At 68.1% G+C, this 115,343-nt stretch carries 96 protein-coding genes and 1 pseudogene; 47 read left to right on the forward strand and 50 right to left on the reverse strand.

Annotation, left to right across the window (positions count from 1 at the left end):
- Positions 1–7: 7 nt before the first annotated feature.
- On the reverse strand, positions 8–802 hold the full coding sequence (locus ACGFI6_RS32320) for an alpha/beta hydrolase (protein ID WP_393125315.1): 795 nt from the start codon (positions 800–802) through the stop codon (positions 8–10).
- Between the two features lie 15 nt (positions 803–817).
- Entirely contained in the window at positions 818–1,606 is a 789-nt protein-coding gene (locus tag ACGFI6_RS32325) for an SDR family NAD(P)-dependent oxidoreductase (protein ID WP_393125317.1), read from the reverse strand.
- A gap of 87 nt (positions 1,607–1,693) precedes the next feature.
- Between ACGFI6_RS32325 and ACGFI6_RS32330 the strand changes: the two genes are divergently transcribed.
- On the forward strand, positions 1,694–2,797 hold the full coding sequence (locus ACGFI6_RS32330) for a LuxR C-terminal-related transcriptional regulator (protein ID WP_393125319.1): 1,104 nt from the start codon (positions 1,694–1,696) through the stop codon (positions 2,795–2,797).
- Between the two features lie 60 nt (positions 2,798–2,857).
- Positions 2,858–4,525: a DUF4091 domain-containing protein gene (locus ACGFI6_RS32335; protein WP_393125321.1), complete on the forward strand. Its 1,668-nt coding sequence runs from the start codon at positions 2,858–2,860 to the stop codon at positions 4,523–4,525.
- Between the two features lie 5 nt (positions 4,526–4,530).
- Here the strand turns inward: ACGFI6_RS32335 and ACGFI6_RS32340 are convergent, their stop codons facing one another.
- Positions 4,531–5,934, reverse strand: coding sequence for a DHA2 family efflux MFS transporter permease subunit (locus tag ACGFI6_RS32340; protein ID WP_393125323.1), 1,404 nt, complete (start codon positions 5,932–5,934; stop codon positions 4,531–4,533).
- A 46-nt stretch (positions 5,935–5,980) separates the two neighbouring features.
- Between ACGFI6_RS32340 and ACGFI6_RS32345 the strand changes: the two genes are divergently transcribed.
- Positions 5,981–6,415, forward strand: a complete 435-nt coding sequence (locus ACGFI6_RS32345; RefSeq protein WP_393125325.1) for a MarR family winged helix-turn-helix transcriptional regulator — start codon at positions 5,981–5,983, stop codon at positions 6,413–6,415.
- Here ACGFI6_RS32345 and ACGFI6_RS32350 read toward each other — a convergent pair whose 3' ends face one another.
- The 4 genes from ACGFI6_RS32350 to ACGFI6_RS32365 all read right to left on the reverse strand — a co-directional run bounded on the left by ACGFI6_RS32350 (position 6,416) and on the right by ACGFI6_RS32365 (position 12,312).
- Positions 6,416–7,399: an NAD-dependent epimerase/dehydratase family protein gene (locus ACGFI6_RS32350; RefSeq protein WP_393125327.1), complete on the reverse strand. Its 984-nt coding sequence runs from the start codon at positions 7,397–7,399 to the stop codon at positions 6,416–6,418.
- A 438-nt stretch (positions 7,400–7,837) separates the two neighbouring features.
- Complete coding sequence (locus ACGFI6_RS32355; protein WP_393125329.1) at positions 7,838–10,699, reverse strand: beta-N-acetylhexosaminidase; 2,862 nt, start codon at positions 10,697–10,699, stop codon at positions 7,838–7,840.
- A 102-nt stretch (positions 10,700–10,801) separates the two neighbouring features.
- Entirely contained in the window at positions 10,802–11,455 is a 654-nt protein-coding gene (locus ACGFI6_RS32360) for a response regulator (protein ID WP_393125331.1), read from the reverse strand.
- Positions 11,452–12,312, reverse strand: coding sequence for a sensor histidine kinase (locus ACGFI6_RS32365; protein WP_393125333.1), 861 nt, complete (start codon positions 12,310–12,312; stop codon positions 11,452–11,454). The genes ACGFI6_RS32360 and ACGFI6_RS32365 overlap by 4 nt, the downstream gene beginning before the upstream one ends.
- Before the next feature lie 122 nt (positions 12,313–12,434).
- On the opposite strand from ACGFI6_RS32365, the gene ACGFI6_RS32370 reads away from it, so the two are divergent.
- From ACGFI6_RS32370 to ACGFI6_RS32415, 10 genes and pseudogenes are all read left to right on the forward strand, one after another.
- The gene (locus ACGFI6_RS32370) at positions 12,435–13,148 is read left to right on the forward strand and encodes an ABC transporter ATP-binding protein (protein WP_393125335.1); all 714 of its coding nucleotides are present in this window, start codon (positions 12,435–12,437) and stop codon (positions 13,146–13,148) included.
- Positions 13,145–13,918, forward strand: a complete 774-nt coding sequence (locus ACGFI6_RS32375) for a hypothetical protein (RefSeq protein WP_393125337.1) — start codon at positions 13,145–13,147, stop codon at positions 13,916–13,918. Before ACGFI6_RS32370 ends, ACGFI6_RS32375 begins: the two co-directional genes overlap by 4 nt.
- On the forward strand, positions 13,918–14,574 hold the full coding sequence (locus ACGFI6_RS32380; protein ID WP_393125339.1) for a hypothetical protein: 657 nt from the start codon (positions 13,918–13,920) through the stop codon (positions 14,572–14,574). The genes ACGFI6_RS32375 and ACGFI6_RS32380 overlap by 1 nt, the downstream gene beginning before the upstream one ends.
- A 159-nt stretch (positions 14,575–14,733) precedes the next feature.
- Positions 14,734–15,960 (forward strand): lactonase family protein, encoded by a 1,227-nt coding sequence (locus ACGFI6_RS32385; RefSeq protein WP_393125341.1) that lies wholly within the window; start codon positions 14,734–14,736, stop codon positions 15,958–15,960.
- 58 nt (positions 15,961–16,018) lie between these two features.
- Entirely contained in the window at positions 16,019–16,318 is a 300-nt protein-coding gene (locus tag ACGFI6_RS32390; protein ID WP_393125513.1) for an urease subunit gamma, read from the forward strand.
- 8 nt (positions 16,319–16,326) lie between these two features.
- Positions 16,327–16,623, forward strand: a pseudogene (locus tag ACGFI6_RS32395) (urease subunit beta); the annotation flags it as partial.
- 80 nt (positions 16,624–16,703) lie between these two features.
- Positions 16,704–18,422 (forward strand): urease subunit alpha, encoded by a 1,719-nt coding sequence (gene ureC / locus ACGFI6_RS32400; protein ID WP_393125343.1) that lies wholly within the window; start codon positions 16,704–16,706, stop codon positions 18,420–18,422.
- Positions 18,422–19,144, forward strand: coding sequence for an urease accessory protein UreF (locus ACGFI6_RS32405; RefSeq protein WP_393125345.1), 723 nt, complete (start codon positions 18,422–18,424; stop codon positions 19,142–19,144). The genes ureC and ACGFI6_RS32405 overlap by 1 nt, the downstream gene beginning before the upstream one ends.
- 115 nt (positions 19,145–19,259) lie before the next feature.
- On the forward strand, positions 19,260–19,901 hold the full coding sequence (gene ureG, locus ACGFI6_RS32410; protein ID WP_393125347.1) for an urease accessory protein UreG: 642 nt from the start codon (positions 19,260–19,262) through the stop codon (positions 19,899–19,901).
- Positions 19,898–20,836 (forward strand): urease accessory protein UreD, encoded by a 939-nt coding sequence (locus ACGFI6_RS32415; RefSeq protein WP_393125349.1) that lies wholly within the window; start codon positions 19,898–19,900, stop codon positions 20,834–20,836. Before ureG ends, ACGFI6_RS32415 begins: the two co-directional genes overlap by 4 nt.
- Positions 20,837–20,846: 10 nt before the next feature.
- On the opposite strand, the gene ACGFI6_RS32420 is transcribed toward ACGFI6_RS32415, so the two are convergent.
- Entirely contained in the window at positions 20,847–22,253 is a 1,407-nt protein-coding gene (locus ACGFI6_RS32420; protein ID WP_393125351.1) for a LuxR C-terminal-related transcriptional regulator, read from the reverse strand.
- Positions 22,254–22,432: 179 nt separating this feature from the next.
- Between ACGFI6_RS32420 and ACGFI6_RS32425 the strand changes: the two genes are divergently transcribed.
- Positions 22,433–25,279, forward strand: a complete 2,847-nt coding sequence (locus tag ACGFI6_RS32425; protein ID WP_393125353.1) for an AAA family ATPase — start codon at positions 22,433–22,435, stop codon at positions 25,277–25,279.
- Between the two features lie 17 nt (positions 25,280–25,296).
- Here ACGFI6_RS32425 and ACGFI6_RS32430 read toward each other — a convergent pair whose 3' ends face one another.
- Positions 25,297–26,100, reverse strand: a complete 804-nt coding sequence (locus ACGFI6_RS32430; protein ID WP_393125355.1) for an SDR family NAD(P)-dependent oxidoreductase — start codon at positions 26,098–26,100, stop codon at positions 25,297–25,299.
- A gap of 199 nt (positions 26,101–26,299) precedes the next feature.
- Here ACGFI6_RS32430 and ACGFI6_RS32435 point away from each other — a divergent pair, with 199 nt between their 5' ends.
- Together ACGFI6_RS32435 and ACGFI6_RS32440 are read left to right on the forward strand one after the other, a co-directional pair.
- Positions 26,300–27,178 carry an alpha/beta fold hydrolase gene (locus ACGFI6_RS32435; RefSeq protein WP_393125357.1) on the forward strand — a complete coding sequence of 293 codons (879 nt, stop codon included), beginning with the start codon at positions 26,300–26,302 and terminating at the stop codon, positions 27,176–27,178.
- A gap of 10 nt (positions 27,179–27,188) precedes the next feature.
- Complete coding sequence (locus ACGFI6_RS32440; protein ID WP_393125359.1) at positions 27,189–29,876, forward strand: AAA family ATPase; 2,688 nt, start codon at positions 27,189–27,191, stop codon at positions 29,874–29,876.
- On the opposite strand, the gene ACGFI6_RS32445 is transcribed toward ACGFI6_RS32440, so the two are convergent.
- Positions 29,852–31,081 carry a cytochrome P450 gene (locus ACGFI6_RS32445; RefSeq protein ID WP_393125361.1) on the reverse strand — a complete coding sequence of 410 codons (1,230 nt, stop codon included), beginning with the start codon at positions 31,079–31,081 and terminating at the stop codon, positions 29,852–29,854. The genes ACGFI6_RS32440 and ACGFI6_RS32445 overlap by 25 nt on opposite strands.
- 189 nt (positions 31,082–31,270) lie before the next feature.
- Here ACGFI6_RS32445 and ACGFI6_RS32450 point away from each other — a divergent pair, with 189 nt between their 5' ends.
- The 7 genes from ACGFI6_RS32450 (at position 31,271) to ACGFI6_RS32480 (ending at position 47,914) form a co-directional block, all read left to right on the forward strand.
- Positions 31,271–31,708, forward strand: coding sequence for a ribonuclease H (locus tag ACGFI6_RS32450; protein ID WP_393125363.1), 438 nt, complete (start codon positions 31,271–31,273; stop codon positions 31,706–31,708).
- 13 nt (positions 31,709–31,721) lie between these two features.
- Positions 31,722–32,636 (forward strand): SDR family NAD(P)-dependent oxidoreductase, encoded by a 915-nt coding sequence (locus ACGFI6_RS32455; RefSeq protein WP_393125365.1) that lies wholly within the window; start codon positions 31,722–31,724, stop codon positions 32,634–32,636.
- Between the two features lie 133 nt (positions 32,637–32,769).
- A complete protein-coding gene (locus ACGFI6_RS32460) occupies positions 32,770–33,546 on the forward strand; it encodes a phytanoyl-CoA dioxygenase family protein (RefSeq protein WP_393125367.1) in 777 nt (258 codons plus the stop codon).
- Positions 33,547–33,642: 96 nt separating this feature from the next.
- On the forward strand, positions 33,643–34,998 hold the full coding sequence (locus ACGFI6_RS32465) for a serine/threonine-protein kinase (protein WP_393125369.1): 1,356 nt from the start codon (positions 33,643–33,645) through the stop codon (positions 34,996–34,998).
- Positions 34,999–35,092: 94 nt separating this feature from the next.
- On the forward strand, positions 35,093–38,053 hold the full coding sequence (locus ACGFI6_RS32470) for an AAA family ATPase (RefSeq protein ID WP_393125371.1): 2,961 nt from the start codon (positions 35,093–35,095) through the stop codon (positions 38,051–38,053).
- A gap of 245 nt (positions 38,054–38,298) precedes the next feature.
- Entirely contained in the window at positions 38,299–44,484 is a 6,186-nt protein-coding gene (locus ACGFI6_RS32475) for a carboxypeptidase regulatory-like domain-containing protein (protein ID WP_393125373.1), read from the forward strand.
- 160 nt (positions 44,485–44,644) lie between these two features.
- Positions 44,645–47,914, forward strand: a complete 3,270-nt coding sequence (locus tag ACGFI6_RS32480) for a glycoside hydrolase family 97 catalytic domain-containing protein (RefSeq protein ID WP_393125375.1) — start codon at positions 44,645–44,647, stop codon at positions 47,912–47,914.
- 30 nt (positions 47,915–47,944) lie between these two features.
- Here ACGFI6_RS32480 and ACGFI6_RS32485 read toward each other — a convergent pair whose 3' ends face one another.
- Positions 47,945–49,054: a lactonase family protein gene (locus ACGFI6_RS32485; RefSeq protein ID WP_393125377.1), complete on the reverse strand. Its 1,110-nt coding sequence runs from the start codon at positions 49,052–49,054 to the stop codon at positions 47,945–47,947.
- A 235-nt stretch (positions 49,055–49,289) separates the two neighbouring features.
- Between ACGFI6_RS32485 and ACGFI6_RS32490 the strand changes: the two genes are divergently transcribed.
- From ACGFI6_RS32490 to ACGFI6_RS32505, 4 genes are all read left to right on the forward strand, one after another.
- Positions 49,290–50,618: a glutamate-cysteine ligase family protein gene (locus tag ACGFI6_RS32490; protein WP_393125379.1), complete on the forward strand. Its 1,329-nt coding sequence runs from the start codon at positions 49,290–49,292 to the stop codon at positions 50,616–50,618.
- A gap of 85 nt (positions 50,619–50,703) precedes the next feature.
- Complete coding sequence (locus ACGFI6_RS32495; RefSeq protein WP_393125381.1) at positions 50,704–53,466, forward strand: AAA family ATPase; 2,763 nt, start codon at positions 50,704–50,706, stop codon at positions 53,464–53,466.
- A 123-nt stretch (positions 53,467–53,589) separates the two neighbouring features.
- Positions 53,590–53,937, forward strand: coding sequence for a hypothetical protein (locus tag ACGFI6_RS32500; RefSeq protein ID WP_393125383.1), 348 nt, complete (start codon positions 53,590–53,592; stop codon positions 53,935–53,937).
- 16 nt (positions 53,938–53,953) lie between these two features.
- Positions 53,954–55,030: an ABC transporter ATP-binding protein gene (locus ACGFI6_RS32505; protein WP_393125385.1), complete on the forward strand. Its 1,077-nt coding sequence runs from the start codon at positions 53,954–53,956 to the stop codon at positions 55,028–55,030.
- Here ACGFI6_RS32505 and ACGFI6_RS32510 read toward each other — a convergent pair.
- The 7 genes from ACGFI6_RS32510 to ACGFI6_RS32540 are packed head-to-tail and all read right to left on the reverse strand — an operon-like array spanning position 55,020 to position 63,475.
- Positions 55,020–57,428 (reverse strand): phosphoketolase, encoded by a 2,409-nt coding sequence (locus ACGFI6_RS32510; protein ID WP_393125387.1) that lies wholly within the window; start codon positions 57,426–57,428, stop codon positions 55,020–55,022. The two genes, ACGFI6_RS32505 and ACGFI6_RS32510, sit on opposite strands and share 11 nt — an antisense overlap.
- A complete protein-coding gene (locus tag ACGFI6_RS32515; protein ID WP_393125389.1) occupies positions 57,425–57,979 on the reverse strand; it encodes a sigma-70 family RNA polymerase sigma factor in 555 nt (184 codons plus the stop codon). The genes ACGFI6_RS32510 and ACGFI6_RS32515 overlap by 4 nt, the downstream gene beginning before the upstream one ends.
- A gap of 11 nt (positions 57,980–57,990) precedes the next feature.
- Positions 57,991–59,337 (reverse strand): phosphomannomutase/phosphoglucomutase, encoded by a 1,347-nt coding sequence (locus ACGFI6_RS32520; protein ID WP_393125391.1) that lies wholly within the window; start codon positions 59,335–59,337, stop codon positions 57,991–57,993.
- A gap of 43 nt (positions 59,338–59,380) precedes the next feature.
- A complete protein-coding gene (locus tag ACGFI6_RS32525; protein WP_393125393.1) occupies positions 59,381–60,439 on the reverse strand; it encodes a glycosidase in 1,059 nt (352 codons plus the stop codon).
- A gap of 17 nt (positions 60,440–60,456) precedes the next feature.
- The gene (locus ACGFI6_RS32530; protein ID WP_393125395.1) at positions 60,457–61,281 is read right to left on the reverse strand and encodes a carbohydrate ABC transporter permease; all 825 of its coding nucleotides are present in this window, start codon (positions 61,279–61,281) and stop codon (positions 60,457–60,459) included.
- A complete protein-coding gene (locus tag ACGFI6_RS32535; RefSeq protein ID WP_393125397.1) occupies positions 61,278–62,174 on the reverse strand; it encodes a carbohydrate ABC transporter permease in 897 nt (298 codons plus the stop codon). Before ACGFI6_RS32535 ends, ACGFI6_RS32530 begins: the two co-directional genes overlap by 4 nt.
- A complete protein-coding gene (locus ACGFI6_RS32540) occupies positions 62,171–63,475 on the reverse strand; it encodes an ABC transporter substrate-binding protein (protein WP_393125399.1) in 1,305 nt (434 codons plus the stop codon). The genes ACGFI6_RS32535 and ACGFI6_RS32540 overlap by 4 nt, the downstream gene beginning before the upstream one ends.
- Positions 63,476–63,601: 126 nt before the next feature.
- Between ACGFI6_RS32540 and ACGFI6_RS32545 the strand changes: the two genes are divergently transcribed.
- Positions 63,602–64,462, forward strand: coding sequence for an amidohydrolase family protein (locus ACGFI6_RS32545; protein ID WP_393125401.1), 861 nt, complete (start codon positions 63,602–63,604; stop codon positions 64,460–64,462).
- On the opposite strand, the gene ACGFI6_RS32550 is transcribed toward ACGFI6_RS32545, so the two are convergent.
- From ACGFI6_RS32550 to ACGFI6_RS32570, 5 genes are read right to left on the reverse strand one after another with little or no spacing between them, the layout of a single operon-like run.
- Positions 64,452–65,471: a zinc-binding dehydrogenase gene (locus tag ACGFI6_RS32550; RefSeq protein WP_393125515.1), complete on the reverse strand. Its 1,020-nt coding sequence runs from the start codon at positions 65,469–65,471 to the stop codon at positions 64,452–64,454. The two genes, ACGFI6_RS32545 and ACGFI6_RS32550, sit on opposite strands and share 11 nt — an antisense overlap.
- Positions 65,471–66,355, reverse strand: a complete 885-nt coding sequence (locus ACGFI6_RS32555) for a carbohydrate ABC transporter permease (protein ID WP_393125403.1) — start codon at positions 66,353–66,355, stop codon at positions 65,471–65,473. Before ACGFI6_RS32555 ends, ACGFI6_RS32550 begins: the two co-directional genes overlap by 1 nt.
- Entirely contained in the window at positions 66,352–67,248 is an 897-nt protein-coding gene (locus ACGFI6_RS32560; protein WP_393125405.1) for a carbohydrate ABC transporter permease, read from the reverse strand. Before ACGFI6_RS32560 ends, ACGFI6_RS32555 begins: the two co-directional genes overlap by 4 nt.
- Positions 67,245–68,552 (reverse strand): ABC transporter substrate-binding protein, encoded by a 1,308-nt coding sequence (locus ACGFI6_RS32565; RefSeq protein ID WP_393125407.1) that lies wholly within the window; start codon positions 68,550–68,552, stop codon positions 67,245–67,247. Before ACGFI6_RS32565 ends, ACGFI6_RS32560 begins: the two co-directional genes overlap by 4 nt.
- An 18-nt stretch (positions 68,553–68,570) precedes the next feature.
- A complete protein-coding gene (locus ACGFI6_RS32570) occupies positions 68,571–69,419 on the reverse strand; it encodes a phytanoyl-CoA dioxygenase family protein (protein WP_393125409.1) in 849 nt (282 codons plus the stop codon).
- A 216-nt stretch (positions 69,420–69,635) separates the two neighbouring features.
- On the opposite strand from ACGFI6_RS32570, the gene ACGFI6_RS32575 reads away from it, so the two are divergent.
- Entirely contained in the window at positions 69,636–70,415 is a 780-nt protein-coding gene (locus tag ACGFI6_RS32575) for an IclR family transcriptional regulator (protein ID WP_393125411.1), read from the forward strand.
- Positions 70,415–71,584, forward strand: coding sequence for an enolase C-terminal domain-like protein (locus ACGFI6_RS32580; RefSeq protein WP_393125413.1), 1,170 nt, complete (start codon positions 70,415–70,417; stop codon positions 71,582–71,584). The genes ACGFI6_RS32575 and ACGFI6_RS32580 overlap by 1 nt, the downstream gene beginning before the upstream one ends.
- A 157-nt stretch (positions 71,585–71,741) precedes the next feature.
- Here ACGFI6_RS32580 and ACGFI6_RS32585 read toward each other — a convergent pair whose 3' ends face one another.
- On the reverse strand, positions 71,742–72,569 hold the full coding sequence (locus tag ACGFI6_RS32585) for an oxidoreductase (RefSeq protein WP_393125415.1): 828 nt from the start codon (positions 72,567–72,569) through the stop codon (positions 71,742–71,744).
- A 114-nt stretch (positions 72,570–72,683) separates the two neighbouring features.
- Between ACGFI6_RS32585 and ACGFI6_RS32590 the strand changes: the two genes are divergently transcribed.
- Positions 72,684–73,226: a TetR/AcrR family transcriptional regulator gene (locus tag ACGFI6_RS32590; protein ID WP_393125417.1), complete on the forward strand. Its 543-nt coding sequence runs from the start codon at positions 72,684–72,686 to the stop codon at positions 73,224–73,226.
- Positions 73,227–73,236: 10 nt separating this feature from the next.
- On the opposite strand, the gene ACGFI6_RS32595 is transcribed toward ACGFI6_RS32590, so the two are convergent.
- From ACGFI6_RS32595 to ACGFI6_RS32605, 3 genes are all read right to left on the reverse strand, one after another.
- Entirely contained in the window at positions 73,237–73,935 is a 699-nt protein-coding gene (locus ACGFI6_RS32595; protein WP_393125419.1) for a GAF and ANTAR domain-containing protein, read from the reverse strand.
- A gap of 102 nt (positions 73,936–74,037) precedes the next feature.
- Positions 74,038–74,817, reverse strand: a complete 780-nt coding sequence (locus ACGFI6_RS32600; RefSeq protein ID WP_393125421.1) for an ANTAR domain-containing protein — start codon at positions 74,815–74,817, stop codon at positions 74,038–74,040.
- Between the two features lie 42 nt (positions 74,818–74,859).
- Entirely contained in the window at positions 74,860–75,870 is a 1,011-nt protein-coding gene (locus ACGFI6_RS32605; protein WP_393125423.1) for a sigma-70 family RNA polymerase sigma factor, read from the reverse strand.
- 144 nt (positions 75,871–76,014) lie between these two features.
- Between ACGFI6_RS32605 and ACGFI6_RS32610 the strand changes: the two genes are divergently transcribed.
- Positions 76,015–76,590, forward strand: coding sequence for a dihydrofolate reductase family protein (locus ACGFI6_RS32610; RefSeq protein ID WP_393125425.1), 576 nt, complete (start codon positions 76,015–76,017; stop codon positions 76,588–76,590).
- A gap of 43 nt (positions 76,591–76,633) precedes the next feature.
- On the opposite strand, the gene ACGFI6_RS32615 is transcribed toward ACGFI6_RS32610, so the two are convergent.
- From ACGFI6_RS32615 to ACGFI6_RS32640, 6 genes are all read right to left on the reverse strand, one after another.
- Entirely contained in the window at positions 76,634–80,392 is a 3,759-nt protein-coding gene (locus tag ACGFI6_RS32615) for a S8 family serine peptidase (protein ID WP_393125427.1), read from the reverse strand.
- Positions 80,393–80,520: 128 nt separating this feature from the next.
- Positions 80,521–80,928 (reverse strand): hypothetical protein, encoded by a 408-nt coding sequence (locus ACGFI6_RS32620; protein WP_393125429.1) that lies wholly within the window; start codon positions 80,926–80,928, stop codon positions 80,521–80,523.
- Positions 80,925–82,304 (reverse strand): DUF4331 domain-containing protein, encoded by a 1,380-nt coding sequence (locus ACGFI6_RS32625; RefSeq protein WP_393125431.1) that lies wholly within the window; start codon positions 82,302–82,304, stop codon positions 80,925–80,927. The genes ACGFI6_RS32620 and ACGFI6_RS32625 overlap by 4 nt, the downstream gene beginning before the upstream one ends.
- A 42-nt stretch (positions 82,305–82,346) precedes the next feature.
- A complete protein-coding gene (locus ACGFI6_RS32630) occupies positions 82,347–82,619 on the reverse strand; it encodes a twin-arginine translocation signal domain-containing protein (RefSeq protein WP_393125433.1) in 273 nt (90 codons plus the stop codon).
- A gap of 148 nt (positions 82,620–82,767) precedes the next feature.
- Entirely contained in the window at positions 82,768–83,925 is a 1,158-nt protein-coding gene (locus tag ACGFI6_RS32635; RefSeq protein ID WP_393125435.1) for a Dyp-type peroxidase, read from the reverse strand.
- On the reverse strand, positions 83,918–85,066 hold the full coding sequence (locus ACGFI6_RS32640) for an imelysin family protein (RefSeq protein WP_393125437.1): 1,149 nt from the start codon (positions 85,064–85,066) through the stop codon (positions 83,918–83,920). Before ACGFI6_RS32640 ends, ACGFI6_RS32635 begins: the two co-directional genes overlap by 8 nt.
- A gap of 203 nt (positions 85,067–85,269) precedes the next feature.
- On the opposite strand from ACGFI6_RS32640, the gene ACGFI6_RS32645 reads away from it, so the two are divergent.
- Entirely contained in the window at positions 85,270–87,438 is a 2,169-nt protein-coding gene (locus ACGFI6_RS32645; RefSeq protein WP_393125439.1) for an alkaline phosphatase family protein, read from the forward strand.
- A 147-nt stretch (positions 87,439–87,585) separates the two neighbouring features.
- Positions 87,586–88,557 carry a glycoside hydrolase family 16 protein gene (locus ACGFI6_RS32650; RefSeq protein WP_393125441.1) on the forward strand — a complete coding sequence of 324 codons (972 nt, stop codon included), beginning with the start codon at positions 87,586–87,588 and terminating at the stop codon, positions 88,555–88,557.
- A 114-nt stretch (positions 88,558–88,671) separates the two neighbouring features.
- Here ACGFI6_RS32650 and ACGFI6_RS32655 read toward each other — a convergent pair whose 3' ends face one another.
- Positions 88,672–89,382: a phosphotransferase gene (locus tag ACGFI6_RS32655; protein ID WP_393125443.1), complete on the reverse strand. Its 711-nt coding sequence runs from the start codon at positions 89,380–89,382 to the stop codon at positions 88,672–88,674.
- A 225-nt stretch (positions 89,383–89,607) separates the two neighbouring features.
- Between ACGFI6_RS32655 and ACGFI6_RS32660 the strand changes: the two genes are divergently transcribed.
- On the forward strand, positions 89,608–89,691 hold the full coding sequence (locus tag ACGFI6_RS32660) for a hypothetical protein (protein ID WP_393125517.1): 84 nt from the start codon (positions 89,608–89,610) through the stop codon (positions 89,689–89,691).
- A 60-nt stretch (positions 89,692–89,751) separates the two neighbouring features.
- Here the strand turns inward: ACGFI6_RS32660 and ACGFI6_RS32665 are convergent, their stop codons facing one another.
- From ACGFI6_RS32665 to ACGFI6_RS32675, 3 genes are all read right to left on the reverse strand, one after another.
- The gene (locus tag ACGFI6_RS32665) at positions 89,752–90,144 is read right to left on the reverse strand and encodes a ferritin-like domain-containing protein (protein ID WP_393125445.1); all 393 of its coding nucleotides are present in this window, start codon (positions 90,142–90,144) and stop codon (positions 89,752–89,754) included.
- Between the two features lie 62 nt (positions 90,145–90,206).
- Entirely contained in the window at positions 90,207–90,557 is a 351-nt protein-coding gene (locus ACGFI6_RS32670) for a ferritin-like domain-containing protein (protein WP_393125447.1), read from the reverse strand.
- A gap of 615 nt (positions 90,558–91,172) precedes the next feature.
- The gene (locus ACGFI6_RS32675; RefSeq protein WP_393125449.1) at positions 91,173–92,453 is read right to left on the reverse strand and encodes a hypothetical protein; all 1,281 of its coding nucleotides are present in this window, start codon (positions 92,451–92,453) and stop codon (positions 91,173–91,175) included.
- Positions 92,454–92,530: 77 nt separating this feature from the next.
- Between ACGFI6_RS32675 and ACGFI6_RS32680 the strand changes: the two genes are divergently transcribed.
- On the forward strand, positions 92,531–93,301 hold the full coding sequence (locus ACGFI6_RS32680) for a maleylpyruvate isomerase family mycothiol-dependent enzyme (RefSeq protein ID WP_393125451.1): 771 nt from the start codon (positions 92,531–92,533) through the stop codon (positions 93,299–93,301).
- A gap of 39 nt (positions 93,302–93,340) precedes the next feature.
- On the opposite strand, the gene ACGFI6_RS32685 is transcribed toward ACGFI6_RS32680, so the two are convergent.
- Entirely contained in the window at positions 93,341–93,940 is a 600-nt protein-coding gene (locus ACGFI6_RS32685) for a hypothetical protein (RefSeq protein WP_393125453.1), read from the reverse strand.
- A gap of 118 nt (positions 93,941–94,058) precedes the next feature.
- Here ACGFI6_RS32685 and ACGFI6_RS32690 point away from each other — a divergent pair, with 118 nt between their 5' ends.
- From ACGFI6_RS32690 to ACGFI6_RS32700, 3 genes are all read left to right on the forward strand, one after another.
- Positions 94,059–94,271 (forward strand): hypothetical protein, encoded by a 213-nt coding sequence (locus ACGFI6_RS32690; RefSeq protein WP_393125455.1) that lies wholly within the window; start codon positions 94,059–94,061, stop codon positions 94,269–94,271.
- A gap of 155 nt (positions 94,272–94,426) precedes the next feature.
- Positions 94,427–94,945: a universal stress protein gene (locus ACGFI6_RS32695; protein WP_393125519.1), complete on the forward strand. Its 519-nt coding sequence runs from the start codon at positions 94,427–94,429 to the stop codon at positions 94,943–94,945.
- Between the two features lie 15 nt (positions 94,946–94,960).
- Positions 94,961–95,302: a hypothetical protein gene (locus ACGFI6_RS32700; RefSeq protein WP_393125457.1), complete on the forward strand. Its 342-nt coding sequence runs from the start codon at positions 94,961–94,963 to the stop codon at positions 95,300–95,302.
- Between the two features lie 85 nt (positions 95,303–95,387).
- On the opposite strand, the gene ACGFI6_RS32705 is transcribed toward ACGFI6_RS32700, so the two are convergent.
- Positions 95,388–96,014 carry a hypothetical protein gene (locus ACGFI6_RS32705; protein ID WP_393125459.1) on the reverse strand — a complete coding sequence of 209 codons (627 nt, stop codon included), beginning with the start codon at positions 96,012–96,014 and terminating at the stop codon, positions 95,388–95,390.
- 314 nt (positions 96,015–96,328) lie between these two features.
- Here ACGFI6_RS32705 and ACGFI6_RS32710 point away from each other — a divergent pair, with 314 nt between their 5' ends.
- Entirely contained in the window at positions 96,329–97,297 is a 969-nt protein-coding gene (locus tag ACGFI6_RS32710; protein ID WP_393125461.1) for an Acg family FMN-binding oxidoreductase, read from the forward strand.
- A 198-nt stretch (positions 97,298–97,495) separates the two neighbouring features.
- Here ACGFI6_RS32710 and ACGFI6_RS32715 read toward each other — a convergent pair whose 3' ends face one another.
- Complete coding sequence (locus tag ACGFI6_RS32715) at positions 97,496–98,005, reverse strand: hypothetical protein (RefSeq protein ID WP_393125463.1); 510 nt, start codon at positions 98,003–98,005, stop codon at positions 97,496–97,498.
- Complete coding sequence (locus ACGFI6_RS32720; protein ID WP_393125465.1) at positions 98,002–98,193, reverse strand: hypothetical protein; 192 nt, start codon at positions 98,191–98,193, stop codon at positions 98,002–98,004. Before ACGFI6_RS32720 ends, ACGFI6_RS32715 begins: the two co-directional genes overlap by 4 nt.
- A gap of 300 nt (positions 98,194–98,493) precedes the next feature.
- Between ACGFI6_RS32720 and ACGFI6_RS32725 the strand changes: the two genes are divergently transcribed.
- Positions 98,494–99,780: a glycoside hydrolase domain-containing protein gene (locus ACGFI6_RS32725; protein ID WP_393125467.1), complete on the forward strand. Its 1,287-nt coding sequence runs from the start codon at positions 98,494–98,496 to the stop codon at positions 99,778–99,780.
- 154 nt (positions 99,781–99,934) lie between these two features.
- Complete coding sequence (locus ACGFI6_RS32730) at positions 99,935–100,201, forward strand: hypothetical protein (RefSeq protein ID WP_393125527.1); 267 nt, start codon at positions 99,935–99,937, stop codon at positions 100,199–100,201.
- A 1-nt stretch (position 100,202) separates the two neighbouring features.
- Here the strand turns inward: ACGFI6_RS32730 and ACGFI6_RS32735 are convergent, their stop codons facing one another.
- The 3 genes from ACGFI6_RS32735 to ACGFI6_RS32745 all read right to left on the reverse strand — a co-directional run bounded on the left by ACGFI6_RS32735 (position 100,203) and on the right by ACGFI6_RS32745 (position 101,779).
- On the reverse strand, positions 100,203–100,520 hold the full coding sequence (locus ACGFI6_RS32735) for a hypothetical protein (RefSeq protein WP_393125469.1): 318 nt from the start codon (positions 100,518–100,520) through the stop codon (positions 100,203–100,205).
- Positions 100,521–101,258: 738 nt separating this feature from the next.
- Positions 101,259–101,402, reverse strand: coding sequence for a hypothetical protein (locus tag ACGFI6_RS32740; RefSeq protein WP_393125471.1), 144 nt, complete (start codon positions 101,400–101,402; stop codon positions 101,259–101,261).
- 2 nt (positions 101,403–101,404) lie between these two features.
- Positions 101,405–101,779 carry a hypothetical protein gene (locus ACGFI6_RS32745; RefSeq protein WP_393125473.1) on the reverse strand — a complete coding sequence of 125 codons (375 nt, stop codon included), beginning with the start codon at positions 101,777–101,779 and terminating at the stop codon, positions 101,405–101,407.
- 30 nt (positions 101,780–101,809) lie between these two features.
- On the opposite strand from ACGFI6_RS32745, the gene ACGFI6_RS32750 reads away from it, so the two are divergent.
- Positions 101,810–102,757 carry a DUF3048 domain-containing protein gene (locus ACGFI6_RS32750; protein WP_393125475.1) on the forward strand — a complete coding sequence of 316 codons (948 nt, stop codon included), beginning with the start codon at positions 101,810–101,812 and terminating at the stop codon, positions 102,755–102,757.
- 174 nt (positions 102,758–102,931) lie between these two features.
- A complete protein-coding gene (locus ACGFI6_RS32755; protein WP_393125521.1) occupies positions 102,932–103,315 on the forward strand; it encodes an arsenate reductase ArsC in 384 nt (127 codons plus the stop codon).
- Positions 103,316–103,337: 22 nt separating this feature from the next.
- Here the strand turns inward: ACGFI6_RS32755 and ACGFI6_RS32760 are convergent, their stop codons facing one another.
- The gene (locus ACGFI6_RS32760; protein ID WP_393125477.1) at positions 103,338–104,393 is read right to left on the reverse strand and encodes an ArsO family NAD(P)H-dependent flavin-containing monooxygenase; all 1,056 of its coding nucleotides are present in this window, start codon (positions 104,391–104,393) and stop codon (positions 103,338–103,340) included.
- A gap of 8 nt (positions 104,394–104,401) precedes the next feature.
- A complete protein-coding gene (locus ACGFI6_RS32765) occupies positions 104,402–104,755 on the reverse strand; it encodes an ArsR/SmtB family transcription factor (RefSeq protein ID WP_393125479.1) in 354 nt (117 codons plus the stop codon).
- Positions 104,756–104,839: 84 nt separating this feature from the next.
- Between ACGFI6_RS32765 and ACGFI6_RS32770 the strand changes: the two genes are divergently transcribed.
- On the forward strand, positions 104,840–106,225 hold the full coding sequence (locus tag ACGFI6_RS32770; protein ID WP_393125481.1) for an FAD-dependent oxidoreductase: 1,386 nt from the start codon (positions 104,840–104,842) through the stop codon (positions 106,223–106,225).
- Between the two features lie 337 nt (positions 106,226–106,562).
- On the opposite strand, the gene ACGFI6_RS32775 is transcribed toward ACGFI6_RS32770, so the two are convergent.
- Entirely contained in the window at positions 106,563–107,078 is a 516-nt protein-coding gene (locus ACGFI6_RS32775; RefSeq protein WP_393125483.1) for a DinB family protein, read from the reverse strand.
- 128 nt (positions 107,079–107,206) lie between these two features.
- Here ACGFI6_RS32775 and ACGFI6_RS32780 point away from each other — a divergent pair, with 128 nt between their 5' ends.
- The gene (locus tag ACGFI6_RS32780) at positions 107,207–107,677 is read left to right on the forward strand and encodes a Scr1 family TA system antitoxin-like transcriptional regulator (RefSeq protein WP_393125485.1); all 471 of its coding nucleotides are present in this window, start codon (positions 107,207–107,209) and stop codon (positions 107,675–107,677) included.
- 1,345 nt (positions 107,678–109,022) lie between these two features.
- Here the strand turns inward: ACGFI6_RS32780 and ACGFI6_RS32785 are convergent.
- A complete protein-coding gene (locus ACGFI6_RS32785; protein WP_393125487.1) occupies positions 109,023–111,638 on the reverse strand; it encodes a hypothetical protein in 2,616 nt (871 codons plus the stop codon).
- A 449-nt stretch (positions 111,639–112,087) separates the two neighbouring features.
- Here ACGFI6_RS32785 and ACGFI6_RS32790 point away from each other — a divergent pair, with 449 nt between their 5' ends.
- A complete protein-coding gene (locus ACGFI6_RS32790) occupies positions 112,088–112,882 on the forward strand; it encodes a hypothetical protein (RefSeq protein WP_393125489.1) in 795 nt (264 codons plus the stop codon).
- A 390-nt stretch (positions 112,883–113,272) separates the two neighbouring features.
- Here ACGFI6_RS32790 and ACGFI6_RS32795 read toward each other — a convergent pair whose 3' ends face one another.
- A complete protein-coding gene (locus tag ACGFI6_RS32795) occupies positions 113,273–114,463 on the reverse strand; it encodes an AAA family ATPase (protein ID WP_393125491.1) in 1,191 nt (396 codons plus the stop codon).
- Positions 114,426–115,166: a DUF6414 family protein gene (locus ACGFI6_RS32800; RefSeq protein WP_393125493.1), complete on the reverse strand. Its 741-nt coding sequence runs from the start codon at positions 115,164–115,166 to the stop codon at positions 114,426–114,428. Before ACGFI6_RS32800 ends, ACGFI6_RS32795 begins: the two co-directional genes overlap by 38 nt.
- Positions 115,167–115,343 lie beyond the last annotated feature (177 nt).

Raw genomic sequence — 115,343 nt, forward strand, 5'->3', positions numbered from 1 at the left:
CCACGTGTCAGTTGACGTTCTGGGTCTTGAGCCAGGTCAGGACTGCGTCGGCGACGTCCTGCCAGCCGTTGTCGATGGTGAGGGAGTGGCCGCGGCCTTCGAACTGCTGGAGCTCGGTGACTGCGGTCGAGTCCCGGTACTGCTTGAACGTCGACCTGGTGACGACGTCCGGGACCGTGTGGTCGGCGGTGCCGGAGATGAGCAGCAGCGGTCCGCGGGTGTTGTTGCCGGTCTCGACCGCGGCCTGTGCGTGCATGACGAAGTTCGCCGCGGCAGCCTGGAACAGCGGGCGGGCCGGGGACGGGATCGTCCAGCGGCGGTACAGCTCGGCGGACTCCTCCTCGCTGACGGCGTTGCCGAAGCCGTACCGGAACTCCTTCTCGGTGAGCGCGACCGAGCGGTGCAGGTTGGCCGGATTGCCGAGCGCCGGCAGGCCGGAGCGCAGCTGGGCGAGCGGGAGTGGCAGGACGCCCTTGATCTGGGCTGGGTCGATCGCGACGGCCGCCGCACCGTGACCCAGGCCGAGCAGCTTCTCGGCGAACAGACCTCCGAACGAGTGCCCGATGATGACCGGCGGCTCGTCGAGTTCGCCGATCAGCTTCGCGTAGTGCTCGGTGATCTCGTCGATGCTGAGGTCGGCGACCGCGTCCGGGTTCGCCCGGGCCTCCTCGACAGTCGGCGCCTCGTGCGGCCAGCCTGGTGCGACGGGCCGGTAGCCGGCCGCGGTGAAGTGCTCGATCCAGGGCTGCCAGCTGGTGGCGTGCAGCCAGAGTCCGTGGATGAAGACAACCGGTGTTGGCATCTGTACTCCTGGGTGTCAGATCGTGGTGACGAGGCCGCCGTCGATGACGAAATCGGCGCCGGTGACGTTGGCTGCCCGGTCGCTGGCGAGCAGCAGCACGAGGTCCGCGACCTCGTCCGGGCGGGTGAACCGGCCGGTGACGCTTTCGGAGGCAGCGCCCGCCTGGATGTCGGCCGCCTGGGTGCCCTGCACCTTGGCGAGGGTGGCGGCGACGCCGTCCTTCCCGAGCCAGAGATCGGTCTCCACCGGACCGGGACTGACCGTGTTCACCCGGACGCCGCGGGGGCCGAACTCCTTCGACAGCGACTTGCTGAGATTGGCCAGCGCGCCCTTCGCGGCGCTGTAGTCGATGACCAGCGGATCGGGCAGGAACGCGTTGACCGAGCTGACCGTGACGATCGAGGACCGGGACTGCCGGATCAGGTACGGCAGCGCTGCGCGCATGGTCCGGACCGCGGCGAAGAAGTTGATCGCGAAGACGTCCGTCCAGTCCTGGTCGGTGACCGAGAGGTACCCGTCGGGCCGCGGACGGACGGCGCCGACGTTGTTGACCACGATGTCGAGCTGTTCGTACTGTGCGATCGCCTCGGCGACGAGCGCTGCCGGGCCGGACTCGGTGGTGAGATCGACACGGACCGGATGCAGCCGCCAGCGTTCCGCGAGCAGGTCCAGTTCGGGGCTGCCGCGGAGCGACCCGGCGACCACGAAAGCGCCTTCCTCGGCGAGCGCCCGGGCGATCGCCAGCCCGATGCCCTTGCTCGCTCCGGTGACGACGGCGACCTTCCCGGTCAGATTGAGGTCCATGGCGGAAACGCTAGGTCGCGGGAGCCGGGATCCACCCCACGTGAACGCGTAGTCTCGATGCTGGGGAGAGGGAGGGAGAGGGAGGCGGTGGAACCTGCACTGCGGCATGTCTTGGCGCGGGTGGAGAACAGCCCGTTCCGGAACGAGCCGATCGACGCTGCCGTACTCGCGTCCTGGCATCGTTCCGCCGCGGCCGGGCTCGAGCCGGAGCTGATTCATCCGCCGTACGACGCGGACGTCGACGACGGCAGCAGGCTGCACTGGGCGGCCGCGCCGGCCATGACGGCGGTGAGCGCGGATCTGCCCGACCTGCGCAGTGCGCTGCTGCTGACCGACCGGCGCGTCCATGTGATCCAGCGCTGGACGCGAACGCCCCGTACGGCGCTGCAGATGGATGCGGTCGGCGCCGCGCCGGGGTTCTTCTGCGACGAGGCTGTCGTCGGGACGAACTCGATCGGCCTCGCGGCGAACACCCGTGGCGCGACCTTCGTGCGCGGGTTCGAGCACTACGCCGACGCGTTCACCCGGCTCACCTGCGCCTCACGGGCGGTCCTCGACCCGTTTACCGGTCAGGTGCTCGGCGTGGCGAACCTGACGATCGCGGAACCCGCGCCGTGGGAGTTGATGGCTGCGTTGGTCGGCCGGATCGTTCACGAGACGCAGCAACGGCTGCTCGACGAGGCCGGCGGCCGGTCGGTCGCGCTCTACGAGAACTTCCTGCAGGTCCGTCGACGTACCAGAGGTCCCATCGCCGCGATCGACGGCAGCGCGCTGTACGTCAACGCGGCGGGCAGCAGGTGTGTCGCCTCCACGGATCGGGAGGCGCTGTGGGCATGGGCGCGGCAACGCGTCAGTACTCAGGAACCCGCCGTCGTGCACCTGCCGACCGGGCCGGTCGTCGCCCGCTGCGAGGCGATCTACGACGGACCCGAGTTGGTCGGGGCGATCGTCCGCTTCGCGCCGGCGGCCCCCGACGAGCCGGCCGGCCGTGCGGCGTGGGCGCGCCTGACCGACTCCGAACGCAGCGTCGCCGAACTCGTGGCGGCCGGACTCACCAACCGCGAAACAGCCGCCAAACTCTTCATCTCCCCGCACACCGTCGACTACCACCTCCGCCACATCTTCCGAAAACTCCACATCGACTCCCGGATCCAGCTGGCCCGGCTCACCAATCAGCCCACCACCCTGTAGGCAGCGGGTCCATGGTGTGGATCTGTGCTCGTTGGTGCGTGAAGTTGGGTTGTATGCTCCATGATCACGCATTGGCTGGAAGGAGTGGTCGGGGTGTGGGAGTTCGTTCTGTGTGATGCGCTGGCGCGGGTGCATCCGGTGCGGGATCCGCGGCCGGTGGCTGCCGAGACCCGGTTCCAGGCGTTTCTGGGGGAGCCGGCGTCCTTCCAGCTTGCGTACCGGCCGCCGCTCGACTCGGCCTTCCGGGACTCGAGTCCGCTGCAGGTGCGGGTCGAGGGGGATGCTGCCGACCTGGTCGCTGTGTCGTGCGTGGAGCTCGTGCCTGCTGCGTACCTCGCGCTTCCGGGACACGATGACGGGTACGAGTGGGACGAGCCGGGGTTGTACCCGGACGTGCTGCGGCCGGTGTCGAACGGCGAGGCGCCCGTTCTGTTCGGGTCCTGGCGCGCGTTGTGGTTCGACGTCACCACGACAGACCCCGCGCGGGCCGGAGTGCATGAGCTGACGGTCGTGATGAATTCGGCGGACGGCTCCGAGCTGCACCGGGTGCCGGTCACGGTCGAGCTCACGGGGATCGAGCTGCCGCCGCTCGACATCGTGTCGAGCCACTGGATGCATCTCGACTCGCTCGCGGACCACTACGGCGTCGAGGTGTTCAGCGAAGAGCACTGGGCGATCGTGGAGCGCTTCATGGCATCCGCTGCGACGATGGGTGCGACCTCGCTGCTCGCACCGGTGTGGACGCCGCCACTCGACACCGCGATCGGTACGTGCCGCACGGTCGTACAGCTGATCGAGATCACGGGGACCGCGGACGAGTACCGCTTCGGCTTCGATCGGCTGCGGCGCTGGCTCGAGCTGTGCAGGCGTACCGGAATCACTGGAGTCGAGGTCGCACATCTCTTCACCCAGTGGGGAGCAGAGGCAACGCCGGGGATCGTGGTGAACGGCGAGCGCGCGTTCGGATGGGACGTCGCCGCTACCGATCCGAGCTACCGCGAACTGATGGAGGCGCTGCTGCCCGCGCTACAGACCGTGCTCGACGAGGAGTGGGACCGCGACCACGTGGTCTTCCACATCTCGGACGAACCGTCGGGGGAGAAGGGGCTCGCCAGCTACCTCGCCGCGAAGGCCGTCGTCGCAGATCTGCTGAAGGGCTGGACAGTCGTCGACGCGCTCAGCGAGCACTCCTTCTACACGTCAGGCGCCGTGCCGGTGCCGGTCGTCGCCACGAACCACGTCGAGCCGTTCCTCGCCGAACGCCCGGAACGTCTCTGGGTGTACTACTGCGTCAGCCAGGACCGCGACGTCGCGAACCGTTTCATCGGCATGCCGTCCGCGCGCAACCGGGCGATCGGGCATCAACTCTTCGCGTCCGGGGTGGACGGCTTCCTGCACTGGGGCTTCAACTTCTGGTACTCCCGGCACGCCGTCCGCCGGGTGAACCCGTTCGAGGACACGTCGGCCGGCGGTGCCTTCCCTGCCGGCGACCCCTTCATCGTCTACCCCGGCCCCGACGGAACCCCCTGGCCGTCGATCCGGCACCGCGTCTTCGCGCAAGCAATCTGGGACCACCGCGCCCTCCAAGCCGTCCGCACCGCCCACGGCAACGAAGCCGCCCTCGACACCATCGACCCCACCCGAACCCTGCGCTTCAACACCCCCGTCCTCGACCCCCAGCACTACTACGACTCCCGCCAACGCCTCACCAAAGCCCTCACGGACTGACTCGGTTACCAGTGGCCCCGGTGGTCGGGGACGAGGAAGGTCAGGGGGATCATCAGGATGAGGAGGGCGGCGAAGGCTATGAAGGTGTAGGCCTGGGTGGTGCCGGGGTTGGTGGCGTGGGTGAGGATCGTGGTGGTGATGGAGACCGCGACGATCCCGCCGGACTGGCGGAACATGCCGCGGAGGCCGGCGATGGCGGAGATGTGTTCGGGGGCGAGTTGCAGGCTGGCGTTGTTCGAGGCCGGGATCGACAGGCCCATGCCGATCCCGGTGATGCCGGCGGCGAGCGCGAGCCAGGCGTACGGGGTGAGGCCGTGCGGCGCCAGTGACATCACGGTCATCCCGCACGCGACCAGGACGAAGCCTCCGATCATCGGAGCCCGGTAGCCGGTCCGGCGGAGTGCGAAGACCGCGAGTCCCGCGACGCAGATCATGCCGACCGCCCGGGCCGTGAGCAGCGTGCCGGCTTGGAGCGGCGCGATGCCGTACCGCGATTCGGCGTACAGGGGGACCAGCGCCCCGAAGCCGAGCATCGCCGCGCCGAACAGGAAGTTGATGATGTTCATCGCGCCGAAGCCGCGGCCGCGGAGCAGATGCAGCGGGATGAACGGCGCCGCGTGCCGGTTCGCGTGCCGGACGAACAGCACTCCGAGGACGAGCGCGACCAGCATCGACGCGATGAACAGTGGATCCGTCGGCTCCGCACCGGTACCGCCGAGCGAGCTGATCCCGTACATGCCGGAGAGCATCGTCAGCGCCAGCAGGACCGCGCCGATCCCGTCGACGCGGGACGCGGCCTGCGGCTTGCTGTTCGGGATGAAGCGCAGCGCGAGCACGATCAGGATCAGCCCGATCGGTACGTTGACGACGAAGATCTCCCGCCACGACCAGTACGTGACGATCACGCCGCCGATGATCGGGCCGATGATGCCGCCGATCGGGAAGATCGAGGTGAACATGCCGATCGCGCGATCGCGGTCGCGGCCGAACTGCTCCGCGACGATGCCGGTCGCGGTCGGCATGAACGCACCGCCGCCGATCGCCTGGACCGCACGGAACACCACCAGCAGGTAGATGTTGTCGGCCAGCGCGCAGCACAGCGACGCGGCGGTGAACAGCGCCGCGGCGCCGAGGAAGACCTTCTTGCGGCCGAACTGGTCGCCGAGCCGGCCGGCCAGCGGCAGCACGATGATCTGGCCGAGCGCGTAGACCGTGATCGTCCAGCCGCTCCAGGTCAGCTCCGCGTGCAGGTCGCCGCGGATGGCGTTGAGCGCGGTGGCCACTATGGTCTGATCGATCGAGGCCATCAGCAGGGCGATCGCGACGATGCCGAAGACGATCCGCCGATGAGCCAGCGGCTCGTCTGCGGCCGGCTCGGCGGTCGCCGGTGGTGTTCTCGGCGGTTTCATCGAGGATCACGATACATTGCTTGCTGGCAGGCAATAAAGGGGTGACATGACCGACACCGACACGTTGAGCAAGCTCCGCGGGGTGATCTCCAAGCTCGCGCGGGAGCTCAATGCCACGGCGACCGACGAGGGTCTGACGCCGACCCAGGCGTCCGTACTCGGCCTGATCGCCTTCCGCGGCCCGCTCGGGCTGACCGAGCTCGCGCAGCGCGAGGGCCTGAATCCGACGATGCTCTCGCGGGTCGTCGGCCGGCTAACCGAGCTCGAGCTGATCCAGCGCGACTCGAACCCGGACGACCTGCGCGCCGTCCGGGTCGAGGCTACCGACGCCGGCCGCCAGTTGCACGAACGCGTCAAACTGCTCCGCACCCAGGCGCTCGGCGCCTGCCTCGACCAGCTCCCGGACAAGTCCGCGCGAACGATTGTCGCCGCCCTGCCCGCCCTCGAGGAGCTCGCTCAGGCCCTCCGTACCACCCGCTGATCAGACCGCGTAGCGGGAGATAAGGGTGTTCATCGCCTCGTCGATGGTGCTGTCGACGCGCCGGCGGGCGGGATCCTCGTCGTACCAGGCGACGATCTCGCGGGCGCCTGCCTCGAACGGGATGGTCGCGACGTAGTCCGGGACCACGCTCCGCAGCTTGCTGTTGTCGAAGACGGCCGAGTGCGTCTTGTCGCCGAGCAGGCCGGCGCCCCATCTCGGATCGAGCGCGGCGATCGCATCCGACGGGACGTGCACGATCTGTGCCGAGACGCCGGCCGCAGCGGCGAGCGCGTGCGCGATCTGGTCCCAGGTCAGTACGTCGTCGGACGTGATCTGGAAGGCGTCGCCGAGGGTCCGCGGGTGCCCGAGCAGCGGGACGAACCCGCGGGCAAAGTCGCGGTGGTGCGTCAGCGTCCACAGCGACGTCCCGTCACCGTGAATCACGACCGGCTCGCCGCGGCGCATCCGTTCGACGATGGTCCAGCCGCCGTCGAACGGCACGCTGGTGCGGTCGTACGTGTGTGACGGCCGCACGACCGTGACCGGGTAGCCCTCGTCGCGGTACAGCCCAGTCAGCAGGTCCTCGCAGGCGATCTTGTTCCGCGAGTACTGCCAGTGCGGGTTCCGCAGCGGCGTCGACTCGGTGATGGGCAGCCGCTCCGGCGGGGTCTGGTACGCCGACGCCGAGCTGATGAACACGTACTGGCCGGCATGCCCGCGGAACGCGTCGGTCCGGGCACGCACCTGGTCCGGAGTGAACGCGATCCAGTCCACGACGACGTCGAAGTCCTGCGCGGCGACCTCGGCCAGCGCGGCAGGGTCCTCGACGTCGGCGGTGAGCACGTGCGCCTCCGGGGGCAGGGCCCGGGTCGACGTCTTGCCGCGGTTGACGACGGTGAGATCGAGTCCGGCCTCGACGGCCCGCCACGAGCAGGCCGAGCTGATGATTCCGGTTCCGCCGAGAAAGAGGACACGCAGGCTCATTCGAACAACTCCTCGAGATCGCACGCCGCCGGGCTCCGCCGCCCCAGTACCTCTGAAGATACCGTGAAGCCCTTGCCGCCCTGAGGGAGTCTCACGCCGGACGAGCGGAGATCCGGCACTCCTGTCGTATGTGTGGGTGGACCGACGGACATTTCGACAGGTAGTGCACCCCGAGACACCGTCCGCGCACCGCACTTCCACGCTCAGGTGCACTACTCACCGGCCAGACCCCAACCGACATGTCCTGTCGAACTGTCCGCCCCGCCACCCCAGACCACACGCAGCCGGCATCCACGGCTCGGAATCGGAGTGGTCGGTACCCACACATCGGACGCCAGAGCCGGATATCCCGTCCTGTTGAGGGTCCTCTGCCCGCATAACAGCGGAGAACCCTCAACACGAGCGGGTGTCCGCTCGTGTTGAGGGCGCTGCGCGCGGTCAGAGTTGGGCGCACTGGCCTGACTTCGGGCCGGAGACCGAGTTCGGCCGGCCGGCGTTGGTGGGTGCGGGGACGTTGCCCGTACAGGACAGCGGCCCGCTGATGTGGTTGCCGGAGACAACCGTCGAGCCGGTGTTGTGCTGTACGTTCACCGGCCCCTTGATCGTAGACGGAGCGCACTCACCCTGCGGGTTCCCGATCCAGACGCGCGTTCCACCGCTGATGTTGACGGGCCCGGACACTGTCGTCCCGCACAGGAGAACGTTGCCTGCTCCGGACGCCGCGACGGGTCCGCGGATCTCCGACCCGACGGCGTAGAGCCCGGCACCCGGAGCCACGTTGACCGGCCCCGAGACCGTCGCGCCGTCGAAGCACGCGACCCCCGACGACACGCTCACCGGGCCCTGGTGCGTCCCGCTGAGCATCGTCGTACAGGCCGGTACTCCGGTCGCGACGAACGGGACGACCCAGGTCTGGCCTTGACGGCTGTACGTGACAGCGCCGTGGTAGACACCGTCCGCCGGGTAGGTGTGACTCCCGCTGACGGTCATCACACTCCTGCCCTGGCGTTGACTCGCGATGTAATCGCGCGCCGCGATGCTGCCGGCCTCCGCCGTGGATCGGTCGCCCCAGTCGATCGTCGCAGTGAACTCACCAGGCGGCAGCGAGCCCGCAGCCAGACGTCCGAGCGGCGCGTTGCTCACTGCCTTGTCGACGCCGAAGCGGACGGTCGTGCCCATTGACTCCGGCGTCCAGCTGACCTGGGAGATCGAGCCGAAGTTGACCCCGGCGAACGCCCAGCGAGCACCGGCCACGCTGAGCCGCTGGCGATACGAGTCGTAGTCCTGGGTGAGGACCTTGGGGGACCAGGCCTTCTCCAGGATGCCGGCCAGCCGCGGGAACACCATGAACTCGTTGGTGGCCAGGCCGCGCATCTGCTCGCCCCAGATCGGTGCCTCGATGCCGATGATGTCCTCGGCCTTCGGGCCGCCGTACGCCGGTTGCGCCCAGACCGAGCGGTACTTCTCGTACACCCACTCCGGATCCCACGTGTAGGCCTTGTCGAGCTCGGTACGCGGCGTGCGGCCGGGCGAACCGTCGTACCCGAAGTCGAGGTACGCGTTCCACTCGGGGGTGGTGATGACGTCACGGCCCTGGTTGAACCACTCCGGCTTGATCAACGGCGGCCCGCCGCCGGTGTAGTCGGACCAGTAGTGGTTGATCGACGTCGAGCCCGGTGCGTAGCCCTCGAGTGCCGGGTTCCAGCCCATCAGACGCTTGCCTGCGCCGTCGACGATCTGCTCCATCTGGCCGATCCACCACTTGTAGTCCTCGTGCGGCATGCCGATCGCCTCGTCGCCGCCGATGTGGATGATCGGCCCGGGCGAGATCGCGGCGAGCTGGGCGATCGCGTCGCGCCAGAAGTCGAGCGCGCGGCCGCTGGCCGGGTCGTTCGGGTTCGTGCAGAACCGGTCGGTCTGGGTCTGGCCCTGGCAGCCCATCACCGCGACGCCGCCCAGGGAGCGGACCGCTGCCGTGGCGTGTGCCGGGCCTTCCAGCTCGGGGACGATCTCGATGAAGCGATCGGCGGCGTACTTGACCAGGCACTTGAAGTCCTCCTGCGTGTAGAAGCCGGACAGACAGGCCGATCCGTTGCAGCCGGTGCCGTCGAGGGCCGGGTAGCCCTTGATCTCCAGGCGCCAGGACTGGGAGTCGCTGAGGTGCAGGTGCAGCCGGTCACCCTTCAAGGCCGCCAGCTGGTCGATCATCGAGCGGATCTCGGCCACGGTCAGGAAGTTCCGGGCCGGGTCGAGCTGGAGACCTCGATGCTCGTACCGCGGATAGTCCAGGACGGTCAGCGGTTGCGCCGTCCACGGACCCGCACCGGCCGTCGGCGAATTGATTGCCGCGGGCAACAGCTGGCGCAGGCTCGCGAAGCCGTTGAACAGGCCGTGGGCCTGCGGGGCGACGATCTTCGCCCCGGCGCTCGACACGCTGAGTGAGTAGCCTTCCGCGGACTTGTCCTGCGGTAGGCCCGCAACGGGTCCAAGGCTCAACGAGATGTCCGAGGCGGTGGCCGAACCCGTCACGACCGGGAGGACGTACCCCGTGGCCGGCCGCAGATAGCCGGCGAGGAGCTCGGCGGTCGCGGTGAGGTTGCTGCCGGAGACGACGATGCGGGACGTGTCCGTGAGCTCCCACGGCTGACCTGTCCCAGGGCTCTGTTTCACCGGCACGGGGATGATCTGCCCGACGGTCGGCGCCGGCTTCGGGCCGGACCAGAGCTCGAATTCGTTGATGGTGTACCCAACAGTGGAGGTCGTGGCTAGGCCCTGCATGCGGACGCACGAGATCGGGTCCTTGCGGTCGATCACATGCGAATCCTTGTCGTCCGGATTCACCACATGGGACACCGTGGACCACGTCTGGCAGTCACTGTCCGTGGAGACCTGCAGGTCGTACTCGGTCGGCTTGGCCGGCGACGTCCAGCGGCTGAACACTTCGTAGACCGGAGCAGGCGTGGCCAGCTTGACCTGGAACCAGTCCTGCGTCGGGTCGTAGCCGCCGCCGACCGACGCGTAGTTCGAGGTCCAGCCGTTGTGGACGAAGACGTCGATGGCGTTGGCGGGTGCGTACGTCGCCGCGGGAGCGGTCGTGCGCTGGGACTTGGCCGATGCGACCGCACCAGGGAGCAGCGCGAGGTTGACGCTGTCCGGAGCATCGGCGGTGGTCGTGGGCGTGCCGGCGGCGGCCTGTCCCACTGCGAGTGGGACGAGCGCGGTGGCCAGCAGCGCACCGATGGTCAGAGCGGGGACAGCACGAGGCCGATGGCCTCTTGGTTTCGACGAGGGGAATCTCACGTCTCTCCTTACCGGTGCTGGACGGTGTCACGCGGGCGTGGAGGGCGACCGTTCAGTGATTTTCCCGCCCCGCCAGTCACCCGGCAAGGCCGAACGCGAGTCCTAGGGGGCGACGAGGCCCTGCTCGTAGGCCGCGATCACCAGTTGTGCGCGGTCGCGGGCGTGCAGCTTGGCGAGGAGGTTGCCGATGTGCGTCTTGACCGTGCCCATCGAGATGACGAGGGTCTCGGTGATCTCCTGGTTCGACAGGCCGCGGCCGACGAGAGTCAGCACCTCCGCCTCCCGGTCGGTCAGCACCGCCGGAACTTCGGTTGCCCTGGGCATCGATCGGCCGAGGTAGTGCTCGACCAGCCGGGTCAGGATGCTCGGTGCGAAGAGCGACTCGCCGGCGTACGTCCGGCGGACGGCGTCGACGAGGCGGGCGGGCTCGGCATCTTTCAGCAGGAAGCCGCTGGCGCCGGCCCGGAGGGCGGCATGTACGTACTCGTCCAGCTCGAACATGCTCAGCACGAGTACGCGGGTGCCGGCCAGCGCGGGCTCGGCGACGATCCGCCTGGTCGCCTCGATGCCGTCGCCGCCGGGCATGCGGATGTCCATCAGCACCACGTCCGGCTGCAGCTCGATCGCTTGGGCGACCGCTTCCGCGCCGGTCCCGGCCTCGCCGACCACTGAGAGATCGGGCACGCCGTCGATGATGAGCCGGAGACTGTGCCGGATCAGCGGCTGGTCGTCGACCACCAAGACGCTGGCACTCACCGGCGTAGCGCCTCGGGGATGCGGACGCACAGCTCGTATCCGGTGCCGGCCGAGCCGGATCGGAGGGTGCCGCCGAGGGCCGCGACCCGCTCACGGAGGTGGGCGAGACCGACGCCGGCTCCAGGATGTGGCGACCAGTCCGCGACGGGACCGTCGTCGGTGATCCGGGTGACGATCTGGTCGCCCTCCCGGCCGACGGTGATGTGCGCGCGGGTCGGGCCGGCGTGCCTCGCGGTGTTCGCGAGGGCTTCGCGGACAACCGCACAGACGGTGACCTGGGTACCGCCGGAGATTGCCCCGAGCTCGCCGACCGATAGTTGCGCGATCACCCCGGCCGTACGGGCGGCGTCGACGAGCTGTGGTAGAGCGTCCAACGATCCGACCGGGCTCAAGGGCGTCTCGTCACCGGGAGTGCGCAGTACGGCGAGCATGCGGCGCAACTCGGTGGTGGCTTCACGGCCGGCGTGTTCGATGTCGGCCAACGCGGCGGCGCGCTCGGCCTCCCCGGCGGGTCCGGTCAGCGCACGCGCCGCGGCGGCGCGGACGGTGATGAGCCCGAGGCCGTGCGAGGCGAGATCGTGCAGGTCGCGGGCGATCCGCAGCCGTTCGGCCTGGGTGGCTCGCTCGGCGGCCCACGAGGTCAGCTCGTCCTCGTACCGGCGGCGCTGGCGTCGCGTCCGGAGCAGGGCGACGGCCACGACGGTCACGGCGCAACCGAGGGTCGCGCAGATCGCTGCTGCGGCCGCGATCGGTGGGCTCGTGCCGGCGGTCATCAGTACACCTAGCAGTACGACGAGGAGAGCCAACGCGACCGGCCAGGCGCGTGAGCGCAGCACGGGTCGGTCGCCGGATTCCATCTGTCCAGTCTAGGTAGCCAACGGCTTGCCCACATCGGACCTGGGTCCGACAGACCAGGAGCCGACGAGGTCCGGACCGCGGGCCGATCCGGTGGCGCCGCGGCCCGATTGGGATGGTGGACATGATCTCGATCGACCAACTCGTCAAACGCCGCGGGTCCAGAACGGTCCTCGACCAGGTCGGCTTCGCGGCACGACCCGGCCGGGTGACCGCGTTCCTCGGTCCGAACGGCGCCGGCAAATCGTCCACCTTGCGCATCCTGCTCGGTCTCGACCGGGCGGACGGCGGCAGCGCACTGATCGACGGCCGGCCGTACCGAACTCTGCGGAACCCACTACGCACCGTGGGGTCGATGCTCGAGGGCTCCGGCGCGCATCGGTCCCGGCGGGCCCGGAACCATCTCGGATGGGTTGCCCGGAGCAACGGCATCCCGCAGCGCCGGGTGGAAGAGGTGCTGGGAGCAGTCGGCCTGGCGGATGCCGGCAGAGTGCGCGTGGCGAAGTACTCGCTGGGGATGGGGCAGCGGCTCGGGATCGGGGCCGCGCTGCTCGGCGAGCCGGAGGCGCTCGTCCTGGACGAGCCGGTGAACGGGCTCGATCCGGAAGGCATCCGCTGGATCCGCGGGCTGCTGCGTGGCCACGCGGACGCGGGCGGAACGGTGCTGCTGTCGAGTCACCTGATGAGCGAGGTGGCCGATGTTGCCGACGACCTGGTGGTGATCGCCGCCGGGCGGATCGTGAAGACCGGCACCGTCACGGAGGTGACAGCTGGGTACGACGACTTGGAGCAGGCGTTCTTCGCGTTGACCGGCGACGGACAGGAGACGGTCCGATGAGACTGCTGTACGCCGAGCTGCGCAAGGCCGCAACGCTGCCCGCGGTCTGGATCGGCCTCGCGGTCGCGCTGCTGGGATCGATCGCGGTCACCGTGCTCAACTCGCTCGCAGTAAGTCGTGCGCTCGTCGAAGGCCGGACCGGCGCGGTGTCCTTCACGTCACCGTTCGACACGGCGTTCGCCATCATGCCGCTGGGGACGGTCGGTGCGGTCGTGATCGGCGTCGTCGTGTTCAGCAGCGAGTACACCGCCAACAACGCCGATGCGGGCGGTGGCCGGCAGGTGCTGACCACCTTGATCGCGACCCCACAACGGCTTCGGGTGTTGTCCGCGAAGGCCTGCACGCTGATGCTGTTCGTCCTCGCGATCGCCGCAGCGACGATGCCGATCACCGCGGGGATCGCGCACGTGCTCATCGACCGGCCGGAGACGGTCGGCCTCGGGGATGCCATCCTGCGCTGCCTGGGTGGGATCTTGTACTGGGAGTTGAGCGGACTGATGGCGTTCGCGATCACTGTGCTGCTGCGGAACGGCATCATCCCGCTGATTGTGCTGATCCTGAACAGCTCGGTGGTGTCCGTTTCGTTCCTGCTGACCAAGGTCACGGCGCTGGCGTTCTGGCTTCCGGACATCGCGGGGCGCCGGCTCTTCGGCGACGTACCGACCGTTGATGGTGGGCCCGGTGCCGTACCTGGTGGGATCGCAATGGCGCTCTGGGCGCTGGCGCTCTGCGGGGTCGCGGGGTTGGTGTTCGTCCACCGGGACGCCTGATGAACGCCGTTCGCGCCGAGCTCGACAAGCTGCGGACGCTGCCGATCACTGCGCTGTCGTTCGCGGGGACCATGCTTGTGGCCGTGCTCATCACGATCGCGCAGGTGAAGGCGGGACAGGTGGTCGATGTCGTGCCTTATGTCCAGGTCGGTCTGGTGCTGATCGGCGTGCTGCCGTCCACCCACGAGTACGCCGGCCGCCAGCTTCGTACGTCGCTCATCGCCGTGCCGCGGCGCGTGCGCCTGGTCGGCGCGAAGACGATCGCCGCACTGATCGCGGGCGTTCTTGCTGCGGTGCTGAGTCTCGGCGCGACGGCGATCACGCAGTACGCGTTCGGCAACACCCTCGACGTACGGGGGCTCGCGGGCGCGGGGACGTACCTGGTCCTGATCGCCCTGCTCGCGCATGCGGCCGGCCTGCTCCTGCACCACTTGATCCCCGCACTGGTGAGCATGCTCTGCCTCGTCGTGCTCATCTCGCCCGTCGTCGCAGCCGCGACCGACGCCGCCCGCTGGCTCCCGGACCGCGCGGCCGCGCAGCTCTACAACCCGACCGACGCCGTCCTCACCGCGACCACCGGCGCGCTGATCAGCGTGGTCTGGATCCTGGTCGTCGGAGCCCTCGGCGCCGCCCGGTTCACGCGCACCGACGCGTGACGTGGACCCGTACCCCAGTCGCGGGCTGTGGCGGTCGGCTGGGGTACTGGCCCGGGGATTCCTCGATGCGGCGCCGCCGGGGGCGGCGGAGGCTCTGGGAGAGGTCGCAAGTGTGGGACCGACCAGGCGGAGAATCGGAGAACGACGATGGAGCGAGACATGCAGGGACCCGGTCACCTGTACATCCAGACGAACGAGGTCAAGAACTGCGTCATCCACTACCGGCGGTCCGCCGACGGCACGATCAGTGAAGTGGAGCGGATTCCGACCGGCGGTGCCGGATCCGGCGTCTACAAGCCGATCAGCGGCCAGGAGAGCGCGCCGAACGCGTTCGAGGCCGCGGGCAGCGTGATTCTGACGGCCGATCGGCGGTTCCTGTTCGCGACCAACGGCGGCGACAACTCGGTGTCGAGCTTCGGTGTGAGCGACGACGGCAAGCTGACGCTGATCGACGTCAAGCGGACCGGCAACCTGGTCACCGGGCGCAGCGGAACGGCCAAGTCGCTGGCCTACCTGCCGGCCACGAACACACTGTTCGTACTGCACTCGTTCGGGCCCGATCACGTCCGGCTGATGCAGGTCGACGCCGACGGCAGGCTGACCGCGCGTCCCGAGGGCTACACGGTGAACACGCCGACCAAGCCGCTGCGCGTCTCCACGATGGTCGTACTCTCGCCGGACGAGAAGTACCTGGTCGTCGGCACGACGTTCGACGAGCCGGCGAAGGCGAACCCGGACGGATCGCCGATCCTGTGGGCCGACCAGCCCGACGGTTCGAAGAAGTCCGTGGCGTCCAACGCGCCGGACCCGGACGGCCTGATCGTGTTCCCCGTGCAGGGGGACGGCTCACTCGGTGAGGGCATGTTCCAGGACGGTGGCGGCGGGTCGCCGTTCTACCCCGCGTTCCTGCACCACCGGCCGCACTTGTTCGTCATCGGGTACGCCGTAGGTGACGGCGTCGGGCTGGCGACCCTCGCCGCCGACGGCAAGATCGGGACCGGGCCGGTCGTGAAGATCGACACCAGCGCCGGCCAGCCGTCCGAGCTGTGCTGGCTCGCGGTCTCGCCGGACGACCAGTGGGTGTTCGCGACGAACTTCGGCTACTCCAACATCAGCAGCTTCCGGATCGACGGCGACGTGATCTCGCTCGTGCACGACTCGGCGAGCCCGAAGGTGCCCGGCGACGGGACGTTCCGCGCGCTGAACGGGACCGTGAGCAGTGGTCCCAGCGACAACCTGCTGACGCCGGACGGCAGCTACCTCTACCAGATCTACGCCAACGCCTCGAAGCTCGTCGGGTACGCCGTCCAGCCGGACGGATCGCTCAGCGAGGTGACCAGTGCGGACATCCCGTACAACAGCCCGCAGGGCCTGGCCGGGTTCTGACGCGATGAGCGACGCTGGCCCCGGGGGGCCGCGCATCGAGGCGGGTGTCTCGTCCTTGATGCTCAGCCCCCGGGAGACGGAGAAACTGGTGATCTACCAGGTCGCCGAGCTGGCCCGGCGGCGCAAGGGTCGCGGCCTCAAGCTGAACTTTCCCGAGTCGATCGCACTGATCACCGAGGCGCTGCTCGAAGCGGCCCGGGACGGGCGGTCGGTGGCCGAGGTCACCGAGCTCGGCAGACAGGTGCTGACCCGGGACGACGTACTGCCCGGCGTGCCCGAAATGGTGACCATCGTTCAGGTCGAGGCGACGTTCCGGACCGGCACGCAGCTGGTGGCTGTTGCCAACCCGATTCCGTAGGGGACGAGATGATTCCAGGCGAGTGGCTGCTGTCCGACGAGCCCATCGAGATCAACGCCGGTCGCCGCACCCAGCGGCTGCCGGTCCGCAACACCGGTGACCGGCCGATCCAGGTCGGCTCGCACTACCACTTCTTCGAGATCAACCGGGCGCTGGACTTCGACCGCGCCGCGGCGCTCGGGATGCGGCTCGACGTGCCGTCCGGCCAGTCGATCCGGTTCGAGCCCGGCGACGAACGCGAGGTCGACCTGGTCGAGTTCGGAGGGTCGCGGCGGGTGGTGGGGTTCAGCGGGCTGCTCGACGGTGCCGCCTCCAATCCGCGGTCCCGCGCCCGGGCTCTGGAACGGGCGCGGGACCGCGGGTTCTCCGGAGCGAAGGAGCAGTCGTGACCACGGTCTCGAGGAGGCAGTACGCCTCGCTGTACGGCCCGACCGCCGGCGACCGTTTCCGGCTGGCCGACACGGCACTCCTGGCCCGGGTCGAACGCAGCCTGATCCTGCCCGGCGAGGAAGCGATCTATGGCGGCGGCAAGTCGATCCGCGACGGGATGGCGCAGGTGCCGGGGCTGCGCAACGCGGATGGGGCGCTCGATCTGGTGATCACCTCGGTGATCGTGATGGATGCGGTGATCGGCATCGTGAAGGCCGACATCGGCGTCAAGGACGGGCGGATCGTGGGCATCGGCCAGGCCGGGAACCCGCTCGTACAGGACGGGGTGTCCGCGGACCTGCTGATCGGTCCCGGCACCGAGGTGATCTCCGGCGAAGGCCTGGTCGCAACGGCCGGCGCGATCGACTCGCACGTGCACTTCCTGACGCCGGCACAGGTCCCGCACGCACTGTCCAGCGGGGTGACGACCATGCTCGGCGGCGGCACCGGTCCCGCCGACGGGTCGAAGGGTACGACGTGCACACCCGGACCGTGGAACCTGGCCAGGATGTTCGAGGCCACCGCCGGCCTGCCCGTCAACGTGGGCTTCATGGGCAAGGGCAACAGCAGTCGTCCCGAAAGCCTGCGCGAGCAGGTCGAGGCAGGCGTGTGCGGTCTCAAGGTGCATGAGGACTGGGGTGCAACGCCTGCTGCGCTGGACTGTGCGCTGACGGTCGCCGACGAGTACGACGTACAGGTGGCTCTGCATGCCGACACGCTCAACGAGGGCGGGTACCTGGCGGACACCCTCGACGCGATCGACGGCCGGACGATCCACAGCTACCACACCGAGGGCGCGGGCGGCGGGCATGCGCCGGACATGATGGCGATCGCGTCGCTGCCGAACGTCCTGCCGTCGTCGACCAATCCGACCCGTCCGTACACGACCGACACCACGGACAACCTGTTCTACATGACGATCGTGACCCACCACCTGAACCCCGACAATCCGGAGGACGTCGCGTTCGCGCAGTCCCGGATCCGCGCGGAGACCGAGGCGGCCGAGGACGTACTGCACGACCTGGGCGTGCTCAGCATGTACTCGTCGGACTCGCAGGCGATGGGTCGCGTCGGCGACACGGTGTCGACCTGCTGGCGGACCGCGGACAAGATGAAGAAGGTGACCGGGAGCCTGCCGGGAGAGAACGACGGCGACGACAACCAGCGCATCCTGCGGTACCTGGCGAAGCTGACGATCAACCCGGCGCGAACCCACGGGATCGGGCATGTCGTCGGCTCGCTGGAGCCGGGAAAGCTCGCCGACATCGTGCTGTGGCCGACGAACACGTTCGGGGTCAAGCCGAAGTACGTGATCAAGGGCGGCATGGTGGCCTGGTCGGTGATGGGGGACGCGAACGCCTCCATCCCGACGCCGGAGCCGGTGTTGCTGCAGCCGATGTTCGGGGCGCTCGGGAAGGCCGCCGGGCGTACGTCGGTGACGTTCGTGTCGCAGGCGGCGGCCGAGGCGCAGGTGATGGAACGGCTCGGTGTCGATCGGGCGATCGAGGCGGTCCGCGGCTGCCGTACTGTCGGCAAGGCGCAGATGGTGCGGAACGATCTGACGCCGGAGATCGTGGTCGACACGGAGACGTACCAGGTCTCCGTCGACGGGGAGCCGGCCGTGGTGCCCGCGGCGGACGAGGTCCCGATGTCTCAGCTCTACTACATCGTCTGATGAACGATCAGCCGGAACGGCTCCTGGGCTTGCTGTCCGTACTGCAGCTGAGCGACTCGGCGTTCCCGAGTGGGCGCTACACACTGTCGTACGGCCTGGAGACCTTGGCGCAGTCCGGCCGGCTCGCGATGCCGAGTGACCCGGCGGCCCTGGTTGCTGTGTTGCGGGATCAGGTGCGGCTGTCGGTTGCGCCGTCGGACGGGGTCGCGCTCGCCTGTGCGCATCGTGCGACGGTCGGCGCGGACTCGCTGGACATCGAGCTGGCTGTTCGGGCCGACGAGCGGTTGACCGCCGTGAAGCTGTCGCGGGAAGCGCGGGAGACCTCGACGCGTACGGGGCGAGCGTTGCTCCGGGTTGCGACGTCGGCGTTCGGTGCCGGAGCCCTCGCCCAGTACGCGCGCGAGGTTGCGGCCAGGCGCGCTCCGGGCAATCACGCGGTGGTGCTGGGTGTGCTCAGCGCGGCGCTCGGCGTACCGCGTCCGGAGGCGGTGGCGGGCGAGTTGTTCGCGTTCGCTGCCAGTTGGACCGCGGCCGCGGTGCGGTTGGCCGTGACGGATCACGGTACGGCCCAGGCCGTCCTGCACGAGGTGCGTACGGATCTCGCCGCGGCGGCCGAACGCGCGGCTGACCAGGACGTTTCCGGTATCACCAGCTGCACACCGCTGCTGGACGTGATGGCGATGCGGCACGAGGAGACCGAGCTTCGGCTGTTCGCCAGTTAGTTGAGGAGAGGGGTGCTCCATGGAGCAACACACGCATGGGCATGGACATGGACATGGACATGGACACGGGCATGGGCATGGGCATGAGCTCGAGCCGGTTCTGCGGTCGGCGTCGGTGCGGGCGCCGGGGATTCCGCGGATCGGGATCGGGGGACCGGTCGGTTCGGGCAAGACCGCGCTGATCGAGGCACTGGTTCCGCTGCTGATCGCGGCGGGTCATCGACCGGTGGTGGTCACCAACGACATCTTCACCAGTGAGGATGCGTTGCACGTACGACGTACTCTCGCCGGTGTCCTCGCGCCGGAACGAGTGGTCGGCGTCGAAACGGGTTCGTGTCCGCACACCGCGGTCCGCGACGACCCGACGATGAACCTGGACGCGGTCGCCGAGCTGACCGATCGCTTCACCGACGCGGATGTGGTGCTCGTCGAGTCCGGTGGTGACAACCTGACGCTGACGTTCAGCGCGACGCTCGCCGACTACTTCGTGTTCGTGATCGATGTTGCCCAGGGCGACAAGATCCCGCGCAAGCGGGGTCCCGGCGTGACGCATTCGGATCTCCTGGTGATCAACAAGGTCGACCTGGCCGAGCTGGTCCGGTCCGACCTGTCGGTGATGGATCGGGACGCCGGCGCCGTTCGGGACGGCCGGCCGTTCGTGTTCACCAACTGCTTCACCGGCGAAGGGCTCGGCGAGATCGCCGGCCGGATCGACGAGGTGATCACCAGGTTTGCGCCGGTCGCCGATCCGGTATGAGCGGACGGGACGACCGGGCGTGGTGCACACCGGCCGCGGTGCCCGAGGAGGTGCTCGCGTTCGATGCGCAGGTGACCGATGCGCTCGGGGTCGGCGCCGCGGGCAAGCTCGGCGTACTGGACCTGGCGCTGGCTCCGCGCGCCGGCCGAACCCGGGTTGTCAGGCAGTATCAGCGCTCCCCGCTGTACGTCTATCGGCCGATCTATCTGGATCCGCTGCGACCGGACATGGCTTTTGTTTTCCTGCAGCAGCAGGGCGATGGCTTCGTCCAGGGCGACCGGTACCGGGTGGATGTCGACTGCGCGGCGGGTGCGGCCGTCCATCTCACGACGCAGGCCGCAACAAAGGTCTTCAAGGCCCGGCACAACTTCGCGACCCAGTTGGTGAACCTCAGCGTCGGCGCCGGCGGCGTACTCGAGTACCTGCCTGACCCGGTGATCCCGTTCCAGGGTTCGCGGCTGTACCAGCGAACGTGCCTCACCGTGGCGCCTGACGCGACGGTGATCTTCGGCGAGATCCTCCTGCCGGGCCGGATGGCGCGCGACGAGTTCCATATGTACGACCTGTACTTGTCCGACACCGAAGTCCGTGATCCCGACGGGTCCTTGTGGTACGTCGACACGCTGCGGCTCAGGCCCGGTGAGATCGACGATCCGACTTCGGCAGGCGTACTCGGCGGCTATGACGTGGTGGCGACTCTGCAGGTGATCTGCTCCGCTACGCCGTCGTCCGAGGTGGTCGCGTTGCTTCGGGCCACGCTCGCGGACGTACCGGAGATCTTGGCGGGCGTGACCGAGCTGCCGGGCGGTCGCGGTGCAGCCGTACGGATCCTCGGCAGCACGTCGAGGGCAGTCCAGGCTGCAGTACGGACCGCTTGGGATCGGGCACGCATCGAGCTGCTCGGTGCACCGGCTCCTGATCTCCGCAAGGGGTGAGAGCCCGCGTTCAGGCGGACTGTTCGATGACGATGCGGGTGAGCTCGACGCGGGACGTAATGCCGAGCTTGCAGAAGGCTCGGCGGAGGTGGTGGGCCACGGTGTGCTGGCTGATGTACAGGCGGGCGGCGGCCTGCTTGTTGTTCAGGCCCTGCGCGACCAGGCCGGCGACCGTCTGCTCGGTACCGGTCAGGCTGTCCCATCCGGTGATCGGCTTGGCCTGGACGGTCTGCCAATGGCGGCTCCGGACTCCGAGCGCCCGCAGGCGACTGCGGACGCGGGCCTCGTCGCGATCCGCACCGGCTTCGCGGTAGCCCTGCAGCGCTTCTTCGAAGTGCAGGATCGCCTGGTCGGGCTCGCCGCGTTCGACGTACAGAACGCCGAGGTCCTCAGCCGGAAGAACTTGGACCGGAAGAGCTTGGACCGGAAGAGATTGGACCGGAAGAGATTGGACCGGGCTGGGGACGGACGGCGCGGGGGCTTCCAGGAGTGCCTCGTACTGGTGACGGAGCGCCGCGCGGGCCGGCCGTGGCACCAGGTCGCAGATCGCGCGGCGCAGCAGCGGCTGGCGAAACGCGAACGCGTCGTCCAGTGCGGTGGTGACCGCGGCGTCGAGCGTCTCCTCCAGCACCGGCAACAGCGCGGCCGGAGTCGTGCCGACCATCGTGCAGACGTCTTCGAGCCGGAATATCGGACCGATCACCGCCGCCGTCATCAGCACCTGCCGCGCCTGCTTGGTGAGGTCGGCAAGCCGTCTCCTGGCGAGGCGCTGCACGCGCTGGGGGAGTGCCGACAAACTGAGGCTCGCGTGTCCGTCGACCACCTCGACACCCTGCTCGTCGGACAGCCCGTCGAGCAGTTCGGTGACGAGTGCCGGGTTCCCGGCTGCGCCGGCGGCAAGCTCCGCCAGCGCGTCGTTCGGTGGTACGCCGAACCGGTCCGCGATGATCGCGCGCACCGCATCCGGCGGCAATGGATCCAGGGTGATCCTGACCCCGCCGGCCTTCTCCAACAGGTCGAACAGTTGGTCCGCTCCGTGGAGCACTGCGGTCGACCGGGCCAGCAGCCACGCGACGTGCCGCCCGGCGAGGTCACCCGGCAGCGTTCGGAGTGAGGCCAACGTGGCCGCACCCGCCAGGTGCAGATCGTCGATGCAGACCAGCACCGGCGCCGTCGCGATCCGCGCCCCGACTTCAGCACCTCGGGTCAGAACCGCGAACCCCTGGCCGGCGGCGACCTCGACGGACTGCCTGAGCACGGCGGACTTGCCGATCCCCGGCTCGCCGTCCACGAGGACCACCCCACCGGGCCCCCGGCGTGCCAGCTCGAGCAACTCGCACACAAGCTCCTGCTCGGTCGACCGACCGTGCACGCTGCTCGATGCGGGCGCCTGCATCGTTCGGCTGATCCCTGGCATGCCGCCAGCCTCGCGGGCGCCGCCCCTTCGACGCATCACCCGAACGAGTCATCTTGGCCGGTCGGCGACATCGTCCGTCACGCGAGCGCTACGGTCCGTCGTCAACTGGGGGAACCGGGGCTGCTGATGCCAAGATTGCCCCTTGACCCGTCAGCGAGCAAGGAACGAGGGACGCTGAAGTGAACGCCGGCGCCAGCGCTGGGCCGCAGGCAGTGCGCCTGCACGGCCGGGACGCCGAGATCGCGGCGCTGCAGGAGCGACTCGACGCCGTCCACGGCGGAGTCGGCGGCACCGTCCTCGTGACGGGACTGGCCGGTACGGGCAAGACCGTACTGCTCGACCAGCTCGAGCGGAGCGCCCTTGACGCGAAAGTCCGGGTGTTCCGAGGCGTCTGTGACATCGCAGGCCACGCGATCCCGTTCGGCCCGCTCTTCCAGGCGTTGGCGCACGGTCCGGATGCGCCCGTGGACCCGGCCGTACTGCGCGACCTCTCCCAGTCTCCCGACCAGCGATTCTGGCTCGTCCGTGAACTGCAGGAGGCGCTCGAGCGGTTCGCACTGGACTGTCCTGTCCTGATCTCGATCGATGACGTGCAGTGGGCCGACGAAGCAACGCTGGCCGCGCTCGGCACCCTCACCCGGCAACTCGCCGGCCACCAGGTCCTCTGGGTGCTGTCTGCGCGATCCGCGGACCGGATCGGCCCGGCGGGCACGATGTTGTCCCGGCTCGAGGCCGCAGGTGGTCTGCGGATCACCCTTGGTGCATTGAGCAATGCAGCGGTGAACCAGGTGGCGACCGATCTGCTCGGCGGGTCGCCGGACGCCCCGCTGCAGCAGGTTCTCGGAAGAGTCGAGGGCCATCCGTTCCTGCTGGTCGAGCTGCTGCGTGGTCTGCGGGACGAGCAACTGGTCGAGGTCACGGCCGGCTTGGCGCGGCGGACCGGGGCCCGGATACCGCTGCGGTTCGTCGACTCGATCAGCGAGCAACTTGCCGGATTGCCCGAGAGCACGCGAGGCGCGCTGGAGATGGCATCGGTCCTGGGTCGGCGGTTCTCGGCCGGTGAGCTCTCGACCCTGACCGGCCGGTCGCCTGCAGCTGTCTTCGGGGCACTGCGCGAAGCATTGGCCCTCGGCCTGGTCACCGAGGACGGCGACCGGATCGCGTTCCGTCACGACCTCGTCCGCGAGGCAGTCGAGGCGGCACTGCCCGCGACGGCACGGCAGAGCCTGCGACGACAAGCCGTCGACGTGATGTTGCGGCACGGCGCACCGCCGTCGGAGGTCGCAGAGCTCGTGATGGACATTGCCGGACCGGGTGACACCGAAGCGATCGCGATCCTGCGTAGGGCAGCGACCGAGACCGGCCGCGTGTCGTCGGCGATCGCCGGAGCCCTCAGCCGGCGCGCCCTGGAGCTGACGCCGCCCGGTGCCGCCGAACGCGGTCGGCTGACCGCGGAGACGCTGACCTATCTGGTCTTCGCCGGCAAGGCCGCTGAGGCAACGAGCCTGATCACCGTCGGCGCTCGGGATCTCGCCGACCCCGGAACGCAGGCCGAGGCGAGGCTGCAGGTTGCCATCCTGCTGACCCAGTACGCACTGGCCGACAGCGTCGATCAGTGCCGCCGCGCTCTCGACCTGCCCGGGCTGCCCGTCACACTGCGGATCCATCTGCAGATCAACCTGGCGCTGGCGCTCGACCTGCTCGGCGACGTTGCGGGTGCCGAGGAGTCGACCGCAGTCGCCACCGACCTCGCCCGGACCAGCGACGATCCGGCCGACGAAGTGATCACGTTGTTCCCGCGTTCGGCGCTGCTGCTCACGAGCGGGGCCTGGCGGGAGTCGCTCGAGCTCCTCGACCTGGCGGCCGCGCGGCAGCGCGATGTGCAGGTCGCGGTGGCGGTGAAGATCTGGCGGCTCGACAACTGGATCGCGATCATGTTCATCCGGCTGGCCCGGCTCGACGAGACGTTCGCGCTGATCGACGCCGGGCTGCGGGACGCGCAGCGCGAGGGCGTGGCGTCGCACCTGCGGAACTGGTCGATGATCCGCTGCCGGGCGATGTACGCCGCCGGCCGGCTCGACGACGCCCGCTCGGACGCGGAGGCCGCGATCGAGATGGCCGACGAGATCACCGTCGACGGCAGCTACGGCAACATCAATCAGCTCTGCCTGTACATCCTCGGCAGGGTCGCCCTGCACACCGGAGATCCAGCCGGACTTCACCAGGCCCGCCGGTCCGCGACCCAGCTCCTGCAAGCGCGAGGATGCCCATCGGCACAGTGGCTCGGCGCGTGGCTGATGGCGCTGGTGGCCGACGCCGACGGTGACTTCGGGCAGCTCAGCGGGATCGACGTGGAGTTGCTCGACCCGCTGGCCCGCGGAGCATTGAGCACGAGCAGCCCCCGGACGTACGCCGATGCTGCGGTCCTGACGCGCATTCTGCTCGCCGCGGACCGACGTACGGACGCTGAATCGGTCGTGGTCAACCTCGAGCGCTTCGCGGCCGCGCACCCGGACTTCCCGTTCCTCGACAGCGCTGCCCTGCAGGCGCGCGCGGTGCTCGACGCCGACGCAGAGGTCGCGCTGCGGGCTGTGGCCCGCAGCAACGGTGATCCGCGCCCACTCGTGCTCGGCGCAGTCCTCGAGGACGCCGGACGGTTGCTGCCGGACGCCAGGACGCCGGAAGCGGTGCCGCTGCTCGAGTCGGCGCTCTCGCTGTACGCGGATGCGGGCGCTCAGCGGGACGTATCGCGGGTGCGCAGCCTGCTCCGCATCCGCGGTGTACGTCCCGCCGTCCGCGGCCCCCGTTCTGCACCGCAGTGGCCCGAACTGACCGAGTCCGAGTTCGCCGTCGTCGGCCTGGTCGCGCGGGGCGCGACGAACCGTGAGGTTGCCGAGCAGCTCTTCCTCTCGCCGTACACGGTCAACTCGCACCTACGGCACGTGTTCGGCAAGCTCGGCATCCGGTCCCGCGTCGAGCTTGCCCGGATCGCCACCGAGCGCGGAACGCCCGCACAACCAGGCTGACCCCCGTTGCGGCGCGGTCAGTTGCGGCCGGCCATCACTCCGCCGTCTACGTTCCAGATCGCGCCGGTGACCCAGTCGGTTGCGGGGGAGAGGAGGAAGGTGATGGTGTTCGCGACGTCGCGTGGGGTGCCTGCGCGGCCGATCGGGTGCATCGGGTCGAAGCTGTGCAGGGTCATCTCGAGCTGGTCGGCCGGTACGAACTTCTCGTAGATCGGCGTCGCCACCACGGCCGGCGCGACCGCGTTGACGCGGATCTTGTGCGGTGCGAGCTCGAGCGCCAGGTTGTGGGTCAGGGCGTGGATCCCGCCCTTGGCCACCGAGTAGCCCGACGACGGGGTCAGCCCGATCGCCTGGTGGGCCCACATGCTCCCGATGTTGACGATCGACCCGCCGCGGCCGCTGTCCGCCATCCCCTGTGCGACCGTCTGGGTCAGGAAGAAGATCGCGCGGTTCAGGTCCTGGTACGCGTCGTAGTCCTCGGGGCCGTACTCGAGGAACGGCTTCGGCAGGAACAGGCCGGCGGCGTTCACCAGCAGGGTCGCGTCCGCATGCTCACCCGCCAGCCGCTGCCGGGTGTCCTCGACCGCCGCCGGGTCCGACAGATCGGCGGTGATGCCGAACGCGCGGCCTTCGCCGCCCAGCTCCTTCACGGTCGCCTCGACCTTCGAGGCGGTCTGGCCGATGACGACCGCGGTCCCGCCGGCGGCCGCGACGTCGAGTGCGGTCTGGCGCCCCATCCCGCTGCTGCCGCCGACCACGATCAGCTTCTGTCCGGCGAAGACCTCTCCGGTCTCCATCCGGTCGAGCCAGTTCACGCTCATGAATGTTTCCTTCCGCTTCGCGCCTGTGGGCGGCCGTCGCGGCGCCCTGGTAATCAGCACCATCGCGCCTGCGGCACCGGTTCCACATCGTCAGAACGGGGGTGCGCGGACCTTGTCAGGCTTGACGATGTGGCCCGCGGACGTGGTCGCGAGGATGACTCCGCACCACCAGCAACCGATGCAGGGGAGAGGGTCCGAGATGACCGAGATTCACTACCGGTACGCCGAGGTCGACGGCCGGCGGCTGTTCTACCGGGAGGCCGGCGCGCCGGAGGCTCCGGTGCTCCTGCTGCTGCACGGGTTCCCGACCAGCTCCTTCATGTTCCGCGGGCTGATCCCGGCGCTCGCGGACCGCTACCGCGTCATCGCGCCGGACCTGCTCGGGTTCGGGTTGTCGGATGCGCCGTCGACAGAGGAGTTCGACTACACGTTCGACGCGCTCGCGGCGTTGACCGCCGAGCTGGTGCAGTCGGTCGGCATCACCTCGTACGCGATGTATGTGCACGACTACGGCGCACCGATCGGCTGGCGGCTGGCGTTGTCCCGGCCGGAAGCGATCACCGCGATCATCAGCCAGAACGGGAACGGGTACGACGAGGGGTTCGTCGAGGGGTTCTGGAAGACGGTCTGGGCCTACCAGGCAGATCAGACCGCAGCCACCGAGGCAGCGATCCGCGAAGCCCTGACGCTGGACGTGACCCGCTGGCAGTACGTGACGGGTGTTCCGGACGAGACGCTCGTCAGCCCGGACACCTGGCACCACGACTTCGAGAAGCTGTCGCGACCCGGCAACGACAGGATCCAGCTCAAGCTGTTCCTGGATTACGCCAGCAACCCAGCGATGTATCCGCAGCTTCACGAGTACTTCCGCAAGCACCGGCCGCCGCTCCTCGCCGTGTGGGGCAGCGGTGACCCGATCTTCGGTCCGGAGGGCGCCAAGGCGTTCGCGAAGGACCTTCCGGACGCGGAGATCAAACTGCTCGACGGCGGGCACTTCCTGCTCGAGAGCGCACTCGACCAGGTCAGTGAGCTGATCGGCGACTTCCTGGCCCGGCACGTTCGGCCGACGGCGATGTGAGGTCCGCGCCATGTCGGTCGACGGAACGATTGCGCGAGGTAAGGACCCGGACCTGGTCGGGCGAGAGCCGGCCCGGGCGCGGATCCGGCAGTTGCTTGCAGCAACGTTGGACGGGCACAGCGCGGTGCTCGTCGTACGGGCCGCGGCCGGGCTCGGGAAGACCGCTTTGCTGGAGGATGTCGCGACAGCCGCGACCGAGCACCGCGTCGTGCGGGTCCGCGGGACCGCGGCCGAGACCGATCTCCCGTACGCCGCATTGCACCTGCTGTGCTCGGCCTTGCCCGTGGAACTCGGCGAGCTCGACGGACACCAGCGGGAGGCCCTGGAGATCGTGGTGGGCCTGCGCGGCGGGCCGGCACCCGATCGCTTCCTGGTCTGCGTCGCGGTGCTGGAGTTGCTTGTCCGTGCGGCACACAAGCGGCCCGTGCTGTGTGTCGTGGACGACGCGCAATGGCTTGACGACGAGTCCGCGTATGTGCTCGGTTTCGTGGCGCGTCGGGTCGGGCCGGTCCCGATCGCTGTGCTGTTCGCGGACCGCGGTAACTTGTTCGCCGAGCTGCCCGAGCTCGTACTCGAAGGCTTGAACCATGCCGACGCGTACCAGTTGGTGCGGTCCGTGCTGCCGATCGCGCTCGACGAGGCTGTCCTCGAGCGGCTGGTCGTGGAGTCCAGGGGCAACCCGCGCGTACTGCGGGAGTCGGTGCTCGGGGTGTCGCCGGTAGAACTCGCCGGGGGCTACCGTCCACCCTCCTCGATCGGCCTTGAAATGCTCGACGGGCTCACGCCGGAGAGCCGTTCCCTGCTGACGCTTGCGTCCGCCGAGCCGTTGGGCGACCCGGTCCGACTGTGGCGCGCGGCGGCCGGCCTCGGCATCCGGGCGCGTGCGGCCCAGCAACTGGAGGCGGCGAACCTGGTGTCGTTCGGCGCCTGGGTGTCCTTTCGCGATCCGGGGCTGCGTGGAACAGTCTACTGGCACACCTGCGTGGAAGAACGCCGTCGAGCCCATGCCGCACTGGCGGCCGCGACCGATCCGGTCACCGAGCCGGATCGGCGGGTGTGGCACCTGGCTCACAGCCAGATCGCACCGGATGACGCGGTTGCGGACGAGTTGATGGCCGCGATCGACCGGAGTCGGGCACGGGGCGGTCTGCCCGCTGCGGCGGCGTTCCTGGAGCAGGCTGCCATCTGCACCGCGGACCCTTCGCTTCGTGTCGAACGGGCAGTCCTGGCGGCCGAGACGTACCACGCTGCCGGAGCGGTCGATGACGCGGTACGCCTGCTCGCCATCATTGAGCTCGGTTCACCGGGAGACCTCGCTCAGGCCCGGGCGGAGCGCGTCCGGGCGCGGATGGCCTTCGACGCGAGTCGCCGGCGACCTGCCGTCGGACAACTGCTGACGGCCGCCGAACGGATCGATGCCGCAGGCAATGCGCCGGCCACCTCGGCGTACCTCGAAGCACTGGGTGCGGCGGTCTTCACGGGCTGCGCGGATCTCACACGCGCAATCGTGACCTCGCCGGCTGTTCACGAGGCCGGTGACGACCGGTTGCTGGCCGCGGTGGCGGAAAGGTGCACGGCCGGGTATGCCGCAGCGGTCGAACCGCTCAAGCTCGCCGTCAAGACGCTCGACTGCGACGACTGGGACGGCGCCCGATCGCGGCTGCTGGCTTGTCTGGTCGCGCCGGACCTGTGGGACGACGCCGGCTGGCACCGCCTGACGAGCGCGGAGCTCGTGCATGCGCGGAGTGCCGGCGCTCAGACATTGTTGCCGTACGCACTCACTCAGCGCGCTCTCGTGGAGATCCAGAGCGGCTGGCTCACCGAAGCACAGGCGCTGGTGGACGAGGCAAAGTCGCTCGCCGACAACGCGGGTACTCCGCCGTTCTCGTACGCGCGATCGTTGCTCGAAGCCTGGCGCGGACACTCGTCGGAGGCAACGGCTCCGCGCGAAGGTGTGGCCGCAGCGGTGGAACGTTATGCCGCAGCGGTCCTCAACAACGGACTTGGCTCGTACCAGGAAGCCGTCGCCTCGACGCGCCCCGCGCTGGAGGGCGACACGCTCGAACTACAAGGCTGGTCGCTTGCCGAACTCGTGGAGGCTGCTGTGCGCTCCGGCGACCAGCGCCTCGCGATGGAAGCCGCCGAGCGGTTGTCGGACCGCACCCGCCTGTGCCGAACGGAATGGGCGATGGGCGTCGAAGCGCAATGCCTTGCGCTTGTGCGCGACGGTGCAGCGGCTGAGGACCTGTACGTGGAGGCGATCGCTCAACTCGGCCGCTGCCGCGTCAAGACCCAACTCGCCCGTGCGCAGTTGCTGTACGGCGAATGGTTGCGCAGGCAAGGCCGACGCTGCGACGCCCGCGAACCGCTGCGCGCCGCCCAGGCGTCGTTCCGGGCGATGGACGCCGGCGCCTTTGCGCAGCGAGCCGAGCGGGAGCTGCTCGCGACCGGCGAGCGCGCCCGCCCACGCGGTCCGGAGCATGCCTACCGGCTGACGCCGCAGGAGGCCAGGATCGCGTCGCTGGCGCGCGACGGCCGATCCAATCCGGAGATCGCGACCACGCTGTCGATCAGCCCGAGAACCGTCGAGTACCACCTGCACAAGGTCTACATCAAGCTCTCCGTGACGTCCCGGAACGAGCTGCACCTCGCCCTCGCCGACGTCACCGGAGATCAGGCCGACGCGGTGCCTAGGTGAACCGGGAGTGTGCTGTGGCCGTTGCCCAGGATGCTGGGGAGTGGTTCGAGTTCGTCGACTCCGACGGCGAGGGACAGGCCGGGGAAGCGTTCGAAGAGCCGGGGGAGGGCGATGGCCGCTTCGGCACGCGCCAGCGGAGCGCCCAGGCAGTAGTGCACACCGTGGCCGAAGGCAACGTTCCGCTTGTCGGCCCGGGTCACGTCGAAGATCTTCGCGGTCTCGCCGTGCAGCTCGGGATCCCGGCTCGCGGCGCCGTACGACGCCAGAATGGCATCGCCCTTGCGGATCGTCTCCCCGGTCGGGAGCGGGATGTCCTCGACCGCGTACCGCATCGGCATCTGGCTCACCGGTGAGGCGAACCGCAGGGTCTCCTCGACGACGGCCGACCACTCGACGCCGCCGGTCCGGACGAGTTCGCGCTGGCCGGGGTTCGCGAGCAGGGCGGTGACCGCGGAGTCGAGCAGGTTGATGGTGGTCTCGTACCCGGCCGCGATCACGAGCAGCAGCGTGTCGACCAGCTCGGTCTCGGTGAGTGCGGAGCCGTCGCCCTCGTCGTCGCGGGCCGCGATCAGCGCACTGGTCAGGTCGTCGGCCGGCTCGGAGCGCTTCAGCGCCACGAAGTCGTGCAGCATCGCATAGGCGTCCTTCGTGGCCTGTACGGCTTCGTCGGCGGTGTTCGTGGTGTCCCAGATCCGGTCGATGCTCTCCCGGAACCCGGTACGCATAGTCGTTGGGATACCCAACAGATCGCTGATGACCGCGACCGGCAGCTGGGCCGCGAACGACTGGCGCAGGTCCACAGGCCCCGGCGTCCGCGCTACGAGCGCATCGAGCAGCGCGTCGGTGTTCGCCTCGATCGCCGGCAGGAGTTGCGCCGTACGACGTCCCGAGAAGGCCGGACTGACCAGGCGGCGCAGGCGGCGATGGTCCTTGCCGTACGCGGTGAACATGTTGTCGACCGAGACCTGCAGGTACAGCGGCCACTTGCCGACGATGTCACCGTTGATGAACCGCGGCCAGTGCTGCCGCGGGTCCTTCGACACCCGGCTGTCGCTGAGCAACTGGACGAGCAGGTCGTGATGCCCGATCGCCCAGGCCTTCTCGCCGAGGACGTCGACGACGACCGGGCCCGCCGAACGGTGCAGCACGTCCTCCTCGGCGAGGCGCCGGCGTCCGCTCGGATCAAGGATGAGGGGATTGTCCATGCCTGGATCATCGTCGCGGAACGCGAGCCGGACACGGCCGTACGACGCCTGTAAGTGGGCCGTAACCCTTGCGCCCGCAGACCGGTCGTGCGACTCGGGAGTTCCCTGATGCGGGCCGGCCCGACCCGATCCGAGTACTGTTGCGCCCTGATGCCTACTACTCGCGCTCGCCGTCCCCGTCCAGCCGACATGACTGTCCCGGTCGGTGCCCGCTCGGTCTACACCGACGGCGCCTGCTCCGGCAATCCCGGTCCCGGAGGCTGGGCCTGGGCGCTGTCCACGACCGAGTACGCCGCCGGCAACGAGGTCCCGTCCACGAATCAGCGGATGGAGATCCGGGCCGCGCTCGAGGCCGTCCGGACGATCGACGGCCCGCTGCTCGTGGTCTCGGACTCGACGTACGTCGTCAACTGCTTCCGCGACCGCTGGTACCGGGGCTGGCTCGACCGCGGCTGGCTCACCTCCGCGAAGAAGCCGGTCGCCAACCGCGATCTGTGGGAGCCACTCGTCGAGCTGGTGACCGACCGCGGTGACGTCGCCTTCCAGTGGGTCAAGGGCCACTCCGGCGACAAGATGAACGACTTCGTCGACAGCCTCGCCGTGGCCGCCAGCACCTCCCAACACTGAGCGGATTTGTGCAATGGCGGACTGGGGCGACGGGGACATCGCGGATCAGAGCGGCCGTACGGTTGTGGTTACCGGGGCGAACTCGGGGCTTGGGTTGCGGGCGGCGACGGTTCTGGCCGCGAAGGGAGCACGGGTCCTGCTTGCCTGCCGGTCGCGGGAACGCGGTGAGCGCGCCGCGGCGGCGGTCGGCGGCGAGCTCGTCCTGCTCGACCTCGCCGACCAGGCCTCCGTACGGGCGGCCGCGGCGAAGATCGAGGATCGTACGGGTGGCCGCGTCGACCTGCTGATCGACAACGCGGGCATCCCGGCAGGCCGGTTGGAACGGACCGTCGACGGGCACGAGTCGATCCTCGCCACGAACTATCTGGGGCACGTCGCGCTGACGTGGCTGCTGATGCCGGCGCTGCGGGCCGGGAAGTCCGCGCGCGTCGTGACCGTGTCCAGCATCGCGCAGCGCGGGAAGGGCTTCGACGTCGAGGACCTGAACTTCGAGCGCCGGCGGTTCCGGATGGCGTACGCCTACTCGCAGTCGAAGCTGGCCGTGCTGATGTTCGCCCTGGAACTGCAGGAACGCCTCGCCGCCGAGGGCTCGCCGGTGCTGAGCGTCGCCGCACACCCGGGCTTCACCGGCACCGAACTCGGCGCGGCCGGTGCGCGCAACCAGGGCCTCGGCGCGCTCGCGAGACCGCTGAACGCGCTGACGAAGGCCCTCTCCCAATCGGTGCCCGAGGGCACTCTGCCGATCCTGTACGCGGCGACCGCACCCGACGTCCGCGGCGGCGACTACTACGGTCCCCGGAAGTACGGCGAATTCTTCCGCGGAGTCGGTCCGGCCCGGATCGACCCGCGCGCCCAGGACCAGGCACTGCGCGCCCGCCTCTGGGAGCAGACCGCCGCCCTGACCGGTGTCCACCCGGACCCCGCCTGAGCGGCGACGACGAGCCGGCCACTGCGGCTGACCTGGCTGAGGGGGGCCAATCTGTGGCGGTTGGCTCTTTATCGGCGGCGGGGTGCGGGTGAGAATTAACCGGTTTACCCACCAGGGACAAGGGGACACATCGATGCTCGATCCCGTCGTCGACAAAGGTCAGCTGACCGAGACCGATCGCTTCATCTTCGAATCGTGGGGCTACTTCATCATCCCGAACGTCCTGAGCAAGGACGAGGCCGCGGAGGCGTACGACGTCTCGCAGCGGCTGCACCAGGACCGCGACCGTGAGTTCGGGCAGATCGGCCGGACCTACGAGAACGAGCCGGTGCTCGAGCGGCTGATCGACCACCCCGACGTGCTTCCGAAGGTGCAGGGTCTGCTCGGGGACCGCTTCGTGCTGCAGGCCGGCTGGAACACGATGCAGCCGGCGCATGCGGGCAACGGCGGCTGGCACCAGGACGGCTCGTCCGCGTTCGACTTCAAGGAGCTCGGGTACCCGGTTCCACTGATTCAGCTCCGGGTGTCCTACCTGCTCACCGATCAGACTGTGCCCGGGATGGGCAACATGGAGCTGATCCCCGGCAGCCACCGCTCGCGGGTTCCGTTGCCCGACTCGGTGCGCAAAAGCAAGGGCGATGTGCCGATCGGGCATGTGATCTGCGCCGAGGCCGGGGCTGCGCTGGTGTTCCACAACGGCGTGTGGCACCGCACCTTCCGCCACGACGGCGACTACGACCGCTTCACGACGCACTACGTCTACAGCCCGCCGTGGGTCCGGATGGCGGACCGGTTCGGCAACGACCCCGAGTTCCTCGAGCGCACCACGCCGCTGCGGCGTGCATTGCTCGGCGAGTTCGAGCGGCCTGACGCTCCGTTCGGCGCCAACTACGACCCGTTGCCCATCTGACACCCGAGCCCACGCCGCCCGGCAGTTGAGCCAGGAGATAAGCTGGCAGTTTGCTGGAGTGGCGTGGGCTGGTGGTCGTGTGGGTACGGGGGATGGATGCTGATCGCGGAGCGGTACCGGTTGGGCGCGTCCTTGGGACGTGGCGGGATGGGGGAGGTGTTCCGCGCCCGGGACGAGTCGCTCGGGCGTGAGGTCGCGGTCAAGCTGATGCTCGGATCCGGCGAGGACACGTCGGCGGCCGAGCGGTTCCGGCGCGAGGCGCGGGCGGCCGCGCGGCTGAGCGATCCGCACATCGTGGCCGTGTACGACTTCGGCCAGTACGACGACACGTACTACCTGGTGATGGAGCTGGTCGAGGGCCGCTCGGTCGGCGCCGAGCTGGCCGAGAGCGGTTCGCTGCCGTGGGACCGGGCGGTCACGATCGTCGAGCAGGCCGCCGCCGGGCTGGCGGTCGCGCACGCGCAGGACGTCGTCCATCGCGACATCAAGCCCAGCAACCTGATGGTCGCGGCGGACGGCACCGTGAAGGTCGCCGACTTCGGGATCGCCCAGATGGCCGGCGCCGAGGCGAACGAGCTGACGGTCACCGGTGAGATTCTGGGCAGTCCGCCCTACCTCGCGCCCGAGCGTGCGCGAGGTCTGCAGGCAGGTCCGGAAGCGGACGTGTACGCGCTGGGCTGCGTGCTGTACCAGCTGGTGACCGGTCGGCCGCCGTTCGTCGGAGACCATCCGGCTGCCGTGCTCTATCAGCATGTCGATGCAGATCCGGTTCCGCCGAGTGAGCTGGATCCGGAGCTGGCCGGCCCGTACGAGGCGCTGCTCCTGCGCATGCTGGCGAAGGCGCCCTGGGAGCGGCCGACTGCGGCGCAGCTCACGGAGATGCGAGGCGCCGCCGAGTTGTTCCCCACGGCCCCGCTCCCCAGCGGAGCTGGCCCGGACGCACCTGCTGAACCACCAGCTGGACCGGCGGCCGGAGCACCCGCCGGCGATCAGCCGGCCCGGCGCCGGACGGCGATGATCGCTGCCGCTGCCGCGCTGGTCCTCGCCGCTGTGGTCGGGGCGGGCCTTGCCCTGCGGCACGCCGGGGACGACCAGCCGCCGACCGTCGACGTCGGCCCGCAGCCGAGCAAGACCACCGGTACGCCGAGCGCGAGCACGACCGAGCCGACGACGGAGCAGACCCAGCCCGGCCCGGTCAACGAGACGACGCAGAACACACCGACCGCGCCGTCCGCGAGCCTGCCGAGCGCCACACCCAGCACGCCGTCGGCCACACCGACAACCACGCCGCCGTCACCGACCACCTCACCTAGCACAACCCCGAGCCCGACGCCGACCAAGTCCTCCACGTCGCCCACACCGTCGTCGACTCCCACCTCGGAAACCCCCACCCCCACGCCAACCCCAAAGCCCTCAGACACCCCAGCCCCATCCGGCACCCCAACGCCATAGCACCTCGAGATGGCGACCGCGCGGCCGGTGCGTGCCGCCGGACGGCGACGGGCAATCGGTTGCGCGGAGGGTGATTGGCGGATCATCATCACGCATGGTTCCCGTGACGTCTGCTGCCGACGGAAGTCCGCCGACCGTGACGACACCGGCGTTCGTCGGGCGCAGCCGGGAGCTCGCCGCCCTCACCGGCGCACTGGCCCAGGCGCCGGCTGTCGTGCTGGTAGAGGGCGAGGCAGGCATCGGGAAGAGTCGTCTGCTGCAGGAGTGGACGGCCGAGGTCCCGCATCGCGAACGCCAGGTTCTGATGGCGGTCTGCCCGCCACTTCGGGAGTCGCTGACGCTGGGTCCGATCGTCGACGCGTTCCTCGGAACCCACCAATCGGTGGCCGATATCGGACTCACCGACCTGACCGGCGCGCTACGACCGCTGTTCCCCGAGTGGTCCGCCGACCTCCCGCCAGCCCTGGAGCCGCTCGAGGATGCCAAGGCGGCCAGGCATCGCCTGTTCCGAGCACTGGCCGAGCTGCTCCGGGCGCTGCACCTGGACCTGCTGGTGGTCGAGGATGCGCATTGGGCAGACGAGGTGACCCTCGAGTTCCTGCTGTTCCTCACCTCACGACAGCAGAACGGCGGTCCGAACCTCGTAGTCACGTACCGGCCCGAGGAGGTCGACGACCAGTCGCTGCTACTGCGGCTGTCGTCCCGGCTGCCCGCGGGCGTCACGCAGTTGCGGGTGGCGTTGACGCCGCTCGACGAGGACCAGACCGCCGCGCTCGTGTCGTCGATGCTCGACGGAAAGCCGATGTCGGCGGAGTTCAGCTCATTCCTTCACGAGCGGACCGAGGGCGTCCCGCTGGCCGTGGAGGAGTCGGTACGGCTGCTCTGCGACCGCGCGGATCTGGTCTTCCGCGACGGGCAATGGGTGCGGCTGAGTCTCCGCGAGCTACAGGTGCCACCCACCGTCCGGGACTCGACGCGGGAACGCGTCGGACGGCTGTCACCGGCCGCGCGCTCGGCGCTCCAAGCGCTGGCGACCCTCGCCGAACCGTCCACCGAAAGCACATTGGCGGTGACCGCGGACGTGGCCGCCGAGGAGTGCCGGTCGGGCATCACCGAGGCGTACGAGGCCGGCATGGTGATCGGCGACGACGCGGCCCGCTGGCGATTCCGGCACATGCTGGCGGCCGCTGCGGTGTACGAGACGATTCCCCGCACCGAGCGCCGGTTCCTTCACCTCCGGGCCGGCCGAGCGCTCGAGGACCTCGATTCGCCGCCCGTCGCCCAGCTCGCCCGCCATTTCCGCGAAGCGGGGGAGACCGGCCCCTGGATGCAGTACGCCGAGCAGGCGGCGCAGCGCGCGCTGGCCTCCGGTGACCACACCACAGCGGTCGTACTCCTCGACGACCTGTTGTCGACCGCGCGGCTTCCCGCACCGGACACAGCACGCGTCGCCCGAACCGCCGCGGTGGCAGCACTGGGCCGCCGGGACTCGGTCGACGAGGTGCACGGCCGGGTGGTCCGGACCCTGCGCGAGGTGCTCGACTCGGCCGATCTCACCGCTCGTCAACAGGCTGAGATCCGAAACCCGCTCGGCCGGTTGCTGATCAACCTGGGCGAGGCGCAGGCAGCCCTCACCGAGCTCGAGCGATCGGTGACCGACCTCGATCACGACCCGGTCGAAGCGGCCAAGGCGATGACGTTCCTGGGCTGGGCGTACGCCGGACCGTGGCCCGCCTCGACGCACCTGCACTGGCTCGAACGCGCCGCCGAACTCGCTCCCAAGATCGACCAGCCGGCGGACCGGTTGTCGTTGGCCGGGAACCGCGTCGCGGCACTGCTGATGCTCGGCGAAGAGGCAGCCTGGGACCTGGTGTCCGGGCTGCCCACGCAAGGCGCGACGTCCGCGGAACGGTTCGACCTGGCGCGGATCAACGCCAACATCGGCACGGGTGCGCTGGTCTGGGGCCGCTACCCCGAGGCTCAGCACCACCTGACCGTCGCGCTCGACCTCGCGGAGGCCGAGCAGGCCTCGCGGTTGCGCTACAACGTCCTTCTAGAGCTGGCCAACCTCGACTGGTTCTCCGGCCAGTGGGAAGGCCTGGCCGAGCGCGCCACCGCCTTGGCCGAGGCGGATCAGGATCGACCGAGCATCTACCTGGCGAGCATCCGGCTGACGGCGCGTCTGGCCGCGGCGGCCGGCAGGCGTCGGGTCGCGGAGGAGCAGTTCCAGCTGGTACTGGACGAGGCCGCCCGGCTCGGCGCGGTCGACGACACCATGGAGGCGGCTGCGGCGCTGGCGCGGCTGTGGCTCGCGGACGGCGACAGCGATCGGGCCTTGCGGATCACCCAGCAACCGATAGAAACCGTTCGGACCAAGGAAGTCTGGGTCTGGGCGACCGATCTCGCGCCGGCCCGGGTCGCCGCGCACATCGCCGCCGGACAGGTGGATCAGGCAACTGATCTCACCCAGCGCTTCGCCCGCGGCCTGGACGGTCGGCGCGCGCCCGCGCCGCACGCAGCGCTCGCGGCCTGCGTGGCGCAACTGGCGGCCGCGGCCGGCGACCACGAGGGAGCATCGGCCGGCTGGGCGCGTACTGCGCAGGCCTGGGACGAACTGCCGCGGCCGTACGAAGCCTTGCTCGCCCGCGAATACCAGGCCGAAGCGCTCCTCGCTTCGGACCGGGGCACTGAGGGTCGGGACCTGTTGGGCGAGATCTACGAGCCGCTGTTCCGGCTCGGCGCTCGCGGTGATGCCGACCGCGTTGCACAGCGCCTCCGCGACCACGGCGCGGAGATGCCGCGACTGTGGAGGGGAGGCCGTCGCGGGTACGGCGACGAGCTCTCGCCGCGCGAGCTCGAAGTGGTCCGGTGGGTCGCGGCCGGCAAGACCAACCGCGAGATCGCCCGGATCCTGACGAAGTCTCCGGCGACCGTGGACCAGCAGCTGCGCTCCGCGATGCGCAAGCTCAAGGTGACCTCGCGGACCGCGCTGGCGGTGGCCGCCGTCGAGGCCGGAGTACTCACTGAAGAGAGCGGCCCGGCCGACGAGTCATGATCTTTGACGCATCCGCTGGATAGCTAGCATCCGGCCGATCGCGGAGCATGACGGCATGATCGAAGCCACCGGGACAGCGCATGGGTGACCGGCCCACAGGTGACCAGCCCCAACCCCCAGGTGACGAGACCGGCTCCGCCGCGGACACGCCGCTGGATCCCCCTGTGGAGCAGGACCGCGACGCCGACGACAACGGACCCGACCCCCAGCAGCGGGACCGCTACCAACCTCTCTAAGGACCCCGCATGAAGCTTCTTCCCGCCCTACTGTCGATGGCCGTGGCGGTCGGCTTGACTGTCGGTGCCTCGCCACCGACACCGGCCGCCGCGAGCGCGAACCAGGCCGCCGCCGATCCGGTCAAGCCCGCCGAGAAGATCGAGCCGAAGCTGCGGCAGTCGTTGGCCACCACCGCCAAGACCGACTTCTGGATCCGGTTCTCCGGCAAGACGGATCTCTCCGAGGCGCAGCAGATCGGCGACTGGGCTGCCCGTGGCCAGTACGTCTACGACGCGCTGCAGAAGTCCGCCAAGGCGGCGCAGTCCGACGTGATCGCCGAGCTCGACAAGAAGGGCGCCCACTACAAGACGTACTGGGTGACGAACGCGATCCTGGTCGAGGACGGTACGGCCGGCCTCGCCACCGACATCGCCGCGCAGCCGGCCGTCACAGCGATCATCAAGCCGGCGGAGTTCACGCTGGACAAGCCGGTTCCCACTCCTGAGAAGGCGACGCCGAAGGCCGGCGCGGCCGAAGCAGGCCCCGAGTGGGGTGTCCGCGCCATCAACGCCGACGACGTCTGGGCCACCGGGATCACCGGGCAGGGCATCACCGTCGCGAACCTCGACACCGGCGTGGACGGCGGCCACGAAGCGCTCCGGAATGCCTATCGTGGGTTCGATCAGGCCACCGGCACGTTCGACGACAACTACAACTTCTTCGACGTCGACGGTGCCTGCCCCGACGGCAGCGGTCCGTGCGACCACAACGACCACGGCTCCCACACGATGGGCACGATGGTCGGTGACGGCGGCGAGGGCAACCAGATCGGTGTCGCGCCCGGGGCGCAGTGGATCGCTGCCAACGGCTGCGATTCGTGCACCGACGTGGACATGATCGCCTCCGCGCAGTGGCTACTCGCGCCGACGGCAACGGACGGCAGCGCGCCGGACCCGGCCAAGCGGCCGCAGATCATCAACAACTCGTGGGGTTCGAACTCCCCGAGCACCGAGCCGTTCATGGAGGACATCATCGCGGCCTGGGATGCCGCGGGAATCTTCTCCGCATGGTCCAACGGCAACTCCGGGCCGGAGTGCCAGACCGCGGGCACTCCCGGTTCGCGGACGCTCACCTACTCGACCGGTGCGTACAGCGAGGACGGAGCCATCGCCGGCTTCTCGTCCCGCGGCCCCGGCCAGGACGGTGAGCTCAAGCCCAACATCGCAGCGCCCGGCGTCAACATCCGGTCGGCGATGGGAGACGGCAGCTACGCCGCCAAGGACGGTACGTCGATGGCCGCGCCGCATCTCGCGGGCGCAGTCGCGCTGCTGTGGTCGGCCGTTCCGGCGCTCGTGGGTGACATCGAGAGCACCAGGGCCCTGCTCGACGAGACCGCGCACGACGTCGACGACACCACGTGCGGCGGCACCGCGGACGACAACGCGACCTGGGGCGAGGGCAAACTCGACGCTCTCGCGCTGGTCAACGCCGGGGTCGCCGCAGGCGGCGCCGGGACCTTGACCGGTACGGTCACCAACACCGACGGTGCTCCGATCGCCGGCGCAACCGTCGCGGCGAAGGGCACGCACTCGCGCACCGCGACGACCGGCACGAACGGGACGTACTCGCTGCAGATCCTCGCGGGCGACTACGACGTCACGACGACCGCGTTCGGCTACCTGCAGGCCACGGCGAAGACCACGATCGCGGTCGACGGCAGCGCCAACGTGAATGCGGTTCTCACGGCCGCGCTGAAGTACCGCGTGACCGGCAAGGTGGTCACGGCCGACGGAGGTCCCGTACCGAACGCGGACGTCACTTTGCAGGACACACCATTGGCGGCGGTCCGCTCCGGCGACGACGGCACGTTCACGGTCGCCGACGTACCGGTGGGCAACTACACCGTCGACGTACGTCCGAACGCCTGCTTCTCACCGACCAGCGCCGCGCTCGAGGTCGACGGCGAAGAGTCGCTGACCGTTTCGGTCAAGCTCGTGGTGGACAACGGCGGTTACAGCTGTGCTGTGACCGAAGGGGACTACCGGCGAGGTACTGACAAGGTCACCTTCCCGAGTGGCGTCTGGGCCGACGTGGCGTTGCCGTTCCCGGTGGCGTTCTACGACGGCTCGTTCAGTGCTCTCAAGGTGGGCAAGCGCGGTCTGATCACTCCCGACGAGACGGCGGTGCCGGGGGACGTCGGACGCGCTGTGATGCCCTTCTACACCGGCCGGCCGCTCGACTTCGACGAGGGCGGCGTCTACACGGCGAGCACCAAGGTCAACGGCGAGGACGCGTTCGTGATCGAGTACCGCGACGCGACCGTCACCGCGCCGGACGGCTCCGGTGTGCATGCCCAGGTCAGCTTCTCGGTCACGTTCACGCGCTCGGGAACGGTGATCGTCGGCTACGGCGACGGCGTCGGTGCGAACGGCCCGATCAGCGCCGGTTCCACGGTCGTCACCGGCATCCAAGGACCCGACGGGGTGAACGGGATCGGATTCTCGAACGAGGCACCCGTGCTCCACGACGGGCTCGTCGTCACCTACGACCTGCCGGACTTCGGCTTCCTCGACACCAAGGTGCTCGACAAGAACGACAAGTTGCCGGTGGCCGGTGCGCAGGTCTCGATCGCGAACGCGAAGGGCGTCGTCGAGAACCTCACCACCGACTCCACCGGATCCTTCCACCGCCAGTTGGCGACCGGCGACTACACGCTGTCCGTCGCGGCACCGAACTACCAGTCCGGGAGCTACAAGTTCTCGCTCGACAAGCTGTACGCGTCGGCCAAGGTCGAGGCACAACTCGCGACCGGTGTCGCCGACGTGGCCACCGACGGGCTGGATGCCGTGCTCGGAACCGACCAGAGCGGTGTCGGGTCCTTGACCGTGACGAACTCCGGCTCGGCTCCGATGACATTCAACCTCGGCGAAATGGGCCGGCACGTCGAGCTCGACGGCCAGAACGTCGTCACGAACACGGCCAAGGGTGCGCAGAGCTCCATCGACCTCAAGGACTGGAACGTGGCCGCAGCAGCGGGCACGTACAAGCCGTCGGCCACCGACAGCGCTGACGCGAAGACGGCCGGAACGAAGCCGGACGCCACGATCCCGGTCGGCACGCTCTCCGGCGGAGACGTGATCACCAGCTTCAATCCGACGCCTGGCGTCCAGAGCGAACCGACAGGCCTCGGGTACGACGGCAACGTCTGGGTTCACGACTACGACGCGGAGACCAACACCGCGTACACCGTGAAGGGCCACAACACCGGCAAGGTACTTCCGGCGTCGTGGAACCCCGACTACAAGGCGTTCGACATGGCGTTCGACACACTCACCGGCGACATGTGCCAGATGGAGGACAGCCCGAAGAGCTACATCCACTGCTTCGACCGCCAGACCGGTAAGGAGACCCGGCAGGTCAAGGGCGACTGGTCAACGGTCCAGCTGACAGGGCTCGCTTACGACGCCAATCGTGACGTCTTCTATGTAGGTGGCCGGAGCAACGGTCTGATCGGGACGATCGCGGGTACGTCGCACGCGACGCCGGGTCAGATGCTGTCGTACTGCGCGCCGCCGCTGCCGCAGGTGATGGGCCTGGCGTACAACGAGGCATCGGACACCATCTGGTACACCGACCGGGCCTCGTCCAAGAGCCGCCTTCTGCAGATCGACCCCAAGGACTGCTCGCTGGTGAACGCCTGGTGGTTCCCGAACACGAAGGCGAACCAGGGCGGCGGTCTCGCCACCGACGTCACCGGCGCGCTGTGGGCCACCGACCAGATCTCGGACCAGGTCCTGCTGGTCGACGTCGAGGACGACCTGGTCACCGACCTGCCCTGGCTGTCGTTGTCCAGTACGGGCGGCACGCTCGCACCGGGCCAGTCGACGACCGTCAAGGTGTCGGTGTCTGCCGACGACCTGAAGCCGGGAGTTCTCGGCGCCGACATCGTGGTCACCTCGGACACCGGCGGTCAGTCGAAGAAGTACGTCCCGGTCACACTCACGACGACCGACTACCAGGTCGGCGTGAACGCCGGCGGCTCATCGTTCACCGACGATGCCGGATTCACCTGGTCGAAGGATCAGGCGTACCGCAAGGACTCTGCCTGGGGTTACCAGGGGAGGACCACGACAGCATCCACCAAGGCGAGGATTGAGGGTACTGCCAATGACACCCTCTTCCAGACCCAGCGCAGCACGCGCGACCAGGACCTGAGCTACGTCTTCGGTAATGCCCCCAAGGGCAAGTACGTCGTCGATCTCGGCTTCGCAGAGATCGAGAACGTCGACGCCGGCCGACGGGTCTTCGATGTTCTCGTCGACGGAAAGGTGACGCAGTACGCCTACGACATTGCCCGTACGGTCGGACCTCGCGTCTCGGACGTGCACACCGCCGTCATCGACCACGCCGGTGGCCCGCTGACGGTGGCCCTCAAGGGCAACCGGGGAATGCGAGCACCGACTGTCGCCTCGCTGCGCGTCACTCACGACACTCGCGGTACCGAGGTCTGGCCGGGCCAGGACGATCCGCCTCCCGCGGATCCGGCGGTCCAGGTCGCTCCTGCCGGCCGTTCGTACACGAAGGCGGTCACGACAGGGCTGTACCGGCAGGGCACCACGCGGACCCCGTGGACCGGCAGCTTCACCTGTGGCGTGCTGTGGTTCGGGTTCGACTTCCCCTTCTACGACACGACCTGGGACGGGGTGTGTGTCGCGCCGACGGGCATGCTCACCTTTGACCGGAACCGGGTCGGCGGGGACAACACCAACCTGCCGACGATCGGGAGGGGAGCTGACGCGATCTACCCGTTCTGGGACTACCTGAACGTCGACGCCGACGCGGGCATCTACATCGGCGTGACCAAGGTGGACGGGCTGGACGCGCAGATCATCGAGTACCGCAACGTCACGTTCGAGGACGCGCCGGATCAGCGGGTCAGCTTCTCGGTCACGCTCGTCAAGGACGGCCGGATCCAGATCGGGTACGGCGACGGGGTCGGCGGCGAGAACCCGCTGACGAAGGGCTCCTCGGCAACGATAGGCATCGAGGGGATGAACGGCGCCCCGGCGCTCGTGCACTCCTTCGACACGCCGTCGCTGACTGCGGGCATGGGGCTGGAGTACACGCTGCCGGCCTCCGGCACGCTCGAGGGCGTCGTCACCGACACCAACGACGCCAAGCCGATCTCCGGCGCGACCGTGAAGCTCACCGCTCCGGACGGCGGCACCCGCACGGTCACCACCAACGAGAAGGGACTCTGGAAGGCCCAGATGCTGCTCGGTGCGCACACGATGGACGTGTCCGCGCCGAACTACGTCACGCACACGGACACAGTGACCTTCACACAGAGCGGGCAGGCGGAGACGCGTGCTGTCGGGCTCAGTACCGGCGTCGCGAAGATCTCGACCGAGAAGCTGGACTGGCATCTCGGCCCGAATCAGACGGCGCAGACGAAGTTCGTCGTGACCAACACCGGATCGGCGCCGCTGTCGGTGTCGGTCGCGGAACGGGCGCGCGGCACTGGTGAGGCGACCGACCTGCCCTGGCTCGCCCTGACCGGCGACGCGGCGCAGGCCCCGGTCGAACTCGCCGTCGGCGAGTCCACGACCGTCACGGCAACAGCCGGTACGGCGGGAACCGATCCCGGTCTGCTCGTCGGCGATGTCCTCGTGTCGTCGAACGACGGGCGGCAGCCGGCACAACTCGTACCGGCCACCCTCGCGGCCTCGGCCTACTGGGTGGGGGTGAACGTCGGAGGCAGGGCGCTCACCGACTCCACCGGCTTCACCTGGTCCGCGGACCAGGCGCTGTCGAACCGCACGTGGGGTCACATCGGCGGTACGGCCAAGAGCACCGGCGCGAACATCGCGGGCACCGAGGACGACGAGCTGTTCCGCACCCAGCGGACCGGCAAGACGTTCTCGTACGTGTTCAAGAACGCGCCCGCCGGCCACTACATCATCGGGCTGGGCTTCGCCGAGCTCGACAACGTCAAGGCCGGCAGCCGTACGTTCGACGTGGTGGTGGACGGCAAGCCGGTGCTGTACGACCACGATGTCCAAGGCGCCGCGGGCAGGCTCACTGCCGACGTACACACCGCAACGGTCGAGCACGCGGGCGGCGACCTGAAGGTCGAGCTGATCGGAAACACCGGCCAGCGCGACCCGATCCTCAGCACCCTCAAAGTTCTGGAGGACCCGCACCCGACGAGCTAGGGATGAGTCGGCGACCGGTCCCGTCACCTGTTGGGTGGCGGGACCGGTCGCGTTTCGGGCGTGGCAGGTGAGCCGTTGACAGTACATCTCGGACGGGGTTAGCTACCTGCTCAATGTGATCGATAACTTGGCTGGTCCGAGCCGAGCAGGGGAGACGCGCATGAGCCGTGCACGTGGGACGAGGACATTGCTCGCGATGGCCGCCGCCGTACTGGTCTCCGGGATGGTCGTCGTGGTCCCGGCTCGAGGCGAGGAGCCGGCTCTGAGCGGACTGGCCGGCGTCGTCGCTGACGGTGCCGAGGTCGTTGCGTCGCCGGACGGGAAGCTGCAGGTCGTGATCGCGGCTGTCGACGGACGTCTCACCTACGGCGTGACGAAAAACCACAAGGCTCTGGTCGGTGCGTCTGGGCTCGGCCTGGATCTCGCCGGCCGGCCGAGCCTTACCGAAGGCATGGAGATCGCGTCGGTGGATCGCCGGACGATCGACGAGACCTGGAAGCCGGTCTGGGGAACGTCGAGCGTGGTCCGCAACCATGCCAACGAGCTGACCGTGCACGCGGTCCAGCCCGGTACCGAGTTCAAGCTCGACCTGGTGTTCAGGGTGTTCGACGACGGCATCGGCTTCCGCTATCACTTCCCGGACCAGCCCGGCCTCGACGACTACACGGTGACGGCCGAGCGAACCGAGTTCGCCCTCGATCCCGACGCGCGGAGCTGGTCGCTCGCGGCCGGTACGAACTGGACCGCCGACGAGCAGCACTACCGCGATCAGCCGCTGTCCACCGTGGCGACCGCGCAGACGCCGCTCACCGCCTCACCGGCCTCCGACTCGTATGTGGTCGTGCACGAGGCGGACCTGACCGACTACCCGAGCATGACGCTCAAGTCGGTGCCCGGGCAGCCGGGCCGGTTCACCAGCGAGCTGATCGCTCTCCCCGACGGGACGAAGGCCAAGCTGAGCGGCGAGTTCTCGACGCCCTGGCGCACGCTGACCGTCGGCGACCGTCCCGGCGACCTGGCCGAGTCCCACCTGACCGAGAACCTCAACGATCCCTGCGCGATCTGCGCTGACACCTCCTGGATCAAGCCTGCTACGTACGTGGGTGTCTGGTGGGAGCTCCAGCGCCGCGCCACCACCTGGACCGCCGGTCCGCAGCACGGTGCGACCACCGCCCGCGTCAAGGAGTACATCGACCTGGCGAAGCGGGCCGGCGCCAAGTTCGTACTGGCCGAGGGCTGGAACACCAACGCCGGCGGCGCCTGGTCGGGCCAGGACTTCACCACGCCGCAGGCCGATTTCGACCTCCCCGAGGTGCTGCGGTACGCCGCCGCGAACGGCATCGGCTACATCGCCCACAACGAGACGCGCGGCGATGTCGACTACTACGACCAGAACCTGGAACGGATCTTCTCGCGGTACGAGGAGCTCGGGATCCATGCCGTGAAGACCGGCTATGCCACCAAGTTCCTGCTCGGTGGTGTCAACCGCAGCCATTACGACCAGGAGGCCGTTCGCCACTACCAGCGGGTGATCGACGCGGCGGCCCGGCACCACATCACGCTGGACGCGCACGAGGCGATCAAGCCGACCGGCCTGGCACGCACGTACCCGAACATGATGACGGGTGAAGGCGTCGCCGGCATGGAGCAGCAGAACTACATGGGCGTCAACGGCAACCCGCCGGCGCAGGCCACGATCCTCCCGTTCACCCGGTTCATGGGAGGACCCGCCGACTACACGCCCGGCGTCCTGAACGTCACCTGGGACCCGGCCCGGCTCGGAACCCGCGTCCAGACCACCTCGGCCGCGCAGCTCGCGCTGTACCCGACGTTCTTCAGTCCGATGCAGATGCTCGCCGACACCCCGGAGAACTACGCCGCGCACCCTGGATTCGGCTATCTCAAGGACATGCCGACGAGTTGGGACGAGTCCCATGTCCTGGACACGGCGATCGGGGACTACGTCACGACGGCCCGGCGGAGCGGGAACACCTGGTACGTCGGTGCACTCACCGACGAGAACGACCGGAACCTTCGGGTGCCGCTGTCGTTCCTTGCCCACGGCACCTTCGTGGCCGAGATCTACGCGGACGCCCAGGACACCACCTGGAAGGGCAATCCGCTGCCGATCGAGATCAAGAGCGTCCTCGTCAGGTCGTCGACCAAGCTGTCCGTGTCGCTCGTCGGCGGTGGCGGTCAGGCGGTCAAGCTCCGGCCCGCGACTGCCGCGGATCTCGGCAAGCTGCAGTGGTACGTCGAGCCGCGGCCGACGTACGGCGCGACGACGGCTGCGCTCGGTCCGGCCACACAGCAGGTTGTGGTAAAGACGTCGATCACCAACTCGGGGAGTACGGTCGGCGGGTTCCCGGTCCAGGCGTACGTCGACGGTCGCGCTGCCACCGACGTACGGATCATCCGCGTCGCGGGAGGCGGCGGTGCGCGGACCGTCGAGTGGACGCTGCCTGCCGTCGAGGTGCCCGATCGGGATTTCAGGATCTCCGTGGGGGAGCACGGCCGACCGGTGTTCGTGAAGCAAGCGCAGTCGTTACTCGACCTCGTCGGGCAATTGCGCCGGACCGGAGAGCTCACGCCAGCTGCTGCGCGGCAGCTGGAACCCGCGATCCGTCGGGCCGACACTGAACTCCGCGATGGCGATACGACCGGGCGCCTGCTCGCCCTTCAGGACGTCCGGCTGGCCTTGTACAAGCTGCCTCTCGACGAGGTGACGGCACCGGCCAGTACTGCGATCGACGAACGACTGACCGTCCGGCTCGGTGCACCGCAAGGGCTCTTCTCGCTGCTGTTGAAGGTGCGGCGTGGGGTCGATTCCGGGGGCATCGATGCCGCGTTGCCGGGCAGACTTGCCGCAGAGCTCGAGGCCGCGATCCGAGCAGCCGTCGCGCATGACCCTGCGGCCATGCGCGACGCACTCAACCGGTTCGATGCCCTGGTGGTGGCCGGACCGATCGCACCTGAGGTCAGCGAGGACCTACTCGCTGCGGCTCGAGTGCTCGTGGACGGACCTCGCACGATCGAGGCCGAGTCTGCCCAGCTGATCGGCCGCGCGTGTCTGCGTACCGATCACAAGGGCTACACCGGCACCGGCTTCGTGGCCTGCTTGAAGACGAAGGGCAGCGGTGTCCAGTTCAACGCGCCGGTTGCTGCCGACGGTCTCTACACCGTCAAGCTCCGCTACGCGAACGCCATGAGCACAGCGCAAACCATGACACTCACGAGTGGGTCGCAGTCCGTTCAGCTCCAGCTACCGAAGCTGGCGAACTGGGACACCTGGTCGGATGCCCAAGCCAGCCTTACGTCCAGCCCGTCCACCCCACTCACCTTCGCCTTCGGACCGACCGACAACGGCAACGTGAACCTTGACTCCATCACGCTCGAACCCAACCCGGGGGTTGTACTGGCGTCCGAGTGACCCCCGTGACGAGTCCGACCGCTGGTTGGTTCAGTCGGTTGCCAGGCCCGCAGTTCCGCTCGTCGCGGTACCTGAAGTGTCCTGCAGACGCGTCAGGCTGCCGTCGTGCCCCACGGCGTACGAAGCAACGTCGCCGTTGCCCAGCCGAACCTGAAGCGTCTTGTTGTCTGGGCTGAGCGCTGCGTCCGTGCCGCCACCGGTGGTCGGAGCGGCGACAGCCGCGAGCAAGGAGAGACGCCCGTCGGAGCCGATGCGGTACGACGAGATCGTGGAGCTCGCGGCGTTGACCGTAAAGGCATAACGACCATCCCGGGTGGTGACGAGCCAGCATGCGGCGGCCTGGGTGTCGCTCACGGACGGGCTGATCGTGCGCAGCCGGCCGAAGCGGACGGCGTACGAGGAGACCGCGCTCGGGCCTGCCTCGGAGACGATCGCGTTGCCACGCCGATCGAAGTCGAAGCCGTACGGCGTCGAGCCGGCGGAGTGATGCGCGACGGCGTGCCCCGCGTACCGGCCGTAGACGGTGAACGTGTCGATGGTCTGATCGCCCTTGTGCGTAACGACGAGCTGACGTCCGTCCGGCGTGAACGAGACCTGCGCGGCCGCCGAGTCGGTGTCACCGACCTTGCTGAGCTGCCTGGTCGAGTGCGGAAGCGGGCTCAGCCGGCCGTCCGGGCCGACGCGCAGTGCACTGATGGTTGCGCTGCCCTGGTTGAGAACGTAGACGGTGTTCCCGTGCACCGTGACGCTGACCGGCCGGTCGCCGCCGGACGGTTCGACGTCGCGCTTCACGAGGCCTCGGCGGGTGATCGCCAGGGTCGAGATGGTGTCGTCGCCGGCGTTGACGACGAACAGCTGATCGCCCTTACGGACCAGCGCGTTCTGTGATGCCAGCGAGGCGCCGAGCCCGAGACCACCGGTAGCGACCGCGCTGCCGGGGCGCAATTGCCCGTCCCGCAGTCGATCGAAGGTCTGAACGGCGTTGCCGGCCGGCGAGTTGGTCGCTTCGTAGACATGACCAACGACCTGCGTACGACCGGCCGGGGCCGGTGCCTGAGCATTGGCGATCCCGGCGCCGCCGGTGGCCGCGGCAGCGACCGCCAGCAACGGTGGCAGGGAACGGACGAACGTCTTGCGCATGATGATTCCTCCGACAGGAAAGGATTGAACGGATCGACAGTAGGTTCGAAACACCCGGCCGCCACCGGTATCCGCCGATCGGTAAGCCTGCCGTTAGCCGAATGAACCGCGCCGAAGAGTCCACTGGGGTGCCAACCCGGGTGACCCGGATGCGATGCGGGGACGCGTGCTGCAGCCTCGGTCTCGCAGCGGCGGAGACGTCTCGTCCGTCGGGTTCTCAACCATGGGAGGAACCGTGGTCACACGACCTGAGTCGACCGGGACCGAAACCGGCGATGACAGTCGGCCGCTCTCGGTGCCGGAAGCCTGTGAGTACGTCTGGCGATCGGCGTTGACCGATTCGACTGTGGGAGCGATCGGGCTGGAACTGGAGAGCCATGTAGTTGACCTGGACAACATTGTTCGGCCGGTCGACTGGGGGGCGCTCGACCCGCTGCCTGCCGAGGTCCGCGCCGCCGCCGGAACCAGTTCGGTGAGTCGGGAGCCAGGTGGGCAGCTCGAGCTGTCCGGTCCGCCGCACGCCTCGAGTGCCGAGGCGATCACCGCTCTACGCGCCGACGTCGATCGTGTGCGGGCCGTGACGGCTGGTCTCGGCATTGGACTGGTTCCCGCGGGGACTGATCCGTTGCGACCGTCGTACCGGACGAACCCGAGCGGACGGTACCGCGCGATGGAGGAGTACTTCGCGGCGACCGACCCGGCCGGCTGCGGTGTCGTCGCGATGAACTCGACGGCCGCTCTGCAGGTGAACCTCGAGGCCGGCCCACGGCGGGGCTGGGCGCAGCGGGTCGCTCACGCGCACCGGCTGGGGCCTGTGCTGCTGGCGATCTCGGCGAACTCGCCGTGGTTGCATGGGCGATCGACCGGTTGGAAGTCGGCGCGGCAACGAACCTGGCTCGGGCTCGACCGGCGACGCGCCGGCCCCGTGCTCGATGTGAGGTCCTTGGCGAACGCAACGGACCCCGCGATGGCGGCGGTGGCGTTCGCGCTCGGCGCGCCGGTGATGTTCGTGGCTACCGAGCACGACGAACGCGCCGTTGTCCGTCATGAGGTGACCTTCGAGCAGTGGGCGCGTGGAGACGTATTGCTGGACCGCCGGCTCCCCACAGTGCTGGACCTCGATCTGCACCTCACCACCCTGTTCCCGCCGGTGCGCCTGCGCGGCTATCTGGAACTGCGATTCCTGGACGCGACCCCGCAGCGATGGTGGCCGGCCGTCGCCGCGGTCACGGCGACCTTGATGGACGACCCGATTGCTGCCGACCTCGCAGCCGAGGCCACCGAGGGCACTGGTGCGCTGTGGACCGAGGCGGCCCGTGACGGCTTGAGCGATCCGAGGCTCGCGGAGGCGACCCGTCGGTGCCTGCAGATCGCCACGGACCGGGCACCGGTCGCGTTGGCCGCGGAGCTGGAGGAACTGGCGGAGCTGGCCGACTCCGGCAGGTCGCCAGGTGATCTCCTCGTGGAGCGCATCGGGAAGGTCGGCCCGCGAGCGGCATTGGCGGAGTCGGCCCGGGAACCCCGGGAGCGGAGCGTGCTGCGCGGCACCTGTACGCCAGATTAGGATGCTCCGAAAGGTTGCCGGTGGAGCGCTGGAGGTCAGGCAATGGCGGACAGGTCGACGTCCGATCCGAGACGCTAGGTCTGCCATGCAGTTCCGGCGGGACGAATGCGATCTGCTCGACCGGCTCGTCGATGACGTCGGGTCGGGGGAGAGCCGGGCTCTGGTCCTTCGCGGCGAGGCAGGAATCGGCAAGACAGCCCTGCTCGAGTACGTGGTCGCGCGGGCTTCCGGTTGGCGGACGGTGCGAGCCGGCGGTGTGGAATCCGAGCAGGAGCTGGGCTTCGCGGGCCTGCACCAGGTGTGTGCTCCCGTACTCGAGTCCCCGACAACCCCGACGGCGCCGACAACCCCGACTGCACTGAAGGCACTCAAGGCGCTGCCGGCACCGCAGCAGGACGCTCTGCGGACGGTGTTCGGCCTGGCCCCCGGCAAGCCGCCGGACCGGTTCGTGGTCGGTCTGGCTGTCCTGGGTCTGCTCGGTGAAGCAGCACGCGACCGGCCGTTGCTGTGTCTGGTCGACGACGCGCAGTGGTTGGACCGGGCCTCGGCACAGGTCCTGGGCTTCGTGGCGCGCCGGCTGCGCGCCGAGTCCGTCGCGATGATCTTCGCCGTCCGCGAGCCCGCGACCGGTAGCGAGGTCGCCGAACTGAACGGTCTCCCCGAGGCGTGGGTCGGAGGACTGTCCGACGACCAGGCCCGGGCGATGCTCGAATCGGCCTACCCCGGGCCGGCGGATCAGCGGGTCCTCGATCGGGTGGTGGCCGAGAGCCACGGCAACCCACTCGCGCTGCTCGAGCTGCCCCGCGGCTTCACCCGGGCCGAGCTGGAGGGCGGATTCGGCACGTTCGGGCCGGTCGTCCTGCCGGGTCGCATCGAGGAGAGCTTTCTGCGCCAGTTCGCCACGCTGTCGCCCACGACCCGGCATGTCTTGCTGGTCGCGGCGGCCGAACCGGTCGGCGATCCGGCGCTGGTGTGGCGCGCGGTCGACGGCCTCGGAATTGCGGTCGATGCCGAAGCGGCGTCACATGAGGCCGCCGAGCGGTTTGTGGACTTCGGCCCGCGGGTGCGCTTCCGGCATCCGTTGCTGCGGTCGGCGATCTACGGCGCCGCCACGAGCGAGGAACGCCGCCGCGCGCACTGGGCTCTGGGCGAGGTGACCGATCCGGTCACGGACCCCGATCGGCGAGCCTGGCATCGCGCCGCGGCCGTCGACGTACCTGACGAAGCCATCGCCGCCGAGTTGGAGGAGCGTGCCCGGCGTGTGCAGGCCCGCGGTGCAGCGGCCGCCGCGGCGGCCTTTCTGGAACGTGCCGCCGGGCTGACTCCGGACGCGAAGCGGCGTGGGCAGCGGCTGCTCGCGGCAGCGCACGCGACGTACGAAGGTGGTCTGCCGGCGGCGGCGCCGCGCCTGATCGCGCTGGCCGAGGCCAGCCCCTTGGACGCCCGCGAGAAGGCTCAGGCCGACGTGTTGTACGCGCGGAGCGCTTTCGCTCTCGGGCGCGGTCGGGACGCGACCGAGTCGCTCTTCCAGGCGGCCACGCGGCTTGAGTCGATCGATGCGGAGACTGCGCGCCGCACCCATCTGGAGGCCATCCGCGCGAGCTGGTTCCTCGCCGACCATGCGCCTGGGCTCACGCTGCGCGAGCTGGCCGAAGCCGCACACAATTCACCCCGGCCCGGGCCGGAGACGCCAGTTGACCTGCTGATCGAGGGTCTCGCCGTCCGCTACGGCCAGGGCTACCCGGCCGCAGCTGCTGTTCTGAAGAAGGCCGTCGCCGAGTTCTGTGTCACGGCGCCGACCGGCGAGTTCGGCTTGCTGCTGGAGTGGTTCGCCGGCTCGATCGCGGTGGACCTGTGGGACGACGAGGCCTGGGGAGTGATCAGCCGCCGCTACGAGCAGCGGTCGCGGGACGAGAGTCGCGCCGCGCTGCCGATCGCGCTGACGATGCGGATCGTCAACCTGATCGTGCAGGGAGAGCTGTCTGCCGCGGAGTCGTTGATGGAGGACTTCGACGCCGTCCGACAGGCGACAGGCATCTATGACGCCCCGTACGGAGGACTGCTGCTGGCGGTCTGGCGCGGACGTGTCCAGGAGGCCGAGGATGGGCTCGCCGCGATGGTTGACGATGCGACCAAGCGCGGTGAGGGCGTTACGCTGATCGCTGTCGGATGGTTGCGTGCCCTGTTGGCGAACAGCCTGGGCAACTACCAGGAGGCGGTGACGGCGGGGCTGGAGGCGACCGAGTCGGAGCGCGAGATGGGGTACGTCACCCTGTGCTCCTTGGCCGAGTTGGTCACGGCCGCCGCCCACGCCGGCCGGCACGAGACGGGCGCCAAGGCGTTGGCGCGGTTGACGAGCATGACGGAGGCCACTGGCACCGACTGGGCGCTGGGTGTAACCGCGGGCTGCCGCGCGATGCTGGCGGATGACGACACCGCCGAGCAGGGCTTCCAGGAGGCGATCGCGCGACTCGGACGTACCCGAATCCACGGTGAACTGGCTCGTGCCCACCTGTATTACGGAGAATGGCTGCGACGCCGCGGCCGGCGCAACGATGCACGCCACGAGTTGCGGACCGCGCACGCAATGTTCACAGAGCGGGGGATGGTCACTTTCGCTGCGCTCGCCGCGCGTGAACTCGGTGCCGCCGGCGAACGGGTTCGCGAAGGCGCGACACCTGCGTCGACCACGCTCACGCCGCAGGAGACGCAGATCGCCCGCCTGGTCCGGGAGGGCCTGTCGAACGCGGAGATCGCCGACCGGCTGTTCATCAGCCCCCGTACGGTCGAGTGGCACCTTGGGAAGGTGTTCGCGAAGCTCGGCATCACGTCCCGGCGACAGCTGTAGCGCTCATCCGGCCGGCCCACCTGGTTGGGGGACTGGGCGCCGGGCTCGGGTGGTCCCTGATGCGGGGGTCGGGTCGATCTTGGTGTGCTTGTCGACGATCCCGGTGCGAGGAGGCATGAGTACGTGGTTGGCCGATGGCGGGCGCGACCGTTCCAGGTCCGGCTGGAGGTCGAGGACGGGCTCGTCACGATCCAGGTCAGCGGCGTACTGGGCGGGGACGCGGACCGGGTGATCCGTGACGAACTGCTCGCCGTCTGCCGGCTCGCCAAGGCGATCCGGCTGGATCTCTGCGAGGTCAGCGAGGTCAGCGGCGATCTTCGCCTCCCGACGTTCCTCGGCCAACTCCGCTCCGACTGCGAACTGACGCGCTGCCGCCTGCAGGTAACCGCGACCCATCCCCTGGTGCTGCAGGTACTGCAGTCCTGGGGAAACCGGCTCGAGTACCTGAACGGTCACTCGATCGACGTGTGAAGGAAGGAAGCGCGACATGGCAACTGTCTCGTTCAAGGCAGCCACCCGGGTCTACCCGGGCACCGACGTCCCGGCCGTCGACAAGCTCGATCTCGACATCTCCGACGGCGAGTTCATGGTGCTGGTCGGTCCGTCGGGCTCCGGCAAGTCGACGGCGCTGCGGATGCTGGCGGGGCTCGAGGAGGTCAACGCAGGATCGATCTTCATCGGCGATCGGGACGTCACGAACGCGCCGCCGAAGGACCGCGACATCGCGATGGTGTTCCAGAACTACGCGCTGTACCCGCACATGTCCGTGGCCGACAACATGGGCTTCGCTTTGAAGATGGAAGGCCTGCACAAGGACGAGCGGGCCAAGCGGGTCATGGAGGCGGCGAAGCTGCTCGGTCTGGAGGAGTACCTCGACCGCAAGCCGAAGGCGCTGTCCGGTGGTCAGCGTCAGCGTGTTGCGATGGGCCGGGCGATCGTCCGCGACCCGCAGGTGTTCCTGATGGACGAGCCGCTGTCGAACCTCGACGCCAAGCTGCGCGTTCAGACCCGTACGCAGATCGCCGAGCTGCAGCACCGACTCGGTGTCACCACCGTGTACGTGACACATGATCAGGTCGAGGCGATGACGATGGGCGACCGGGTCGCCGTCCTCAAGGACGGCCTGCTGCAACAGGTCGACACACCGCTGCATCTGTACGACCGGCCGCGGAACAAGTTCGTCGCGGGCTTCATGGGGTCGCCGGCGATGAACCTGATCGAGGCGAAGATCACCGACGCCGGCGCGCTGATCGGCGACTATCTAGTGCCGGTCGAGCGATCTCTGTTGGCCAAGGCAGGCGACGACAAGACGCTGACCATCGGGGTTCGCCCGGAGGCGCTGCACCTTGCGGACGAGGGCCTACCGGTCACCGTCGCGGTCGTCGAGGAGCTCGGCTCGGACGCGTACCTGTACGGGACCGCCGAGCACACCGGCAACCAGCAGATCATCGCCCGGATCAGCACCCGTCAGAACGCCGAGAAGGGCAGCGTGGTCCACCTCGCCCCGAACCCGGAGAAGCTCCACCTCTTCTCGTCCAGCACCGAGCAGCGCCTCAACGCCTGACTCCGGAGGTTGTGGTCCAGTCCCGCAGGTCCGGCAGGTCCTCGAGGTTCGCCACGATGTACTCCGTGTGCTCGGCCAGGCGGGACTCGCACCAGGCTTTCAGTTCGCTCGCGCCTTGTGGCGTCCGGCGGGCGTTGTTGAGGGCGTCCATCACCAGGTGATAACGCGAGACCTGGTTCCGTACGACCATGTCGAACGGGGTCGTGGTCGTGCCTTCCTCGATGAAGCCGCGAACGTGGAAGCGGTCCGCGTCCGGACGTCCGTGGACCATCTGGTGGACCGCGCCCGGGTAGCCGTGGAAGGCGAAGACGACGTCGACATGGTCGGTGAAGAGTTCCTTGAACAGGATCTCGTCCATGCCGTGCGGGTGGTCACGACGGCGGACCAGCGACATCAGGTCGACGACGTTGACGACCCGGGTACGGAACTGCGGCAGCCGCTCGCGCAGGATCTGCGCGGCCGCGACCGTCTCCATCGTGACGATGTCACCGGCGCACGCGAGCACGACATCGGGGTCCGCGGAGCCGTCGTCGGTACCGGCCCACTGCCACACGCCGGCCCCACGGGCGCAGTGCTCGGTCGCCTCGTCGATCGTGAGGTACTGCAGTTGCGGCTGCTTGTCGATGACGATCAGGTTCACGTAGGACGTCGACCGTAGGCAGTGGTCGGCCACCGACAGCAGGCAGTTGGCGTCCGGCGGCAGGTACACGCGGCTGATGGTTCCGCGCGTACTGATCACGTTCTGGATCAGGCCCGGGCCCTGGTGGCTGAATCCGTTGTGATCGTTGCGCCACGCGGTGGACGTGAGCAGGATGTTCAGGCTCGGTACGCGGGACCGCCAGGGCAGGTGCTCGGCCTCCTCCAGCCACTTGCTGTGCTGGATCGTCTGGGACGCGCTGACCATCGCGAACGCCTCGTACGTCGCGAACATCCCGTGCCGGCCGGTCAGCGTGTAGCCCTCCAGCCAGCCGTGGCAGTTGTGCTCGGACAGGACCTCCATCACCCGGCCGTCGCGGGAGATCTTGTCGTCCGCATCGGTCACCTGCTCGGCGAAACCGCGGTCGGACGCCTCGAACACGGCACCGAGCCGGTTGCTGTTGGTCTCGTCCGGGCAGAACAGCCGGAACCGGTCGGGGTTGGCTACATACAGGTCGCGGAGCAGCTCGCCGAGGCGGCGCGTGGACTCCAGCCGCACGCCTCCCGGGGTCGGCACGTCGACGGCATATTGGCGGTAGTCCGGCAGCTCGAGTGGACGCGTCAACAGACCGCCGTTTGCGTGCGGTGTCGCGCTCATCCGCAGCCGGCCGTCCGGATTCGCCCGGCGGACCAGCTCGGTCGGCGATCCGTCGGCGTCGAACAGTTCGTCGGGCCGGTACGAGCGCATCCAGGACTCGAGCAGGCGCAGGTGGTCCGCGTTCTCCCGTACTGACGCGAGGGGGACCTGGTGGGCGCGGAACGTGCCGGCTATCTGCACGCCGTCGACGGTCTCCGGACCGGTCCAGCCCTTCGGCGTACGCAGCACGATCAACGGCCAGCGCGGCCGGGTACCGTCCCAGTCCCCGCCGCGCGCCGCGGCCTGGATCGTGCGGATCCGGATCCAGGCCTGGGCGAGCGCCGTGGCGAACCGGTGGTGCATGCCCGGCAGGTCGGCGCCCTCGACCTCGATCACGTCGTACCCGTGCCCTTCGAGCAGCGAGCGGACCTCGGCCGGGTCCTTGCGGCCGAGCACGGTCGGGCCGGCGATCTTGGCGCCGTTAAGGTGCAGGATCGGCAGGACGGCGCCGTCGCGGGACGGGTTGAGGAAGGACACGCCCTTCCAAGATCCCTCCAGCGGACCCGTCTCGGCCTCGCCGTCGCCGACGACGGCCAGCGCGATCAGGTCCGGGTTGTCCATCACGGCGCCGAACGCATGCACGAGGACGTAGCCGAGCTCGCCGCCCTCGTGGATCGAACCCGGCGTGGTCACCGACACGTGGCTCGGGATGCCGCCCGGCGCGGAGAACTGCCGGAACAGCCGGTTCATCCCGTCGGCATCGGTGGTGACCGCCGGGTACGTCTCGGTATAGGTGCCCTCGAGATACCCGGCCGCCACCAGCGCGGGACCGCCGTGGCCGGGACCGGCGAGATACAGCATCTCCTGACCGGTCTCGCGGATCAGCCGGGAGGCGTGCGCGTAGATGAACGACAGGCCGGGGCTGGTGCCCCAGTGTCCCAGCAGCCGCGGCTTGATCTGCTCGGCGGCCAGCGGCTCGCGCAGCAGCGGGTTGGCCATCAAGTAGATCTGCCCGACGGTCAGGTAGTTGTTGGCTCGCCACCACGCGTCCACGCAGTCGAGTTCCGCCGGGCTGAGCTCGGAAACGCGGTCGGCGATCTCTTGGAGGGAGGCGCTGTCGGTCATCGGTGGACGTCCTGTCTCTCGGCCGGGGCCCGGTGGGCCAGGGAGGTTCGCAGGTGTGCTCGTGCTCGATGGATCCTGCTGCTGACTGTACCGATCTCCACTCCGAGGACCGCCGCGATCTGCTGGTACGACAACGTGTCGATGTCTCGCAGCACCACGGCCGCCCGGAGCCGCGGGTCCAGCTCGGTCAGCGCGCTCCGGATGTCGTCGTCGAGCGTGCGGTACTCGAGCAGCCGCGCCGGATCGAGGTCCCGGGTGCCGAGCCGGTTCGACAGCTCGGGCCCGAGTTCGTCGAAGCGGATCCGTCGGCGGTGCCGGATCTGGTCGAGGAACAGGTTCACGGTGATGCGGTACAGCCAGCCCTCGAAGGTGTTGGGGCGGTACGTGGGCAGGTAGCGGAAGACCCGGATGAAGACGTCGTGCGTCAGGTCCTCGGCGTCGTGCCGGTTCCCGGTGAGCCGGTACGCGAAGTGGTACACGCGGGCGTTGTGCGCGCGGACGATCTCGTCCCAGGGTTGCGCGGCCGGGTTGTCCATCCCCGTCCCCTCCACTTGTTGACTGTTCAGGTGTTGAGGAGCGACAGGACCTCTCGGCGGAGTTGCTCCATCGTGGCCGGGTCGGCCGCCTCGACGTTGAGGCGGAGCAACGGCTCGGTGTTCGACGGGCGCAGGTTGAACCACGCCCCGTCCGGCCGGGTGATCGTGAGGCCGTCGAGGTGGTCCGCGGCGGCGCCGTCGGCGGTGTAGTGCGCTTCCACCCGGGCCAGTACGGCGGGAACATCGGCGACCACGTTGTTGATCTCGCCGCTGTCGGCGTACCGGGAGAACTGGGCGGTGAGCGCCGACAACGGCTGATCTGTTTCGCCGAGCGCGTCCAGGACGTGCAGGGCCGTCAGCATGCCGGTGTCCGCGCGCCAGAACCGGCGGAAGTAGTAGTGGCCGGAGTGTTCGCCGCCGAACACCGCGTCGTGGTCGGCCATGGCCTGCTTGATGAACGAATGTCCGACCCGGCTGCGTACGGGCACACCGCCGTGGTCGACGATCTGCTCGGCGACGGCTTTGCTGGTGATCACGTTGTAAACCACCGCCGAACCCGGGTCGCGGGCCAGCTCGCGGGTGGCGATCAGGCTGATGATGTTGTTCGGGGAGACGGCATCGCCGTTCTCGTCGACGAAGAAACAGCGATCCGCGTCGCCGTCGAAGGCGAGGCCGGCGTCGGCGTGATGCTGTTTGACCGCGGCACGCAGGTCGACAACGTTCGCCGGATCCAGCGGGTTGGCCGGGTGGTTGGGGAACGTACCGTCCAGCTCGAAGTACAGCGGCACGAGGTCGAAGGCGGACCGGTCGAGTACGACGGGGGCAGTGCGCCCGGCCATGCCGTTGCCGGCGTCGACCACGATCTTGAGCCGGCGGTTGCCGCTGAGATCGACGAGACCGTGCAGGTACTCCGCGTACTCGGTCAGCAGGTCCTCGGAGTGCACGGTTCCGGCCGGCCCGTTGTACGCGGGCAGTCCCGTCTCCAGCAGGGTCCTGATCTCGCGCAGGCCGGTGTCCTGGCCGACCGGTGCTGCACCGGGCCGGCAGAACTTGATGCCGTTGTAGGCCGGCGGGTTGTGGCTGGCGGTGATCATCGCGCCGGCCACGTCACGCGCGCCGGAGGCGTAGTACAGCATGTCGGTGGACGCCAGACCGATCGCGAGGACATCGGCGCCACGGCTCGCGGCGCCGTCGGCCACCGCGGCGGCGAGCTCGGGGGAGGAGACGCGCATGTCGTGTCCGACCGCGATCAGTGCGGCGCCGCTCACCTCTGCGAAGGCTGCGCCGGCGCGGAAGGCCAGTTCGGCGTTCAGTTGGTCCGGGACCGTGCCGCGGATGTCGTACGCCTTGATCAGTGCGGCAAGGTCCTGCATGACGGCTCCTTGGCTAGTAGGTGCACCCGTGCGGTACGGGCGTTCACGACGATCGGTCCAGCCGCGCGACGCCGATCTTGGCGTCCGCCATTCCGTAGAAGACGTAGTGCACGCCGTCGAGCTCTTCGATCGCGGTCGGGAACACGACGTTGCCGACCGTGCCGATACGTTCCTCCTCGGTCTCCGGCGCCAGGATCGGTTCGGGAGTCCGGTCGAGCACCCGAGTGACGTCGGACGGATCGAGCAGCAGCGCACCTGCGGTGTAGCTGACCTTCTGGGTTGTCGGATCGAATCCCTTCGGCTGCTCGCCCGTGACGCCGTGGTGGATCACCAGCCAGCCCTCGGGGACGCGCAGCGGGGCCGGGCCGGCGCCGATCTTGAGTTCCTCGAAGGGATGCTCCGGCATCGCGACCAGCCGGTGATGCCGAAGGTGGACGAGGTTCTCCAGGCCGCGCTCGACCTCGGCGACCGGCACGAACGACACCCAGATGCCTGGCCGGTCGTCCTCGACCCCGGCAGGCAGGTGCACGCCTTCGCCCTCACGGAACCAGCCGAGGTCCCACATCGGCCGGTGCAGCATTGCGTACGACGGCACTCCGTCCGGACCCGGGACCGGCTCGGGGAAGAACACAGTGTCCTTGTTCGGGAACAGGTTCAGGTCCGTGTCGAGATCGGGCTGATACTCGAAGTGCAGCGGGCCGAGCCGGGTCCAGGTGCGCAGGTCGTCGCTGACCGCGAGCGCCGGCTTCGGGCCGAGCGGTCCGTACGCGACGTACGTCATGACGTGCTTGCCCAGCGACGGGACCCAGGTAACCCGCGGGTCCTCGACGCCGGCGTTGTTCAGCCCGCGTTCCCACCCTTCGTCGGGCGCCAGGACGATGCCCTCGCGCTCGACCCCGGTCGGAACGCCGTCGGTCAGCAGGACCCGCGCCAGGCCCACCCGCGAGACGTTGCCCGCAGCAACCAGCCGGGGGAGCAGGTACAACCCATCATCGGGCGTGTGCCCGGACGCCGGGTTCAGCACGCCCTCGGCCTCGAGGGCGTTGCCCGGCTCCGGCGTCATCAGGACGCCGACCCGGGTCAGCGTGTAGGGAACGGTCACGATAAGCCCCTCACGAGTTAGCCTTTGACGCCGGACGACAGGTTCGTCGAGATGAACCGGCGCTGGAAGATGATGAACAGGGTGACCGCGGGCGCGGCCAGGACGCAGGCCCCCGCGAGTACGGCACCGAACGGGTTCGCCGCTCGGGCCGACACGGTCGTCAGGTAGTTCGACAAGGAGACGGCCAGTGGCTGCAGGTGCTGCTGCTTGGTGATCAGGAACGGCCAGAGGAACTCGTTCCACGGTCCGATGAAGGTCAGCAGCAACCCGGTCAGCAGCGCGGGCTTCACCAGTGGAAGGGCCACCCGCCAGAGGGTGCTGACCTCGTTGGCGCCGTCGATGCGGGCCGCGTCGAACAGCTCCTGCGGCAGTTGCAGGAAGTACTGGCGGAAGACGAACACCGCGGTCGAGTTGATCGCGAACGGCGCGATCATCCCCAGGTACGAGTCCGCCAGCCCGTAGCTGCGGACCATCATCACGTACAGCGGAATGGTCAGCAGCTGGAACGGGATCACCTGCACGAGCAGCATCAGGCCGAACACCGCGCCGCGCCCGCGGAACTGCAACCGTGCCAGCGCGTACCCGGCGAGCACCCCGAAGACCAGCGTGCCGAGCAGGACACCACCGGTGAAGATGCCGGAGTTCAGCAGGGATCTGCCCAGGTCGATCGCGGCATCGATCTCGGCGTAGTTCTTGCCGGTGAGGTTGCCCGGCTCGGGGAACGCGCCGGCGACGGACGGGTCCGGTTCGGCCTGCAGACTGCCGATCAGCATGTAGTAAAAGGGGAACAGGAACACGAACGCCCCGAGCAGCAGGGCCACGAACCGCCACGGAAACCTCATTGGTCCTCCCGCCCGACGAACCGGCGTTCGACCAGTGCGAGCAGCAGGACACCGATCACCAGCAGGACGCCGATCGCAGAGCCCACATCAGGCTTGCCCTGCTCGATCCCGCGCTGGTACATGATCAGTACGGGGGAGGCGGACGCTCCGTCCGGCCCGCCACCGCCGGTCAGCAGGTACGGCTCGGTGAACAGGTTCGCCCCGGTCACCGTGGCGAGCAGGACCACCAGGATCGTGGCCGGCCGGACGCCTGGGACGGTCACGTTCCAGAACGACTTGAGCAGGCCCGCACCGTCGACCGAAGCCGCCTCGTACAGGTCCTTGGAGACGTTCTGCAACGCGGCGAGGTAGAGCAGGATGAAGAAGCCGAGCTGCTTCCAGGTCACGTAGATCGCGACCGTCGGCATCGCCAGCTCCGAGTTGACCAGCCAGGACGGATCAGGGGCGAGCGGTCCGAGGACGGAGTTGACCAGGCCGTTGGAGTTGAACAGGAACAGCCAGACACCGACCACGGCCACGCTAGCGGTCACGTACGGCACGTAGTAGCTGACCCGGAAGAACCCGCGCCACCGGATCGCGCCGTTGAGCGCGTACGCCAGCACCAGCGACAGCACCACCGTCAGCGGCACGTTGATCAGCAGGAAGATGCCGACGTTCACGAACGCCCGTCGCACCGCCGGGTCGGACAGCACCGCGGCGTAGTTGTCGAGTCCGACGAACGGCCGCTCGACGATCGCGCCGGGTGCGGTGAAGAAGTAGTCGTGGAAGGACATGTAGACGGCGAACCCGAGCGGGTAGGCGAAGATCGCCATCAGGAACACGACGTACGGCGCGACGAACGCGGTACCGATCGGCTGCTTGCCCAGAGCCGTACCGAGGCCCCGTCGGTTCATGACTGCGCGGCGAGCTGGTCGATCTTCGGGGCAAGGTCGTCGAACGTGGTGCCCGGGTCGGCCTGCCCGAAGATCACCGCCTTGGAGTACGCGTCACGGAACGTCTGCCAGATGGTGATCGAGTTCGGTACGTTCGGCACCTCGACCGTACGGGCTGCCTGGTCGGCGAACTGCTGGTAGTCAGGGTTCTGCTGGAAGTAATCCGGGTACACCGTGGCGACCTTGTCGCGCAGGGGCATCTGGCCGGTGGCCGCCAGCAACTTCCCGTCCTGCTCCTTGCTCGTCGCGAACTTGAGGACGTCCCACGCCGTGCCGCGGTTCTTGCACGCCGAGTACATCGCGACGTTCTTGGCGTCACTGAAGGTGTAGATCTCGTTCGCGGGCTTGCCGGACGAGGTCGGAACCGGTACGGCGCCCCAGTCGACCTTGCCCTTGTACGTGGCGATCGCCCACGGACCGACCACGGCCATCGCGGCGGTGCCGTCGACGAACGCATCCCCGGTGTACTTCTCCGGCGACGCCAGCTTGTCCTGGTACATCGTCCGCCAGAAGCCGGCGACCTTCTTGCCTTCGTCGGAGGCGAACTGCGACTTGCCGTCGGCGATCAACTGCTTGCCGCCGGTCTCGGCCGCGAACAGCGGGTAGAAGTCGAACCAGGACTGGTAGAACTCGTTGCTCGGCGCCGGGTAGATCGCGACCTTCGCAGCCTTGGCGGCAACCAGTTTGCGGGACGTGGCCAGGAACTCGTCGTACGTCGCCAGCGGCGGCTTCGCGGTGTCGATCCCGGCCGCGGTGAAGGCCTTCTTGTTGTAGAAGATCATCACCGGGTTGTCCTTCCACGGCAGCTGGTAGTACTTGCCGTCGGTGGACCTGTACTGCTCCGCGACCTTGCCGCTGCGGCTCTCGATGTAGTCCCTGGCGCCGTCGAAGCCGTCGAGCGGCACCAGGCCGCCCTGCTTCTGGAACTGCGACACCGAAGCCGGCGAGGTGTTGAAGATCAGACAGGGTGCGTTACCCGCGGTGATCGCGGCGCCGATCACCTCCTCGGAGCTCTTGCCGGTCGGGATCTCCTGCGTGGTGACCTTCTGATCCGGATGCGCAGCGTTCCAGGCGGCCACCATCTGCTTGCCCCACGCCACTTCCTCGGCGTTGTTGGACATCCAGATGGTGATCTCGCCGTGCGCCTGGGCGGCCGCGTCCGCATCACCACTGTCGCCACCCCCGCACGCAACGGCGGTCCCGGTCAGCCCCAACGCCAGCAGCGCGGCGGTCAGCCCACGCCTCTTCGCTGTGCCATGCATAGCTCCTCCAACGAAATCGGGTGACATCAGGAAGCCTGGTCCGCAGGGGCGTGGTCTCGCGCCCGGGAGAGACCCTGGTCGGTCACTGGTCCCGTCCGTGGTGCCATCCCCGGGTACGCTGCCTCCGTGATCGTTGATGCGCACTGTCACGCGTGGCGGAGCTGGCCGTACGACTGGCAGGTCCCTGATCCGGCGACTCGCGGCAGTGTCGAGGCGCTGCTGTACGAGCTGGATCAGGCCGGGGTCGATCGCGCGGTGATCGTGTCCGCGCGGATCGGCGGCGGGGATCCGCGGACCGACAACCTGGACAACAACGAGTTCGTGGCGGCCGCGGTCGCCGAGCACCCGGATCGGCTGATCCAGCTCGCCGACGTCGATTCGTTCTGGTCGGACACCCACCACACCCCTGGTGCGGCGGCGCGCCTGGCCGACGTGATCACCCGGACCGGTGCGGTCGGGGTGACGCATTACTCGACCGGCGCCGACGACGGCTGGTTCGACAGCCCGGACGGGGTCGAGTTCTTCGGGCGGGCCGCCGAGCTCGGGCTGATCGCGAGCCTGCACACGCCCCCGGAGTGGCAGCCGGCGATCGGCCGGCTCGCGCAGCGGTATCCGGCGATGCCGATCCTGGTGCACCACCAGGGCCACGTCCCGACGGCGCCGGACCGGCTGGCCGAGCAGCTGCCGCTACTGCTGGCCAACGCCGTGCACCCGAACGTGATCATCAAGCTGTCCGGGTTCCACTACATCGTGGATCCGCCGTACGACTACCCGTACCCGACCGCCATGGCCACGCTGCAGCAGGTGCACGCGGCGTACGGCGGCGACAGATTCGTGTGGGGCTCAGACTTCCCGGTGGCGCGTCGGCACCTCACGTACCGGCAGTCGCTCGAGGTCGTTCGCAGCCACTGCCCGTTCCTGAACGACGACCTCCCTGCCATCCTCGGCGGCACGATGCAGCGGCTGCTCGAGGCGGCTAGAAAGTAATCAGCACCTTTCCGGGCGCCGGGGATCCGTCGGTCAGTTGCTCGAAGGCGCGCTGCGCACCGTCCAGCGTGACCCGCTCCGAGATCAGTTCGCCGATCGCGGCCGGCGCCGAACTGACGTAGTCGGCCATCGCGACGAACTCGTCCGCCGGATAGGTGAAGCTGCCGATCACGGTCCGTTCGTCGACCGACACCCGGTACGCGGCGAGATCGAGTTGCGGGCTCGCCATCCCGACCATCACGACCCGGCCGCCGGTGACCGTCGCGCCGAGCGCGTCGCCCAGCGACGCCGACGACCCGACGGCATCGACTGCGATCGTCGCCGGGCCACCGTGGCCGGCGAGCTGCTCGGCCAAGGGCGCCGCCTTCGGGTCGAGTGCCACGGCGCCGAGCCGCTCGCACAGCGCCCGCCGGCCGGGATCGGGTTCGCTGACCATGACCGCAGCCGGCCCGGCGTGGCCGGCGGCGACGATCACCGACTGACCGATCGGGCCGCCGCCGAGCACGAGCAGCCGGTCGTCGGCGGTGAGGCCGCCTCGGCGCAGCGCGTGGTAGGCGACCGCCAACGGCTCGACCAGTGCGCCGAGCTCGGCGGGCAGGTCGTCGGCCAGCCGAACCAGGTTGCGGGCCGGCACGGCCACGTACTCCGCGAACATCGACACCAGCGACGGGTCGACACCGATCAGCCGTTTGGTCGCACAGTGCTGCTCGGCATGGGCCAGGCAGGCCGGGCAGCGGCCGCAGGCGATCACCGGATTGACCGTCACCAACTGCCCGGCCTGCAACCCGCCGTCGACCGACGTACCGAGCTCGACGATCCGGGCCGCGGTCTCGTGGCCCATGATCTGACCCGGTCGGCGGCGTCCGTTCTCGCCGGTGAAGCCGTGCAGGTCGGAGCCGCAGATCCCGGTCGCGATCGTACTGATCAACACCTCGTCGGCCGCCGGCTCGGGCCGCTCCCGCTGCACGACTCGGAGATCGCCGAAGCCGTGCAGCACCAGCGCCCGCATCACTTGAGCCCCGTCGTGGAGATGCCGTCCATCAGCAACCGCTGGAAGACGGTGAAGAAGCCGAGGATCGGCAACAGTGACAGGAACGACATCGCCATCATCTGCCCCCACGAGGATTGGCTGGTCGAGTCGACGAACGTACTCAACGCGACCGGAACGGTGTAGCCCTGGACACTGCGGCCGAGATAGAGGAGCTGGGAGAAGAAGTCGTTCCATGTCCACAGGAACGTGAAGACCGCCGTCGTCGCCACGGCCGGCACGGTCAGTGGCAGGATCACGTGGAAGTAGAGCCGGTACGGCCCGCAGCCGTCGATCTTCGCGGAGTCGTCGAGCTCCCTGGGCAGGCCGCGGATGAACTGCACCATCAAGAACACGAAGAACGTGTCGACCGCGAGGAACTTCGGCACCACCACCGGAAGGAACGTACCGACCCAGCCGAGGGACTTGAACATGATGTACTGCGGCACGATCGTCGCCTGGAACGGCAGCATGATCGTGCCGAGCATCAACGTGAAGAACAGTCCACGCAGCGGGAATCGCAGCCGCGCGAACGCGTACGCGGCCAGTGAGCACGAGAAGATGTTGCCGAGCACCGCCGCCACGCACAGGATCAGCGAGTTCAGGTAGAACCCGGTGAACGGGACACCGAGCGCGGTCCACCCGTCGAGGTAGTTGGAGAACTTGAACTGCGACGGGATCAGCGAGGTGGAGGAGAAGATCTCGGACTCGGGCTTCAGCGACGACGAGATCATCCACAGCAGTGGATAGCTCATGAAGATCGCGCCGGCGATGAGCAGCAGATGGAGTACGCCGCGCGGCAGCCTGCCGTTGCGGCGCGCGGAGGCCTTCCGGACGGCGGCCGTGCCGATCCCGAGCGCCGTCACTTCGACCGGTCCAGGTAGAAGACCCAGTACCGCGAGGTCAGGAAGAACCCGGCGGTGAAGATCGCGATCGCGAGCAGCAGCACCCAGGCCATCGCGGTGCCGTAGCCCATGTGCAGCAGGCCGAACGCCTGCTGGTACAGGTACAGGCTGTAGAGCAGCGTCGAGTCGACCGGGCCGCCGGAGCCGCCGCTGATCACGTACGACTGGGTGAACGACTGGAATCCACCGATCACCTGCAGGACGAGGTTGAAGAACACCAGCGGGGTCAGCAGCGGGAACGTGATCCGGAAGAACTGCTGGCGCCAGTTCGCGCCGTCGACGCGGGCGGCCTCGTAGTACTCCGCGGGGATCTGCCGCAGCCCGGCCAGGAAGATGATCATCGGCGAGCCGAACTCCCAGACGGACAACAGGATCAGGGTGTAGATCGCGGTGTGCGGGTTGGCCAGCCAGTCCGGCGGCGTCTGCCAGCCGAGCGACCGCAGCACGCTGTTGACCAGCCCCTGGCCGGAGAACAGTTGCCGCCACAGCACCGCGACGGCGACACTCGCGCCGAGCAGCGAGGGCAGGTAGAAGATCGAGCGGTAGATGTTGAGGCCGCGTATCCCGCGGTTGAGCAGGGTGGCGAGCACCAGCGCGAAGGCGACCTTCAGTGGCACCGACACGAACACGTAGAACAACGTGACCCGGACCGAGGCGAGATAGCGCTCGTCGTGGAACAGGTCGAGGTAGTTCTGCAGGCCGATCCACACCGGCGAGGAGAGCAGGTCGTACTTGGTGAACGACAGGTAGAGCGAGGCGATCATCGGGAACAGTGTGAGGCCGATGAAGCCGAGCAGCCACGGCAGCAGGAAGACGTACCCGGCGATCGCCTCGCTCCGCCTCGTGCGGTTCACGAGGTGAGGGCCTTCGCGGCGTCGGACATGAACTTCTTCGCCGCGGCGGCCGGCGACACGTGATTCAGTGCGACCGACTGCTCGGCGCGGTTGAGCGCGTCGCCCACCGCGGCCGAGTTGTCGGGATCGAGCTGCGACTTCGGCCGGGCCTTCGCCGCGTAGTCGCTCATGAACTGGACCTGCACCTGGTCGTACGGCTTCAGAGTCGGCGTCACCAGGCCGCGCGCGGCTGCCGATGCCGGCACTCCGCGCTCGACGCCGAGGATCTTCAGCGCCTCCGCGTCATGGAGGAAGAAGTTGATGAACTGGGCCGCGACCTGAGGCGCCTTCGAGGTGGCCGCGACCGAGAAGAACTGCGACGCCTGGACGAAGTCGCCGGCCTGCTTGCCGCCGCTCGGCAGCCGGGTCATCGCGAGCTGATCCTTCATCAGGATCTGGAACTGGCCGAGATAGTTGGTCCACTGCGAGGCGAACACCGCCTTGCCGAGAGCGATCGGCGCGGCGTTCGCGGCGCTGTTGGCGATCTCTGCCGCCTCCAGCTGTCCGGTGATGTTGATCCCGGCGGCGCGCAGATCCTGCCAGTACTGCAGATACTCGGTGACGTCGGCTTCGGTGTACGCGACCTTGTTGTCGGGCGTGTACTCCTCGGGATAGCGCTGCCGCATCCAGGTCGTGAACAGCGGGCCCTCGAGATGATCCACCGCGTACACGCCGGCGGGCAGCTTGGCCTGCAGAGTGCGCAGATAGCTGGCGAAGGCGTCCCAGGTGATATCGGCATCGGGCGGCTCGACACCGGCCCGTTCGAGCATCGACTTGTTGTAGATCAGCCCGGGCATGTTGCCGCCGATGGTGACGGCGTAGAGCTTCCCGTCGACCTGGCCCTGCTCGATCTGCCCCTTGTCGACGTCGCTGATGTCGATCGTCTTGTCGTCGACGTACTTGGTGAGCTCGAGCAGCTGTCCCTTGCGCATGTACTGCGGCACGTAACCGCCACCCAGCTGGATCACGTCCGGCAGTCCACCGCCGGCGGCCTGGGTGTTGAGCTTCTGGAAGTAGCTGTTGAAGTCGGAGAAGCTCGCGGTCACTTTGACGTTCGAGTGGGCCTTCCCGAACAGGGAGATGACCTGCTGGGTGCGCTTGGCGCGATCGTCGCCGCCCCACCAGTTCACGAGGATCTCGGCGCTGTCTCCGGCGGCGTTGCCACCCCCGCCGCCGCTGCCGGCGACACCACTGCAAGCGGTCAGTCCGGCTGCGGCGGCGCTCGCTCCGAGCGCGGCACCAAGGAATGCGCGGCGTGTGGTCATGGTCGGTACTCCTCTTGCTCAGACGCTCGGTGGCAGCCGCGGCTCGATCGGCTGCAGGATCGCGCGGCGCTCGGGCGTGAGCCGGGCCAGCAGTTCCTCGGAGTAGCGGTAGCCGCCGCGGGTGCTCGCCCACGCGGGTCCGTACCGGTAGATCACGGTGCGGCGTTCGCCGTCCTTGGTGGTTCGGGAGGCGGCGCCGTGCGCGATCGTGTCGGTGAAGATCATGACGTCGCCCTTGTGCAGCTCGGGTGCGACCACACCGACCATGCCGTCCATCTGCGTACCGCGGAACTCCTCGAACTGCGGATGCGGGAAGTTCGACTTGTGGCTGCCCGGGATGACGAGCGTGCCGCCGTCGCCGGGACCGATGTCGGTGAGCGCGACCAGTACGTTGACCTGGGCGCAGCGGAACACGCCGTCGACGTAGCGGTACTGCCCGCGCATCGCCTTGCGGTACCCGCCGGAATGGACCTGCAGGAAGCCGCCCTCGGTGCGCTTGGCCGCGAATGCCTCGTCGATGAAAAGCCCGGCGACGTAGGACTCCTCCTCGCCGGCCCAGTGCCGCATGCACTCGATCCAGGACGGGTGATCGATCAGCCGCTCGAACGGCTCACCGGCCTCGATCACGTTCTGCAGTTCGTACTGCTTGCCGGGATCGCGGGCGCCGGCGGAGCGTTGCACGTTGCCCCACCAGTCGCCGGGCGCGATGTCGGGGAAGTTGTCGAAGGCCTCGTTGAGATCGTCGATCAGCTCGGGCTCGACGGCCTGCTCCTTGATCAGGAAACCGTTGAGGTCGAACAGGTAGTCGTCCATCGGGCTGGCAGCTACCGGAGCCTTGGCCGGCTTGGCGTGCTGGGTGGTTGTCACGGTCGGGACGTCCTCTCCACGGTGAGCTTGACCACACATTGAGGCAGGTATACACACCGCCGCTCGCAGGTTCAAGAGTGTGGCGACTAGTTCATGTCTGTGAACCTAGGTCGAATGCTGGGGGGTGACGATCTGGGGCGTGGTTCACTAAGCTGAACTACGGTTTGTGATGGTGAACCGATCGATGCCGCCCGGCGCGGCGCTGGAGGGCGTGCGATGGCGGAGTCGGTCAAGTCGGCGGAGCGAGCGTTGCGGATCGTCGAACTGCTCGCCGAGGCCGGGCGGCTGGACTTCCCGGTGATCTGCGCGCGGCTTGCGCTGCCCAAGAGCAGTGCGCACGCGCTCCTCGCCACGTTGCGGACGACCGGGTTCGTCTCCTTCGACGCCGAGTCGCGCCTGTACGGGGTCGGTCCGCGCGCGTGGGAAGTCGGTCAGGCGTACATCGCCGATCTGGATGTTGCCGAGGCCGCAGGCCCTTATTTACAACGGGTCCGGGACGCGCTGGGGGAGACCGTGCAGCTCGCCGTACTGGACGGGATCGACAACGTGTATCTGCGCAAACTCGACTCCGACCATCCGCTGCAGCTGGTCAGCCGGGTCGGCAGCCGGCTGCCTGCGTACGCGACCGGGCTGGGCAAGGCGCTGCTGGCCGGGCTCACCGACGAAGAGGTTCGTCGGCGATTGGCGGGCGTCGAGCTGCGCCGGTTCACCGCGCGGACCGTCGCGGGCACCGATCAGCTGATCACCGAACTCGCCCGGATCCGCCGGCAGGGCTACGCCACCGACCGGGGCGAGTACAGCGAGGGCGTGTTCTGCGTCGCCGCGCCCATCGTCGGGCCGACCGGCACCGTCGCGGCGATGAGTGTGTCGATCCCGGACGTGCGCGTGACCCCCGAGGTGCGGCGGCGCACCGCCGACACCCTCGTCGCCGAGGCGGCTGCGTTGTCGGCCGAGCTGTCCGATCCCTCCCTCGCCCAGAGGAGTGCCCGACCCTGATGAAGATCAGTGCGATCCGTACTGTTGCGCTGCCGCCGCAGCCGGCGATCGGTGCGGACCATCCCGACGCCCGCCGGCCGTCCTGGCTCGCGGACGGTCCGGTGGCCAACCCGATGAGCGGCTATCCACGCTATGCCGCGTACCGCCCGAGCTGGACGCCGACCTGGCCGACGTTCGGCTGCGTGGTCGAGGCGGAGGACGGCACCGTCGGCTTCGCGGTCGGCCAGCACGGCCGGCCGGTGGCTGCGGTGATCGAGGATTTCCTGGGTCCACGGCTGATCGGCGAGGACGCGATGGCCACAGAGAAGTGTTACGACATGGCGGTCCGGATGTGTGCGCCGTTCGGTGCGGCCGGACTGGCGTCGTACGCGATCAGCGCGATCGATCTGGCGCTGTGGGACCTGAAAGGCAAGCTGCTCGGTCAGCCGGTCTACGCCTTGCTCGGCGGGCCGGTGCGCGACGAGCTCGAGTGTTATGCGACCGGCGGAGACGCCGACTGGTACGCGGAACTCGGGTTCCGCGGCGTCAAGCTGCCCTGCCGGTACGGGCCGGCCGACGGCCTCGACGGGATCCGCAAGAACGTTGCCCAGGTCGCCGAGGCTCGTGCGCAGGTAGGCGACGACATCGAGATCATGCTCGACTGCTGGATGGCGTTCGACGTCGACTACACGGTGCGGTTGGCGGAGGCGCTGCGACCGTACCGGGTCGGCTGGCTGGAGGAGTGCCTGCCGTCCGCCGATCTGCTGTCGCATGCGGAGTTGCGGCGCCGGTTGCCGTGGCAGCCGTTGGCAACCGGCGAGCACTGGTTCGGCGTGGAGCCGTTCCAGTACGCGGTGGCCAACCGGCTGGTGGACATTCTGCAGCCGGACATCAGCTGGGTCGGCGGGATCACCCCACTCAAACGGATCTGCGCGATCGCCTCGGCGGCGGGTGTTGCCGTGATGCCGCACGCGCCGGGCAACACCGCGTACGGCCAACACGCCTGCCTGGGCATCACCGGCATCAACTGGACCGAGTTCTTCGTCGGCTCCCCACCCGGCGTCCCCCTGGCCGTCTCGGCCCGCGCACCAGGCATACCGACCCCGCTCGACGGCCGGATCACCCCCTCAACCGCACCGGGCTTCGGCGTCGAACTCACCCCGACGGAACTGCCCACCTTCCTCAACTGACAGTTGATACCGCGATTCAGGCCACCGCCGACTGGCGGGCAGCGCCGATCCCAACAGGAGCGGTTATCCACGCGTGTTGTGCCTTCTCTACTGGTATGCCAGGGGAGAGGGCACCACGACGGAGGAGAACCCCTTCCGTGGTTGGGGGTTGATGGGTTCAGTGGTTGGTGGAGGTTGTGATGTGGGCCCATCGGGTGGCTTCTTCGGCGCGTGAGGTGGAGGCCTTGGCGGCCAGGTCGAGGGCGTCCTTGCCGAGCAGGAGGCGCAGCGGCGGCTCGTCGGCCGCGACGATGCCGATGATCGCCTGGGCTGCCTTGGCGGGGTCGCCGGCCTGGGTGCCGTCGGTCTCGGTGCGGTACTGGTTGATCCGGCCGACTGTGGCCTCGTAGTCCGCACCGACCTGGTGAAGCTTCATCGAGGAGCCGCCCCAGTCGGTACGAAAGGCGCCGGGCTCGATGATCGTGACCTTGACGCCGAACGGTTTCACCTCGTTGTTCAGCACCTCGGAGAACCCTTCGACGGCGAACTTCGCGGTCTGGTACGCGCCCATGCCCGGTGTTCCGCCTGCCCGGCCGCCGATGGAGGAGAACTGCAGGAAGTGGCCGCTGCGCTGCGTGCGGAACACCGGGAGCGCCGCCCGGGTGACGTTGACGACCCCGTACAGGTTGGTCTCGATCTGGGCCCGGAAGTCGTCCTCAGCGATCTCCTCGATCGGAGCACTGTTGGCGTAACCAGCATTGTTCGCCACCACGTCCAGGCCGCCGAACACCTCCTGCGCGGTCCGTACGGCCGCACGCGCAGCCTCGGCATCCGTGACGTCGAGGGCAACGGCGTGGATCGCGTCGCCGTACTCCTTGACCAGGTCGTCGAGCTGCTCGGGACGGCGGGCCGTGGCGAGTACGCGGTCGCCGTTGTCGAGTACTGCCTTGGTCAGCGCACGGCCGAGGCCACGCGAACTGCCGGTGATCAGCCAGGTCTTACTCATGTCCATCTCCAGTGAAGTCGTAGTGGGTCACACCAATGTAGCGATTAGGTAAGTTAAATAGCTCACTGATGTGGCAGTAAAGAGTGTAACCGCCACGCCATGTAGATTGTTCCCGTGAGAGCCGACGCCGTACGGAACCTCGAGACGATCCTGAGTACCGCCGCGCGGCTGCTCGCCGCCGATCCGGGCGCGAGCATGGTGAAGATCGCCGCCGAGGCGGGCGTGGACCGACGTACCGTCTATCGCCAGTTCGAGTCGCGCGAGACGCTGCTCGCCGCGGTCTACGCAGCGCGGTACGACGCCGTTGAGGTCGCTTTCGAGAACGCCCGATTGAGCGAGGCACCGGTTGCGGTGGCGCTGCACCGCTACGCGGAGGGCATCATCATCGCTACCCGCCAGTGGCCGGTCGCGTTCGACCAGATGACCGGCGATCCCACAACCGCGGTCCGACGCGAACAGCTCGGGGATCGGCTCGATGCCTTCATCCGTCGCGCGATCGACGAAGGGCTGTTCCGCGCAGATCTCCCGGACGGGTGGATCGAGGCGCTGCTACGCCAGGTCATCAAGGTCGCCGCCGACGACATGCCCCACCTCGAGGCCGCCCAGGCCGCGGACCTCGCCGTCGCCACCATCCTGAACGGAGTCGGCCAGAGCTGACAGGTGCGCGCTAGTGGTCGGGCGGCAGATGGCGCGTGTCGATCAGATCCTGGGCGACGTCTCGCAGCTTGCGGTTGTTCGTCTGCGAATAGCGACGCAGTACGTTGAACGCCTGGTCGGGGTCGAGATCGAAGCGTTCCATCAGGATCCCCATCGCCTGACCGACGAGCTTGCGGGCATCGACGGCCTGAGTGAGGTTCTCGCCGCGGCGCGCGGTGCCGATCGCAACCGTCGCGTGCCGGGCGAGAATGTGGGCGATCGCCAGATCGTCGGCGCTGAACGAGTGCGGGCGCTCGCCGTAGACGCTCAGCACCGCCTGGGTGCGCCCCTCGACGGCGAGCGGCAGGTGCATCGCGCTGAGAATCCCGGCCGCGACCATGTCCTCCCGCCATTGGTCCGACCAACGGCGTTCCGCGGAGGTGTCCGGGATCAGGACGACCTCGGCACGCTCGACAGTTTCGGTCAGCGGACCTTCGCGGTCCTCGATCTCCCGCTGCCGAAGCTGCGTCAGCTTGAGGTCCGTGAGGGCCACGAACTCGGGCTCAAAGGTGTTCGCGAACAGAGTCACCGAGGCGTACTTGCACGACACGGCCTGTAGCGCGAACTGCGCCACCGCCTCGACGGTCTCTTGGACGCCGCCCGCCGCATGCAACTCTTCTGCCAGCCGGGCAAACTCCGCGGCAGCCCCGAATTCCGCATCTCTCGGCACTGATACCCCCACTTCCAGACACACCAACGCACCGCCAACAGGTGCACCCACGTCTCCGGAGTGATCGCAGCAGACCAATTATGCACGTGCTGGTCAGCTGGGTCAGTGCGGCTGGCTGGTTTCGGTGCCGAGTCCGTACTTGCGGAGCTGGTCGTCGAGCGTTCCGTGGTTCTGCGCGTCGATGAATTCCACCGACAGGGCGCGGAGCTTCACGTTCGAGTTCTGCGAGCAGCGGGTCAGCACCTTGAACGCGATGTCCGACGTGATCCCGTACCGGTGCATCAGGATCCCTTGCGCCTGACCGATGGTCGCCCTGGTCCCGAGGGCGATGTGCAACTGCTCGACGAGCTTGGCGCTGTCGTCGTACAGCTGGACGTTGTCGAACGCGACCCCCGCATTGAGCGCGAACAGCAGGACGATGTCGTACGACGTACTGCCGAAGGCATCCGGCTTGATCGAGAACAAGCTGAACGCGGCGGCGCCTTCTCCCCGCGTGGGCAGCGGCAGGAACACGCAGCTGCGATAGCCGGCGTTGATCGCCGCGGCGGCGAAGTCGGGCCAGCGGAAGTCGGCCGCCAGGTCGCCGATCCGGTGCGGCTCGCCGTACTGCAGGGAGTCGCGCAACGGGCTTGCCGGTGCGATCAGTTGCGCGCCGAGGGCAGCGCGTGACGGCTCGGCGACAGCCTCGGCGATCCGGTGATGGCGCGCCACGATCTCGGGCTCGCCGTTCGTCAGCACCGAGACCGACGCCTCGTCGCAGTCGGCGACCGTCTGCACCACACGACTGACGAACCGGCTCAGTGTGCTCGTGACGTCGTCGTCAGCCACCAGCCGGCTGACCTCGGACAGCTCCTGGGCGAGCTCCAGAATTGCGTCACTCATACCGCCATCTTGCACTGCCGACCGGCATCGTGGACCAATCGGCTAACGGCTCGGTAGCGATCGGGGGAGACCGAAGGAGGGAAGTGCCGTGTTTTCGAACCGGATCATCGCGCTGATCCGGTCGCCGGCGAGCGTGAGCACGTAGAGGCCGGTTCCGCGACGGACGCCGCTCGGGTCGCGCAGGTAGGCGCCGAAGGCCGGCTGGCCGTTCGCCCGCGTCGGTACGAGGTCGAAGCTGCGACCGGCCCCGAACAGCAAGTTGCAGAACTGAGCGACCAGGTCCCGGCCCTCGTACTCGAGCGGCAGCGGCGGCATCGACATGAAGACGTCGTCGGTCAGCAGGGTCACCAGTGCGTCGACGTCCGCGGTCTCCCAGGCCTGGACGAACTGCGCCACGATCTCGTTCTCGACGGGTGAGCCCGCGGCCGGAGGTGGCGGTTGGCCGGTGACCCGTCCGGTCTGCAGGCCGGCGCGGGCTCGTTTGAGGGCGCTCTTGACCGAATCGACGGTCGTGTCGAGCATCTCGGCGACCTCGTTCGCGTGGAACCCGAGGACATCGCGCAGGATGAGGACAGCGAGCTGGCGCGGCGGCAGGAGCTGCAGAGCGGTGACGAACGCGAGCGAGATCGACTCGGACTGTTCGTAGCGGGCCTCGGGCCCGAGCGGTACGTGGATCGCGTCGTCGAGGAGGGCATCGGGAAAGGGTTCGAGCCAGACGACCTCGCCGAGGCGGCTGGGTTCTGGCGGCTCGACTCCTGGGATGTCCCAGGCCTTGGCCGCGCGCCGGCCGGCCGAGCGGAGCGTACTGAGACACCGATTGGTGGCGATCCGGTAGAGCCAGGTGCGGATCGAGGCGCGACCGTCGTACCCGCCGAGACCCCGCCAGGCCGACAACAGGCTGTCCTGCAGCGCGTCCTCGGCATCCTGGAACGATCCGAGCATCCGGTAGCAGTGCACCTGGAGCTCGCGGCGGTGCGGTTCGGTCAATGCCCGGAACGCCTCGTCGTCGCCGGACCGCGCCCGGCTGATCAGATCGGTTCTGATCGACTCCACTTCGCCGCCTCTCCACCGCACTTGTCGGTCGCCTTCACCTTATGGACGCCGGCCGCGGGCGAAAGGGGGCGGTACGGGAGCGCCCCCTTTGCGATCGTCGCGGCGTCTAGCCCAGTGGTAGCCGACAAGACAAGGAGTACCGCAATGGGACGAATCGTGGTGAGCGAGAACATCTCACTCGACGGAGTCATCCAGGACCCGACCGGTGAGGACAACCTGGGGCGCGGCAACTGGTTCGCGCAGATCGGTGAGCAGAACCTCGGGGCGTGGGCGAAGGTCGAGCTCGCTGAGGCCCTCGGCGCCGAGGCGCTGCTGATGGGGCGCCACAGCTATGAGTGGTTCGTTGCTCGGGGGTGGGCCTCGTCGCGTACCGGTGAGTGGGCGGATCGGCTGCGCAGCCTGCCCAAGTACGTTGTCGCGTCCTCGGCTCTCGACGGTCCGGACTGGGGCAACACGACGGTCTTGAAGGGGGACGTGATCGACGAGGTTTCCAAGCTGAGGCAGGAGGTGGACGGGGACATCGTCGTCTACGGCAGCGGGCGTCTCGTGCACACGCTGTGGGAGCACAACCTGGTCGACGAGCTACGCCTGATGACGTACCCGGTCGTCGTCGGAGCCGGCGAACGCCTCTTCGGCGAGACAAGTGCAGCCACGCCTCTGCACCTGGTCAGCACGCGCGCCGTCGGCGACGGCCTGGCCTTCCTCACCTACCGCGTCTAGCAGCCGGAGCGGGCGGCCGGTGTTTGCCGGCCGCCCGCTTGCATTACCTGAGGCCGAAGGCCCGGATGATCGTTTGGCTGATGCCACCGCCGTTGCGTTGTTTGGCGGTGACGCGCACTGATATCTGCCCGGCCTGCGGCGGCGCGTGCAGCCGCGTCTCCCAGCTGCCCTTGTTCTCCTTCAGTTGCACGCGTTGCCAGGTCGCCCCGTCGTCGTACGAGACCTCAAGCCCTACCGAGACCACTGCGTCTTGCCGGGCACTGCTGCCCAGCACCACCGGGTTGACGGCGAAGACCGAGTTCCGCTTCGCCCGCCCTGCCGCATCGACGTCCACGCCGTAGTCGAGCTGGGCCAGCGGCAGCGGCGCGTTCTCCGCCTCGCCGGACGTGAAGGTCCACTCGGTGTGCGTGCTCGTCGAGTACGGCGTCAGTTCGGCGTTCCCGGCGGTGTCGGCCACCAACCGGTACGGCCGCTTCTCCGGTGCCAGGTCGCCCACGCCGAAGTCTGGCCGCGGACCGTTCCCGACCAGCTTCTCGTCGCCCTGGTACAGCGCGAAGCTGCGCGTCATCAGGCCGTCGCCGCTGTGCGCGGACCCGCCGTCACCGAACCCGGCGATCATGCCGCCCATCGCGTTGCCGACCCGGTGCGGGAGCTCGAAGTCGAGCATCCGCGGCCGCACGATCGGACCGAACCACCGCTGGCTCTGCACGCTGCGCGGCCGGTAGCTCGTGATGTCCGTGAACGTCGACCAGCCGTTGATCGAGGCGTACTGCTGCCACTTCGCGCCCGCCGACACCCAGTCCGTCCGGTGCCCGACCGCGGGCTTCGCCGGGAACCGCGGTACCCGGACCGACCCGAAGACGGCGTACGGGAAGGCGGCCGGCCAGTGCTCGTACGCGGGACTGTCCTCGCGGCTCTCCAGGACCTGCTGCCCGTTCGGGGGAGCGAAGTCGTTCTCGATCCTGGCGAGGCTGCCGGGGTCCGTGGCCGCGGACGGGTCGTCCGGGACCTTGCCCTGGTGGTAGTCGACCAGGTCGTACAGGTACGACGGCACCGGGTTGGCCGCGACGGTCAGCTCGGTACGGCGGGTGGTGAGCTTCTTGATCAACGCCTCGCCGTCGTCGAAGGTGAGCGACGCCGTCGGGATCGGGCCGAGGGCCCGGCCGTCGGCTCCGCCGTACCAGTCGTTGTAGCGGCCGATGCCGTCGTTGACCACGAGCAGCATGGCCGCGCCGGCGGCCTGGGCCGCAGCGACCCGCTCCGCGGGCGGTACGTCGATGCTGTTGCGGACCACGACTGCCTTGCCGCGGGCGGAGACACCGGCGTACTCGGCGGCCGTGCCGGTGCCGGCAAAGACAGCCGGGACGCGCGTCGCGCCGGCGCGGAACGCAGGAGAGCCAGGCTGAACGAGCAGCGCGTCGTCGAGACTGTGGCGATCGTAGCTGATCGTCAGCGGCGTCTGCTCGGCGCGGAACCGCGTGGTCATCACGAAGCTTCCGGTACGGACCTTGTTCTTCGTCGGCAGCGCCCAGAAGCTGTCGTAGTCCGGCGGCGGCATGAAGATCTCGTGTAGCGCCGTCGTGTCGTTGGGGTCCTGTTGCGCCGAGTTGAACGACCGGAACAGGTCGAACCTGCTCGTGGTGACCGTCGTCGGCTTCGGGGTGTCAACCTTGATCGGGCGGCTCCGCGAGGCGTCCAGGACCACGTCCCGGTCCGCGGTCAGGTCGACCTCGGGCGCGGTCAGGAAGGCCAGGCCGAGCGAGTGCGGGCCGTGGCTGCCGGGTACGTCCAGGGTCGAGACGATCGTGTACGAGCCGGGCGCCCACCGGCTGGTGAGCTCGCCGTCGGTTGCCCACAACATCGTGGACTTTCCGTCCGGGCCGGTGACCTCGACCTCGCCGCTGACCGGCTTGCCGTTCTGGTCCTTCAGATGGACGGTGAGGTTGTACTTCTTGGGCTCGACGGACAGGCCGACGGCCGTGTGTACGGTGCCGGCCGAAGAGCTCGCGATGACCTGAGCGGCGTACTGGCCGGGGGCCAATCCGTTCGGGTCCGCCGTGAAGCCGACCGCCGCGGTGCCCATCGCGGGCACTGTCACCTGGGTCGCGGCGAGGCGGAAGATCCCGGCGTGGTCGGTGGACAGTTGCAGCGTGAGCGGCGTGTCCGTGGTGTTGCGGTAGCTGATCTGCCGCGTGACCGGCGTCCGGGTCGGCTTCGGCGACCACGGGACGAGCCCGGCGTCGACTGATCCGCTGGCGACGACCTGGCCGTGCAGCGAGGCCGCAGCGACATCGACGCGTCCGGTCCCCGCCTGGTACGGCGTGTACGCGGGCGTCAGCTTGCTAGTGCTCATCAGCGCGTCCTTGAGCTGCTGCCCGGTCCAGTCCGGGTGCTGGGCGGCGAGCAGGACGGCCGCGCCGGCGACGTGCGGAGCCGCCATCGACGTACCGCTGTCGGTCCGGTAGAAGCCCTCGCCGCCGTCGTTGATGTACTGCGACCGCGCGGCCAGGACGTCGACGCCGGGCGCGGTCAGGTCGGGCTTGAGGCCGTCGTCCATCAGCCGCGGGCCGACGCTGGAGAAGTCGGCCAGCTGGTCCGAACCGTCCACCGCGCCGACGGTCAGGGCGGCGTCCGCGGTACCCGGTGAGCTGACGCTGTACGGGTTGCTCCCCGAGTTGCCCGCGGCAATCACGAACAGGGCACCGGTCTCGGCGCTCAGCTCGTTCACGGCCTGACTCAGCGGATCGTCCTGGGTGTGCCAGGCCGGCGTCCCCAGGCTCATGTTGATCACCTTGGCGTGCTCGGTCCGAGTCGCCCATTCCATCCCGGCGATGATGCCGGAGATCGGGCCGGAGCCGCTGTCGCCGAGCACCTTGCCCACGATGAGATCGGCGTCCGGTGCGACGCCTCGTTCCTTGCCGTCCGAGGCCGCGCCGGTACCGGCGACGGTCGACGCGGTGTGCGTGCCGTGACCGTTGCGGTCCAGGACGTCCTCACCGGCCACGAAGCTCTTGGTCGCGACGATCCGCGGCGCCAGGTCCGGGTGCCCCAGGTCTGCACCGGAGTCCAGAACTGCGACTCGCACGCCCTTGCCGGTCACGCCCGCCGCCCACGCCGCGGGCGCGCCGATCTGTGCGGTGGTGTCCGCGAGCATCGTCCGCGCCTTGCTGTCGAGCCAGACCTTGCCGATCCCCGCCGCGAACGACGGCGCTGCGGCGGTGCTCGCCTTCGCCCGCAGACCGCTCTGCCCGGTCAGCGCCGACCAGAGCGCACCCGCTTCCGACTTCTCAGCCTTGACGGCCGCGCCGTCGACCGACGGCAGCTCGAGAGTGGTGGTCGTGCCCGGCAGCGCCGAGCGGCGCGCGGACTTGGCGGCCACGCCGGGCGAGCCGGTGACGACCAGCGGCAGCTCCTTGCTCCGGGCGTTGTCGTAGCCCTCGGCCACCAGTTCGCTGACGTTGAACAGCTGCTTGTCGAGTTGCCCGGTGGCCACGTACGGCATGGCGGCGCCGGGGTAGACGAATGTGTCGCCGTTCTCGACGCTGACCCGTACCGGACCGGTCGACCGCGGGGCGCGTTCGACGGCCTGCACCGACACGGCGCGCCCGGGACCGGGCGCGACCGTGACCTTGTCACCGGTGATGAGCGTGAGATCGAGAGGTGTCCCGCCGGCCGCGGCCGCGCCGCCGGCGGTGGGGAGAGGTGGGGGAGGTTCGGCGCCGGCCGTCGTCGGAGTGACAAGACCGGCGACCAGGAGAAGCGCAGCGCCCGGCACGAGCAGCCGGCGGGCAGAAGAACGCATAGTGTCCTCTCGGTGGTCTGGGGTGACCGAATCTGATCAGCACCGAGGGACAGCTGTAAACGAAATGCCCTTTCTCGCCAGCAACACCCAGATTTGGCAAGAATGGGCACCTTCGTGACCGTGACGGCTCAATGTGGCGAAGGCCAGGTCGCCTCCGTGATCTGCCCGCTCCGGACGTCGAGGGTCAGTTGGATCGGGCCGTCGGGCATGACGTACAGCTCGTACCGTCCTTCTGGAACGTCGGAGAAGACTGCCGAGTGGATGACCTGTCCGTCGGGGGACGGGCGTGGGACGACCGCGACATGCGGGAAATGGGCACCCCCGTGACGGTGACCATGTCCATGTCCGGCGCCTTCGTGGGTGTGCGCCGGCGGCGCCGTCGTCTGCCCGGCCGGGCGTCGTTCGATCTCGCTGTCGACGAGGTCGGCCGGCATGGTGACGATGATCGCGCCGATGCCGTCGCCGATGTCGAGCAGGACGGAGGAGCCCTTGCCGGCGTGGGGATTCTCCTCCGCGTTCGTCAGTGGCTTGGTCATGACACCGCAGGCGTACCGGGCTTGGACGAGTAGCCGCCGGCCGGCGTGCCGAGGTACGGGAACGTGGTCAGGTAGTCGGAGTTCGTGTTCGACGTACCATCCTTGATCGCTCCGGCCGCGTCGTCGGGCTTGAACGTGGGGTCGACCAACGGGATCGTGATGCCGGCGACCGCGCGGAGCTCGACGGTCACGACGTCGTCGAAGACCCGGCGGCCGTTCGGGAAGCCGGCTGCGTCGCCGGCGACCAGGCCGAGCGGGTTCGGCGACTTGGCCGGTGGTACGGCGACGTTCAGCCGCAGCATGTCGGCCTGGACCGGTCCGGTGTTGTTCTGGAATCCGGGGACGACGCCCTTCGGGATGCCGGTCAGGAGGATCGCGGCCAGGTCCGCGCGCGGTTTCTTGTACGCCGCCAACCGCGGGAACACTCCCGGGTACAGCACCGGCAGCAGGCCCGCCAGTTCGGGCTTGGTGACGTACTCCGCGAAATGCTTGTCGTCGTGGGGCGAACGGCTGTTCCACCTGTCCTTCTCGGCCATCGGGACGATGACCTCGTTGAACAGCGGGTTGCCCAGCCGGGAGACCTGCTTGTACGGGCCGTGCCAGACCGGGATGCCGAGCAGGTCGTCGAGGATCTTGGACTGTTGCCGGCTCGCGCTCGCGTAGACACCGATGACGGACCCGGGGGCCATCACGTCCTTGGGTGCCTTGCCGTCGCGGGTCAGGTCGGCGATCGGGACCTGGAGCGCGATGGTGTGTACGTTCGAGCCCTGCAGACCGTTGACACCCATCGCGGCCGCGGACGGGATCAGGTGTGCCATCTGGAACGGGCGCAGCGTTCCGAGGTCGAAGATGCTGCCGAGGTCGGCGAAGAAGCCGTCGGCGCGCTGGCCGGCGAACACCCTGCGATGGGTGCCGATGGTGTGGATGCCTTCGGCGGCCAGTTTCGGGTAGTTCGGCGTACTGCGGATGCCGACGTTCACCGGCGGCGCGGCGAGATCGCGGGCCAGGATCCGGGCCCGGCCGTGCTCGACCCGGGTGACGGAGTAGAACTGCGGACGGTTCCAGTTCGGGTCCTTGATCGAGGCGATCGGGCCGGTGTTGTACAGGAACGTCTTCTTGTTCCGGATCTCGGCGTGGAAGCGGAACTGGTAGCTGATGTCGGCGAGGCCGGTACCGCTGTTGGAGATGTGGATCTGGTACAGCACGTCATCGCCGAACTCGTAGAAGTTCGGTCCGCCGTACGGATTCTGGAACGGGATGAAGTTGGCGATGATCGTGACGGTGTCCGGCTGGTCGGGCGACACGAACGCATAGACGTCGGTGTTGTCGGCGACCGGGTCCTTCGAGATTTCCGGCGCTTCGCGGTGCGAAGACATGAGGATTCCTCCAGAGTGAAAGACGAGCGAGGGTTGGGAAGGTCAGGCGGTTGTCACGCCGGCCAGGCGTGCCGCGAGTTCACGATCGGTGACGAGAACCTCTCGCTCGCCGACCATGATGGCCATCTCGCCCTTCTGCACGTCCTTCACGTGCACCACGAACGACTCGGCATCGGCCAGGTCGGCCCGATCCAGTTGCGTGGCCGCGTCGGCCTGCTGACCTTCGAAGATCTTCGGAACTGCAACTGCACCCACCGCTGCCGCGGTGCCCGCGCCCGCGAACACCAGGAACCCCCGGCGTGTGGCGTCAGTCATGTCGCTTCCTTTCCTAGTTCTGCTTCGGCCCCGGATCTCACCGGGGTCGGCAGGCAGGTGCGAAAGCGTCGCATTTGTGTCCCAGCTCACACCCGTCCCGCGTGCTGCATTCGGAGCCCTCGGCCGAGCGGATGGGTCGCGACCGGGTTCAGGCGAGCAGGGTGCGGCCGAGCCAGTCGTGGGGGTCTTGTACGCCGGGCAGAGCGAAGAAGTAGCCGCCGCCGAAGGGGGAGATGTAGTCGACGAGCGGTTCGTCGATGAGCAGGGTCTGGACGGCGACGAACTGGCGGTCCAGGTCGGCGTTGAAACAGACGAAGATCATGCCCAGGTCGAGCTGGCCGTTGGGTTCGATTCCGGCGCTGTAGTTGAAGCCGCGGCGCAGCATCCGCCGGTCGTCGGCGGTCCCGTCGTGGGGGTTGGCGAGGCGGGCGTGCGCTGTCAGCGGCACCGTGTTGCCGTGCGCGTCCCGGTAGTAGCTCGGGAGCTGCAGCTCCTCCTGACCTGGTACTCGTTCGCCCGGGCGACCGGACAGCGGTGCGCCGGTGTCACGGTCGCGGCCGAAGATCCGTTGCTGCTCGTTGATCGAGATCCGGTCCCAGAACTCCACGAACATCCGGATCAGCCGGACCACGTGGTACGAACCGCCGGTCACCCAGTCCGGTTCGTCGCCGCCGGCCCTGGTCCACACCAGCTGATCGAGCAGCTCGGGACGGTCGAGGAACTCGTGGTTGGCCGTCCCGTCCTTGAATCCGAACAGGTTGCGGGGTGTCCCGGTCGGCCGCGGGGGACTCGTGAAGCCTTCCATCTGCCACAGCACCTGCAGGTCGGCGCGGGTCGCGCGCATCAGGATGCGGAGCGCGTGCAGCACGGTGTCACGGTGATCGGCGCAGATCTGCAGCAGCAGGTCGCCGTCGCAACGGTCGGGGTCGAGCGCGTCGTTCGGGAACTCGTCCATTGCGCGCAGCCGGGCCGGTTTGACGTCGGTGAGGCCGAACCGGTCGTCGAACAGGCTTGCGCCGACGCTGACCGTGACGGTGAGACCGTCGGGCACGGCACCCCGGCCGAGCATACCGTTCTCGTAGGGCGTCGACACGAGACCGTCGCCGCTGCCGCGTCCGGTCGGCGCATCGTCGCCGGAGACCAGGTAGCGGATGGTCGCGGTCAGCGTCTGGAACATCCGCTGCAGCGCCTGCCGGTCGGGTGCCGTCACGAGGAACGCGACCACGATCCCCGCCTGCTGCGCAGGCTCGAGGATGCCGGCCTGATGAACGCGCTCAGCTGGTACGGCGATGTCGTGGTCAGTCATGGGTGATTGGGCCTCGGTCGCTGGTGGCGTTGCGGGGGTCGACGATGGCCGCCGCGTGGGAGAGCAACTCGACGCTGTGCTGCACGGCCGCATTGACCGCGGCCCGCTTCCGTACGGACAAAGCCGCCAGGGCGACCCAGCCGTCGTCGTGGTGATGGCTGCGGATGAGCTGCTGAGTGCGTCGGAGCTGCTCGTCGGTCTCGCGCAGGTACGGGTTCTGCCTCCGCAGGATCGGGCGCAGCGGATCCAGTGCCTGCCAGACCCCGGTGATGTTCGCGTCGACGGTCGCGAGCTCGGTCCGGCTGCCCGCGTCACCAATGCCGTTCAGGTCCCACTGCAGTGCGTCCTCGAGGATCTCGTGCGCCCGGCGGCCCAGGTCGATCGGCGTGATCGCGTTCGGCAGCGCCAGTTCGTCGGTGAGTTGCCCGATCGCCTCGAGCAGCGCATCGACGTACGGCACGATCGTCGCCGGCGGCCGGTCGTGCCACAGCATCGCCTCGATCTTGCGGAACCCCGCGAACTCCGCGTCGGCCAGGCGGTCGGGCCTGAGGCCACGCGGCGGGTCGGCGTTGATGTCGTCACCGGTCTCGTCGTACGCGCGATAGGCACCGCCCAGCGTCTCGTACGTGAGATGGGCCGTCAGCCAGTCGCGTCGGGCGGCCACGGCGTCGCCGGCTCGCAGCGCGCTCCGCAGTTGTCGAACCTCGTCAATCAGCCTGGGAAGATGTTCGGTGATCCAGCCGACGTAGGAGTTGATCGGGATCCGCAGGTCGAGTCCGGTCACGGGCACGATCCCGTGGACGTCGTACGGCAACGGATCACCGGTGACGACGACCGGCCGGCTGTACTTGATCGTGTAGTCGGTGATGCAGACCCAGCGGTACGTCCCGGGCGGTACCGATGCCGTGACCGTACGGCTGACACCCCGACCGAAGTGCTCGACCTCGAGGTAGATCCGCTCGGTCGCGGGATCCTCCAGGTAGACCTCCGCGCCGGCGCCCTCGTTGTTCACGAACACGAAGTCGTAGCATCCGGCGGGTCCGCCGAGCCAGTCGTCGATGCCGTAGGGCGAGCCAACGACCAGGACCACGGGATCCGGCCGGCTCGACAGAAGTGCCGGTGCGGCCGTCGTACTGCTCACCGAGCCCACGCTCGGCGGGGGTTGTGAACGGAGCCGATGCTGCCCCCGACGCGCCGGTGAACAGCGGATGACCGGCGGGGCAGGTGGGAGGACAGGGTCCCTGAGTCTTCAGGGATTGTTCATGGCCCGACGCTCGCGAGGTCCGGACCTTCGGCAGTTGACTTCTGGAGGAATCCCCGCCACGAGAGATTAGGTAGCAACCCATGTCTGACAACGATTCGGCATCCGCGGACGGCACCAACGCCACCACGGAGCGCAACCGGATCAGCCGCCGCCGGCTGATGCAGGCCGCGGGTGCCGCGGGTGCCGTTGCCGCCGCCGGAGGGCTGTCGACCGCCCCGGCCGAGGCCGCCCCGGACGCGACCGCGACGGTCGGTTCGGTCGGTACGGCCGACAGCACGACCGGCTCGAAGCCGGCGCAGCACTCGCGTCGTACCGGCACCATCAAAGACTTGAAGCACGTCGTCATCCTGATGCAGGAGAACCGGTCGTTCGACCACTACTTCGGCACCCTGGACCTGGCCGGGGCGCGCGGCTTCGGCGACAAGCAGGTGCTGACCTGGCAGAACGGCCAGACGATCTATTACGACCCCAACAGCCGCGCCGAGGGCTACCTGTTGCCGTACCACGCCGACAGCCTGAAGTACAACGCGCAGAACACCAGTGCGCGCAACCGGTACTTCATGGAAGCCGACGTGCCGTGGCACCACGCGATCGCCAAGGCGTACACGATCGGTGACCACTACTTCTGCTCGCTGGACACCAGTACGAGCCCGAACCGCATCATGATGTGGGCCGGTACGAACGACGCGGCCGGCACGCAGGGCGGCCCGGTCATCAACAACAACGGCGACTACGGCTACGCGTACAAGTTCAAGACGTACCCGGAGACGCTGCAGGACGCCGGTGTCAGCTGGCAGATCTACGTCAACAACGACACCGACGACAACTTCCTCGGCGACTACACCGACAACACCGTCCGGTCGTTCGCGGCTTTCGACCCGAAGAACGCGAACCCGGAGAACACTCTGCCGCGCGAGGGACTGCTTGCCCGCGGCAACGTGGTGTACGCCCACACCGCGCAGCCCGCCGGGATCAAGAACGACACCTCCAACGTCGACTACGTACTGCGGGACTTCATCGCCGACTGTGCGTCGGGCGACATCCCCGAGGTGTCGTGGGTCGTCGCCCCGGCCGCGTGGACCGAGCACCCGACGTACGCACCGAACAACGGCGCGGTCTACACCGATCGGGTGATCCAAGCGGTGCACGACAACCCCGACCTGTGGGAGTCGACGCTGATCATCCTGAACTACGACGAGCCCGACCACGCGAACCGGATCGGTGAAGGCGGCTTCTTCGACCACGTCGTACCGCCGATCCCGGAGGCCGGCACGGTCGGTGAGCGCGCGCCCGGGATCAAGCCGGGCATGGGCGGCCGCGTGCCGTTCGTACTGATCTCGCCGTGGACCCGTGGCGGTTTCGTCAACTCCGAGGTCTTCGACCACACCTCGACGATCCAGCTGATCGAGGAGTGGACCAAGAGCCTCGGCCGGCCGGCCGTCTGCGAGAACATCAACGACTGGCGGCGCGGTGTCGCCGGCAACCTGCTCTCGGCCATCGACTTCGGCAACTACGACACGTCGTTCCCGAAGCTGCCGAAGCCGGCCGACCTGCTCAAGTCGGTCGTCACCGACGCGAGCCTGCCGCCCGTGCCCCAGCCGGCCGTCGGTGCGCAGGTCATGCCGACTCAGCAGATCACCGGCAAGGCGAAGCGCAGCCCGCTGTCATTCCAGGCCAACGGCGTACTGGCTGAGAACCCCGTGACAGGGGCCGTGACCGCGACCTTCACAGTCGAGGGTGGTCCCAACGGTAAGGCGGTCAACCTGGTCGGGTTGGCCGACAAGTACGCGCCGTCGCTCGCCGGCGCCGAGCCGCTCGGTATCGGCCAGGACGCGCTGCCGCTCACGGTCGGCAACCGCCGGTCGAAGTCGTACACGTGGGACACCAAGCCGACGGACGGCAAGTACGCGTTCACCTTCTACGGACCCGATCACTTCATCAGGTCCTTCGCCGGCGCCCTCGTACCGGCAGGCGACAAGACCTCGCCCCAACCGCGTGTCGACGTACGGCTCGTCAAGGGACACAAGGCGGCCGTCCAGTTCACCTTGACTGCGACGGGCAGCCGGTCGGTGACGTACACGCTGACCCCGAACGACTTCTCGGGCCGGAAGACGACCATCCAGGTCCCCGCCGGCAAGCACAGCGTCATCACCTGGCCAACCGAAGACGGCTACTACGACGTGACCATCACCGCAAAGGAGTCCCCAGCCTTCAACCACCGCTACGCCGGCCGCACCGCCCAAAAGTAATCCTCCGCAAACTGCTTGGATGTGCCCGCGCTCTCACAGGAGCGCGGGCACATCCAGGCGGACGCCTTGAAGTTCATCTCCGCGGCATTCATGCTCGACCATCAGCGGGCTTCCGCCCATCCTTGCCGCGAAGGAGACCGACAAGCCATGTCACGTCAGCGAACGACCATCCTCCTCGCCGCCGCCGCGTCCATCGCCTCGATGATGGGCGGCGCCTCTGCTGTCGGCTCGACCCATCAGGCCGACCGCAAACAAGGCGCCTGCGGCGCGCTGTTCGACGACTTCCAGTACAACTCAGCCACCGACCCTGCCCTCGCCGACCATGGCTGGAACGCGCGCAGTGAAATGGGTGGACCTGGCGTTCCGGGCTCCGCCTGGCCGGCTGGCAACGTCGCCTTCGTCACCTCCGGCGGCCAGCAGGTCGCTCAGCTCCGGGCAACGACCGACGGCACCGTCCCAGGTACGACCAACGCCGAATTGCGCCGCACAACCATGAACCTGCGGAACGGGACCTACGCGACGCGCGTCCGGTACGCCGACGCGCCGGCCACCGGGACGGACGGCGACCACATCAACGAGACCGCGTTCGCCATCGGCCCGACGAAGTTCGACTATGACCCGATCTACAGCGAACTCGACTTCACCGAGTACTTGCCGAACGGCGGCTGGGGAGAGACCGGGCCGATCAATTACCAGACGAGCTGGCACACCTTCCGCGAGGACCCGTGGGACGCACGAACCGCGGAGAACCACCAGGACAGGTCGCTCAACGGGTGGCACACCTATGTCACACAGGTCGGCAACGGCCACGTGAGGTACTACATCGACGGCAAGCTCACTGCCGACCACACCGTCGACCAGGACGGCAATACGGTCCTGCCGCGTCAGGACATGAGTATGAACTGGAATCTGTGGTTCATCGATCTGGACGGGCACCAAGGCACGGCAACAAGTGAGTACCGCGAGCAGGTCGATTGGGCGTACTACGCGAAGAACGAGACCGTCTCGCCCGCCACGGCGGATGCGCGGGTGGAGAAGTACCGCAAGCACGACACCACGTACCAGGACTCCTTGAGCAACACCGGCAGCTGCGAGAACTACCAGCCACCGGAACACTGAGCCCCGACGACGGACGCGTTGAGTCCGGAGCTCCGGCCGCGCCGCCGAGCAAGGTCCCACCCGTCCCAAACCCGCCGAAGCCAACTGCGCCCCTCGGCTGATCACTCACACCATTCATCCAGGCTGGTTGAGGCGGGCGGCGATCGCTGGGGCCATCTCACGCAACCACGCCTCGGCGCGCGACAGTACGCCCCTGCCACCCTCCTCCCAGCTCTTGCGGAACACGGGATCCCGCGCAGCCCACGCACGAGAATCCTCGTAATAGCGGCGCGCCATGTCCACGGCCAGTGGCGTCAACCCTCCCCGTTGCCGCGCCGTCATGCCGTAGGCGTCCGCGAACACCGCGATCCGGTGCGGGATATCGGCGTCCTCCAACGCGGGCGACCTGTCCCGGGGATCCGCCCATTTGAGCGGCGCCCAGTACCACAGCGCGTTCGCGATGTCGTAGAGCCGGGTAGTCGGCATGGCCAGGTCGAAGTCGATCAGCGCCGCAGGCAGACCGTCGCGGAAGATCACATTGCCCGTGGCATAGTCGCGGTGGCCAACCAGCTCGGCCCGCCCGGCGAGTTCTCCCTGGACGGCCGGCGACCCACCCCACACAGCGCCAGGCGGCGGCACCCACCCAGCCGACGCCTCGTGCAGCGACCGGATCAGCCGCGCCAACGCGACGAGGACATCATCACCCGCCACCTCCGCCGGCACCGGGTGACGATGCACCTCACCCGGGACGAACGACAGCACCTCGCGCCCCTGCTCATCAACGCCAAGCGGAACCGGCGCCCCAGTGAACCCGGCATCGCGCAGGTGGCCCAGGTAGGCCTGCACGGTCAAACTGAACGGCCGCAAAGGCCGCCGAACCGTATCCCCGACCCGCACGATCCCCTCAGTAGCGCTTCCCCCCGCCAGCGACTCGCCTGCACCCATACCGCACCAACCTAGCCCGGCCCCCGCACCAAGCCAACGGCCTTGCAGCTACCCAAGCTCGCGCACCGGCTAGCACGGGTGGTCAACGAACCTGTCCGACCGACGATCTGCTGCTCGTACCAATGAATGCAGGGCGAAGTCCGCGAGCGAACCATTGAGGTCACTTTCCACGCCGCCGGTGCCGAGGCCTATGCCTTCACCTTCGGATAGCTGGCCAGTGCCACGAGGACCGGCCTGGCTTGGCCGGCCCTCGTGGCTTCGGTTGGTTGGTCAGGCGTTGGTGCGGCTGGTGTTGATCTCGCCGTTGACGCCGGCCGGGAAGAAGCCACCCTTTGTGGCCTTCTTCGGGGTCAGGTAGACGACGTTCAGCACCTGGTCCGCACCGCGGCTGAACGCGATGCCGTTCTGATCGGACGGCACGATGTTGGTCTTGCCGTGGTACGTCGTGCCCTGGTCGAGATCGGACTTCCCGTCCAGGCTGTCCCGGGCGTTCGAGATCGCGACCGACGGGACCTGGAGGCCCCGCGAGACCAGCGTGGTCCGGATGTTGGCCGCGTGGTACGCCTCGACCGCCAGGATTCCGGCGGCCGCCTCCAGGTACGTCTTGTTCGACACCAGCGGCGCCGCACCCTTGTAGGCCGTCACGCCGACGTCCTCGAACACGTACGCCGCCAGCAGGAAGTTGTTCTCGTTGGCGTACGCGTCGAACTTCTGCCCCGGCTTGATCAGGCCGGCCGCCTGCGCCGCCGCCGTGAACGCACCTTGCGGCCACCGCGGACGGCACCAGCCCGGCCCTTGCCGTATACGTCCGTTGCCGGAAGGCCGTATCCGCGCACGGCACGCAGGTAGAACTCGGCCTCCAGGTATTCCAGGTTCAGGGCGAAGTTCAGTACCGCGCCGTCACTCGGCTTGGCAGCGGACTCGCCGCCGCCGAGGCCGCCCGGGTGAGCGGCCCTCCAGCGTGGCGAACCACCTGGAGGGCCGCTCGTGGGACAGCACGAACACCGCCTGACCCGCACCTGTCCGGGGGCGATGTTCTGGCTCTCCCCGAGTCCGATTGGCACCGGGCTACGCATCACCGTCAGGACCTGACTGTCCCGGGGCCGGACCTGACATGTGTGCCCGAACCGGAGGACCCGGGGAAAGCACTCGTTGTCACGCCGGTGTGCTCAGCCGCACTCAGAACAGCCGAGGCTCGCGACGTGCCAACGCAACCGGCCGCTCAGTTGAACAGGCCGAGCAGGCTGTGACCCCAGTGGCCGCCACCGCTCCAGCGCGAGCTGATCTCGACGTACAGGCCGATGACGATGTTGAGGCCCGAGTGGTAATCCATGAGAATCGATCTCCTTCTTGTCGGACGATGGGGAACGAGCCGTCGCCCGGGTCCGATCTGGCGGAATCCGGACCCGAACTATGGAGTCGGCGACTCGCAGCAAGGGTTTGCTCCCGTCATCGATTCGGAAGCAGCAGAACCGCAGATGGGCCCAACCCACGGGTAACATGCAAACGACTGACTCAGGCCCGCACGAGTCGGACCCGGCCAGGTTCGAGATCCGCAGGTTGCATTACCAATAGACCCTGCGCCAGCACCATCATCGGGCCGAGCGGGCGTCGGTCAGCTTCGACGGCGGGCGCCCGGCCGGCTGGACCGGGTGCAATGAACTCTCGGTGTTCTGTGATGTCGAGGCTTTTCACGCGGAGCGGATGCGGTGCACTGCGAGGTGATCCTTGAGGCCGAGAAGCAGCCAGTTGCCGGTGACGTCCGCGATCGCCGCTCCGTCTCGCATGGGAGGAGAGCAGATCGCCCCGGTCCGATCCAGGGCGACCGTTCCGGCGTACTTGATGACCTCCTCTTTCTTGCTGCCTTGCTTGCTCTGGAGTTCGCCCCAGATATACGGACCGACACCCAATGCGGCGCGGAATTCGAGACTGCCGACGCGGTCTTTGCCCTTGGCAGTTGATCCCTTGGGGAGGGCTTGCGTGACAAAGCCGTTCGGTCCTTTGGCCCACCAGGACTGGCCGCTGTCCCAGACCAGCAACGGGGGTTGAGTCCCGACGACGATCGGCGTCGCGTCCTTCTCTGTCAGCTTGATCTGGTGGCCGTTCGACAACTGGACGAGTTCGTAGACTCCACGCTCTGATCCGGGGTTGAGAAGGACGAAGTCAGCCGCTGTCGCGTCATGCTCGTACGGCCCGCTCAGCGCGTTCGTGCCGCTCCAGCGCGGCTGACCGGTACGCGCGTCTCGGACCTCGGGTAGCCAGGCTGTGGAGTTCGCCTTACGGCGGACCACGACGACCGAGTTGCCGTCGCCCGACAGGCCCGTGACTCCGTCGGCTCTCCAGAGTTCGGTGCCGGTTCTGGCGTCGAGCGCGATCGTGGTCGGGGACTTGGCCGGGAAGTACGGCCCGTACGGTGCGCTGACAGTCGCGAGGACGACGGACTCGGCGACGGCTGTCACCATTGTGCGCTGGGTCGTGGCGGAAGGTGTTGCGACAAATGCCCAGGCCGGGTCGCCGGTCCGGACGTCGACACCGATGACGCCGCTGGTCGTGGCGCCCTGCTGTGCTGCCGCGTACGGGATCGGGAGGATCTGACCGGCCGGCCGGACCCCGGGATTCTGGATGGTGATCGGCGAGAAGTACCGGGCTGGACCGACGATGGACAACCACCCGGACCCGATCCCTGGCAGCATGGTCGGCTTGCTTCCGTCGAGCGTCCACCGCCGCACGCCGTCAGCGGCGCCGAAGCAGACAAGCCGAACCTTCCCGGTTCCGGAGCCGTCGGCAAGCACCACCGTGTCACCGACGATCCGCGCGCGCCCCGGCAGCGCCTCGCCCGGTGTGACCAGCGCCTCCTCCCAGGTCTTGTCCAGCTTCAGCGGCGGTGCGGCCTTGCCTGGGCTCGCCCCGCAAGCCGCGACCAGTGGAACCGCAGCGGCTCCCAGCACAAGAGTCCTTCGGCGTACGAGCATGAAAAGACCGTAGCGACAACGAGGGTCGGGTTCGCGCCGGCCGGAAGAGAACGGTGGCCTGGGAGGTTGGGCCTCGTATGACCACACTTGTCGACCGCGCCGTCGCGGCCCTGCGTGCCAACCACGACACCCTCGCCGCACTGGTGCCGACCTTGTCCGATGAACAGTTGAAGGGCCGCAGCGGAGCGGCGGAGTGGACAGTTGCGCAGGTGCTTTCGCACCTCGGAAGCGGGGCCGAGATCTCCCGTAAGCCGATTGCGACTGCCGCGGGGGAGCAGGTGGATGCTGAGGGCAATGAGTCGATCTGGGCGCGGTGGAATGCCTTGTCCCCGGTCGACCAAGCAGCCGGGTTCGTCAAACATGACGCGGCGTACGTCGACACGGTCTCGGCGCTCAGCTCCGAGCGGCCCGATAGCCAGATCGACCTGGGTATCCTGCCCGAACCGGCGCCGCTGGTGGTGGCGCTCGCCGTGCGGCTCAACGAGGTCGCCAACCACAGTTGGGACGTGCGCGTCGGAGTCGACCCGTCGGCGACCCTGGATCGGGACTCGGCCAAGCTGCTCATCGAGCTCTTCGGCGGGCCGCTGGCCTTCCTCCTGGGCTTCTCCGGCAAGGCCGACCAGGTCGAGCGAGAGGTACGCCTGGCGATCCCGGGCGGCGGCATCGAGATCACCGACACAGTCGCCGTGACCGCTACGGTCGATCACCCAACGGCCACCTTCGAGGGTCCGGCAGAGGCCGTGGTACGACTGCTCAGCGGACGGCTCGGCGCCGAGCACGCCAACGGTGTGGGCGTGACCGGCAACGTCACACTCGACGAACTCCGCAACGTCTTCCCCGGCTACTAGACCGCGAGGCAAGACTGACCGGCGTACTGATCCTCACCATCAGCTGAGTGCTGCGAAGAGGGGCTGGATCAGGACAGCGTTGGGGTGGCCCATCGGCACGGTGAGGACGGCCTGGTCGGAGGTGGTCGCGTAGATGTAGATGAAGCCGGCGTGTGGCCTCGGTGGGTGGATCGAGTTCCAGTCCAGGGACAGCTTCGGGCGCTTGCAGCTGATGCCGTGCTGGTTCACCTTGATGCTGCCGCCGATCGTCACGGTCTCGCCCTGGCGGATGCGGGTGACGAGATCGGTCAGCAGGCGTGGTTCGACGACCTGCGCCGACAGGTTCACCAGGAAGGTCCACCAGTCCGGCAGTTCGTCCTGGCGGCCCGCGCGCGAGTCGGTCACGATGACCGCCGGCGCTGCCTTGTGTGGGTACTTGCCGACCTCGAAGTGCCAGTAGGTCGTGTACGTGGTCGGGAACATGAAGCGCTTCTCGGTGACCTGTTCGACCCGGTAGCCGACCCACTCGATCTCGTCGAGCGGCATCGACCGCCGGCCGTAACTGATCTGCTGCCGGTCGGCGTGGAGCGAACTCCAGCCGACCTTGGTGTCGAGAACCGGGATCTGGCCGGGCTGCGGTCGCCGGTCGTGCTCGGGCACGTGATGAGCCTTTCGGATCGGTAGCGCTGATCGCGCGTGAGACGCGCACGGAGTACGTCTGGTTCCGCTGCGCGACGGCCTGGGACCATTACGAACACGACTCACTGAGGAAGCTTCTGTGACCCCTCACGGTATTGAGCTGCGCCACTCCACCGTGATCGGCAACGTGCGGAGCACGCTGATCGCGGTGTACGCCGACGTACGTGCGGATCAACTCCACCTACCGAACTACTCGGTCGAGCGCTTCGGCGAACAGCTCTCGCGACACGACCGTTCCAGCCGGATCGTTGTCAGCGTCAACATGTTCGGCGAGGGTTTCGATCTGGCGTGACGACACGCCCGAGGCACAGGTCGCGCTGCACTGGGCCGTCGAGGCGGCTCAGGCGCGTGATCTGCCGGTCCGGGTGATCCGTGCGTACCTGAACGAGGTCAGCCGGTGGCCCGCGTACGGGGTGGCTGGCGAACCTGGATCCGTCGAACGCGATCCTGGCCGAGGCCGGCGACGCCGAGATGGTCGTCGTCGGCACGCGGTCACCGAACAAGATGTCGGCCGCGTTCCTCGGCTCGGTCGCAACGGCGGTTGCGGCCAAGGCGCCGTGCCCGGTGGTTGTGGTACGCGACGACCGTCGCGCCGGACCGATCGTCGTCGGCACGGACGGTTCGCCCGACTCCGACGACGCGATGAGCTTCGCATTCGAGGAGGCATCGCGGACCGGACAGCCGCTCCGGGTCGTGTACTGCTGGCAGCCGCAGACGGAGTACGCGGCGTCGGCCGGTACCACCTCGGAACTGCTCAAGGACTGGCTCGCCGAGAGCGTCGAACCGTCCACGGACAAGTACCCGACGGTGAAGGTCCGCGCCGCGGTTCTCGAGGGTCGGGCCGGCGCGCAGCTGATCAAGACGTCGGCGGACGCGTCGCTGGTCGTCGTCGGCTCCCGTGGACGCGGCGGCGTCAAGGGACTGCTGCTGGGGTCCGTCAGATGCAGCTGGGCTGCCCACACCTGATGGTTGGAAGGTGCTGTGTTCGGCGAGGTGGAGAGACCAGAGGATGACGGTGGTGGCGATCGACAGGGTGAGCAGCAGGGTCGGCGCGAGCGTGAACGACAACGTAGCGCAGACAACCGCCGCGACCGCGAGGAGCGGGGTGAGCCAGGCGACAGCTCCCGGCAGTACATCGGCGAGCAGCAGGACACTGGCGCCGGTCAGCATCAGCGTCACGGCAGTCATCGCGCGCTCCGTGATGAAGTTGCTGTTAGCAAGGAACAGGAGGTAGACGACGACCAGCGACGCGACCGGGATCGCGGCGACGAGATAGCGGCGGGGAACGGTCGGCATGCCGCTCACCTGCTGTGGGGCGAGTAGGGACCCCGCGACTCGAGCACCAGGAGAGTCCTCCGTACGGCAGTTGGCTCTTCGCAATGGAATCTGACCTGGGGCATCGGGACCCCTACTTGGTCATCTCTGCCGGGGAGCCGCCGAAGCGGATCAGCGTCTGATTGGGGCAAGCCGTGTGCACGTCATGAGCGAGGGCGGTGAGGAGGACCCGCTGCAAGGCCATCCCGGTGTGGATGTGATCGGCCGGCTCGTTCAGGTCGGTGCTGACGACGGCGGCTGGCCGGTCGGACTCGGGGAGCCAGAACAGGTGGGCGCCCTCGAGCTCGGCTGCACGTTCGAGCGCGAATCGGGCCGCGGCGCCGGGTTTGCCAGGAGGCCGGCGGAGGTTACGGGAGAGGATCGCGTGGTACAGCTTCCGCAGCTCCTCGTCGGGCAGACCGGTCGGTTCGATGACGGTCCGGACTGCGAGGCCGGGATCGTCAGGATATGGATACACGCTGCTCCAGGTCTGGAAGCTGAGTGAGGCGGCGGCGCACTGAAGGTTGAACACGGCCGCTCCGGTGGTGATGCGCTCCGCACGAGCGATCGCGGCGGGTACGGCGGATGCGTTGTCGAGCCGTGCATCGATCAGGTGGCCGTCGACCTCGAGCCGCCATGGCCTGGCGAGGTGCGGACCTGCGGCGCCGGCGGCATGGAGCAGTACGCCGAGTGTCTCGGTGGTCAGGTGGTCGGTCAGCATCGGGATCCCCATTCCTCTGGATTCCAGCGTCGAGCCGTCGGCGGGCGGTGGGCAGCGGCAGACGTCCCGGCACCCATCGGCCGTTCGGCTCCTGAAGCTCGGGTGCGAACGGCTCTGACCTTGGCGCTGCTCATCGACGGCGTCGGCGGGCTGCGGTTCGCATCGCCGTTCCACTACTTCCGGCCCACCGACCTCCTTACCGGTACGGCGCCCGACCGTCCTGCCCGGGAGATCTCAAGGTCCTGCTCAGGAAGGGTACGACAGCCCTGCCGGCGTGCTCGTCGCGTTGCCAGGCTGGGCTGCGAGGAGGAACCATGACGCACTTGACGGTGCCGGACGGAGATCGGCAAGAGCTGATCCGGCTTGTGGTTGCCGCGCCGTCGATGCACAACACCCAGCCGTGGCGGTTCCGGTTCCGGGGCTGGACTGTCGAGGTCCACCGGGACCGTGAGCGCGAGTTGCCGGCCGAAGACCCGGAGCGCCGGATGCTGTTCGTGACGCTCGGAGCCGCGATTTTCAACCTCCGCGTCGCGGCGGCATCCCTCGGGTACGGCTCGCAGGTCCATCAGCTGCGCGATCGGCGACAGCCGGATCTCGTCGCTGAAGCCGCCCTGGGCGGCCGGCCCGACGAGGCGCTGGCGGTACTGGCGCCGGCGATCCTGCATCGCCGCACGAATCGCGAGCCGTTCACCGAACAGCGGGTGCCGGCCGAGGTGCGGCAACGGCTGGAGGACGCAGCGCGGATCGAGACTGCCGAGCTGCAATGGCTCGACCGCCCTTCCCGCCGGTGGTGGTTGCAGATGGCAACGAACGAGGCGAATGCCGCCGACGAAGGCAGCAACACGCGGATGGCCGAGCGGCGTCGCTGGGTCGGCGGCGACCGGGACGTCGACGGCGTACCGTCGAGCGTGCTCGGCCCGCTGCCCGCCGGGGGCACCACGGCGGTTCGCGACCTCGCTGCCACGCCTGAAGACGCGAGGCGCATCGTGGCCGATTTCGAGCGAGAGCCGCAGATGGCGGTCCTGGCGACCAGGCACGACGGTCCGCTGGAGTGGCTGCGTGCCGGGCAGGCGATGGAGCGGATTCTTCTCGAAGCGACCGCGCACGGTGTCGCGACCTCGCTGCTCAATCAGGTGATCGAGCACGCGGCACTGCGCTGGCAGGTCAACGATCCGCTGGGGCCTTGGCGGCGTCCGCAGGCGGTGATCCGGTTCGGGTACGGCCCGAATGTTCCACCCACGCCACGCCGTCCGATCGCCGAGGTCCTGCTCCCGGACGAGTGAGGTGGCGAGCTGATGACCTTGTCATCCAGGTGGGTGTCGACGAGTCCTGGCGCGACGCGGGCGCCCTCGAGCGGGCCGTTTACGAGGGCATGCTGCGGCGGCAGGCGCTCCAGATCGTGCACGGCTCAGTTCGCGGCTCGAGGCCGTCCGGGTTCGCCATGACGCTGTCGATGTCTTGTGGATCGACGGCGCGTGCCGTCAGGCTTCGATGAGGATTGTCACGACGGCTGCGGCGACCAGGACGATGCCGGCCACCTCCGCGCCGATCGCGGCCTTCAGGCGATCTGCCTTCGTTCCGTTGTTCTCGCGGCTCCGCTGGATGATGTCGATCAGTCCGCCGGCGATCTCCGGCTGGGCCTCGGACGCGGGAAGTGCGAGGTTCTCGGCTGCGGCCGCCTCGCGGAGCGAGTCCACGGTCACCTCGCGATAGGCCTGCGGGCGGGCGGCGAGGATGGCGATGACCGCCGCGGCGAGAAACGCGGCGACGGCGAGAATCAGGAGCACCCGGGCCGGCCAAGGCAAGCTGTAGTCCGAACCTTTGGTGACGAGAGCCGACAGCGCGAAGAGCAGGGTCGTCAGCGTCCCCGACGTAGTGATTACTGCGACCGCCCGTCCTTCGAGTGAGGTCTTCGTACTGCGTTCCTCCGCCAACTGGTCCTGAATGAGCTTGAGCACCTCGGTCGCCGCGGTCGGCGGCGCGGTGGTCATTCAGCGTCCCGCTCGCCGACGACCTTCGTGACCTTCAGCGTGACGGTTCGCTCGTCGGCGGCGGTCACGGACGTCGTGACGACGGTGTCCGGCACATCGATGTCGGCGATGATCTCGATCGGGAACGTCCGGCAGCCGTGTTCCAGCACCGAGCCTGCGATCGCGTCGAGGGTCACTGCGGCCCCCACTCATCGCACAGTTCCTTTGACGAAAGCTGATTCTTGCGCCGGTAGGTGCGCCTGAACCAGTGACAGAAGTCCCGCCGGAACAGGCCAGTAGGCCCACGACGACCCGCTCCGCAACATGACGCTCTGTCAGGGTCGAGTCGCAGAAGGTCTTCTTGTGGATCTGACACTGCAACTGTTCGGCGGGACGGGTCGAAGGTCCTGGCTGGTGAGGTCCGATCGGCGGTGCACGACGCTCCATTGGGCCCTGGAGTCGCGATTGGCGCCGGCGCACCATCGGGCCATGGTTTCCAGGGGGTCATCATGCTGAAACTCAAGGTACTTGTCGCAGCACTCGCGCTGACGGTCGTCGGACTGCCCGCCGCCGCGGAGCCGACCACGCCGCTCAGCTATCCGGCCGGCGCGACGGGGACACGGTTCACAGGACTGGCGTTCGACACGTGTACGGCGCCGAGCATCGCCCAGCTGACGGCGTGGAAGACGTCGCCCTACAAGGCGATCGGCATCTACATCGGAGGAGTGAACCGCACCTGCGCTCAGCCGCAGTTGACGCCGAGCTGGGTGAGCAGTGTGACTCAGATGGGCTACCGGCTGATCCCGATCTACATGGGCTACCAGGCGCCGTGCACGTTCCGCCCCAACGCTGTGAAGATGACAGTACCGTCGGCTACCACGCAGGGCGCGTCACAGGCCAGGGATGCGGTCCTGTCCGCCAGAGCACTCAACCTGTTCGGTGGCGGTGCGATCTACGCCGACATGGAGCACTACGCCATCACCGACAGTGCCTGCCGAACGACAGTACTGCGGTACCTGTCGGCCTGGACCAGGCAGCTCCATGCTCTGGGCTACCTGTCCGGCGTCTACGCGCACCAGAACTCCGGCGCAATCGACCTGGCGGCCGCGTACAACTCCAGCTCCTACGCACGCCCGGACGCGCTCTGGATCGCCCGCTGGGACGGCAACAGCTCTCTGTCCGGCTGGCCGACCGTGCCCAACACGCTCTGGGCGATCGGCCAGCGCGGCAAGCAGTACCGGGGCGACCACAACGAGACGTACGGCGGTGTGACACTCAACATCGACAGCGACCGGTTCGACGCACCAGCCGCCACGGTCTGGTACACGTACACGGTCAGGACCACGATCTACTCCTACAGCGGGCCCTCGACTGCGTACCAGATCCGCTCGACCATCGCGGCGAATTCCGGGATCCGCATCGTCTGCCAGACGTTCGGTCCGAAGCTCGGCACCACGACCGTCTGGAACCGGCTGGCCGACGGCACCTACGTGACGGACTACTACGTGCGTACCCCGAACAAAACCGGCTACAGCGCGCCGATTCCCGGCTGTTCCCTCCCGTACCAGACGACGGTGAACAACCTCACCCGACGGCACGGCCCGGGTACTGCATACGCCGCGTACGCGGGCCTGCTGCCGATCGGATCACTCGCCTGGATCACCTGTCAGCGCGTTGGTACGAAGGTGGGCACGACCGCGGTGTGGGATCGCCTGTCCGACGGTACATGGGTCACCGACTACTACGTCGCCACACCGAGCAAGACCACGTACAGCCCACCGAACCGGCGGTGCTGACAACCTACGTTGCCCAATGCTGGTGTTTCGTGCAGCCGGATCTTGGTCAGCGTCCCAGCAGTCTGGTGAGCCAGCTCCTGCCGGCTTGGCGTTCGGCCTTGGGGTGTCCAGTACACCACTGATCGGCGGGGACCATCGCCTTGACCTGTGCGACGTGCTGGCCGCAGCCGGCCCACGTGGTCTTGGAACAGGTCTTGCAGAGGACTGGTCGGCACATGACGTCTTCTCCTGGTGGGTTCTGGTGGTCAGGCTTCTGGACCGACGAGGTGGAGGCCGGCTTGGGTGCCCGATCTTCCCGGACAAACGCTACGAGGACCGGGAACTCACCGACCCGACCGGTCGGCCGATAGAGATCGTCCGGCAGGTCCGCGACGAGATCCGCACACGGGTCGAGAAGCTCCTGACCGAACTCGGGTCTTGACTCAGACGCGCCTCGGGTGCTCGATCGCCGGCTCAGGCGGTGTGGCGGCGTCATTGCCTTCCGGCGCTGTGGTGGAGACCCGTGTCCCGTGACCGGCCTGGCGGACGAGAGTAGAGACCAGGCCCTGGGCCTGGCCGATCGTCTCGTCGAGGATTCGTGGGCCGGCTTGCAGGTTGGCGGCCTCCAGCCGGCGGCGCTCCGCGTCGGCCAGACGCAACCGGTCGGACGCGTTTCCGAGCAACGGGCCGGCAGCAGTAGTGGCACAGTCCTCGACGCCCAGCCCATGGGTGTCAACGACAGATCGCGTGCGACGACCCACAGGACGATGAGGGCAATCGCGAGCAGGCCCACGGCGAGACCCGACCGCAGCCCGAAGGTGATCACGACGAGGGCGACCGGCAGCGCATACAGCATCGAGAAGGCGTCCACCGGCCCACTGGCGAGCATCCGCAGCAGCAGAACCGCCGCGAACATCACGCTGGCGACCGACAGTGCAACGCCCGGATGGCGCCGGAACCAGGGGATCGCCCGACGCGGCTTCAGTGGGCCAGATGGAGAACAATATGCGGCCAGGGTGCATCGCTGCATATTCCGGTCGCAGGGCCGAAAGCCCCGTTCGCCCCGCCACCTGTCTCCGGGGCTGCTGGATCCGCGCACTGAGGAAGCCCTTGTGCCGGTCGGCTCAGGCGAGCCGGACGAACAGGAGTGCGCCGACAGCGCGTTGGCCAAGCCGAGGACGAAGGGCCCGTGCAGTCGGGACTTTCGGCCCTGCGACCCGGCAGCAGGTCTGCGGTCCACTGGAAGTGGCGAGGAGGACCCGTCGAAGTCGAGGTCCCGCGAGCGGGAGACCGCAACGGAGAACCGACGCTTCGGACCGCAAGAGTGGAAGCGGATCCTCCTCGTCATCCGTTCGGCCCGTCGACGGGCGTCGAGCGATCTGTTGGAGGGCGGGTTGAGGGGCGCGATCCTCCAACTGCCAGGTGCCGTGCGACCGTGACCTCACCGCTCGCACGGCACCAGGCTCGTCAGGCACGGTGGAGTGGCTTGAGTTACGAGGTCAGGTCACGTCGCGCCGTACGGCGCGCATCGTGCCGAGCACAGCGAACGCGACGCCGTAGGCGATCAGCAGCAGGCCCGCCGCCGAGGACGACGGCGAGCCCGGAGGACGCCGCGGCGGTGGTGAAGAGATTTCGTTGTCCACCCTCAGACCTCAGCGGTGGCTTCGGGTTGCCGGAGCTCGGCCTTGAGCAGTCTGACCATCAACGCACCGTCTCGACGCTGCACATCGGGCGGGGGAGCGAGCCTACTGAGCGCCGCTGACACGTGGTCCGGGTTCGGCGCAGGAATGACGATTGTGCTGCCCTGTTGACGGGCGAGCTCCGCGAGGCTGCCCTGGCGGATGAGCTGTCCGTTGTCGATGATGACGATGTCGTCGACGGTCTGCTCGACTTCGCTCAGTACGTGGCTGGAGACGAGGATCGTGCGCCGCGGGGAGGGCCGACGTACGCCGGCCCACCGCGCCCGCCCGCTCGGATCTAGGTACGTCGGACCGGATCGACAGGGCTTTGGTCCGTGCATGGCGAGGTCGCAGGGCGGGAGTCTCGGGGTATGAACGATATTCATCGCCTGCAGCACTGGTTCTCGAGTCGCCGAGGCCGAATGGTGTCGATCGCAGTACTGATTGTCGCGCTGGCGGGTGCCGCGATCGGGGTCCGCGGCTGGCGGGGGGATGACAAGTCGGGGATTCCGGCGCCGACACCCAGCACGGAGGGCCCGACGAGCATGGTCGGCCGGGCGCCGCTGACAGGCCTGCCCACGGCGGAGGATCTGGATCGGCCGGCGGTGACGGTGAAGATTTCGAACACGCCTGATGCTCATCCACAACGAGGATTGGCTGATGCCGACATCGTGTTCGTCGAGCCGATCACCGGTGGGACGACCCGGCTCGCGGCGATCTTCCACTCCAAGCTGCCCGCCCAGGTCGGCCCGGTGCGTTCGCTGCGGCCGATGGACGCGGCGTTGATTGGCCCGACCAAGGGAATCGTCGCCGACACGATGGCCGATCGATGGGTCCTGGACTATGTGGATCGTGTCGCGGACCTGGACGACCTCGGCACCCTGAGGGTGCCCGCGGATACCTATCGCCTCGACGACACGCGACAGGCGTCCTCGGTGACGATCGGGTACGGCGGCTCGGCGACCGCGAACTGGACGTACGACACGGCGTCGCACCGCTGGCTCCGGGCCGAGAAGTGGTCGCGGCATGTGATCGAGAACGACGGTCAGGTGGCCGCTGACAACGTCATCATGCTGACCGCCAACCGCGACACCAGCTTTCCCAAAGCGAAACCCACGATGACGATCCTCGACGTCTTCGACGCTTCCGGGCCGCTGAAGTTGTTCACCGGCGACAAGGTCGTCACCGGTCGTTGGAGCAAAGGTGCGGTGAACGAGTCCTTCAAATTCACGACTACCGACGGGAAGCCCATGCTCCTGGCTCCAGGCACGACCTGGGTCGAATGCGCCCTCACCACCATGCCCATCCAGACGCGCTGACGCACCTGCCTCGAACCGGCCGACCACCGGCCCGCTGGACGAAGTGGCAGGTTGTCAGCGCGACGACGAGCAGGACCAACGAGATCCATCGCAACAGTTTCGTCGTAGCGGCAAGCAACTCCGACCACGTGATCTGGAACCGTCGCGCTTCCGCCGCGAGCCGAGCCCAGTGTTCTGTTCGTCGGTGTCCACAATGCCGGCCGGTCGCAGATGGCCGCGGGCTGGTTGCGGCATCTGGCGGGCGACTCGGTCGAGGTCCGCTCGGCCCGTTCGGAACCGAAGGACGAGATCAACCCGGTCGCGGTCGAGGCGATGCGCGAGGTCGGCATCGACATCACCGGCAACGTGCCACAGAAGCTCGAGTACGACGTCGTGAAGGGCAGCGACGTGATCGTCACGATGGGGTGCGGCGACGCGTGCCCGGTGTTTCCCGGCAAGCGGTACGAGGACTGGGAGCTCACCGATCCGGCCGGGCAGCCGATCGAGGTCGTTCGCCAGGTCCGCGACGAGATCTGCGACCGCGTCGAGAAGTTCGTCGGCGAGTGGCAGGTCTCCTGATGCCCGCGATCTGGCTGGCCGGTCAGAGTCCGGCAACCAGATCGCGGGCGGTGCGGCCGGCGCCGATGAGTGTCGCCGAGGCGGGGCCGGTCCAATCGCCGTACCCGATCAGATGGAGGCGGGGCTCCTTGATCGCCTGCGTGCCGTGGGTCGGGATCAACCCGTCCGGGCCACGTAAGCCGAGGCGGCTCAGATGGCTGAGGGCCGGGCGGAACCCGGTACACCAGATGACCGCGTCGAACGTCGACTCGGTGCCGTCGCTCCAGCGGACTCCGTCCTCGACGAGCCGCGCGAAGGGCCGGCGGGCATGCAAGACGTCGCGGTCGCGGGCGTCGCGGACACTGTCGACCATGACGATGTCGCCGAGCCCCGCGACCCCGCCGGTATCTGGCTCGCCGAGCTGGCGGGCCCGGTGCCGCCGGGTCGCGATCTCGAACAGCGCCCGGCCGTCGACGTCGTCGGGCAGAAACCGCGGCGGACGCAGCGTCACCCAGGTCGTCTCGGCGACCCGTGAGACCTCGGCCAGAATCTGAGCGGCCGAATTGCCGCCGCCGACGATGAGCACCCGCTGACCGGTCAAGTCGGCCGCACCCCGGTAGTCGGCCGTGTGCAACTGGCGGCGGGCGAACTGCCCGGGGTACGTCGGCACGAACGGACTGGACCAGGTGCCGGTTGCCGAGATGACACGGTCGGCCGACCAGTCACCGTCGGCCGTGTGTACCACGAGCCTGTCGCCGCGACTCACCGATTCCACCGAGACGGAGCGTCGTACGTCGAGTTCGTAGCGCTCCTCGTACCGCGTGAGGTAGTCCACGACATGTGCTGCCACCGGATAGCCACTGTCGCGGGTCCACGGCGGCATCATCCAGCCAGGCAAGGACGAGTACTGCGTCGGCGAGAACGTCCGCAGCGTTGGCCACATCCGGGCCCACGCGCCGCCGGCCGTCGCAGCCGCGTCCAGGATCACGAAGTCCCGGCCAGGAGTCAGACCGGACCGCCTCAGGTAGAACCCGGTCGCGAGCCCGGCCTGGCCGCCGCCGATGACCACCGCGCGTACATCACGCGATGCTGTCGCCACAGCCGTCGTCAGGCAGTCGCGGCAGCAGGAACGGACAGCAACGTCGAGAGCCAGGTCAGGCGTTCAGGCAGCGGCCAGTAGTAGACCCAGGTGCCCCGACGCTCGCAGTCGACCAGACCGGCCTCGCGGAGCACCTTCAGGTGATGCGAGATTGTCGGGCCGCTCACCTCGAAGTGGGGCGTGATGTCGCAGACGCAGACCTCGTCGCCGGCGGAGGCGATGAGCGACATCAGCCGGAGCCGGATCGGGTCGGAGAGTGCCTTGAAGACCGCGGCGCCGTCGGCCGCCTGCGCCGGGTCGAGGGCAGCCTCGGAGATCGGCGTGCAGCAGGTGGTGAGAACCGGCAGCTCCTGTTTAGGCATGTGTCTATCTTGACTCTTGTCGAATCAAGAGGCAAGCTTCCTGATTAGATGAACTTCTAGACAGCGGCAGATGGGTGGCAGAGGATGATCCAGAAAGAGCCGGTGGTAGTCATCGGAGCGGGGCCGGTGGGACTGGCCGCGGCGGCGCACCTGGCCGAGCGTGGGCTCGAGTTCCTGGTGCTGGAATCGGGGCCGGGCGCGGCTGCGGCGATCGACGAGTGGCGGCACGTGACGCTGTTCAGCCCGTGGCGCTACGACATCGACGGTGCCGCGCGCCGGCTGCTCGAGCAGGGCGACTGGGTCGAGCCGGACCTGGACGCGTTGCCGACCGGTGGCGACCTGATCGACGAGTACCTGGCCCCGCTGGCGAAGACGCTCGGCGACAGGATCCGGTACGGCGCCGAGGTGGTCGCGATGACCCGGGTCGGGTATGACCGCATCCGTACGGCGGGCCGCGAATCGGTGCCGTTCCTGGTGCGGTTGGCCGACGGTGAGGAGGTGCTGGCGTCGGCCGTGATCGACGCGGCGGGGACCTGGCGCCGTCCGAACGTTCTCGGTGCGTCGGGCATCCCTGCACGTGGTGAGGACGACGTCGCGGACGCGATCTCGCACGCGCTGCCGGACGTGTTCGAGCACGACCGTGAACGCTTCGTGGGGCGCCGTACGGCGGTTGTCGGTGCTGGTCATTCGGCGGCGACCACCTTGCTGGAGCTGGGCGAGTTGGCCGAGCACGAGCCGGGGACTGAGGTGGTCTGGGTCGTTCGGGGCACAGACCAGGCCCGGACGTACGGCGGTGGCGAGGCTGACGAACTCCCTGCGCGCGGTGCGCTTGGTGCCCGGCTGAAGCGGCTGGTGCAGTCGGGCCGGGTGGAGCTGGTGAGCAGTTTCCGGACCGAGTCGATGGCGCGTACGGCGGACGGCCGGGTCGCGTTGATGGCAGGGGACCGGCAGGTGGTGGTGGACACGGTGGTGAAGTCAACGGGGTTCCGGCCGGATCACGACATGGTGAGCGAGTTGCGGCTCGACCTGGACCCGATCCTGGGCTCGACGCGTGCGCTCGCGCCGTTGATCGACCCGAATCAGCACTCTTGCGGTACGGTCCCGCCGCACGGTGTGGACGAGCTGGCGCATCCGGAGCCCGGGTATTACGCGGTGGGGGCGAAGTCGTACGGGCGGGCGCCGACGTTCCTGCTGGCGACCGGCTACGAGCAGGCACGTTCGGTCGTGGCCGCGCTGGCCGGTGACTGGGACGCTGCGCGTGACGTCCAGCTGAACCTGCCCGAGACCGGTGTGTGCTCGTCGAACCTGGCCTACGGCGACTCCGCTGACGAGGCTGCCGGCGGTTGCTGCGGCCCGGCGCCGGTCAGCGTCGAGGCGCCGGTGGGCCGTGGCCTGGCGACCGGAATCAGCGGCGGGCTGCTGACCGTGGTCGAGGCCAAGCCCAACACGCAGTCGGGCTGCTGCAACTGATGACCACATCTCCGGGGCTGACCACTCGTGCAGTGGTCGGCCCCGGATGGCTGGTCGGTGTGCTGGTGCCGGGGTCTGCTGTCGATCCCAGTCGGGCACTGGCTGGACGCCCGCGGCGGACACGGGTTGATGACAGTCGGATCTGCGCCCCGCGCTGCGAACCCCCGGCCAGTCCCGACTGTCCAGTCCACGGCGTCGCAGCAACTCGACATCCTCCGCCGCGGCGCCATCGTCGCCTCCCGCCGCGAAGGCAAAACCGTCCTCTACCGAGCCGATCGCGAAGGGGCCGCCGAAGCTCTCGCCGACCTCCAGGCCTACCTGAAAGGGTGCTGCTGACTCACTCGTCGAGCGTGAGCTGCCGGCGGTGGAAGTCGTAGTGTTGTGTCGGGAAGCGGTAGACGTCGGCCAGCGTCATGTAGTCCTTGAAGAACGGGTCCCAGCGGGTCGGATAATGCATGCCGCGGGCCAGGTCGGCGTCAGTCTCGGCGTCGAGGCGGCGGTGAAGCTTGTCGGCCGTGTGGTCGAACATCACGACCATTCGTGCCGGGCTGACCGTGCGGCCGGCGGCGTACGAGCCGAGGAAGTTGACCTCGTCGAACGGCCGGGTTGCGGCGTTCAGCACGTTCGCGTAGATGCGGCTCGCTCCGAGCGGCAGGCGCCCGAAGACACGAACAAGTCTCAGCAGTGCCCGGGTGATCAGGTATCCCAGCAGCATGTGAAAGAGCAGCTGGCGGTTGTTCCACCGCGTACCGTTCGACGGCCTGCGCAGAAGGCCGTCGTCGGCCGACTCCACCAGTTGCCGGAAATCCGCGCGAACCCGCTCAAGCTCATCGTGAACCGACTGCCTGTCCATACCTCCATCATCCGCACCTGCGCGGTGAGCGCCAGACCGGACGCTTACCGGGTTCCAAACAGATTGCCGTAGGCAAATTGTTGCTCCGGCACTGCGCTCGCGTGCGATGCGGCTGGCACGAATCGAAGGTGTCCCGGATCGAGAACGGCAAGACCGGGCTGAAGCGCGCGCAGCAGTCCGTGCTGCCGCTGTGGGAGCGCACGAGACGCTTCCGCACGTACTCACCCTGGATCATTCCTGGCGCGGTCCAGACGCCCAGCTACACGCGCGCCGTGTTGCGATCCTTCATGCATCGGCGCAACCTCCCCGACGACATTGAGGACGCCGTCAAGGTCCGTACTGACCGCCTTCGGTTACTGCACGAGGGCGACCACACGTTCGCGGTGCTGATCGAGGAGCCGGTCCTGCGCAACGTCATCGGAGACACCGACGTCATGGCCGGCCAGCTCGGGCATCCGCGGAAGCGGCCCGTGTTGTCCGAGTACTGCGGTCTCACAGCGGAAGGTGGCGCGACGCTCCTGGTTGAGTGTCCCGAGAGGCGAAGCCGCTCGCGGACGGGCTATGGCGATCACTCGACGGCGATTCTCAGCCCTGAGTAGCACTGGCAGAGGCGGGGAATCCGCTGCCGGCTGTCAGGGCTGCTGTACGGGGTGGCCGACCTGCGGAACCGCGTGGTCGACGGAGCCGGGCGACTAGTGAAGTGGATGACCGCGTCTCTCCCCGTAGCAGCCGTTGCCTCCTGCAAGCAGTCGAGCAATACGTCGCCTGAACCAGGAGAGCGAACCGAACCAGTGCGGACAACGTTTCGCAACGTTGTCCGATTGCGCGTTCTTTGGTGGTGCGACCGTTGAGTGTTCGTGGCGGATGGTCGAGAGGTTCAGCGGGCACGGCGGGTCGGAGTGGAAACGCCAGTGCTCAAGGGCGCGAAGAGGAGGGACGGTGTAAGCGAGGGTGATGACGGGTGACTCTGGGGGAGTTGCTGGGTATGGAGGCGTTGGCGGGTCAGGTGCGTGCCGGACGAGCGCGGTGGCGACGGACAAGTTGATGCGGCACCGCGCTTCCCGACCACGAGCGGGTCGGCGGATTGTGCAGTGCTAGGCGCCGGTTGGAGTTGTCGTCAGTGCAGTCCGCGCCTGCCGCCGAAGGCGGCTGAAAGACAGCCGCCGCGAAGCGGTGTCCGATTGCGAGGAGACCCGCAGGATGAAGTCTGTGTCCGAGGAGCAACACGCACCTTAACCACACGCCTCGAACTTGACACAGGTTGCCTCGGGCGAATGCCATGACGGCTGGTCCGCAGTCGCTGCCCGACCCGCCGCTTACTGTGCGATCCTGGTCGCGTGTCATGCTCCGCGGATCTCTCGGCCGGCGCTAGCTTGCTGGGGTCTATTGCGAACTCCTGGCGGGTGGGACGCTCGACGCGATCATCGATGTCTTCGTCGAGTCTTCTTTCAACCGGGGGAGCGAAGAGCGCTTTGCTGGCCGGTTTCGGGCTAGAGCCGCCCGGCCAGCTCGAGTGGGCCCGTCAGGGCGCCTCGGTCATTCGCCCTTGGCAGCTGCTTGACAACAGGAACAGCCGTACCAGCCACCGCCACCGCGGTGAACGGAGGCATCCCGGCCTAGATCCCTCCCGCGGCACATGACCTTATCGGCGGCCACCGCATCGAGGCCGTCAGTCCCGCCGTCATCCTCGAAACCAACGCTACTGGCGCGGCCTTCCTTGGCAGACAAGATGCGACGCTCGACGAGATATCGAACGCTTACCCTCGGCTCAGTCGCAGACATCGAAGCCCGCGAGATCTTCACGTTCGGCGGCGTGATCGACCGATGGACCCCTAGACGAGGCCGTTGCGTTCTACACCAAATGTCCAGCCTCACGAGGACCATCCATCAGAGACATCCCAGTCTGCCTGAAGCGGGTCCTGGAGTTGGCTCTGGCGCATCGCGTTAGCCTTCGGCGTCGAGCATGACCTGTGCCCACCCTTCGACCACGATGCGGGTCTGGTCGTGGGCTTGCCGCCTTAGTACGTCGTCGCCTATGGCCTGAGACCTGCGCCCAGGCTTCGGGTGGGCGTTGCGCTGTTGCCTCAGTGCAGCGAACGTGTGCAGCCACGGCAGCTCTCTGATCAGCTGCTGATTGTGGATCAGGTTGCCACTCGTAAGCTTCTTCGCGTCGTTGTCCAGGATTTGCTGCCCTTGCGCCTGCAATTTCGGATTGGCCTGACCGAGCCAGTGAGTGGCGACGGCGAGGTCTACAAGAAGGTCGGCCAGTAGCACGTGGGCTTGTACGGCGTCTTTGACCGAAGCAGTAGCAGAGGCTCGTACCGGATCGACCAACTCGATGAAGGTTGAGTTCCAGTTCGAAGCCGGGACAGCGTGCCTGGCATCGAGTTGTTCGAAGGCTGAGCTGAGACCGAAGTAGGCAAGCAGGTTGTGTAAGGCGTCACCGACATCACCGGACTTTAGTCTCCGGACAGCAGTGGCGAGCTCCGACTTGACCTCGACGTTGTGCTCGCGATCTGACCACTCTTCCAGCACTTTGAGGTCTTCACCCCTTCCTGAGCGCTCAGCCAGCACCTTGGCCGCCGTGTACCGGATCTCGACCGACGTACTGCTTCCCAGACTCAAGGCAGCTGCACGGCCGATGGCCGGGTCGGATTGGTTCGCGCCGCGTAATGCCGCGACCCGATCTCTGTCGGGCCTTGCGATGTCCGCCGCGATGGTCGCGAGTGTCCCTGCGATCTTCGCGCAGGCAGCCCGGAAGGGGTTGTCGGATGCGGCAGCCGACGCGGCCGCATCGATGGCAATTCGGCGGCTAGCCGGTGTCGGAGGGGCCTCACCGAGCCAGGTCGCCGTTAGCGATCGCACCTCAGGATCCGGGTGTTGCGTTAGCGCCTGCACCAGATCGTCATCGCCGACCGTCTCGTTGATCGGCCAGTTGGCGAACTGCTCAAGGTCGTCGACGGTCATCATCACGTGCCTCAGCACGGCTGCGGGTGCGCGGGCGGACTCGGGACCTCGCAACGTCCTCATCAGTCGCCACAGCAGATTCCGGAGAATCATCGGCCGGTGCCGCAGTTCGTTAGCCAAAGCGACCACGTCGTGCTCGGAGAGCCTCGCCGGCTCAAGCTGATCGAGGAGTCCACCGAAGACACCTGCCCCATCAATCGCCTCATGCCGGAGCGCAACGCTGGTCGCGACCAGCGCGCGGACAAACTTGCCGGTGTCCGCGCCGGAGCGTCTTTGCGCCTCGATCGCCCCTTGCAGATCGCGGGCAAGCACAAGTTGTGCGAACCCCTCCGGCGTCCCGACCGCAACGTCCGCGAGACGCCCGGGTACTGCGTCGAGCGCAGATGCCAAACCGCGGATCATGACCACCGCCCCGCTGCCGCGAAACTGGATCGCATCGGCGATGCTGTCGGCGACGGCATCGGCTGGCAGCCGACCGTCCTCGATTGGTCCTGCGAACGCCTGGCCAAAAGCAACGTTCGCTTCGTCAGACCGATCAAAGTTCCACCTAAGGATGTCCGCAAGGGTGGCGACGGCCGCAGTGGCACCGACGAGCAGATCCGAGGGCGAGGCGACGAGCAGACGCCGGAGGTCTGCCCGAGCTTCCTCGGGTCTTGCACGGGACCCGGCCTCGGCTTGAAGCAGTCCGATGTAGGAATCAAGAGTCTCGGCTGGATGGCGCTGCAGAATCCATTCGGCGGTGCTGAGGCGTTCCTCGTGGTCGGGGATGGAGCCGATCTGGGCAATCAGAAGCCTCGCGAGGACAGCTGATGCCTGATCCTCCAGCGGCAGTCGTGGGAGCCACTCGCGTACACGGGCCCCGAGTTGCGAAACCAACGGATTGACGACTGCTCCGTGAGCGGCCGAATTGCGAACAAGCAGACTGGTCCCCTGAGCCGCGGGGAGACGCGAGAGCAGTTGAACTGCGAACGGCTGCTCAGAGGAGTCGAGGTTCCCCAGGACGACGTCCAGTGCGCCTTGAATCACATCCGTCTCATTAGCGCTGAGTGGTGGCTGGAGAGCAGCCAACAGCGCGACCTTCGGGCGACCGCCCCTCACCGCCGCATTCACCACTGTCGCGCGGTCTCCTGGATCGGATCCGCCGAGCAGTTCGGCCGCATGAAGCTCCAGCTCGGACGGCGCCGACGCCACAAGAATCCGGCGCGCGATCCCGATTGCGATGGCGCCCGCTGCCAGCGCTTTGAAGAGTGCGATGCGGGCTCCCGCCCGCGGGTCGTGCGGGCTACCTGGCTGTACGACGAACACGCTGACCTCGTCGACGAATTCATCAGGCACTAGGACACCTGCGGGGAGTCGGGCTGCACTGTTCCATTCGGCGACCGACGACTCGGGGTACTCGCGCACCGCGGCCCACCACCATCCGAAGGCGTCAGGCAACGCGGCGAGCACATCGAGTGCGCTCACCGCCACTGGCTGCCCTCCGAGCTTGGCAACGGCGGCAAGCATCTTGACCTCACCGGCCGCGGCGAGCCCTTCCAACGAGACGCCGGCCAGGCCGGCTGGCTCAAGAGAACTACTCATGATCTTCCCCACCGTGACTTCCGAATCAGAAGCCAAGAGTAGAGCCTCGCACCGACACGTCCGACGGAGTGTCGAGAGCGCCCAAGCCTCAGTTGCGACGCGGTGACTCCGTCGCACTCCGTGAACGCGCACGGCTGCGCGATAGGTAGAGCTCGTAGCCCTGCGGTACGACCTCTGCACTGAGTCAGAGCCATGCAACGTGTACGAGACCAGCACCGACCGTTTGGTGCGGTGTCGGACTAGGCCGTGGCGAGATCACTCTCGCCGGATTGTACGCGGAGCCCGGTTGCTCTGACTCCAGATCTCCGAGGGCGAAGCGCGGAGCGCCACCGCGAGGTCCTTGCCACGAGGTCGTCAGCGACCAGGGGCATGTCCGGTGGCCGGCGACGTCTGGGTTTCCACCTCTGGATACCTTCCATAGACAACTTGTTACGGCGCAGCCGTCCCGTCAAGATGGCTCAATGGTCGCCCATCCTCTTCAAGAGTCGCTGGACAATCTGCCGGAGTACCTCACCGACGCGATGAGGCTGCTCGGAATCGTGGAGGAGCGCAACGCCGAGTTGGCGGCGCGCCGCCGAGGAGCGGGGAACCGCACAGGCGCAGGCCAGCCCCCGGCCACGCACAAGTCGTTGAACCGCGCGGTGGTAGTCGCGTCCGTCGGTGCGTTGGAAGCGTTCTGCGAGGACCTGGCAATCCGCGCTCGCGGCATCGCGCCTGGAGCTTCCGTAGGCCAGCCGTGGTACGCGATTGAGGGCACCCGCGGCATCGTTCAAACACCGAGTTCGAACAACATCGCCAAGCTTTTCTGGACCTATTTCCACTATGACCCGCGACCTGACTGGGAGCTCTTGGTTACCTGTGGCTGGCACGAACTGTACGGAAGGGGCACCAATTGGCGCGGAACGACGACGACCTATCGTGGATCGGCAGCCGCCGATGCGCTCGATGCTGTGGTTAAGGTGCGGCACGGCTTCGCCCACCAGGACAAGGCGAACGCCCCGGCCAAGACGCCGGGACTGGTCGATCTGACCCCCACAGGCAAGCTTTCGCTGCAGTCGCATCATGCGGCCAACTCGATCCGGCTGGTCCTGCAGGCCGCGATCCAGACGGTGCACGGATTGTCCGTGCACGTCCCAGCCTTAGGCGGCAATCTGCGCTGGAAGCAGGGTATGACAGTTGCTGGTTGGGACCGGCTCCTGTCCGACACACCCGTGATCGCCGCTATCCGCGGTGGATGGAGCAAGCATCCGTTCTGATTGCACGTACGGGAGTCGCCGCCATGGCTCGGGACACGAGTGTTGCTCCGGTCGGCAGGTTGATCCACATTCCGTGAGCCGCAGCAGTTGTGTCCTCCGCTCGCTACGGCTCACTGATGACCATGTCGGTACCCAGTTTGGGCTGACCAGCAGCTTAGGTGGCACTCTGCGATCGGATATATGGGCGGCCACCTACTAGGCGTCGGTGGGAGGTGCGACCCCCAACGACTTGAACATCAGAGGGTCAACCAACGCGGATGCGATCCTGAGCTTGGTCCATCCTCGGCTTCGTGACGACTCGATGATCGTCGATGCGGATCCGCTGAGGGCGCAGGCCGGTCGACCGCTGTCAAACGGGTGTTGGTGCCGGTGAGCGGCTCTACTAGCCCCTCATGTTGCGGCGTCCTCGATGTGGGGGGCCACCTCAATCTGAGCAGGATCACTCAGTAATGCACGAACCAAGAGGAGAGATATGACCCCGTCGGCCAGCTTGCCGAGCCTGCGCACGTTGCCGGAGTTGCCCGCCAGCGGGTATAGAAGGGCCTTGACGGCGGCTAGGTCCAACTGATCCCGCTCGTCGGACTCGAGGTTGGAGAAGCGATCGTTGACGAGCCGGTCGATGACTTGTCGTATCTCATCGTGTGACAGTGGCTTGAACTGAACTAGCGAGTCGAACCGAGAGTAGAGAGCTTCTCCGAGAGCCGCGCGAATCTCATCCTCGGTGCCGTAATTCGAGGTGCAGACGATGATCGCGGGTCCGACGTTCACCAGGTAGTTCTTGTCCTCGAAGATGCCGCCGTCGAACAATTGGTAGAACGCGCTGTGAAAGACAGAGTTTGCTTTGTCGAATTCGTCGATCAGGATGACGCCGGACTCGCGATCTAGCAGATCGCGCGCGAAGGAGGCCTCCGAATGAGTTCCCCCAAACAGATAGGACGCAAATTTCTCGTTGTGGAACATGGAAAACTGCTTGCGCATGAGTGCGCCACCGAGAAGGCTGTTGATCAACTGTGCGGTCTCGGTTTTTCCGACCCCTGATGGCCCATAGAACATCAGTACGACCGGCTTTGCACGCCGCCTGGTTGTCAGTGGGTAAAGGGCTGCCAATATCGACTCTTTGACTGCGGATTGGCCCACGAGGTGCGCCTGGAAGTTGTCGCGGAACCGAATGAGGAGGTCTCGATTTGCCCTAGGATACTCATAGCGCATCACTTTAACGGTGAATTCTCGCTCAAGTTGAGCATATACGTGGGCCGGAGGGTTATGCAGGTGAAGATGCATTGGGCGAATCATTCGCACAAGGGTCATGAAGTTTGTGATGACATGTTCGCTCAGGCTGGCGTAGTCGCCAGATTCGGCAGTCACATGTCTCGGCCTTGCTGAAGGCTCTTCAGTGGGCGCTTCCTGGCCTGCGATGACGTGGATATGTCTCCGACTGGCTTCGTCGAGCTCGAAGGCGAGGCCGAGAAGGTCCGTGGTCTGCTTCCTTTTCAACTGATCCTGGAACCATGGCAGGGGGCCGTAATAGACAGCGACTGCTGTATCATCCGCCATATTCGACCCCGGCGAGGAGAACGTCATAGACATCCAGTAAGGCCGCCTTGTCTTGTCCAGTGTTGCCGTCGACCAACTCGACGGCTGTGACAGGCGTATCGCGAGGCCCACCAGACATCTCTGCCTCCATACCCAGAGCGTGCTCCGAAGTGCGGCCAACGAGAATGCCGTGGAACGCCAGTCGCATGCGGCCGAGATCGGTAAGGCCGTAGTTGTTGCGGAAGGCATTGATGTTGAAACGCAGCACGATTTTGCCGCCGTCGACTGTTTGGCCGAGGAGTTCGTAGTATCCCTTGGCTCCGAGGAGAACCTCGTCCATCCGGGCCAAGTCGATCGGGATGTCCTGCATCTTGAGCATCACCATATATGGCGTGAACATCTTGATGTACGCCATCGAATCCTTCGGAGCGGTCACACGGAGATCTCGCAGTTGGGCTATCCGAGGATCTGAGCCGGCCTTGTCTAGGTAGTCAGTAAGAATCGTGTTCGAAAGAGTCTTGCTCAGAATGCTCTTGCTGGCGTTGGATGCTCCAGCACCTGCGCTTAATTCGCCGGAGGCGCCCAAGAATGGCAGCCAGCTCAGCTTCGCGACTAAGCCGGCCTCGACCTTGCCATGCAACTCTTTGGTGCGCTCGCGTATGTCCTCGGCCGTGGATTCAGATTTGCCTCCCGAGGAGATGTCCAGGTAGTCCGATGCCGACTCCTCATCGAAATAGACCACCTTGATCATCGGAGCGGGTGATTTGCCCCCGTTCGCCGCGACCATTAGTCAGTACCTCCAACCCGGCTGATCGGTACGCCGGAGGTGTTCGAAGATGGATGTCGGTTGCCGATGAAACGTCTGAAATGCGTGTTGCGATCTGTCACGGTCCTATGATCGCTGAGGACACGGACAAATTACGAAGCA

The sequence above is a fragment of the Kribbella sp. NPDC048928 genome (genome assembly GCF_043197975.1).
Classification (GTDB): Bacteria; Actinomycetota; Actinomycetes; order Propionibacteriales; family Kribbellaceae; genus Kribbella.

What these genes read in the sequence shown, in the direction of transcription:
- ACGFI6_RS32320 (WP_393125315.1), bottom strand. Translation starts at nt 802, where the DNA reads ATGCCAACACCGGTTGTCTTCATCCACGGACTCTGGCTGCACGCCACC.
- ACGFI6_RS32325 (WP_393125317.1), bottom strand. Translation starts at nt 1,606, where the DNA reads ATGGACCTCAATCTGACCGGGAAGGTCGCCGTCGTCACCGGAGCGAGC.
- ACGFI6_RS32335 (WP_393125321.1), top strand. Translation starts at nt 2,858, where the DNA reads ATGATCACGCATTGGCTGGAAGGAGTGGTCGGGGTGTGGGAGTTCGTT.
- ACGFI6_RS32340 (WP_393125323.1), bottom strand. Translation starts at nt 5,934, where the DNA reads ATGAAACCGCCGAGAACACCACCGGCGACCGCCGAGCCGGCCGCAGAC.
- ACGFI6_RS32345 (WP_393125325.1), top strand. Translation starts at nt 5,981, where the DNA reads ATGACCGACACCGACACGTTGAGCAAGCTCCGCGGGGTGATCTCCAAG.
- ACGFI6_RS32350 (WP_393125327.1), bottom strand. Translation starts at nt 7,399, where the DNA reads ATGAGCCTGCGTGTCCTCTTTCTCGGCGGAACCGGAATCATCAGCTCG.
- ACGFI6_RS32365 (WP_393125333.1), bottom strand. Translation starts at nt 12,312, where the DNA reads ATGGAATCCGGCGACCGACCCGTGCTGCGCTCACGCGCCTGGCCGGTC.
- ACGFI6_RS32370 (WP_393125335.1), top strand. Translation starts at nt 12,435, where the DNA reads ATGATCTCGATCGACCAACTCGTCAAACGCCGCGGGTCCAGAACGGTC.
- ACGFI6_RS32375 (WP_393125337.1), top strand. Translation starts at nt 13,145, where the DNA reads ATGAGACTGCTGTACGCCGAGCTGCGCAAGGCCGCAACGCTGCCCGCG.
- ACGFI6_RS32380 (WP_393125339.1), top strand. Translation starts at nt 13,918, where the DNA reads ATGAACGCCGTTCGCGCCGAGCTCGACAAGCTGCGGACGCTGCCGATC.
- ACGFI6_RS32385 (WP_393125341.1), top strand. Translation starts at nt 14,734, where the DNA reads ATGCAGGGACCCGGTCACCTGTACATCCAGACGAACGAGGTCAAGAAC.
- ACGFI6_RS32390 (WP_393125513.1), top strand. Translation starts at nt 16,019, where the DNA reads ATGCTCAGCCCCCGGGAGACGGAGAAACTGGTGATCTACCAGGTCGCC.
- ACGFI6_RS32405 (WP_393125345.1), top strand. Translation starts at nt 18,422, where the DNA reads ATGAACGATCAGCCGGAACGGCTCCTGGGCTTGCTGTCCGTACTGCAG.
- ACGFI6_RS32415 (WP_393125349.1), top strand. Translation starts at nt 19,898, where the DNA reads ATGAGCGGACGGGACGACCGGGCGTGGTGCACACCGGCCGCGGTGCCC.
- ACGFI6_RS32420 (WP_393125351.1), bottom strand. Translation starts at nt 22,253, where the DNA reads ATGCCAGGGATCAGCCGAACGATGCAGGCGCCCGCATCGAGCAGCGTG.
- ACGFI6_RS32430 (WP_393125355.1), bottom strand. Translation starts at nt 26,100, where the DNA reads ATGAGCGTGAACTGGCTCGACCGGATGGAGACCGGAGAGGTCTTCGCC.
- ACGFI6_RS32435 (WP_393125357.1), top strand. Translation starts at nt 26,300, where the DNA reads ATGACCGAGATTCACTACCGGTACGCCGAGGTCGACGGCCGGCGGCTG.
- ACGFI6_RS32440 (WP_393125359.1), top strand. Translation starts at nt 27,189, where the DNA reads ATGTCGGTCGACGGAACGATTGCGCGAGGTAAGGACCCGGACCTGGTC.
- ACGFI6_RS32445 (WP_393125361.1), bottom strand. Translation starts at nt 31,081, where the DNA reads ATGGACAATCCCCTCATCCTTGATCCGAGCGGACGCCGGCGCCTCGCC.
- ACGFI6_RS32450 (WP_393125363.1), top strand. Translation starts at nt 31,271, where the DNA reads ATGACTGTCCCGGTCGGTGCCCGCTCGGTCTACACCGACGGCGCCTGC.
- ACGFI6_RS32455 (WP_393125365.1), top strand. Translation starts at nt 31,722, where the DNA reads ATGGCGGACTGGGGCGACGGGGACATCGCGGATCAGAGCGGCCGTACG.
- ACGFI6_RS32460 (WP_393125367.1), top strand. Translation starts at nt 32,770, where the DNA reads ATGCTCGATCCCGTCGTCGACAAAGGTCAGCTGACCGAGACCGATCGC.
- ACGFI6_RS32465 (WP_393125369.1), top strand. Translation starts at nt 33,643, where the DNA reads ATGCTGATCGCGGAGCGGTACCGGTTGGGCGCGTCCTTGGGACGTGGC.
- ACGFI6_RS32470 (WP_393125371.1), top strand. Translation starts at nt 35,093, where the DNA reads ATGGTTCCCGTGACGTCTGCTGCCGACGGAAGTCCGCCGACCGTGACG.
- ACGFI6_RS32475 (WP_393125373.1), top strand. Translation starts at nt 38,299, where the DNA reads ATGAAGCTTCTTCCCGCCCTACTGTCGATGGCCGTGGCGGTCGGCTTG.
- ACGFI6_RS32480 (WP_393125375.1), top strand. Translation starts at nt 44,645, where the DNA reads ATGAGCCGTGCACGTGGGACGAGGACATTGCTCGCGATGGCCGCCGCC.
- ACGFI6_RS32485 (WP_393125377.1), bottom strand. Translation starts at nt 49,054, where the DNA reads ATGCGCAAGACGTTCGTCCGTTCCCTGCCACCGTTGCTGGCGGTCGCT.
- ACGFI6_RS32495 (WP_393125381.1), top strand. Translation starts at nt 50,704, where the DNA reads ATGCAGTTCCGGCGGGACGAATGCGATCTGCTCGACCGGCTCGTCGAT.
- ACGFI6_RS32505 (WP_393125385.1), top strand. Translation starts at nt 53,954, where the DNA reads ATGGCAACTGTCTCGTTCAAGGCAGCCACCCGGGTCTACCCGGGCACC.
- ACGFI6_RS32510 (WP_393125387.1), bottom strand. Translation starts at nt 57,428, where the DNA reads ATGACCGACAGCGCCTCCCTCCAAGAGATCGCCGACCGCGTTTCCGAG.
- ACGFI6_RS32520 (WP_393125391.1), bottom strand. Translation starts at nt 59,337, where the DNA reads ATGCAGGACCTTGCCGCACTGATCAAGGCGTACGACATCCGCGGCACG.
- ACGFI6_RS32530 (WP_393125395.1), bottom strand. Translation starts at nt 61,281, where the DNA reads ATGAGGTTTCCGTGGCGGTTCGTGGCCCTGCTGCTCGGGGCGTTCGTG.
- ACGFI6_RS32535 (WP_393125397.1), bottom strand. Translation starts at nt 62,174, where the DNA reads ATGAACCGACGGGGCCTCGGTACGGCTCTGGGCAAGCAGCCGATCGGT.
- ACGFI6_RS32540 (WP_393125399.1), bottom strand. Translation starts at nt 63,475, where the DNA reads ATGCATGGCACAGCGAAGAGGCGTGGGCTGACCGCCGCGCTGCTGGCG.
- ACGFI6_RS32550 (WP_393125515.1), bottom strand. Translation starts at nt 65,471, where the DNA reads ATGCGGGCGCTGGTGCTGCACGGCTTCGGCGATCTCCGAGTCGTGCAG.
- ACGFI6_RS32565 (WP_393125407.1), bottom strand. Translation starts at nt 68,552, where the DNA reads ATGACCACACGCCGCGCATTCCTTGGTGCCGCGCTCGGAGCGAGCGCC.
- ACGFI6_RS32575 (WP_393125411.1), top strand. Translation starts at nt 69,636, where the DNA reads ATGGCGGAGTCGGTCAAGTCGGCGGAGCGAGCGTTGCGGATCGTCGAA.
- ACGFI6_RS32580 (WP_393125413.1), top strand. Translation starts at nt 70,415, where the DNA reads ATGAAGATCAGTGCGATCCGTACTGTTGCGCTGCCGCCGCAGCCGGCG.
- ACGFI6_RS32585 (WP_393125415.1), bottom strand. Translation starts at nt 72,569, where the DNA reads ATGAGTAAGACCTGGCTGATCACCGGCAGTTCGCGTGGCCTCGGCCGT.
- ACGFI6_RS32600 (WP_393125421.1), bottom strand. Translation starts at nt 74,817, where the DNA reads ATGAGTGACGCAATTCTGGAGCTCGCCCAGGAGCTGTCCGAGGTCAGC.
- ACGFI6_RS32610 (WP_393125425.1), top strand. Translation starts at nt 76,015, where the DNA reads ATGGGACGAATCGTGGTGAGCGAGAACATCTCACTCGACGGAGTCATC.
- ACGFI6_RS32615 (WP_393125427.1), bottom strand. Translation starts at nt 80,392, where the DNA reads ATGCGTTCTTCTGCCCGCCGGCTGCTCGTGCCGGGCGCTGCGCTTCTC.
- ACGFI6_RS32620 (WP_393125429.1), bottom strand. Translation starts at nt 80,928, where the DNA reads ATGACCAAGCCACTGACGAACGCGGAGGAGAATCCCCACGCCGGCAAG.
- ACGFI6_RS32625 (WP_393125431.1), bottom strand. Translation starts at nt 82,304, where the DNA reads ATGTCTTCGCACCGCGAAGCGCCGGAAATCTCGAAGGACCCGGTCGCC.
- ACGFI6_RS32630 (WP_393125433.1), bottom strand. Translation starts at nt 82,619, where the DNA reads ATGACTGACGCCACACGCCGGGGGTTCCTGGTGTTCGCGGGCGCGGGC.
- ACGFI6_RS32635 (WP_393125435.1), bottom strand. Translation starts at nt 83,925, where the DNA reads ATGACTGACCACGACATCGCCGTACCAGCTGAGCGCGTTCATCAGGCC.
- ACGFI6_RS32645 (WP_393125439.1), top strand. Translation starts at nt 85,270, where the DNA reads ATGTCTGACAACGATTCGGCATCCGCGGACGGCACCAACGCCACCACG.
- ACGFI6_RS32650 (WP_393125441.1), top strand. Translation starts at nt 87,586, where the DNA reads ATGTCACGTCAGCGAACGACCATCCTCCTCGCCGCCGCCGCGTCCATC.
- ACGFI6_RS32660 (WP_393125517.1), top strand. Translation starts at nt 89,608, where the DNA reads ATGCAGGGCGAAGTCCGCGAGCGAACCATTGAGGTCACTTTCCACGCC.
- ACGFI6_RS32670 (WP_393125447.1), bottom strand. Translation starts at nt 90,557, where the DNA reads ATGCGTAGCCCGGTGCCAATCGGACTCGGGGAGAGCCAGAACATCGCC.
- ACGFI6_RS32675 (WP_393125449.1), bottom strand. Translation starts at nt 92,453, where the DNA reads ATGCTCGTACGCCGAAGGACTCTTGTGCTGGGAGCCGCTGCGGTTCCA.
- ACGFI6_RS32680 (WP_393125451.1), top strand. Translation starts at nt 92,531, where the DNA reads ATGACCACACTTGTCGACCGCGCCGTCGCGGCCCTGCGTGCCAACCAC.
- ACGFI6_RS32705 (WP_393125459.1), bottom strand. Translation starts at nt 96,014, where the DNA reads ATGCTGACCGACCACCTGACCACCGAGACACTCGGCGTACTGCTCCAT.
- ACGFI6_RS32710 (WP_393125461.1), top strand. Translation starts at nt 96,329, where the DNA reads ATGACGCACTTGACGGTGCCGGACGGAGATCGGCAAGAGCTGATCCGG.
- ACGFI6_RS32715 (WP_393125463.1), bottom strand. Translation starts at nt 98,005, where the DNA reads ATGACCACCGCGCCGCCGACCGCGGCGACCGAGGTGCTCAAGCTCATT.
- ACGFI6_RS32725 (WP_393125467.1), top strand. Translation starts at nt 98,494, where the DNA reads ATGCTGAAACTCAAGGTACTTGTCGCAGCACTCGCGCTGACGGTCGTC.
- ACGFI6_RS32745 (WP_393125473.1), bottom strand. Translation starts at nt 101,779, where the DNA reads ATGCACGGACCAAAGCCCTGTCGATCCGGTCCGACGTACCTAGATCCG.
- ACGFI6_RS32750 (WP_393125475.1), top strand. Translation starts at nt 101,810, where the DNA reads ATGAACGATATTCATCGCCTGCAGCACTGGTTCTCGAGTCGCCGAGGC.
- ACGFI6_RS32765 (WP_393125479.1), bottom strand. Translation starts at nt 104,755, where the DNA reads ATGCCTAAACAGGAGCTGCCGGTTCTCACCACCTGCTGCACGCCGATC.
- ACGFI6_RS32770 (WP_393125481.1), top strand. Translation starts at nt 104,840, where the DNA reads ATGATCCAGAAAGAGCCGGTGGTAGTCATCGGAGCGGGGCCGGTGGGA.
- ACGFI6_RS32775 (WP_393125483.1), bottom strand. Translation starts at nt 107,078, where the DNA reads ATGGACAGGCAGTCGGTTCACGATGAGCTTGAGCGGGTTCGCGCGGAT.
- ACGFI6_RS32790 (WP_393125489.1), top strand. Translation starts at nt 112,088, where the DNA reads ATGGTCGCCCATCCTCTTCAAGAGTCGCTGGACAATCTGCCGGAGTAC.
- ACGFI6_RS32795 (WP_393125491.1), bottom strand. Translation starts at nt 114,463, where the DNA reads ATGACGTTCTCCTCGCCGGGGTCGAATATGGCGGATGATACAGCAGTC.
- ACGFI6_RS32800 (WP_393125493.1), bottom strand. Translation starts at nt 115,166, where the DNA reads ATGATCAAGGTGGTCTATTTCGATGAGGAGTCGGCATCGGACTACCTG.